A 115343-nucleotide genomic window follows, 5' to 3' on the forward strand; every position below is an offset into this window, starting at 1 on the left:
AGATGTGTATAAGAGACAGGGGGAGTGGGGAGGTGGGGAGGAACTGAACCAAATTCTGGCTCCGGGTTTTAAGCGTCTACCGGGTTTGACTAAGGCGAGCCAGCGATCGGAAAAGCCAGCGATCGGGGTGGTGTCGCTGGGTTGGGGTTCGAGTAACAGCACTTCGACTGGTAAGCCACTCGACTTTTGCCCATACAAGCGGGCTGGAATGACTCGGGTGTTATTCAGGACGAGCAGATCGCCAGCTTGCAAGAAATTGGGCAGATCCCGAAAGTGGGCATGGTGATGGTTATCTCGATCGTTGACCACCAACAGCCGCGAACTGTCTCTCGGGATCACCGGCGATTGGGCAATCCGGTCTTCGGGCAGCACGTAATCGTAGGCAGTAAGTTGGTGGTCAAGCGGGTCAGTCATCGGTCATTGGTCACTGGTCACTGGTCATTGGTCATGGTTGCTGCTCAACGTCTCCGAGCTTGGAGTTTGCGATAAACCGCTTTTAAGTCAACCTGGTGATGGGCTAGGGCTACCAGCGTGTGATACAGCAAATCGGCAACTTCCCCCGCGATCGCATCTGGATCATCGTCTTTAAACGCCATCACCACTTCTGCCGTCTCTTCACCGATCTTCTTAAGAATTTTGTTGTCACCTCCAGCCAAGAGTTTGCAGGTATAGGAGGTATCTGTGGGATGATCCCGCCGATCGCAAATCACCTGGAACACCTGGGACAGAGTATCGGCAGGCGGCGGCGTGACCTGGTGATCAACCCGATGGAAACAACTGCGTTCTCCGGTATGGCAGGCAATATCGCCAATCTGCTCCACACTCACCAGGATTGTGTCACTGTCACAGTCATAGCGAATCGTCTGGATTTTCTGAGTGTGACCGGACGTGCCCCCTTTATGCCAGAGTTCCTGCCGCGATCGACTCCAGAACCAGGTTTCGCCCGTCTCCAGGGTTTTTTGCAACGATTCCCGGTTCATCCATGCCATCATCAGCACTGTGCCGTCCAGATAATCCTGCACGATCGCCGGGACTAAACCGCGATCGTCATAGCGAATCTGATCGACGGGAACCGCTTGCTGTAACTCCATGTCCAAACACTCAATTAATTGACAGTCCACTTCATTATTGTCAGGTAGATTGGTCGTTTCCTGACATGGGCATACTGAAGCCACTGGTAGAATTAATCCGATCGCCGGAAGATTAAGATTTATTATGACGCTCCATCTTGTCCGCCAGATTCACACCGCTAGCGACTTAGATCCACTCCATGAACTTCTGGGTCAAGCCATTGGTGAACTGTGCTGGAAAACCAGCCTCAACTATCATCACGAAATCACGCTCCATTTCGGTGAACCGATCGCCTATACCTGTCATACCCAGTTAGGTAAGGATCACGGGAGTTGGATTCTCGTCACCCGGGGAGCGGTTTGGCAGCTAGAACGCACTGGCGGCACAACGGTTCCCGGTCAAACGGGCTTAGAAGACTTCAGTCAAATGCTGACTCACCTGGAAGGACAAAGTATGACGGCGATCGAAATCACCTATCCTGACCTGCAAGTGGTGATTGATTGGAGCAATGGCGATCGCTTAACTCTGATTCCCACCAGTGATGATAACGATCTCCCGGACTGGGAACTCTTCACCCCAGAACAACGCGTTCTCCAGGTCGGGCCCGGTGTTACCTGGTCCTACGGGCAATCCCGCTAACCCCACTCCCCACTCCCCACTACTCCCCCCATCTCCCCACTCCAGGTAAGATAAACAAATGTGCGTTCACATAGCCAGACAGATTTTTAGCGTTCAATTTCACCGTTCCTCCCCCTCACTTCATTCTGTCAACCCCTAAGGAGATAGCATTGGTCACGAGTACATTTAAGACAACCAAATCAGAAGAGATTTTTGCGGCGGCTCAAAAACTCATGCCGGGAGGCGTTAGTTCCCCAGTACGAGCGTTCAAATCCGTGGGTGGGCAACCTGTGGTATTCGATCGCGTTAAAGGCGCGTATGCCTGGGATGTCGATGGCAACCAATATATTGACTATGTTGGTACCTGGGGCCCCGCGATTTGTGGGCATACCCATCCTGATGTGATTAAAGCCATTCAGGAAGCGGCAGAGAAGGGAACGAGCTTTGGTGCCCCCTGTCGCCTGGAAAACGTATTAGCCGAAATGGTGATTGATGCCGTTCCCAGCATTGAAATGGTACGCTTCGTCAACTCTGGGACGGAAGCCTGTATGTCGGTGCTGCGCTTGATGCGGGCATTCACCGGACGGGAAAAGATCATCAAATTTGAAGGCTGCTATCACGGACATGCTGATATGTTCCTGGTGAAAGCGGGATCTGGGGTAGCGACTCTGGGGTTGCCGGACTCCCCCGGAGTTCCTAAAACGACGACCAGCAATACGCTAACCGCTCCCTTTAATAACCTGGAAGCGGTGAAAGCCTTGTTTGAAGAAAATCCCGAGCAAATCGCGGGGGTAATTCTGGAACCCGTAGTTGGTAATGCGGGGTTCATTCCTCCCGATGCGGGTTTCCTACCGGGACTGCAAGAGATCGTGCGGGAACATGGGGCTTTACTGGTATTCGATGAAGTGATGACCGGCTTCCGGATTGCCTATGGCGGAGCACAGGAGAAGTTTGGCATTACGCCCGACTTAACCACGCTGGGCAAGATCATCGGCGGCGGTTTACCCGTGGGTGCCTATGGAGGTCGCCGCGACATTATGAGTATGGTGGCTCCCGCCGGCCCGATGTACCAGGCAGGCACTCTATCCGGTAATCCTCTAGCCATGACCGCCGGAATCAAGACCCTGGAACTGTTACGGCAACCGGGTACCTATGACACCCTCGATCGCATCACCAAGCGGTTAGCCGATGGGCTGCTGCAAATTGCCAAAGAGACGGGACATGCGGCTTGTGGTGGTCAGATTAGCGGCATGTTTGGACTATTCTTCACCGAAGGTCCTGTCCACAATTACGAGGATGCCAAGAAGTCTGACCTGAATAAGTTCAGCCGCTTCCATCGCGGTATGTTGGAGCGCGGGGTCTATCTAGCCCCATCCCAATTTGAGGCTGGGTTTACGTCACTCGCCCATACCGAGGAAGACATCGATCGCACTCTGGCAGCAGCCCGAGAAGTGATGTCGAGTCTGTAATCGTCCCCACTAAATCGGTAAATCGAACGGCTGAAGGCGTTAATCGTTGATTCCTTCAGCCGTTTTTGCATCAGCCAACTTTAAGGAATGGCAGGGGGAGGGGGATCGGGAATGACGACTGGCTGAGAACGGCTGGGAGGGGGCGGATTTGGGATCACGGGAGGTGGTTCTGGAATCACCACGGGTCTTGAGTTGGAACCGCCTGGTCGTACAAATTGCTCTGCCGGAGCCGAGATGCTGGTTGGGGGTGGGGCAGGTTCCGCCGTCATGTCATGGCGTTCTCCAGGGCGCGGGAACTGTTCGGCGGTAGAGGGTTCTGCGATTGTGGGTGCCGGAGCCTGGTCATTGAACCCTCGATCGTCGTTAGGGATGAACTCGGAGGTAGCCGGATTAGGCTCAGCATCTTGACGCTCATTGGCTCGTGGTTCTGAGTTAGGAGTCGTCTGACTGCGGCGGACTTGGGCAGCTTGGGCGGCGCGAATTTGGGCTTGCCAGTCGCCGATCGCATTTTGGGCTTGCCAATACAGGGAACGACCAGGAGCAATGGTTGCGGCGGCTTGAATGGCACTATTCAAATTGCCTTGCCCCGCCAATGCCCACGCCCGATCGAGAATCGGCTGATCCTCGATCGTCTGAATTCCCTGATACCACTCCCGCACCAGGGTTTGAGCTGTGCCGCGTAAGGCTCGTCCCGTCGCAATTTGATTCGCCTGGGCGATCGCCGCTTTCAATGCCACTAATGTTCCTGGCTCGGCTAACTGTTGGGCATACAGCAAATAGGGGCGATCCTCAACCTGTTGTTTGGTATTTCTCCACATGGCTACCAGCGTTTGTGCCGGGATGCGCCGAGGACGATCGGGAGTAATTTGTTGGGCTTGGGCGATCGCTACATCATAGGACAGGGTTTGCCCGGTTTGAGCAATCACATTTGCCAGTTGCAATTGCGTACTGTCCTGAAGCTGGGTTTGCCACTCTTTAATACTGGCTTGGGCTAAGGGATAATAGCGGCTATCCGCCGGGATGACGCTGGCTAAAGCAACGGCGGTCGTCAGGTTACCAATCTGGTTAAAGGAAGGCATCAGGCTAGCGCCACCCGTGACTGCAAACTGACGAGCGTAGCTTAATCCCATCAGGTCATAAGCCGCTTGAGCCAACTCCGGGTTGAGGGTGACAGGTTGGATCACCGCGATCGCCGCTTCCGGATTATTCTGTCGCCAGCGTTGTACGCCGAGTGCTAAGAGGGTTTCGCTCCATTGTTTAACAATGCTCCGGGCTTCTGCCCAGGTGTAGGTGGTGGCATCAATTTTGAGGGCTGCCCCGATCGCTGCCCCTAAGTCCGTGGGTGAGCCATAGACCGCTAGATTCTTCGCATCGGTAAATAATCGTCTTGCCTGCTGTTCTGTTAGTAGTTGCCGAGATAAAAGCTGTGGACGTTGATAGCGCCAATAATCGTGATTAATTTCCCGCAGGCTGGCGATATGCTGAGAGGCTTCATCCCAACGCTGCTGCTTCATAGCATTACGGGCTTTCGTCGTAATGGCTTCCCCACGTTGCCAGAGGGTTTGCCATTGGGCGATAACCGTTTGAGCATCCTGATAGATCGGGCTGGATTTGGGAATTTGCTTGGCAAGGTCTACCGCTCCCTTCAGATCACTTTGTTCAATTCGTTGTTGGGCAATCTGGAGAATGGCTTCTGACCACTCATCGATCGACTTCTGCGCTTCTTTGTGTAGAGGATGATCCGGAGTCCATTGCTCCAAAAACTTCAGTCCTGCCAGCAGTTGGGGTAAATCCCCCGATCGGGCTGCCTCCTGGGCGCAATAGAGCCGCTCCATGTCGGGAGAAAGCACAGAGATTTTGGTGCAGTCGGCGGAAGGGGGGGGAGTGGCTAACCACACTAATGCCAGGACACCAACGCCACCAAAGACCAAACAGCTTGTTAGCCCGAGTAACAGCCAACTGCGGGACTTGACCCATTGCGGAATCCGGAGGGGACGACCGGGATGCTCGATCGTGGCAGCGACCTCAGCTAAAGCGGGATCAATACCGTTGGGCGATCGGGCTTCATACTGGGGCAACTCTGAGTTACCCGGTTGATTAATCTCAGGTCGATTCAAATTACTCTTCACTCCACCATCCTCTCCCACTACACACTTGCTCTAACACAGCTTCAGGAAATCACGGGGAAAATTAGACAAAACTTCAGACGATCCGTTCACGGCATGAGACAGCGCTTCTATCCTACTGATTCTGTTTTAGATAAAACGCCCCATCTTGTCAGCCAAATTAGATAATTTCTGTTAGCCGAAGATATTCATTTAGTCCCTAAACTCCCAATCAACCTGGTGTCTGTCTCTGTTGCCTGGGAAGGGAAGTTGTAAAATTTATAGGTGTTTGGTTTCCCAAACCCGCCTCCAAGGTAGTAAGGTGTTGCAGGGAACCAGCTTGGTTGCATCACTTCCTCTAGCAATTAACGGAATCAGTGACGTGGCAAAGGCTTCTTACGCAGCAAGAACAACGTTTCGGTGGCGCTACTTAGTTCGTCTGATGCAAACCCTGCCACTGCATGATCTGAAGGACGAAGCGTTGAAACAACTTCACAACATCCCGATTCAGCGCTGGTCGGGGCCGGGTGGCTGGCTGATGGTGATTACGGGAGCCGCTGCTCTGCTGTATTGGAATGGCAGATTAGTGCTGGCGACGGGAGTTGGCATCAGCGTGATGATGTTGATCTACTTAATGCACGATTGGCATTTGGAGCAGTCCTGGGCAGATCTGCGTAAATGGCTCGATGGTTGGAATCAACCCCTGGCGTTGGCGATCGCGGGTGGTGGAATCGCCACATTAACGACCTATCTGGCAACGGCAATCTGGGCAGATGCCTCTAGTCCCTGGATTGCCTTAGGCGCGATTCTGCAAGGCTCAGGCACATTAGCGGTGTTAGTCCTCTTAACTTGGCAGATTTTGCATTGGCAGGCGAATCAGAACAAGACATCCGTTAGTCAATTAGTCACTCATCTCACCCATAGCGATCCCCTGCAACGGTTGATTGCGATTCGGCAACTCACCGCTAGTCTTACGCAAACTCGTTATCCTGACCTACATCAACGCCGGACGATCGCGGACTACTTCAAGCTGATGTTGAACCAGGAACAGGAACCGATTATTCGGGATGCTTTACTGGATGGGCTACAGATGCTCGATCGTCCGGCTCAAGCCCTCAAACCAGCCAGTCAACCACCCCTAAACATCACAGCCATTAAACAGACTACTGCCAAAAAACGCCGTCGTCTTCCGGTTCAGTAAGTCTATGGCTCCATCAAAGACCATGAAGGGCGGATTACGGATGACGATCTCCGCCCTAAGTTAGCAATAGTAACGTTACTTCGCCATTGCCGGTTCTGGTGATTGATCGGCAACATGAATCCAATCCGTGTGATATACCCCGGGCTTGTCTACCCGCTCGTAAGTATGGGCACCGAAGTAATCCCGTTGAGCTTGGGTCAGATTTTGCGGCAAGCGATCGCGGCGGTAGCTATCGAAGTAGTCCAGGGAGGCGCTAAAGGCTGGCACTGGAATCCCCACTTTGGCGGCGGTGGCAATCACGTCTCTCCAGGCGGTTTGGCGATCGAGAATGCTTTGCTTAAACTCGGGGGCTAACAACAAATTTGGCAGACTAGGATTTTCATCAAACGCCTGTTTGATCTTGTTCAAGAAGCCAGCCCGAATGATACAGCCGCCTTTCCAGATCCGGGCACATTCCCCTAGATTGAGTTCAAAGCCATAGATTTCGGAGGCTTTACTCAGCAGTGCCATCCCCTGGGCATAGGAACACATCTTAGAGCAGTACAGGGCATCCCGGACTTTGGCGACAAAGGCAGCAACATCCCCATCAAACCTGGCGGTGGGTCCAACTAATTGTTTCGCCGCTTCCACCCGTTCCTGCTTGTAGGACGACATAATCCGCGCCGTTACAGCCGCCGTAATGGTCGGAATGGCAACGCCAACTTCCAGAGCGCTATCCACTGTCCAGCGTCCCGTCCCTTTTTGTCCAGCAGCATCCATAATCAGGTCTACCAGTGGATTGCCGGTATCCGGATCCATGACTTTGAACACATCGGCGGTAATTTCAATCAAATAAGAATTGAGTTCGTCCGTGGTGTTCCACTGAGAGAAGACCTCATGTAATTGAGCCGCATTCAGCCCAGCGACGTTCTTTAACAGGTCATAGGCTTCGGCAATCAACTGCATGTCACCATACTCGATGCCGTTATGCACCATCTTGACGTAGTGCCCTGCCCCTCCGGGCCCAATGTAGGTGACACAAGGCCCATCATCCACCTGGGCAGCAATTTTTGTCAGAATCGGTTCAAGGTACTGGTAGGCTTGCTTCGTCCCACCGGGCATCAAACTCGGTCCATTCAGAGCGCCCTCTTCACCGCCACTAACGCCCATACCAATAAAGGTAAATTTGGCAGATTCTAAATCTTGAGCGCGGCGCTGGGTATCCGTAAATAGGGAGTTGCCACCGTCAATTAGAATATCCCCTTCATCCAACAGGGGTTTGAGTTGCTCGATCGTGGCATCGACGGGCGCACCCGCTTTCACCATAATCAAAATTTTGCGTGGCCGTTCCAGTAGCGCCACGAATTCTTCCAGGGTATAGGCAGCTTTGGCATTTTTGCCCACTGCCCGAGTTGCCATAAATTGATCAGTTTTCTCTCGGCTACGGTTATAGACCGCGATCGGGAAGCCATTGCGCTCTACGTTTAGAGCCAGGTTTTCCCCCATCACGGCAAGACCGATTACACCAAAGCTTTGCTGTGTCATAGACTCTCTGCTAACTCTGCAAGGGGCTGTCGTTCCCTTCAGGGTAGCTCGATCATTCTGGGTAAACCAGGAAGAATCCATTAATTTTGCCTGAAGTCAAGCCATATAACGATTGTTGATATGAATGAGTGCTAAGGCATAAAACTGCCTTGAGGAAGATGTTGTGTTAATTTCATCCTGCCGTCAAGAGAACCTCAGGAATCTTTGCCCACAATGAATCCTGTCAGGAATTGATGAGGACTGCGATCGTTCCTAGTCTGCCGAACACTAGATAGTCTGTCCTGGGCAGAAGGACGCGATCGTCTCGTCATCGGGATAAAATGGGCGAGATCGGGCACAGTTGGGAGCAGCAAGATGCTGGCATATATCCTCGCATTAGCAGTTGGTCTGGGTAGCTTTGCCCTCTACATGGCTGCCTTTTTCTTTCCAGAAGTTCACCGCAAAAATGATTTGATCTGGAGCGGTGTCGGCATGTTCTACGCCCTGGTGCTATGGGTTTGTGCCGAACGCATTACGGGTGGAGTGCTGTTAGGACAAACCGCGAGCGTGGCGTTATTAGGTTGGCTAGGCTGGCAGACCTTGACATTACGACGGCAGAGCACTCCCCTAGAGCAACAAACGGCAGCGCCTTCAGCCGCAGAGGTTAAAGCATCGCTGAATGAACTGTCTACGCCGGAGGGCAGAGCGAAATTGTCTGGGCAGGTATCTCGACAACTGACTGGACTAAAAGGCATCTGGCAACGCAAATCACCAGACAAATCCGTCCGAACTGCGGAAACCAGCGAAACTGAATCCTACGTTCCCCTGACCCGAGCCGATTTCGATACCGCCCGCCGCCAACGCCAAGTCGAAGAACAGTTGACCGCAGCCGCAACCCCGATCGCGGCAGAACTGGCAACGGAGGAACTGATTACGTCCACTGAGCCTCCTACTTTAGAAGCTGCGATCGAGGAAACAGTCGCCGCGACGATCGACTCCCAACCACAAACGACTCAAGAAACGGTAGACCAAGGGGCGGCTAAAATCACTGAAGCGGCGGAAGTTGTGGCTGATGCGATCGCAGAATCCGAATCACCGATCGCAACCCCAACTAAATCAGGTGGGATTTTCGCCCCAATTACGAATCTATTCAAAGGGTTTGGTCAACAGAAAGAAACGAAGCCGGTCTATGTCCGGAGACAATTCCGGCAAGAGGATGGCGAAGCGGAACCAAAATCCCAAAAGGCGGCTAAAGAAGCAAAGCCTGTTTACGTGCGGAAGCAGTTTCGTAAGCCAGAGAGTGAGGCGGAAGCAGAATCAGAAACAGCAACTAATCAACCAGTTGATCCGGCTAGCTCCCCAACCGATCCGGTCGCTGAAATTATGGCTGAGGTTGTAGAAACAACGACTACCTGGCAAGACTCGGCTGGAGAAATGACCGCCGAACTGATTGAGGACACAGTGACCTTAAAGGATCAGACCGGTGAGGTGCTGGCTGAAGTTGTCGAGGACTCCATCACGGTGAGAGATCAGGCAGGTGAGGTGGTCGCCGAGGTGGTCGAAGAAACCATTACCCTGAAGGATGAAGCCTTCGCTACCTTTGCTAATCTGGCAGAGGCGACAACCCCAGCAGCATCAACTTCATTGCCTGACTTGGCAGAATCTGCCTCTGCCGCTGTGACGAGTGATAGTGAACCCCTCCACGAATCAGCCGGAATCGTGCCAGAAGCGACAATTGATACTGCTGAGGAAATCGTTGAAGAGATGCTAGAGGACATGGCGGCTGAAAGGGCCGCGATCGTGGATGCGATCGCCAGTCCCGAAGCGGGAGGTGAGTCAAATATCGAGTTAGCGATCGACACCACTGTTCCCGAGATCACACCTCCGACTCAACCCTTAGCTGATGTGAGTGCATCGGATGCCCCGGAACCTGTAGCCGCTACGTCTGCCGATCCCGACACTGCCCAGTTACCCGAAAACCCCACGATCGCGGAGGATGATCGATCGAACTCAGCCTCTCCTAGCGCTACCTCCGACTTGGATCCGGAGTCCTCAACCTCTGATGCCCCCCCGGAATAATACCTGTTACAAAACTTGAAGCTAATCCGGTTTGTCACTGATAATGAACTAGCAGTGATTGACCGTGTGGTCATCAGCATTCGCTTATACTACAATCGTAGCATGATCGGATTTTTAATCTGGTCTGCGGATTAGTTGTGCTAGCAATGATTTAATTACTCTCTTACCCTTTCGGACTTCTAGCGGTGACAGAATCAGGAGCCTATAAAGATACCGTCAATCTTCCTAAGACTGGCTTTGACATGCGTGCCAATGCCGTCAAGCGGGAACCAGAACTTCAGGCATTCTGGGCAGAGCAGCAGATTTATCAACACCTGTCGCAGGACAATCCTGGTGAGGTGTTTGTACTACATGATGGGCCGCCCTATGCCAATGGCTCGCTACACATGGGGCACGCGCTCAACAAAATTCTCAAGGACATCATTAATAAGTACCAACTGCTTCAGGGGCGGAAAGTTCGGTATGTACCGGGTTGGGACTGCCACGGTCTGCCGATCGAACTGAAGGTACTACAAGATCTGAAGTCCGCCGAACGCCAGCAACTCACCCCAATTAAGTTGCGGCAAAAAGCCAAGGACTTTGCGCTGAAAACGGTTGAACAACAGAGCCAGAGCTTTCAGCGCTATGGCATCTGGGGCGATTGGGAGCATCCCTACCTGACTCTGAAGCCAGAATATGAAGCGGCTCAGATCGGCGTGTTTGGACAAATGGTGCTGAAAGGGCACATTTATCGAGGACTGAAACCAGTTCACTGGAGTCCCAGTTCTAAAACGGCATTGGCGGAAGCGGAACTGGAATATCCGGAAGGTCACACATCGCGATCGCTCTATGCCGCGTTTGAGGTGTTATCCCTACCCCCTGCCCTGCAAACTCCACTAGATCCTTTCCTGGGCGAACTGGGGGTGGCGATCTGGACGACAACTCCCTGGACGATTCCGGCAAACCTGGCGGTCAGTGTCAATCCGGAATTGGTTTATGCGGTGGTCGCTGTAGGTGAAAATGCTCCCGGTAACTTCAAATACCTGATTGTGGCGAAGGATCTAGTGGAGTCGCTGTCGGCAACGCTGGGGACTGAGTTGACCGTTCAGGCAACGGTGATGGGGAAAGCGCTAGAGCATACCACCTACCGTCATCCCTTGTACGATCGCCAGAGTGAAATTGTCATCGGCGGTGATTACGTCACAACGGAATCGGGGACGGGTTTAGTCCACACAGCCCCCGGTCATGGACAGGAAGACTACCTGGTGGGACAGCGCTATGGCTTGCCGATCCTGTCGCCGGTCGATGACGATGGCAACTTTACAGCCGAAGCCGGACAATTCGCCGGTCTGAATGTCCTGGGTGATGGGAACGGTGCCGTCGTAGACGCTTTAAAGGCGGCGGGAGCCTTACTGAAAGAAGAACCCTATGTGCATAAGTATCCCTACGATTGGCGGACGAAAAAGCCGACGATCTTCCGAGCTACAGAACAGTGGTTTGCCTCAGTAGCAGGTTTCCGGGACGAAGCCCTGAAAGCGATCGCAGACGTTACCTGGATTCCGGCTCAGGGCGAAAATCGGATTACGCCGATGGTGGCTGAGCGATCGGATTGGTGTATTTCGCGGCAACGCAGTTGGGGGGTGCCGATTCCGGTGTTCTACGATCAGGTGACCAATGAGCCATTGCTAAACCAGGAAACGATCGCCCATGTGCAAAGTATTGTGGCTGAAAAAGGTTCGGATGCCTGGTGGGAATTGTCAGTGGAGGAACTATTGCCGGAGGCGTACCGGAATAACGGGCACACCTACCGTAAAGGCATGGATACGATGGATGTTTGGTTCGACTCGGGTTCTTCCTGGGCGGCGGTGGTCGAGCAACGGCAGGCATTACGCTATCCCGCCGATATGTATCTGGAAGGTTCAGATCAACACCGGGGGTGGTTCCAGTCCAGTCTACTGACCAGTGTGGCGGTGCATGGTCATGCACCATACAAAACGGTACTGACTCACGGCTTTGCCCTGGATGAGCAGGGACGCAAGATGAGTAAGTCGCTAGGGAATGTGATCGATCCAGCGATCATCATCAATGGCGGCAAAAACCAGAAGGAAGAACCACCCTATGGAGCCGATGTTTTGCGGCTGTGGGTGTCGTCAGTGGATTACTCCTCGGATGTGCTGATTGGTAAAAACATCATTCGGCAGTTGTCCGATGTCTATCGCAAGATCCGCAATACCGCCCGCTTCTTACTCGGCAACCTGCATGACTTCGATCCCGCTCAACATGCGGTTCCCTACGAGCAACTGCCGGAACTCGATCGCTATATGCTGCATCGGATCACAGAGGTATTTGGAGAAATTTCGCAAGCCTTCGACAGCTTCCAGTTTTTCCGCTTCTTCCAGACGGTGCAGAATTTCTGTGTCGTCGATCTGTCGAACTTCTATCTCGACATTGCCAAAGATCGGTTGTATATCAGTGCGGCTGATTCCCTCCGTCGTCGTAGCTGCCAAACGGTAATTCAGATTGCCCTGGAAAACCTGGCTAAAGCGATCGCACCAGTGCTGTCTCACATGGCAGAAGATATCTGGCAATTCCTGCCGTATTCAACGCCTCACAAGTCCGTGTTTCAGTCGGGGTGGATCACATTAGATCCCCAGTGGCAGGCTCCGGAACTAGCCGAAAAATGGCAAACGCTGCGGCAGATTCGGGCTGAGGTCAACAAAGTGTTGGAACAGGCTCGTACCGAAAAGGCGATCGGGTCTTCCTTAGAAGCTAAGGTGTTGTTATCAGTACCGGATACTCAGTTACGGGCAACGCTCCAGGCATTAAATCCTGCCGATAGTCTGGCTGGGAATCATGTGGATGAGTTACGTTACCTGTTCCTGACTTCCCAGGTAGAGCTATTAGACTCTGCCGATCGCCTGGAAGGACTGAAGTACACCACTCAATCTGCCAACTTGGGGATTGGGGTGACGGATGCCAACGGTGAAAAATGCGATCGCTGCTGGAACTACTCCACTCATGTAGGTGAGTCTGCTACCCATCCCCTCCTATGTGAGCGTTGTGTGCCAGCGATCGACGGTCAATTCTAAGCTGGTTGGATGAGGGCGAACGACCTAGTTCCCTAATAAACCTCCTTCACCCTCATCCCCAACCCTTCTCCTCTGGGAGAAGGGATCCGATCCAGCCTTTGTTCCCTCTCCTATGGGCTACCGTGTATACACAAGTGATCAAATCCAGCCAAAAGTCCTACCGAACCGCCCCCCAACCCCCAATTCTGGGGGAGCCAAACTATTCAAAGTCCCCCAGAATTGGGGGCTAAAAAGATGTAAACGAAGTCAGACTCGACTTGTGTATACGCTGTAGCTCCTATGGGCGAGGGTGAGGACGACTACAATCCTGATACTGACGCTCTACCGCACCGAGAAGGCTTCACTAAAGCGGCGGGTTACCGGTTCGACCAGGAATGTGAGAACGGATTTCTGGCGAGTGACAATTTCGCCAGTAGCGGCCATGCCTGGAGTCAATTCCACTTCCTTGCCATGCACATTCAAGCTGCCTTGCTTCAGGCGTACCTGCGTCAGGAACACAGGTCCCATAGATTGTCCGTTTTCATCGCGTTCCACGATCGCGTTGGGGCTGACTTTTACCACTTCACCATCGACAATGCCAAACTCCTGGAAGGGGAAGGTGGCTAATTTCACTTTCACCCGTTGCCCAGTCCGAATAAATCCAATATCCCGGTTCAATACCTTCACTTCCAGAATCACATTTTCTCCCTGGGGCAACACAGACATCAGCTCTTCCCCCGGTTGGGCTGGCCCGCGTGTCGCTTTCAGGTTATATACCGTTCCCGAATAGGGAGATTCCAGGGTTTCCCGTTCCCGTTGTTTCTTGGCCTGGCTCAGTTGCCCTTCGATCGAGGTTAATTCTTCCTGCCGTTTGGCTAACTGCGATAACACTTCGCTGCTGCGTTGTGAACTTAACCCTTCGGCAGTGCTTAAAGCGGATTGATAGGATTGCTGCGATTGCCGAATTTTTTCCTGTTGTGCTGTATATTCTTTCTCTAGAGTCGCGATTTTGTCCTGAGCTTCGTTTAAGCGGCTTCTGGAACTGGCTACCTCGTCTTTTGCCCGAATCACTTCCACATTGGGCACAGCGCCCGTATTTTCCAATGTGCTTAAATTTCTCAGGCGCTCCTGGGCATTGGCAAGCAAATCCTGGGCGTTACTTAAGTCAGCCCGGGCATTATTCAAGTTTTCCTGGAGTCGTTCTAGTCGCGCATTCCCTTCACTGATCGCGGCTAGTTCCCGGTTCGCATCGGCGATCGCGGCAGCCCGTTTGTTGTCGAATTCCCGTAGGCGAGCGGCTAACAATTGGTCTTGCAGAACGGTGCCAGTTTGACTGCCGCCGGTACGTTCTGCCTGTAAACGGGCAATATCTTCGCGGATCAATTTAGCCGATTGTTCTAACCGGTTCACCTCCGCTTGCGACACCCCCGCATCCATTTCAATCAGAACCTGTCCTTTTTGAACGGCATCCCCTTCCTTGACGTTAATCACTTGAATGGAGCCAGCGCTCAGTGCCCGAATTGGACGAACTTGATTGGAGGGAATCAGTTCTCCCTGGGCGACAGCGACTTCATCCACTTTGCTGTAGTATGCCCAGGCGATCGAGCCAAATACCAGCACACTAATCGCACCAGCTAGTAGGCGGGTATACAGGGGCGGCAGTTCTTGAACCGCTTTACCCAGTTCGTAGGTCAGTGATTCTTCGGGGGAGGCTAATCGCTGTTTGGTTTGTCGAGATTGGGCCGGAGTGTTGGAAATGGAGACTTTCATGGACAAAACCTGGAATCAGAATGATGGGCAATTGAGAGGGCAGATGGCTAAGGATCGCAAATTTAATCAGCTGTAATTCCTTACGTAGGGGCGTGGCATTCGGTAAAAAACTCTTGCCATTGTTCCAGAAATCTCTGCCATAGCTTGCTTCCCGAAGGGTATGCTGCGCCCGTACAGGTAAAAGGTTGCAGTTGCTCAGGTTATTTAGTTTGTGATCCTAAACCAGAAAATTCCGTAGGAACAATGTCAGTTATTCGGCTGTGAGAGCGAGGGATAAATCACGGTTTCTCAATCTATAGTTGGAAGTTCTGGCTTTAAATTGCCCATAAACTAGATAGTTGTGATAAAAACTTGCTTAACTTAATCAAGATCTTGGCTCGGTAAAAGATCGGCAATTTTTCGTCAAAATTCTTAATCAAAACTGCGATCGTAGGGTAAATCATTTGCGATCGACATCACCTACCCTGGTATTGTTTCCCGATCCTAACGCTAGTCACCGTGTTTCAACTATTGCATTTCCTAATTCAAATTGTGCAAGCGGTTATTGTGCCATTGTGCTTTCTCTCTGCCTGGGTAATTGTGCTCATCACGGTTTGGAGCCTGTGGTCGGCGGTACGCGATACCGCTCTGCGGACGCAGCAAATGCACCAGATTCCCTGTGCGAACTGTCAGTTTTTTACGAGTGATTATCATCTTAAATGTACGGTGCATCCCTCCACCGCGTTGACAGAAGCGGCGATCGGTTGTCCGGATTATGAAGCGACCAAATCGCTCTACTCTGCCGAACGCGCTCACTAACATCTTTACGATGGATTTAAACGAAATCAGGGATAGGCAAGTGTTCTCAGCCTATCCCTGTTGTGATTGATATGTTTACGAGTGCCGTGAACGGGTCAAATCACCAACCTTAATCCGCATTTGATTCGGGATAGCGGTTATTAAAAATCTGTTCTGCTTCTGGGCAATCCTCCGCGATCGCGGGTTCAAAGTTGCCCTTCGGTACAGAGGCAAGTTTTTGCATCACCGCTCCGATACTTTCCAGGCGAATCATTTCTTCCCAGGAAGAAATTTCATCTTCCTCCTCCATCTCATAGCGAACCGTGACTAAATCACCTTCAATATCTAGAATGCGTGCGCGTTCGATCCAGCGTTGCTGATCCCGCAAGAAGATCCAGACTTCACGACCGTCACAGCAGAGTTGATAGATCTTGCGGTGTAGCATGGTTGCTTCTCCTGAACAATAGTTGCAAAAACTTTGGAAATCGGCAGTCCAACATGGAGGTCTTCCCCTCAGAGTTCCCAGCGGAATCTGTGGGTCAACGCATGAACCTGGGAATGGCACCGCTTGTAGTTAGTAAGTTATGCCCGTTCCCCCACCCCACTTGACCAGGGGGCGCACATCCTGCGATCGGGGTTCGGGCGGCATCTCGACAAAATTTTCGGCTGAGGACTGTAGCGCTGATGGAGCCGCGAGGATTAGCTCGGGAGTGCCTGCGGAACGAAAAAATTGGCATTAGGATCATTATTCTAGGCAACGCTAGGACGTTCAGAAAGTGTTAGCTCGAAACTGTTAAGAGCGAGTGAACGAACAGCAAGTGGGTAGTAAAATCTAACACGCTGCTTAAGTATCGGATTCTACCAACTATTCTAACGGTTGTTAAGTCACCTGAGAGTCCACTGAATTGCGGAAGGGCAAAATTTAGAATTTGCTCATACTCCTACCGCAGTCATCACTGGAATTCGTTAGACTGCTGGCAGGAGATGGCGGAAAGCATACTTAGGGCGGCTAGCTCCATTGTTTATGCAAGCGAGTCACTATGCAACTGCATTTAAGTACCTGGATGGAAGTGGAAGCTTACCTGGCGCAATCCCAGGGCATTATTCTCCCGATCGGTTCGACGGAACAACATGGTCCGACTGGATTGATTGGCACCGATGCGATTTGTGCCGAAGCGATCGCGCGGGGAGTGGGGGATGCCATCCACGGGTTAGTGGCTCCTACCATTAATGTGGGCATGGCACTGCATCATACTGCCTTTCCGGGTAGCATCAGCCTCCGTCCCAGTACCTTGATTTTGGTGATTCGGGACTATATTGTGTCGCTGGCAAAGGTTGGGTTTACCCATTTCTTCTTTATTAATGGGCATGGGGGTAATGTCGCGACCCTGAAGGCGGCATTTTCGGAGGTGTATGCTACCTTAGCGGACTTAAATTTACCCCAGGCGGATCAGGTGCGCTGCCAGGTAAACAACTGGTATATGTGTCCCTCTGTCTATAAGTTGGCAAAGGAACTCTATGCCGACCAGGAAGGTTCCCATGCCACCCCCAGCGAAGTTGCCGTAACTCAGTATGTCTATCCGGAGGCAATTAAGCGAGCCGCCCTCAGTCCGGAAGTCTCCAAAGAACACCGGATTTATGGAGCCGCCGATTTTCGTCGCCGCTATCCCGATGGTCGCATGGGATCGAATCCTGCGTTGGCGACTCCAGAGCATGGCAAGGAATTTTATCAACTGGCGGTGAAGGATTTAAGCAGTAGCTATCTAGAATTTCTGGCGGCTGACTAAGGAGATTCTGAGTCAAGGGTTGCCTTATGAGCAACTGCCCATAGATTGAGTTCTTCCTTATTAATCTCCACCTTGTCAAACCCTGCCTCCTGAAGTTTTTGACTCAAGCTGTCTCCAGTAAAGGCGGTGCGGTGCGCCATAAAATGATTGCCACTCTCGATCGCCGGTCTTAACCCATACAGAATATCGATCGCCGCGATCGGTCCGGCAGCAGACACATAAAGGGATGACTCTAAATTGCCCTGTGCGATATACTCCGCCACCTTTTGGATATCCGGTAGCGTAATGACGGCAATGCCACCGGGTTTCAAGACTCGGAAAAACTCCGCCAGCGCGATCGGCACTTCATGGGCATAAACATGTTCCAGATTGTGGGATGAATAGACTGCCTCTACCGCTTGATCGGGAACGGCACTCAGATCGGTAATCGAGCCAATAATATCCGGTCGCACCGCCGGATTGATGTCGAGCCGGACTTCCCGCCACTCCGGAGTGCGGAATTTGGGTGGTAGTCCCTCGGGATAATAGGGACCACAGCCCACGTGTAACACGGCTTTGGTATCCGGTGAACGATCGCCAAAAATTGACGGGGTTGCCGCTAATCGAGTGGCGACTGCCTGTTGGTAAAACGCTTCTAGCCCCTGGACACAGGCAGTATCATCAAACAGGTTTGCTTGGCTGGTTGCCATCCGTTGCGCAATATCCTGTCGCCAAGCAGGTTCCAGTCCCAGCCGCACTGCCAGATTCAGGTATTCCGCCTCACTGTTAGCGATCGTGTCCGTTACACCCAACATGGTCAACGCCGCATAGGATTGCCGACCCCGCATGACCTCGCCAGCACAGGACACGATCGGTAGGTTACAGGTAATGGCATCAAAGGTCGTGTGTCCGCCCGAAAATCCGATCGTATCCAAAAACACGTCTACACAGGTCAGCAAACTAACATAGCCGGATAAATCCTGACCCGGTAGAAAAATACAGTGATCTGCCATGTTTAAGCCAGCCGTGGCAAAGGCTTGTTCTAACCGTTGATGGAACTGACGTTCTAAGGTGGGATTGATTTGGTTCGTGAAGGTCGAGCGAATCACAAACACCAGTTTCGCCTGGGGCACACGCTGCACAAGGGCGGGAAACAGATAGTCGTGCTGTGGCAAGTATTTAAACACCAACTGGCAGGATAAATAGAGCACCGCATCCTCAGGGAGTCCCAAATCAGCCCGAGTTTTGCTGGGTGCGGGTAACTGGGGTCGGGGATAGGACAGGCCAATATTGGGTAGGCGGACTAGCTCCTCCGTATAGTGTTCCTGGGCATTCTCCGGTTCCATTAGATCGCCGGACAGGTAGTAATCGATCGTCGGTAAGCCCGACGTGACCGGATGCCCCCAGGCACTACATTGAATCGGAGCCAGCCGCAGTGCCGCGATCGTGTTAATCTTCACCCGATTTCCTAAAGCCAGAAACACCAGAATATGGGGTTGGTCTGCCAAAATACGATCACAAATGGCATCCAGGTTATCGGGCAAATGATAGAACGCATCACTGAGTAACCGGAATTGTTGGGCCCGCAGGTCAGTCGTTGCCTCCACGCTGTAACAGTAGATTTCAAACTGGCTGCGATCGTGGTTTTTTAGCCACCCAATTGCCCAGCGAGTATCGCTATTATTGCCAAGGGATTCCGCAATGTAGCCAATCCGAATTTTGCCGTTCGGACTCAGGGGCGGTAAAGGAGCCGGTAGCCGCAAGCCGGGGTAGCGCTCTGTGGCAACGCGATGCAGCATCTTACCGTAGCAGGCATAAATATCGCGATCGCCCTTGCCCTGGTATGCCAGATAAAAGTTAGTAAAGTTCTCAACGGCCTTCACATTCAGGGGTGTGGATTCTGTTTCTGCCCTGGAAACCAGTTGTTCTAAGGTTTGATAGGCCGTCCGATAGCGATCGTAGGCTGCCGCCATCTCTGCCGCATCCTGATAAATGGCGGGGAGAACAAAATTAGGCGCAAGTTGGAGAAACTGATCCTCGGGTCGTAAGGTCGCCGCCCGTTCCACAATTTGGATTGCTTCCGGCACCATGCCGCACTGGAAGAAACAGTTATACAGCAGCAGGCAATCGTTGTAGGTATCAAGCTGGTCGATCGTAAACACTTCCAGAAACGCTTCAACGGCTTTCTGATGCTGGCTTTGATACGCCAGATTGTAGACTGTACACAGTTGGGCTTTGTCGGATTTACCGATCGCACGATAGGCTGCCTCCAAGCTTTGCCATGCTTTGACGTGATTCGGACTAAGTTTGACCGCTTGCAGCAACTCGGGAATGGCGGCTTCTGGCTCTCCCTGCTTCAGTCGCAACTTGCCTAACCCGACATAGCCTGCTGATTGCTGCGGGGCAGTGGCGATCGCTTGCTGGAATAAGTCGGCGGCTTCCTCGCCGCGATCGAGTTGACTGAGTAACTCACCCAGGCTAATTAAGCTATCCACATAGACGGGATTAAGCTTCAGGGCTTGCCGAAAGGCGGTTTCAGCGTCGGGATCTCGGTTCAGGTGTTCTAATGACAGTCCACTAACATGTAGCGCTACGGGATTTTCGGGGGCAAGTTGGAGCGAAATTTCTAAGGCATTCAGCGCCTCCTCATGCCGCCCCATCAAGTGATACAACATGCCCAGATTTTGCCACACATCTGGGTTGTAGCCATCGTAGGGCAGGAGCATTCGGTAGTGGTGTTCGGCGGCATCAAAGCGTCCTTCTCCCAATGCGGCGGTGGCTTCTTGCCGGAGGGATTCGATATACAACGCCCGTTGTTGCAGTTCCAGGGTGTGCATGGCTTCCATCACCACTGGATGGGATTGTAGGGGCAGGTCAGGGCTGGCAGATGGGCGATCGCTGACGGCATCCCAACCGAGTACCAACACCCCATAGCCAAAGGCGGTATGCTCCAATTGAGGGGCGGATAGATCGAATAACAATTGTGCCTGCGGGTGCGTGGCTAAAAAGTCCCGGGTTGCCTGCCGCACCAGGAAGGAGTCTGCCTGCCCAATCACCATCAACGCCCGATCGCCCAGAAACGGCTGAACCTGTAACAGTCCCATTAAGATCGATCGATAGTCGGCGGCTCCATTGTAGAAATACACGCCAATCCGATCGGCTAACTCGGCGGCTTGCAGATCCGCAAAAAATTCTTCGGTATCCTGGCAACAGAAGAATACCTGCTCCTGCATCCCAAACGCCGATAAGTGTTCCAGCAGGCGATCGCCGATCTCCTCTTCGCTCACTCGCGCTGGACTTTCTACGGCATACGCCATTTGTTCCGGGTGGTCTAACAATGCCCCAATCAGATGAGTGCCAGCTAAACAGCCAATTTCACAATACAGTTCCCCTACTGCCAGAGAACCCACAGCCGCATTCAACAACTGCATGACGGCGGGGGTGGCTCCTCCCAGTTGCTCCAAAACCACCTGGAAGCGATCGGACACAGGTTGAATCTCAGCCGATTCCCAGTGGTGATACAGTGAGGGCAAATGCTGGGCAAACGTTTGAACGTCCATGGGGGAGCCAGAAAAAAACATCTTCCTTCATCTTGCCCAAGCCAGGAAGAATTGCTATCGGTTCCCCCAGACAATTTAATGCCCTGGATGCTTGCCGCCACCGATCGACAAACCAGCTCAGTCGTCCTAATCCTCGCTAGCAGGGGCTTCGGTTTCTGCTGTTTTACTACTGGTCAGGGCGATCGCGATCGCATCCACCACCCGCGCCACTGGAATCACTTCAATCCCAACATCGGATAGGCTATGCCCTTTAGGCACGATCGCCTGTTTAAATCCCAGTTTGGCGGCTTCCTTCAGGCGCAATTCCATCTGGGAGACGGGTCGCACCTGTCCGCCTAAGCCGACTTCTCCAATTAGCACTAAGCGGGGATTAACGACGCGATCGCGGAAGCTAGCCACCACAGACACCGCGACTCCCAGATCGGCAGCCGGTTCACCGACACTCAAGCCGCCAGAGGAAGCCACATAGGCATCCAGCTTCGATAACGGAATGCCGACCCGTTTTTCTAGCACCGCCAGAATTTGCAGTAAGCGATTATATTCAATTCCCGTCGTCGATCGCCGGGGGGAACTGTAACTGGTAGGGCTGACGAGTGCCTGCAATTCCACGACGATCGGGCGAGTGCCTTCACAGGCAACGATCGTCGCACTACCAGAGGACACCTCTTCCCGATTGCCAAGAAATAACTCCGATGGGTTCAGCACTTCCTGAAGTCCCTGATCCACCATTTCAAACACCCCAATCTCATGGGTCGCGCCAAACCGATTTTTCACCGATCGCAGTAAACGGTGACTGGCAAATCGATCGCCCTCAAAGTACAGCACCGTATCCACTAAATGTTCCAGCACCTTCGGCCCCGCGATCGCCCCTTCCTTAGTCACATGCCCCACAATAAATAAGGTAATATTCTGGCGTTTGGCAAACTGCATTAATACAGAGGTACATTCCCGCACCTGAGCCACCGACCCCGGAGCCGAAGTTAAGGCACTAAAATAGAGCGCCTGAATACTATCAATCACCGCTACCTGCGGCTGCAACGCTTCCAGTTCCGCCAAAATCGTATCCAGATCAATCTCTGGCAATAGATAAAGATCGGCATCGCTGCCCGGAGTCGTGGTGTCTTTAGGGGTGACTCCCAATCGCTGCGATCGCAGTTTCACCTGTTGCCCCGATTCTTCGGCACAAACGTAGAGAATTCGATGATTTTGGGCAAGGCGACTGGCCGTTTGTAACAGCAGGGTCGATTTACCAATGCCCGGATCGCCGCCAATCAACACCAGGGAACCGGGAACAATGCCTCCGCCTAAAACGCGATCGAGTTCGGTATACCCTGACGGTAAGCGGGTTTGAGGATGATCTGAAATTTGGGCGAGGGTGAGGGAGGCTTTGGCTTGGGCAGTAGTTGGGCGGGAAGTCGCGCGTTTACTGGAACGAGATGCTACCGTTGCCGTAGCGCCCGATCGCACAGCAGCAGCGGCGGTTGCGGCGGGGGCAACCTGTTCTTCTAGCGTATTCCAGGCAGCACAGGCAGGACATTTTCCGAAGTATTGCGAAAACTCTGCCCCACATTGGTGACAAACATACAGCGATCGTGGTTTTGGCATATTTCAGGATGCAAATAAGTTAAGAGGCAAGGCGGCAGTCGATCGAGGCATGAAATCAACTGAACTCCCATCAGCGAATCAGCGGTGAAAAATATCCGTAGAAACCACCTTTCGCCACCTGAGACTAAATTCACAATTAAATTAGGGTGCTAATCAATCCATAGGAGCAGGGTTATTTCCTAATCACTGATTTAGTGATCATGGGGTACGGTTGCAAGATGGGAAACGAAAAATTGCTAATGCCTGGGACAGGAGATCCAAACGCATTCGTAGATCGCTAAACGCTAACACTCAAACGAAGCTTAAAAAAAATTAAAGGATTGTTCAAAGGAGAATTTTCGCGCTCTCAAGACTGTTAAATGGGGTACTATCTTTAATGATAAAGTACGAAAATTTAAACATAAAAATCCTCTTAAGGCTTGCATCAATTAGGAGTGGATCAAATTGGAAAACCACAAGGAAAAAATTCTGGTCGTTGATGACGAAGCGAGTATCCGGCGGATTCTGGAAACTCGTCTTTCAATGATTGGATATGACGTTGTTACTGCGGCGGATGGCGAAGAAGCGCTGGATACATTTCGTAGTGCGGATCCGGATCTGGTGGTTCTGGATGTCATGATGCCTAAGTTGGATGGCTACGGAGTCTGCCAGGAACTGCGAAAAGAGTCGGATGTGCCGATTATTATGCTAACGGCTTTGGGAGATGTGGCCGATCGCATCACCGGATTAGAACTGGGCGCTGATGATTATGTCGTTAAGCCCTTCTCCCCCAAGGAACTGGAAGCGCGAATTCGCTCAGTTCTGCGGCGGGTCGAAAAAACGGGGACTTCGGGCATTCCCAGTTCCGGCGTGATCCACATTAACAACATCCGCATTGATACTAACAAACGTCAGGTCTACAAGGGTGATGAACGGATTCGGCTGACTGGCATGGAGTTTAGCCTCCTGGAATTACTTGTCAGTCGATCGGGGGAAGCCTTCTCTCGCTCCGAAATTCTTCAGGAAGTTTGGGGCTACACACCGGAGCGGCATGTCGATACTCGGGTGGTGGATGTGCATATTTCGCGACTACGGGCAAAGTTGGAAGATGACCCTAGTAACCCGGAGCTAATTCTCACCGCTCGGGGCACTGGCTATCTGTTCCAACGGATTATTGAACCGGGGGAAACCGAAAAAGCTTAACCTGCTCCCTCTCTCCAGAACATCTTGGCAGAGGCTATTCTGAATAAGGACTTAAGAATGCCATCTGCTTGCAGCTCATGCAAATTTATCTGGATTACAGCGCCACTACTCCCACTCGACCCGAAGCGATCGCAGCAATGCAGTCTGCGCTGACGGAACAGTGGGGGAATCCCTCTAGCCTCCATACCTGGGGGCAACGGGCGGCAACCGTGTTAGAACGGGCGAGGGTACAGGTTGCGCGATTGATTAACGCTCCAGCCGAAGCGATCGTGTTTACCGCCGGGGGGACGGAAGCCGATAACCTGGCAGTCATGGGAGTCGTGCGGCAATATTCCACGCCTCAACATTTGGTCATTTCTAGCATTGAACACTCCGCGATCGCCGAACCTGTCCGCTTACTCGAACAATGGGGTTGGCGTGTGACTCGCTTGCCCGTCGATCGCCAGGGTCGGATTAATCCCCTTGACCTGCGTACCACCTTACAGCCAGATACCGTATTGGTCTCAATTATTTACGGTCAAAGTGAAGTGGGTACGCTCCAAGCCATTCCCGAACTGGTGGCAATCGCCCATGAGCATGGCACCTTATTTCATACCGATGCCGTCCAGGTCGCCGGACGCTTGCCGATCGATGTGCAGCAACTCCCAGTTGATCTGCTCTCCCTATCCAGTCATAAACTGTATGGCCCGCAAGGAGCCGGGGCACTCTACATTCGTCCCGGTGTGTCTCTCTTACCTCTACTGAGTGGTGGCGGTCAGGAATCGCGGTGGCGCTCGGGCACTCAGGCATTACCCGCGATCGCCGGATTTGGGGTTGCCGCCGAATTAGCGGCTCAGGAAATGACCACAGAAACCCCCCGACTGATCCAATTGCGCGATCGCTTATTTGAGCAACTGGCAGATGTCCCAGAATTAGTGCCGACGGGCGATCGCTGGCAGCGCTTACCGCACCATGTCAGTTTTTGTCTCAGCCATGCCGATGGGGAAATTCTGAATGGTAAAGCTCTGGTTCGCCAAATGAACCTGGCTGGCATTGGCATTAGTGCCGGAGCCGCCTGTCGCAGTGGCAAAATTACCCCCAGTCCGATTTTGCAAGCGATGGGCTACAGCGATCGGGTGGCAACGGCAGGAATTCGCTTCACCTTAGGTCGCTTCACCACTGCCGCCGACATTGACTGGACGGCAATGGTCTTAAAGCAGGTACTGGAACGCCTGCAACCCCAACCCGTCCTCTCCAGCGTCTAACCCGTCCTCTTCCTATCCACCCCATCTTCCTCATCTTCCCCCTCTCCCCACCCCCCGCTTCCAACTGGGCGCAATATCATGGAGGAAGTGAATAGAGTTCTGAGGGGAGATCCCACACAATTCTCAGATAAGTTAATATTAGTTAACATAGATAGAATTGTAGATATCTCCGCACCCTGATATAGGAGGACAGACCCCAGTGAATAAGCGGTGGAGAAACATCGGGCTTTATACCCTGCTTGCGATCGTGGTGATTTCGATGGCAACAGCGTTTTTTGATAAGCCTCAAAGCCGACAAGAGAAACTGCGCTACAGCGATTTCCTGCAACAAGTTCAGGAAAATAAGATTAACAAAGTTCAAATCAGTGCCGATCGCAGCATTGCCAGAGTGCAGCAGGGCAACGGCTATGGGATTGTGAATCTACCCGATGACTCAGAGCTAATTAATACTCTGACCAAGAATGGAGTAGATATCTCCGTCATTCCACCTCAGGATGATGGCTTCTGGTTTAAGGCATTAAGCAGCCTGTTCTTCCCGATTTTGCTGCTGGTTGGTTTGTTCTTCCTGCTGCGACGTGCCCAGAGTGGTCCGGGTAGCCAAGCCATGAACTTTGGTAAGTCCAAAGCCAGAGTGCAAATGGAACCCCAAACCCAAGTGACGTTTGGCGATGTAGCAGGCATTGACCAGGCAAAACTGGAATTGAATGAAGTGGTTGATTTCCTCAAAAACGCCGATCGCTTCACTGCCGTGGGTGCCAAGATTCCCAAAGGGGTGCTACTGGTTGGGCCTCCTGGAACAGGTAAAACTCTGCTGGCTCGGGCGGTAGCGGGTGAAGCTGGTGTACCCTTCTTCTCGATTTCCGGTTCGGAATTTGTGGAGATGTTTGTTGGGGTGGGTGCTTCCCGCGTCCGCGACCTGTTTGAACAAGCCAAAGCCAACGCTCCCTGTATCGTCTTTATTGATGAAATTGATGCCGTGGGTCGGCAACGGGGCGCGGGTCTGGGTGGTGGTAACGATGAACGGGAGCAAACCCTGAACCAGTTACTTACCGAAATGGATGGGTTTGAAGGTAACACCGGCATTATCATCATTGCCGCTACTAACCGTCCCGATGTCTTGGATGCGGCATTGCTCCGTCCCGGTCGCTTCGATCGCCAGGTGGTGGTCGATCGTCCCGATTATGCCGGACGGTTGGAAATTCTCCGGGTTCATGCCCGTGGCAAGACCTTAGCGAAAGATGTGGATCTAGAGCGGATTGCCCGTCGGACTCCCGGATTCACCGGAGCCGATCTGTCTAACCTGCTGAACGAAGCCGCCATTTTAGCGGCTCGCCGGAACCTGACCGAAATCTCGATGGATGAAGTCAATGATGCGATCGATCGTGTCCTGGCCGGTCCCGAGAAGAAAGATCGGGTGATGAGCGAAAAGCGGAAGACGTTAGTGGCTTACCACGAAGCGGGTCATGCTCTAGTCGGTGCGTTGATGCCGGACTACGATCCAGTGCAAAAAATCAGCATTATTCCCCGTGGTCGTGCCGGTGGTCTAACCTGGTTCACACCTAGCGAAGACCGGATGGATTCTGGCTTGTACTCCCGCTCCTATTTGCAAAATCAGATGGCGGTTGCCCTCGGTGGTCGGATTGCGGAAGAACTGATCTTCGGTGAGGAAGAAGTCACCACGGGAGCCTCGAACGACTTACAACAAGTGGCTCGGGTAGCTCGGCAGATGGTGACTCGGTTTGGCATGAGCGATCGCTTAGGGCCAGTGGCGCTCGGTCGTCAGCAAGGCAACATGTTCCTGGGTCGGGATATTGCCGCCGAACGCGATTTCTCGGAAGAAACGGCTGCCACGATCGATGATGAAGTGCGGAACCTGGTGGAACAAGCCTACCGCCGAGCCAAAGCGGTTCTAGTGAACAACCGTCATGTCCTGGATCAACTAGCCGACCTGCTGGTTGAGAAGGAAACGGTGGATTCGGAAGAACTGCAAGAGCTACTGGCAACTAATGATGTCAAAGTAGCTTCGATCGCTTAAAACCATAAAAAATCTGGGATAACATCAATCCCAGATTCACTATAGGGCGGGGTTTGTCACCTTTTTGATTGCAATCAGAGGTTGGGCAAGCTCCGCCTTTTACCATGCAAGATTGGTGGTTGATCGACCCTTTATCGCGGATTCGATGCCACCGATCGCCCTGAGCGGTGCAGTGAAGCTAAGGTTTGCTGAATTTGGGGATCATTGACTAAGTACGCCTCAAAGGTGCCTCGGGGGGAACTGGTGACAAACCGGAAGGGATTTTGCTCCGCAATGCCTAAAAACACATCAATGTGATTGCCTTCAATTGCCCCACCGACATCGGCGGCATAGAAATAGCCATCATGGGTGACACGTTGCCCTGAAGGTAAGGTGACAACAGTGCCCCGAGCGGCAGGAATGTAGATCACAGATCCAATCGGAATCAAATTACGGTCAACGGCGATCGTGCGATAGGGCACGAGTCTCAGTCCACTCACGCCATCGCCATAGGGATTACTGGTGGGACGAAACCGGACTTGATTAGTCGCTCGAATATCTTTCAGCGCCGAGTAATACGGGGAACAATCCACCTGTTCCTTGCCACCCCGTCCCGCATAGTTGTAAGTGCCGACGATTTGCTGATTGTGGATCACCTGTACCGTACCCTCAACAGCGGCTCCACACCAATCGCGGCTAGATAATCTCACTCCTAAATCATTACCGGACAGATCCAACAGGGGTTGTCCGTTGGGTGTGTGCTGGGCACGATGGACATAGTAATAGGTTGACCACAGGGAATAGCGACGACTGACCGTGGCGGATGCTGTCAGTTCGGGTAGGTTGTTAGGAGCGGCACTATCCAGATTTGGCAAGTAGTCGATCGCACCACCGGACTGATTCGTTGGTAAAGCGGCAACCAGTGAGGCATTGCTTGATGGGTTGGTGCGAGTAGAAGACTGGGAAACTGGCACCGCAGGAGCCACAGGGGCGACTGAACCGACCGGGAGAGTGGGAACCACAATACTATTCTGCGCCGGGGCTGCCGTTGGACGTGGGGTGGGAGTTGCTGCCACGGGTGGATTGGCAGTTGGGCGGGAGGCTGGCATAGAGGATGACTGACTAGAGACGACCGGATTTGGCTGGATTGGACGAGAGGGCTGCTTCCCCGGTTGGGATTGAACTACGGGTGGGGTGGCGGTGGGTATGGCTGGAAGTGAGGGGGTAGGTCGGGCGGCGATCGTATTCAGAGTCGTCAAGGGCTGATCGTTGGTCAGATAGACATGACCGACCATTTGACCGTTGTAAACCCGCCGGGTAAAGCGCCAACCGGGATTCAGAGTAATTTTGGCAAAGCCGTTTGTCATGCCATTGGTTTTGCCAATTTCCAGGGCAGGCTGACTGCGATCGGTATTGGGGACTGCCATCAGCACCATATTGCCCTGCTGCTTGACAATCCGCAGACTATAACGCCAGCCTAAATCCTGATTGCCAACCCGTACCGAATAGCCATTACTATCGGTGCTGCGACTACAAATATTGGTGAAGTCGAAATTTAATAATAGTGGATCAACCTGGGTCGGATTAGCGCCAGTTTCCTGCCAACAGGAACGACTATTGTTCAATTGTTCCAGAATTAGCAACTGATGAGAGGTGCCACTGCCGATCGGGGCAGCGATCGCAATCAGGCGATTTTGGTTCACCTCTCCCTGACTAAACTGGGCGGCTTGGACTGGACTAGCGATCGTGGGAACACAAAGACCTAATGCTGTTAGAGTGGCTAACCGCCAGCGAGATGCAAGGTTCATGGTGGTGTGAGAAGACTGTCGTGACTGTCGAACCAATTCACGGCATCGGGTGACTGGTCAGGATGAAATGAGATCTGGTGCTGGAAAGTCTATCTGACTAAATGACTGAAGGGCTGGGAATGCGGGCTCTCAGCTTTCTCAATTTTTTGTAATTAGGAATTATAGTTTCGCAAGCCTGAGTAACAAAATACTTGCGTTTGGCATGGCACAGAGTCTCAGTGTCTAGAATGCAAGCAGAGGGCGTTAGATGTTCTGGAATGAAGAGAGGGTAGCTATGGCGATCGCGACGATTAATCCAGCTACGGGTGAAACGATCAAGACCTTTGAACCACTGACTGATGCAGAACTAGAAACCAAGTTGGCACTGGCGCAACGAGCCTTTGAACAGTATCGATTTACTTCCTTTGAGCAGCGATCGCAGTGGATGAATGCGGCGGCTCAAGTTTTGGAAGAGCAGAAGGAAACCTTCGGCAAAATAATGACGCTGGAAATGGGTAAAACCCTGAAATCCGCGATCGGGGAAGTGGAAAAATGTGCCTGGGTTTGCCGCTTTTATGCCGAGAATGCGGCTCAGTTTTTGGCTGATCTGCCAGGTGAAAGCGATGCCAGTCGCAGTTTTGTCCGCTATCAACCTCTGGGAGCGGTGCTGGCGGTCATGCCGTGGAATTTTCCGTTTTGGCAAGTGTTTCGGTTTGCGGCTCCGGCGTTGATGGCAGGCAATGTGGGGTTGCTGAAACATGCCTCGAATGTGCCCCAATGTGCCCTGGCGATCGAGGAAATTTTTCACCAGGCTGGTTTTCCCAATGGGGTATTTCAAACTTTACTGATTGGTGCCGACAAAATTGCTGGCTTAATGGCAGACGATCGCATCAAAGCGGCGACCCTGACGGGCAGTGAACCCGCTGGAGCCAGTTTAGCGGTTGCCGCCGGACAACAAATCAAAAAAGTGGTACTGGAATTGGGCGGCAGTGATCCATTTGTGGTCATGCCCAGTGCGGATTTAGATGCTGCCATATCTACCGCCGTCACGGCGCGGATGCTGAATAATGGGCAGTCCTGTATTGCGGCAAAACGGTTTATTGTCGCGAACTCGATCGCGGATGAATTTGAACACCGCCTGATCGAAAAATATAAAGCCTTGAAAATGGGTGATCCGATGCTGCCAGATACCGATATCGGCCCCTTAGCCACGGCAAAAATTCGGGATGAGATTCATCAGCAGGTGCAAGCCGCTGTGCAACAGGGGGCGCGATTGGCGATCGGGGGGCAACCGTTGGATGGAGTCGGGAACTACTATCCACCGACGATCCTGACGGATATTCCGGCTGGTGCGCCAGTAGCGCGGGAAGAGTTTTTTGGACCAGTTGCCATGCTGTTCCGGTTTGCCGATATCGAGGAAGCCATTTACCTTGCCAATCACATTCCGTTTGGTCTGGGGGCAAGTGCCTGGACAACCGATCCAGCGGAACAAGAACAGTTAATTAATGGGATTGAGGCGGGAGCCGTCTTTATTAACGGGATGGTCAAATCCGACCCGCGCTTACCCTTTGGTGGCATTAAGCGATCGGGCTTTGGGCGCGAACTCAGCATTCAGGGCATTCATGAATTTGTCAATGTTAAAACCGTCTGGATTAAATAACTATTCCAACTGTTGGCTATGCTTTAGCAACCTGGCTGAGCCTCTAATGATCAGGCTCAGATTCAGTTGGCTGAACTTTGTATGTACTACTGCGTTCGGCTGCTCTCTGCAATGGTTTGCGGTTTGCTTGTTTGGTGACTTCCTCCCAGTTCGTCTGTTCCAACACTGCATCTAAAACATCAGATAAATTACAACGTTGTTCAAACGCGATTCGCCTGAGAATTTCATGGTGCTCTGGCTGAATGTATACAGGCTTACGTTGAGTTTGCGCCATTGATGCTCTAGCAACAGGTTAGCTTTGCTTTAGTATACTTCAGTCAAGTAGCTAGCTTGACAATTAGCTAATTAGCTAAATATTATTGATTATAGCGAGTTGAGGTATAGTAAAAGCCTCAATTCTGTTGTCATCCTTGGTCAGCAAAAGTTTATGCCAGAAAATGTAGTTGCGTTATTTGCAGGGTGTGGAGGTCTGGATTTAGGCTTCCAACAAGCTGGCTTTAACGTGATTTGGGCAAACGAGTATGACAAAGATATTTGGCGAACCTATGAGCGTAATCACCCGCGTACGGTGCTCGATCGACGAGATATAAGAACGATCGCGTCTGACGAAATTCCTGATTGTGTTGGCATTATTGGTGGTCCACCCTGCCAAAGTTGGAGTGAAGCGGGAATTCAACGCGGGATTGAAGACGATCGCGGCAAGCTGTTTCTAGAGTATGTGCGGGTTTTGAAGGATAAACAGCCCTTATTTTTCCTAGCTGAAAATGTCTCGGGAATGCTGCACAAAAAGCACCAGAAAGTGGTCGGAGATATCGTCGCGGCATTTGAAGAGGTGGGTTATACGGTTGCCTTTAAACTACTCAATGCCATGCACTATAACGTGCCGCAAGATCGCAAACGCGTGATTTTTATGGGTTATCACATTGATTTAGGCAAGCGCTTCTCATTTCATTCTTTACCTGCAAATCTACCTCCACTAACTCTCAAAGATGCAATTTGGGATATCCGAGACTCGGCGTTACCCGCGATCGCTAAAACTAAAACAAATGGAGCTAATTGTGCGATCGCGAACCATGAATATATGACAGGTGGATTTTCTTCCATGTATATGTCCCGGAATCGAGTCCGCTCTTGGCACGAACCCTCGTTTACAATTCAAGCCGGAGGTCGCCATGCCCCTATCCATCCCCAGGCAAATCCCATGATTCATGTCGGTAAGGATCAATGGATTTTCGATCCTGACTCTCCTTATCCATATAGACGTTTATCTGTACGCGAGTGTGCCAGAATTCAAACATTTCCAGATGATTTTGTTTTTGCTTATGAAAATCTAGCCGCCGCCTACAAAATGATTGGTAATGCTGTCCCTGTAAACTTTGGGGAAATTTTAGGAAAAACTATTTATTATGACTTGTTTAGTCAAACTGGTGAGGGTGTGAATAGTGCTGAGAATAAACAAATTGGAGCGAGATGTTTAAAGCAGTTATCTCTCAACTTTTCCTGAATCAAAAGTGAAAAATAACAAACTTTGTTTTTACACATTGAAGCTTTGTCTCGGTACGACAACCTGACTGGGCTGGGTATCAAATTTTAGGCTAGGATTATTGCTAATGCGGCTAGAAGCAGTATGCAAGCGCATAGATATTTCCCAGGCGTTTGAGAACTTGAGATAAACATAGTTCTTCTGAGCTTGAGCTATGACAGATTCTGGTATAGTTAATTGACTGAATTCTTCCACAACCAAGAGTTTACTTCTTTCCTGAAAGATTAGTTTGTAAAAATCTGTTCTTCCAACCAAAAAACTAAATAAATGGGAAGCGCTGGCTGTCTGAGAACCATTTTGATGAATAAAATTGGCAACAAGATCGCAAATAGGAATGTATAGGTGCTCAAATATTATCCGTTGATCTATATCGCAAAATTTGAAAGTTCCTTGCGCCATCATTAAAAAACTTTGTGTTGTATTTTTATAGGCTGTTCTAAAAGCTATATCTTCTGAACTTTTTCTAGCAAATCCACAGTGTTGAGCAGTAGAAGCTGGGCGCTGATGTTTTAGTGCAGTATGGTTGTGCTTAATCGATAGGTTAACGCTAGATTGAGCATAATGAATTCGGATATCGGTGACATCTCCTTGTTTAGAAGCATGATCAGGTAGCCGATCGACGGTAAGCAAATAATTAGAAATCGAGAAATTTTGCTGCAACCAAGCTACTACCTGAACTGCACACTGTCTATAATTTTGTTGTGTTGCTGTTGGCAGGTTGTCATAATGTATAGCATCTCTTTGCTGATCCTTCAGGGCACGAGGTGTCAGTTTCACTTGGTTGGGTAAATGTTGCAGCATTTCTGCCACGATCGCATATTCTAAAGCCCTACCATATTGATTAGAAGTATTGACTAAGTTACTTTCCATAGTGGCTTCTGACGAAATGGTTTATCTGCCCACGACTATAGCAGTCGCTGCATGATAACAAGTTATCGTCATAACTCAGAATGAAATGCTCGATTTTCAATCGATAGAATGACTCATTGCCTCAATTTCACTTTTAGAATATCAACAGAGATACCCCATTGGGAGGTGGAAATGGTATGGATGCTGATCCTAGAACCGAACTGCAACACCGCTTACAGGATCAGGCGATCGCGCTGGTAGAACGAGCAATGGGCGGGACAGTTGATCATCAAGTTGTTGCTGTTTTGCTGGATACCTGTAGTGATCTAGAAACGAGTGCTCAAACTGATGCGCCGATCGTGGCTCTAGAACGTGATATTCATTCACAGACAGGAACCTATCATTTGTTTGTGCGCCGTCTTAATAGCAGCATTCCTGCTGGCAAATTTCAAATTTTGATTACGCGTGAATTAGCCTCTGGTTTAATTTATTGATGTTGGTTTAATGTCTACTAGAGTGATCAATCGCTGGTTTAATTGATGTGATTTGATCAAAAAAGCTACTTGTAAATGTAAATAGATTAAAGAGCGCGATCGCTAACATAGTGCAACAACACTGCACCCTGATCGTAGGATTTACAGTCAACTAATCGCAGGGTTTCCTGAGGTGGCGATGGTGCTAAGAATGGGATGCCTTCACCCAAGATCACTGGAATGACGGCAATGATATATTCTGAAATCAATCCTTCGCGTCTAAAAGACGATGCCAGTTGCCCACCACCGACTAACCATACCCGCTTGAGTTGTTGGGCCTCTAGCTCTGCTGCAATTTCACCCGGGCTTTTATCGGTCAGAATCACTTCCGATCGCTCGATCTCTACTGGTTGGTGGGAGCAAACCCAACAGGGTTTATCAGGATACATCCATTCACCCAACTCCAACACCTTTTCGTAAGTATGACGACCCATGATTAGACCATCGATCGGGGCATAGAACTCGGCATAACCAAAATCTTCGCTCTCTGAATCAAGTGGGGGCAACCAATCAATTCCACCATCCGGAGTCGCAATATAGCCATCCAGGCTGATCGCCACGTAATAAACAATTGTAACCACAGCATCGAACTCCGATCGTCCACTGGTGATTACCTTAACAGGCGAAATTCATCGTTTACTTCGCCCGATCGGACAACTGTTTGAATCTGTTCACGCCACTACCCAACCATCCAAAATGATGTTTAGCTGAAGCTGCTCTTGTAATGGCTATTCAATCAATGTATTGAGCGATCGGGTTTCATTAAACTCTTATCTCGTTATCCTCACTGCTTAATTTACTTCTATTGCTATATATTAGTTCGTGATAGAACGTTAGTTCTAGTTTAATTATTGTGTCTTACAAGTAATAATTTATTTTTACTTTTCCAGGGAAAACACTGGCTCCGAAAGATAATAAGTGAGTAGAGTATTTGGATTAACTTAATAGGGTTGTGAGAGAAAAATATGAGTACCTTGTATGAGAAATTAGGTGGGAAAGATGCTGTCGAGGCGGCTGTGGATCGATTCTATGACCGAGTATTAAATGATAGTCGCATCAAACATTTTTTCAACAATGTGGATATGCATAGGCAACGTGAACATCAGAAAGCCTTTCTCACCTATGCCTTCGGTGGTGCTGCCCATTATGACGGTAAGACGATGAGAGCCGCTCATAAACATGTAGTTGAGGATATGGGGTTGAAGGGGGAACACTTTGATGCAGTCGCCGAAAATTTGGTGGCAACGTTGAAAGAACTAGGAGTTTCGGATGAATTGATTGCCGAAGTCGCGGCTGTTGCGGCTGCCCCTGAACATAAACGAGATGTGTTGAATCAGTAGTCTGGTCGTCTTCTCAAGACGATTATGTTCATTACCCTTGTAACTATGATGCTGAGCTAGATGGCAGTTAAGTAGTTAAGTAAGCATTGAGTGCGCTTGCAAATGCTTCAGGTGCATCTAGCATCAGCCAGTGTCCCGTTGCGGGTAATGTCGTTGTTGTTAGGGCAGGGCGGAGGATATGCAGGCTGAACGGCATGTTATTTGACGGAGCTAAAATTGCATGAGCCTTTGCTCCTGGTGCAGCCAGATAACGATCGAGGGCATCTAATGCTTTAAACCCAAATAACCCATGCGATGTGCCAATGAGTGCCGCTTTCGGGGTGGCAGAAAGACGGTCAAGGATAGATTCATAGGTTGCTGGTGTCCCTCCTGTTAAAGCTTGGCGGAAAGAGGTTTCGATCGCCGATCGCCAATTATCCGTTGCCAGTGCCCGTTCGTAAGGGGCTAATTGTTCCTCATAAACTTCGGGCGGCAATTGAGTGCAGTCTACAGGTGGATCGACTAGCACTAACTGGGCGATCGCTTGAGGTTTAGCGGCCGCTGCGGCTAGGGCGACACAAGCACCAAAACTATGTCCGACCAGGACAATCTGTTCCAACTCAAGGGCAGCTAAGACCGCGAACAGATCGGTCGCACAGGCAGCCGGAGAGTAGTCATTATCCGCTGGTGGTGTAGAGTCACCATGTCCTCGTAAATCGATCGCGATCGCTGAACGAGTTTGGGCAGTGTACGCCATCTGAGTTTCCCAAATATTCGCCGAACATGCCATTCCATGCACAAACACGATCGGCAACGGTGGAGATGCCTTTGAAGGAATCGGTGCATCGGTGGTGAGAAGATGGATGCTACCGTTGGGAACGGCAAGAGTCATGGAGTGCATAGATTGCTTGCAGCCGTTAGTATAGGGGGTAAATAACTGGATCAGATCCGACGCGCCGATTCTGTCTAGACCTGATGAAATATTCTGATCTCAAAGCGATTTTTGCTGAGGAACAAACCAATCGCGGGCTATTGGTAATCGCGATCGATCGCGACGGTCGTCAGGTGGAAGTGTTGTTTCATATTACAACTGAAGCCAAAGCCGATTGGGAAGCGGTCAGCCTACGATATTTGTGAAGACTTGTTGCCAGATTATCCTTTCGTTTGTTCCACTGTTAGCCCGATTTCCTGACCGTAGGACAGTTCCAGCGTGTGCCCATCCGGATCTCGCAGGAATGCCCAATAGCCCACGGGATATCCAGAGTCTTTCGGCTCTTCCACCAAAATGCCTGCTTCCCGAGCGCGATCGCAGAGTTGATCTAAGGCTTCCCGACTTTGACAGCCAATACCCAGATGGGCCATTGGGGCAAGAATCGGCTGAACAGATTCAGTCTGAATTAACACAATTGCAAAGGGGCGCGTGTGGTCTGACAACCAGGCTACGGCAACGCCTCGACTGGAATCCGTCCGTCGATGAACGACGTGCATATCTGCATAGGTGGTATAGAAATGAATACTTTGTTCAATATCTGAGACGGGTAACGCCACATGGGTTAAGCCAATATCAACCATATTATTGAGTTCCTCCCAATTAACTCGTAAAGATTTTTTCTGACCGATATAGGAGCTTATATCATCATCACTGACTGCTGCGATCGCTAACCAATAACGGAAATTCACATCTAGATTAACGTGCTTCGTTAGTATCGATCGTCCTCATACATAGTGAACAATCATGTACTGGTTAAATGAACCTGCCCACTGGTCACGCTCCGACCACCAAATTGTCATGACGACTGCCCCGAAAACCGATTTCTGGCGCAAAACCCATTATGGATTTATTCGGGATAATGGTCACTTTTACTATCAAACGGTAACGGGGGACTTCACTGCCGAAGTCAAAATCACCGGGCAGTATCAAGCGCTTTACGATCAGGCGGGGTTGATGGTGCGGCAGAACGAAATGATCTGGCTCAAATCTGGGATTGAGTTTGTGGACGAGATTCAGCATGTTAGCGCGGTCGTCACCCGAGAGGTTTCAGATTGGTCGGTTGTCCCGCTTATGCAGTCACCAGAATCTCTCTGGCTACGGTTGCAGCGGCGATCGGAGACGATCGAGGTGCAATATTCTCTCGACGGCAAAGATTACCAAATGTTGCGATTAGCTTATCTGACTACCGCCGAAACGCTACAAGTCGGTGTGATGGCAGCCTCCCCTCAGGGAGAGGGCTGTACCATTACCTTTGAAAGGTTCCAACTCACTCAATCCTAGAGAGTGTACCGTTGATCGCGCTGTAGATTGTTAAGAAATATCTCATTAGAAGGATGCTGAACCCGTATGTTCTAGCCAATCCAAGGCTTGTTCCAATTGTTCCAGTGTAATTAGCCCATACTGCCACAGCACCATTGGTAACAGATGCGGTAAGACGCTCTCCTGTCGTAGGGCGATCGCGATCGCGTCAGCAGAGACAAATAGATCGTTCTGGAGAAACTGGATCAGTGGGGTGGCATGGGTAGTAGATGACATAGTGACGATCGTGACGATTTTGAATTCCTATCATTTTGACCGGAGAATTATACTCGATGAACGAACGTTGGGATTATTTAATCTAGAGATGAATTTTTACCAACTATCTCAGGAGAGATGTAAATGGATGTGAAGTGGTTAGCGTGGGCACAGAAACTTCAGGCGATTGCTCGGAATGGACTGACCTATAGCCAAAATCCGTTTGATATCGATCGGTTTCAACAGGTGCAGCAAGTCGCCGCAGAAATCATGGCAACTTACACTACCCTGGAACCCAGCTATGTGCAAAACTTTTTTCAACAGGAAACGGGCTACGCCACACCCAAAATTGATGTGCGGGGAGCCGTGTTTCAGGATGACAAAATTCTGTTAGTGAAAGAGCGATTTGATGGACTATGGACGTTACCCGGTGGCTATGTGGATATTGGAGAGCCACCCAGTCTAGCGGTAGAACGAGAAGTCTACGAGGAATCGGGCTATCAAACCCGCGCCGTCAAGTTGCTGGCACTCTACGATCGCAATCACCCACGTCACAATCATCCCCCGTTTGAATACCACATTTACAAGCTATTTTTTCTTTGTGAACTGATCAGTGGTTCACCAGCGAGTTCGGTGGAAACGGAAGCCGCGACCTTTTTCACCGCTCACGAAATTCCCGACCTATCTCTGACGCGGGTTGTGCCCAGTCAAATTGCGCGATTATTTGACTATTATCATCATCCAGAGTGGCAAACTGATTTTGATTAATGCTCAAAATTTAGAGCGAATAGTAGTGTAGAGCCAGATACTTTTTAGGTGGAACTAACTGTTGAGGCTTTTACTGGGAAACCTGTTCAGCTTTATGCTCATAATAGTCAGAAATATGCTCATAAACCTGCTCAGGAAACTGTAACTCTCGGTAAACATTACAGGCATCCGGATCATCTGGGTTGGGGCAAATGGGAAACTCTTGCTGTTGTTGCCACTCTAAAATGCGATCGCGTTTAGGCGGATTGTAGTCCTTTCCCTGTACCTGCAATACTAAGGCTTTGGCTTCCGCTTCACTCATCTCTGGATCTTTTTGCAACCAGCGAACTAATTCTTCCTCATCCAGAAAATGATGTGCCACCATTGCCAGGGTCAGTCGTCCATAATGACCAATATCCTGACCTGCATCTAACGCATCTAAAAGATGAGCCATCATCTTGCTTTTGCGTAATTCTGCTAACGCCATTGAAATTACTCCCAGTCTTATAACATCGTTCCGTTATTCTGTTGTAAAGTCCGAGGGAGAAACTAACATCCATCCCAGGACTTGTTATAGTTCCGGTGTACTATTTTGATTGGCGCTTCGATTTGGGTGGAGTGCGGTGTACCCCAAAGTATTTCTCGCTGCGGTAGCGTAACCACACGCGTAGCTGTTGGGGAATTTTTTCCTTTTGCTCCTTCGTCAGCGTGTTGTAAAGAGCTAAGGCGCGTTCTCGTTCCCCGCGACAAGCCGCATTGTTATGGGCATCCCAATAGCTGCGAGCCACCCGAATTCGCCGACAGACTTCCTTAATCAGTGCTGCTCCCGTCAAGGGTTGTTCCGGCTTTGCCATTTCGCTCACTACCCAACTGTCTGCAATGTTGCTTGTGTTCATCCTAACGCCGATCGCGGATCACCTAGAATGAACTCATGCTACAAATTTCTAATACGGTAACGATTCCCGATCATGAGCTGGAGCTGAGTGCGGTACGCTCTCAGGGGGCAGGTGGTCAGAATGTAAATAAGGTGGCAACAGCGATCCATTTGCGGTTTGATGTTCTGGCATCTTCACTTCCCGATCGCTATAAGGAACGTCTGTTAAAGCTGAATGATCAGCGCCTCACCAAGGATGGAGTCATCGTGATTAAAGCGCAGGAACACCGCAGTCAGGAGCAGAACCGGGAAGAGGCATTACAACGGTTACAAGCTTTGATTAAAAGTGCGATCGCCCTGCCCAAACCACGCAAACCCAGCAAACCCACTCGCAGCTCTCAGCGGAAACGGCTGGATAGCAAAAGTAAGCATAGTCAAATCAAAGCCCTACGAGGGAAAGTGATCGATGACTGAAGCAACTGGCTTATTCTGTAGTGAACTCTACCTTGTCATACAGATCAGCCAGGGAAATTTCAAACAGGATGGAACTAAGGGATAGCAGGGCATCCGCACCATCATATTCAGAAAAAATCCATTTGCGAGGTTCGGTACGAAAGTATTGCTCGACATGCATAGAGTACTGATCGATTAACACATACTCTTGAAAGCCGGGAATCGTGCGATAGGCAGCGAATTTACCACTGCGATCGTATGCCTCCGTTGACTCTGACAAGACTTCTGCAATCATCAAGGGATTGGTCAGTGTATCTTTACGTCCTACTTGTAATTGCAAATCTCCCTGCACCACCATGACATTAGGATAGGTGTAGAGGCGCTGGTCAGGAATCCACAATCGTTGATCGGTAACAAATGTGAAATAAGGCTGTCGTTTTAAGGCAAAGTTAAGTGCTGCATGAAAGTTACCAATGATTAAATTATGATTTGGCATTCCGCCAACCATCGTGACAATCTCTCCATTAATGTATTCGTGCCGTTCGTCGGAGTTCACTTCAATATCAAGATACTCCTCGGGCGTATAAAAATTTTTCTCTGCTGCCTGTGTGAACATGGCTTAAACATGCCTCCCAAATGCTTGGCTGAGTTCAGCGAGGATGATCTGGTTATAGGATAGACTCCCTTGAAATGAATCTCCAATGGACAAAAATCAACTTGGTTACAGCATTTCCAGAGGAACAGGTTTGTTGGGGGGTGGGAAGACCGTATCTAGAGTAGAGAGTTCTGTTGGACTCAATTGTAAATCCAGAGCCGTGTAGTTTTGGTTAACATGCTCAATTCGGCTGGATTTCGGGATGACGATGACATCCTGTTGATGCAGTAACCAGGCGATCGCGACTTGAGCTGTTGTGACTCCCCGATCGTTCGCGATCGCTTTCAGGGTGCGATGGTTGAGTAAGCGTCCTTGTTCGATCGGAGAATATGCCATCACCGGAATTTTGTGTTGCCGACACCAGGGGAGCAAGTTTAACTCAATGCCGCGTCGCATCAGGTTGTAAAGCACTTGGTTTGTGGCGATCGCATTTCCACCTGGTAAATGACTGGCTTCCTCCATATCTGCCAGATCAAAATTGCTCACCCCATAGCTGCGAATTTTGCCTGCTTGCTGTAGGGTTTGCAAGGCTTCCAGAGTCTCGCTGAGTGGGATCGAACCGCGCCAGTGCAGCAGATAGAGATCCAGGTAATCGGTCTTTAATCGGTTGAGGCTCCGTTCACAAGCCGCGATCGTCCCTTGTTTAGAGGCATTGTGGGGATAGACTTTGCTAACCAGGAACACCTCTGAACGGCGATCGTGAATCGCTTCCGCAATCACTTCTTCCGCGCCCCCTTCCCCATACATTTCTGCTGTGTCAATTAAGGAGAGTCCCAGATCCAAGCCGTGACGCAAGGCGGCAACTTCAGTTGGGCGATGTTTGGTCGTTTCGCCCATCCGCCAAGTGCCCATCCCGAGAACGGGAATAGTTTGCCCAGAAGGGAGTTGCAGAGTTTGCATCATGGTGATTGAGTTCCGCTAGAGGGAGGCGTTAACTGATAGGTTCCCTCTACTGTAATCAGATTTACTCCCCGTTCGCTGACTCTGAAGTCAGATTTGCCGCTGCCTGTTTTTTCTCCAAATATTGCTGGTGGTCTGCGGTTGCCAGCCAATACTGTGAGGCAGGTTGAATCTGGGTCACGATCGGTTTGTCATACTGACCAGAGCGGTCTAACTCAGCTTTAGAGTGTCGGGCGATCGTCGCTTGTTCCGGCGTGTGATAAAAGATCACCGAGCGATACTGTTCGCCGCGATCGGCTCCCTGACGATTCAGGCTGGTGGGATCGTGAATGTTCCAAAACAAATGCAGCAATTCATCGTAGCTGACAATGGTTGGATCGTATTCCACCTGACAGACTTCTGCATGTCCGGTAATCCGAGACAGCACATCCAGGTAGCTGGGGTGTTCAAACGATCCACCCATATAGCCAACAGAGGTTGCAACGACACCTTTCATCTGCCGAAAGGCGGCTTCAACGCCCCAAAAACATCCGGCTCCAAAGGTGGCTGGTTCCAGGTTTGCCATCGCTGGGTGACAATAGTGATTACAGCAGTGCCTGGATATCTTTCGCTAAATCCTCGGGTTTGGTCGTGGGAGGATAGCGTTTCACGACCTTGCCACTGCGATCGACCAGGAATTTGGTGAAATTCCATTTGATCCCTTCACTACCAAAAATCCCAGGAGCGGCTTTGGTCAAATACTGATAGAGCGGGTGGGCATTGCTGCCATTCACATCGATTTTTTGAAACAGTGGAAACGATACGCCAAAGTTCATTTCACAGAAGGACTGAATTTGCTCGGCGGTTCCCGGTTCCTGCTGCCCAAATTGGTTACAGGGAAATCCTAAAATCACCAAGCCCTGGTTGGCATATTGTTCGTATAACGCCTGTAGCCCTTTGTATTGCGGCGTAAAGCCACACTGACTGGCGGTGTTGACAATCAGCAGCACTTTATCTTTATAGGTGCTCAGTGGTACTGAACTACCATCCAGGCTAGTTGCCGAAATGTCGTAAATCGATGCAGGTGCTTGTGTCGTCACAGGCTCAACCCCTCCGCTGTCTGAAACATTCCTTTACAATTCTACTACGATCCTTAAGCACAATCCCTGTTAGCACGATGATCACCAGCGATCGCGTAAACCAGCGACCGGAACGTACATTCGGCTACCCTTGTGAACGATGAACGCCCCGATCTCGGCGATAGAACACTCCATCATTGCGACATCATGGCGGAAAGTAGGACGGCAAAGATGTGTTGCCAGCTTTCACTCAATCCCTCAGCAACTTGGGGGTGTTGCAACAATCCGAAATAGGCAACTAAAGAAATGCTACCCACCAGCAGGTGAATCCATTGACTCAGTTTGACTTCCACCACCAGGCGATATAGCCAGTAAAACGTGACGGCGGCGGCAATTACACCAATGACACCCATGATCTGAAGGACGATCGCATCCGTTGTTGGCTGTTCTAACGCTGAGGTCTGCACTAAGTTAGCGGCATATCCGGCATACCAAGTCTGAATCAAAATTCCAGGTATCCAACCGATCCATTCAGCTTTTAGTCGATGAACCATCTGGACGATGGACTCAGTCCAATCGAGAAACCATGTCCATTCGTCAGTCTTGCCAGTGATGCGATTCCAAGCTGCGTTGATCAGCACAACCAACAGCACTGCTGATACCCAGGGCGCAACAAGTACGAATAGCAAGCCCCAGTACATCACAATACTGCCGATCGCGTAACCCAGCAGTTTGAGCAACACCATAGACATCCTGCCAAATTCAGCACCTGCTCTCTAGCACTACGCGAGGATAACTTGATTTCGACCTGACTTTTTAGCCTGGTAGAGCGCTTGGTCTGCTCGGGCGAAGAGCTGGTTTAGATTCTCCTGGGGTTGAAGCAAGGCAACCCCAAAAGAGGCTGTGATTTTTCTGGCTCCCAGTACTTGTTGCTCGGCAATGATCCGTCGCAACCGCTCTGCTAGATATTCCAAATCTATGATCTGATCATATTCAGACACCACAATTAAGAATTCCTCACCTCCCCACCGAATCAGAGTATCTTGCTTGCGTAATTGAGTTTGAAGACATTGAGCAACAATTTGCAAAACGTGATCGCCGACTAGATGACCATAGTTATCATTAATCTGTTTGAAATGATCAATATCACATAAAATGATGCCAATTTTTTGTTCCGGTTCTTCGATTAAATTTTGGAGGATTCGTTCTCCCGCTCCTCGATTAAACGCTTGAGTCAGAGCATCTTTTTCTGAAATTTCCTTGAGATGTAAACGCTCAATATGCAGTTTATCGATCGCATCCTGGAGACGAGCATAAAATCTAATCAAGAATAGATTCACTCCCATAGCAGGCACAAGAGTAATGATTAAATCCATCCCTCTAGGGGTTTTGAGTTCCGGGAGATGAAAGATGAAATAACTCACAACTGGAGCGGCTGTAATCACCCAAAGCAAGCAGGCCAATTTGACCAGTCCGCGTGGACGTAAAAAAACAATCATGCCAGTTGTTAAGAGAAATAAGCCTGAAGAAATCGGCGGCAACGTATCAACTAACCGTTTGTCGGAATCCAATACGGTCTTAATTACAAAAAAATATTCTGGAAATAGCAGAATGAAACAAATCCATCCCAGGGTAATCAAGATCACCCGATCGATTTGCTGGGGTCGCTTAATCAGATATAGCAACAGACTCAGGCATAGAATGACTGTTAGAGGCGGAATGATTAATGAAATCAGATGCGCGTTGCCCTCAAAGATATGGAGCAACGTCGCGATTATTCCTCCTAAAACCATTACCCCTAAGATGCAAACTACAGTATTACGTTTCAGAGTTTCGATCGAATCGATTATTGAAGTCATAGGATAGGGTGAAAAATTATACCTAGAGTAGCAAGTCTGACTCGGCTCAACCAAATCCATTTGGGCTTAGGCAAGGCAGAGAACAGCAGGCTTAAAGACCTCTTTACTTTGAATTGAGAACGGTAAAAGTATAGAAAATGCAGGTAGGAACTGATTTAAAACAGCTCATTACTTGATCAGAACTTTTGCGATTGAAAGATTTTGAACAGGACATTGAGAACCTGCGGGAGATGGGCAGATTGTGATTGTTGTCAGTGACACATCACCGAGCAATAACCTTACTGCAATCAATCATCTTCATCTCCTACACCAGCTATACGGGACAGTTCTCATTCCTGAAAGCATTTATCGAGAACTCACTAACCCAAATTTTCCCGTTGCAAGTGCGATCGAGGTACAAACCTTTGACTGGATTCAAACTCGTGCTGTTACTGACTTCTCTCTTGTTGAAGCACTGAGCAACGAACTAGATCCTGGAGAAGCGGAAGCAATCGCTTTGGCCGTCGAGATTCAATCTGATCAAGTGTTGATTGATAAATGCTGAGGTCAGCTAATTGCGAGTAGGTTGAATCTCCGTTACATAGGTATCCTAGGAATCTTAGTCGAAGCGAAAAATAAAGGTTTGATTGCTAGGGTGAAACCTCTATTGGATGCGTTGATCAATGAAGCTAGATTTTGGGTTGCAGAACCGTTGTACGACAGTGTTTTGCAACTTGTTAATGAGATTGATTTAGCTTAACCTTTAGAATAACAAATGGAATAATAAACAAGCTTTGTGGATGTTCTACAGACGAGATAGCGGCGGCTAACGTTCCCAATCACCCGCCGCAGATAACTTTTCTAAGTACGGGACAAAAGTTGTAGAGATTGCAAAAAGTCGGACCCATTAGACGCAGATGGATTGAGCACCAAATGGCGCAAATAATCGAATCCTAAGCGAAACAAACTTTTGGCACGACGACCGTGTTTTTTCATCTCAATCGGCTGCCATTGATGCAACCATACGCCTGTTTTCATGGCCCAACATAAAGCTAAGGTCAACAAGGCGAACAACTTGCTCAACCGCTCGGCATCGGTGAAGTGAGTGGATTCCAGACAGAAACCCCGCGTTTTGAAAATGCCAAACAAGGTTTCAATCGACCAACGTTTGGCGTAATCTTGAACCAAATTCTGGGTGTGGACGGGCGCAATGACCACGAGTAACTCCCCATCCTCAAGTCGCAGGGCTTCCACAGCAACCGGATAACCCCAGACCCGGCAAGTGCCAGTGAGTCTTTGAGATTGACCGACTTGCAGATGGGCAAAGACGACCCGCGCCGCCAGGACCTTGCCATCGTGCTCAATCTGGTCGGTGTCCCGAATCCGTAAGCGAAAGGCTAAAGCCGGTTCGAGCAGGAGATAGCGCACCCAGGCTTGGCCAACGAACTCGCGATCCGCACACAAGCAGTTCACCCGAGCGGTGGGAAATCGTTTGGCAAAGGTTTCCATAAACCGCATCCGCTCGTCGCTGTTGGAGTTCCCTTTTTTATCCAACAGCCACCACAGAATCGGGAAGGCAACCCCTTCATGCACAATGCCTAAGGTCAAAATGTTGTGCCAATGACTCCCGAATTTCCAGGTCGTGCGATCCAGGCTCAACACCCACCCTGGTGGAATTTGCATCCAACTCACCAACAGGGTCGCCAGTTCGGTGTAATCCAGGTCAAACTCTCGAAAAAAGCGCTGCAACCGCTTGTAGCTCGATTCGGGCAAAGCCTTGCCGCCAAAGCCTAAACATAGTTCGCTTAAATTTACCGTTTTGACTTTCAGCAAGGCTAACAAAAACAAAGCCAGAAATGAAATCCTGGCTCCATGCCAGTTCAATTGGGCTTGGAGGACTCGCCTTAATTCGCTATATTGGCTCATAGGGTTTCTGATGAGTGTCGTAATTCTGATGAAACCCTACCCTGCTCAATCTTTCAAGCTTTTTGTCCTGTACTTAGATAACTTTTGATGCTTAACCAAGCATACTCAACGTTCCGGTGCAGCATGATTTATGGGGAGACGAGCACTAGAACAGGGAAAAGAGACGACTATGCATTGGGTGACAGTATTCATGTCTACTAACATATTGTTCGCTCCTCACCCTTGACCTCAACTGATTGTAGAGCAGCTTAGAGTAAAAAGCGGGAGAACCTGCCAGGGCTAGAGGACGACTATGCAGCGCAAGTCACCAGATGACTACTAACATATCGACTCGCCTCTAAACCCTTAACCTACACTACTTTAACGAATTCTCAGGGAATAAGGCTTCAACCGTTTCCATAATCTTTTCGCGGGTGCAGGCGGCAGGTTCTTCCACTTCAATCAAAATCAATGGACTTTAATCTACCATGAGCACTAACGAGTATGTGGCTTATATTGGGATTGACTGGGCAGACCGGAAACATGATATTGCCCTGTATGACTGTGCCTCTGCCACCTGGCAGGAAAGCTTGATCAAAACCCGTCCACAAGACTTACTCGATTGGGTCAATCAGCTCAGGCTGCGCTACGGTGAGGGGAAGATTGCCGTTGCCCTAGAACAGAAGCGGGGTCCCTTACTTTATGCCCTTTGCCAGTATGACAATCTGGTGCTATTTCCCATCTATCCTCGTCTAGTGGCCAACTACCGCAAAGCCTTTCAACCCTCTCGTGCCAAGTCTGACCCCGTTGATGCTCGCATCCTGGTTGAATTGATGCAAAAGCATTCTGACAAGCTAGAGGCTTGGGTGGCAGGCTGTCCCCAGACTCGTGCCCTGCGGCAATGGGTGGAGTCACGCCGGATGTTAGTGCAAGAGAAGGTCAGATTAACCAATCGCATCACTGCATCGCTGAAGTCCTATTTTCCTCAAGTCCTCGATTGGTTTGAGGATAAAGACACCTCCGTGTTCTGTGAATTCCTGCAACAGTTTCCCAATGTTCAGTCGGCTCAAGCGGCTACAGCCCAGCAATTGACTCAATTCTTTCGCTCCCACCATGTCGGTCGTAAAAGTGCGATCGCCCGACGGATTGGGCAAATTCAAGAGGCAGGTCCGCCACTTACCTTGGACCCGGCGATTGTCGTACCCGCTCAAGCACTGACACTGGCACTGGTGGCTATTTTGAAGGTCATCATCCAACAACTAGCGGGGTTTAATGACAAAATCGCTCACTTATTTGAGACGATGCCTGATGCAGCCTTATTTGCCGAATTGCCAGGGGCAGGTCCGCATTTAGCACCACGATTACTGGTAGCGTTTGGAGAAGATCGTTCCCGATTTGCCTCAGCCCAAGCTTTTATGAGCTATGTCGGGATTGCTCCAGTTAAAGAGGAAAGTGGGAAGAAACGTTGGGTCCATTGGCGGTGGTCTTGTCCAATTTTCCTGAGGCAGACATTTGTGGAATGGGTCAATCAGGCAAGGCGATTTTCAACGTGGTCACAAGTGTTTTACGAACAACAGAAACAAGCAGGTAAAAGCCATCAAAAAGCGATACGTGCATTGGCTTACAAGTGGGGGAGGATTTTGTGGCGCTGTTGGCAGGACAACGTTCCTTACGATGAGGAGAAGTATGTTGCAGCACTACGACGAAAGCAATCACCCCTGGTAAAGCGATTAGCAGTTTAGCAGTTCACCTGCTAAAGAATAACCAATTAGAAAACAGAAAACAGAACATAAAAGGCAATAGGCAAAGATGATTAAGAGATACAAGTGAGAACAGATTAGAGCCGAAACTGAGAATTAGATGAATTTGAAACTGAGATTGAAATAGCCATTCACCATTCAATCTCAGTTAACATTCTCACGTCTAAAAAGTTTGGAATTCAGTCGAATATTGCACTTTGATTCTCTATTGACTCCGTCCGCCTCAGGGACTATGTTATGCAGCGTTAACAATCCTTACTCTAACGACATTGCCAGAAACTCTTCGGGTAATACTGCGGGGATTGCAGAAGCCCCAAAATCAGGTGTATTTCGAGTCACGATAACTTCTAAACCTGCGGCATTAGCTGCTTCACTGGTCACAGCATCTTCAAAGTCTGCCATAGAACTTTGCAATGCAGCCCTAATAACCTCATCGGTCACACTGGCGATCTGAAGATGCTCTAATAGCCTTGATAAAAGTTCGCGTGCAGTTTCGCTACCAACTTGACGGCGCAAAATATAGAAGATATTTGTCACAGCATGACCGGACACGTACCCCTGCACTTGTGGTTGTGTCACCCTATTTAATGCCTGTGCAGAGGCAACAACAAACGGTTGTCGTTGAGCTAGAACATCGAGCAAAACATCACTGTCAAATAATACCCGCCTCAACTGTACTTCTCCTCCAGGTAATCCACATAGGATTCTGTAGGTTCTTCGGTACCTAACTGAACGACTCCAATTAGGCTTTGAGTCCAGGGATTAAGCCCCGCAAAAGAATTGATGGTTGTTGGAGGACTAGATACCAACGTTTCTTGTTGAATGGAACTCAACAACGACTGTACTAAACGCCAGCGATCGCCAATCGGCAACTGTAATGCCTGATTTTGTAGCTCTTGTAACGTCATCAGTCCTTCCCCAGCAACTGCTATCTATTATAAATTGCTGCTACTTCTATTACCCGAAAGTGCTTCTGGTCAGGAACTTCTGCCCAACCTTGAACACCAGCAGGTGAGCTTTCGGTTGCGTCCCAACCAATAACTGAGCGGCATAACGGCAAAACGCAGCGGCGGCAGATAACCTTGAACTCAGCACCAGCGGCTTTCGTCCGTCCGCTGCCGTGAAGTGTGTACGCCCAGTCATGTGGATTGTCAAGCTGAAAGTAAAAACAATTAATCTATCGCAAATAAAACTGAGCCGCCCTTGGAGGTGTGGCATTCGCAATCGGAGCCTAATTCCGGTAATTTTGTTTGAGTTGTTTAGCAGTCAAAAATCTAATGTCCGCCACCACCTCCTCAACAAACCACTCACTCAACATTAGGACCTTCTCAACAACCAGTCATTCGTAGTCATCATCGTAATGATGCTACACGTTCCTCATCCGTTATCAAAGGTGCTGCGCCGCAAACAGCATGACGTGATCAGGGGACTGCTCACCGGGCATTCAACGTGGTCACAGCAGGGAATTTCGTTGATTCCATTCCTAATGTTGTTTTTAATCATTTCAAGATTGTCATTGCTCATCAAGACTATGTTCTTTAAGCTGCTTCACCTTCAAGACCAAAATATCCTACTTTGTATTCAACTTCTGCTTGAAAAGCGGCTCGAATTCGTCCAATGAGTTTTCGGGCAATTGCCACAATCGCCCGCTTTTTCCCAATTCGTGGGTGGAGGCGGTCAAAGCACGCTCGTAATGCCGTGTCTTTGTCGATTGCTCGCCAAGCAATTTCAACCAGGATGCCTCTCAATCGGCTGTTCCCTTGCCGACTAATCCCTCCTTTGCGGATGTTTTCACCACTGGAATGCTCACTTGGAGTCAACCCTGTGTAGGAAAACAACTGCCGTTCATTCCTGAATTGAGACATATTGCCCAATTCGTTTGACAAAATCCGAGCCGAAAGAGGACCAACGCCAGGAGCGGACCGATAGGTGTTTTCATTTGGGTCGGATTTTGCTTGCTGCTTCAACTCCGCAACTAGCTTGCTAATCTCCTCATCCAGCTTTTTCCAAATGCTCCAGTAAGCTTCAATTGCCAGGATGAACTCTTGGGCTGAGACATTGGGAAGTAGTTTTTCAACCAATCGGTGAGTCATCGGACGGTTCTCATCATTGTCAATGAGACCGAGTTGGTGAAATTTCATGCGAATCTTATTTTTCACAGCGGTGCGATCTTCAACCAGTTGTTGTCGAGTTCGAGTCAGCATTCGCTGTTGTTCTTGTGCTTCACTGGGAATTCGAATTCCTCTTAATCGCCTAGCTTCCAAAAGTGTCGAGAGCTTTTGGGCATCGCGTTTATCGGTTTTCACCCGGTCATTGACAGCAACTTCGATTCCAGCAGCATGAATCACAAGGTTATGAATTCCGTGGCTGGTCAACACGCGATGTAGAACAAACCCTGAAAACCCAGCTTCATAAGCCGTATGAATGTTTGCCCCAACAAAGAACTTCAGCAGTTGCTCAGCAAGTCCTTGAGGAGCAGCAGCCGTTGTCCATTTCTTGACCACTTCTCCGTCCATCCGCGCTACAACGGCATAAGTTTTCTTGTGTACGTCAATTCCAATAAAGACTTCTTTTCCAACGTAGGAGATCGCAGGGATCACTTTCTTCATTTGGAAACTCCTTTTTAGAATTAGAACTGTCAACCCTATCCAGTTCTTGTTTAGCGTACTGCAATCCAGCATAGGGACAGCATGGGCGTGATCTAATGGGGTGAAAGTCCCCTGTGGTGGAACCAACGTCCAAATGAACCCAAAAGTTCCGAGTGACGATAACCACTAGCTTAAGGCAAGGGTACTCTCGCGAGGGAGTATCTGGAGGAAGCCAGCGGCAAACCGACGAGCCGACGAATAGAAACGTCATAGCAGGCGAAGACCCCTGGGTGAGTTGGCACAACACAACGAAACCCTCGGTTCAAGGGGCATCGTAAATGACGCGGTTGTGGCGGGACAGATCACGTTCTTATCTGGGGAGGTCTGTCCGGTTGCGGTTCGGTTGACTATGGGAGTCTGATTGAGGTCTCGCGGGAAACGGCGAGGGAGCCACAGAACCCTACGGTCATCTAAACAGCGCCTTCGAGAGTAATTTCGAAGGGACACCGGACAGAAGTCAGCAGAAGCCATAGTAGTCCCTCCCGGATGAAGGGCTGAACATGAACGAACTAAGGAGGAGCGATGAACAACTCAAGCGCATTGATGAACCCGGATGGGGGAGATGATGCTTGGCGTGATGACAGCCAGCCAGCCTTAGACAACCTGATGGCGCGAATCTTAGAGCGCGACAATGTGAGACGAGCGTGGGAACGAGTGAAATCGAACAGAGGTGCCCCCGGCAGTGACGGGATGACCTTAGACGATTTTCCTGCCTATGCCCGCGAGCATTGGGGTGAGATTCGCCAATCCCTGATGGATGGCAGCTACCAACCGCGCCCCGTGCGACGGGTGGTGATTCCTAAGCCCAAAGGCAAGGGAGAACGCAAGTTGGGTGTCCCTTGTGTCGTTGACCGGGTGATCCAGCAAGCTATTCTGCAAGTGCTGTCTCCCATCTTCGACCCTGGTTTTTCCGAGTCCAGTTTTGGGAGCCGACCCAAACGGTCTGCTCATGGAGCGATCCGACAGGTGAAAACGGTTGTGAAGGCGGGGTATCGGTATGCGGTTGATTTGGATCTGGAAAAATTCTTTGATACGGTCAACCATGATGTGCTGATGTCTCGGATTGCTCGCAAAGTCACCGACAAGGTGCTTTTGCGGCTCATCGGTCGTTATCTGAGAGCAGGAGTGTTGGTCGCTGGCACGATAGAGGCAACCGATTGGGGGACACCGCAAGGTTCACCTCTATCGCCGTTATTGTCCAATCTCCTCCTGGATGACCTCGACAAGGAGCTTGAAGCCAGAGGACACCGCTTTGTACGTTACATGGACGACCTGGTCATCCTGGTCAAAAGTCGGCGGGCAGGGCGACGGGTAATGGCGAAGATTAGCCATTACCTGACCCAAAAGCTGAAGCTCAAGGTCAATCGTGAGAAGAGTCGGGTGGTCAAGATCGAAGACCTCGAATACTTGGGGTTTACCTTCCGAGGCATATTGCTTCGCAACGCTGCGCGAACGGATCGTCGCATCCCACCAAGCACTCAAAGACTTCAAACACCGGCTCAAGGGGTTAACTTCCCGGAGTTGGGGAGTCTCGATGGCCGAACGAATCGAACGGTTGAACCGATACTTGCGAGGCTGGATGAACTACTTTGGCATTTCCCAACATTACCGTCCCATTGAGGCGTTAGACGGTTGGTTGAGGCGGCGGATGCGGATGTGTTACTGGAAGCAGTGGCGTAGACCCAGAACCCGCATCACCAACTTGCTCAAACTCGGGACAACCAAGCGTCAGGCGATTTTGACGAGCATTAGTCGTAAAGGCTATTGGCGCTTGTCAAAGACGTTAGCAACGCATACGGGAATGACGAATGAGTGGTTAGAGCAACAGGGATTGCTATCGATTAAACAACTTTGGATGAAAGTTCAAGGATACGTTTAAGCCATCAGTGCTGTTTGCGCGTCGTCATGAACCGCCTGTTGCGGACCCGCATGGCAGGTGGTGTGGGAGGGGAGAGTTAAATGCTCTCCTCGACCCGATTAGCCTGCGCCGCTACTATGACGCAACTGCAAAATCTGTGTACTGTCGCATCTTTGGCTCATGAAATGCCAACACAATATCCTCTCTAGGAACCCCTGCACTAACTAAATCAGTAGCGATACCGTCTTCAGTCCAATCCTCTTCAATCCAGAATTTACCATCCCTAATCCGCACATAGGCTGTCATCCCAGTAACACGTTCTCCATTCTGCCAACCAAGATTCATCCAGATATAGTGAGCTTTTGCCTCATCTACAATCAAAAAAGTCTCAATGTCTGGGTTAGGATGGCGGTTACTCAGTTCCACATACTCAGTCAGAATGCGCTTAATTAAATTTGAATACTCGATTAGTTTATCCATTGCACAATCTCCTCTATCTCTATGTCTACAACAATGATTGGAAGTTGATGTTTATTGAGAATGAGCTGAGTTACGTCCTGAGTAAAAAAGGTATTGTATGCAACGTTGCTGATAGCGATGTACAACTTACGATCTGGGGCTGTTTCCTCTAGAAGGTAGCGATAGATGTCATACTGACCGAGAGCCTCTTTTAAGTCTTGTATTTTTGATGCGCCAATAAAGCTTTTCACTTCCACAACTAGCTTCTGCCCATCTCGTTCAGCCGCTATCGGACGTTCAGCACCAAGATCGGCGTACAGCACAGTTTTTCGATATTGAATGACGTAAGGGTCATCTGTAATCGACCAGCCATCTTTTATCAATGCGTTTTTTACTGCATTGTGGATAATGTCTAACTTGGGCATAGTTTAAGTATAAATCAGCCTATTCTTGGTCAGGATATAACTCCAAATTAGTTTGCAAAGTATCAAGTCTAGGAGTGACCCATCTCTCGTGCCAGTAACTCACTAAATCTCTCTGAGTAAAACTTTTCCAAATTACTCGGTTTGTGTCTCCTAGCAGATACTCTTGCCAGTTCTCAGCCAGAGTACAACGGTAATACCCCCTCTGCCATCCGATGCTAAGCATTTCCTCTGACAAACCAAGCTCACGTAAGGCTCTCCTCAAAGTACGCATTTTCCAATTTGGTCCCTGCCCAAATTCGTAGGTTTCAAAGGCATCTTCTGGAACAACCTGTCTGATCAAATCCCAGCTACCATTAGCTGTTATATGAAGATGGCTCTGCCCTTTCGTATAATCTATAAATTCCCAATTGGTTAGACGGTTGTAAATTGCTGATTTGCCAAATGCCCCTAATGTATCGATATAAGTAAGATAGGGTTTTTTGTTTTCGCCAGTAATGACTGAAGGACTATCCTTATATTTTTGATAGAAGTCCTTACGAACTTTTGGAAACATTAAAGTGAGAGCAACCAGCTTAGAACCAAGTACCTGATTGTAAGGAGGTATTGCCCCAAGAATATAGGCAGTCATGCAATTGTATAGGCGTAGCATCTTTTGGTCTTTCGTCCATCCAATAGATTTATCATCCCTAACGCCCAAACCAATAACCGGATCACAAAGACCAACGATACCAATCAGCTTGTCATTCTGACGATCAAAGACAAAATATCGAATACGCCTACCATAGCCAACTGTTACAGGGACAGACCAATGAGATGTAGCATATGCCCAAAGGCGTTGATGTTCATCTCTCGATTCAACTGTAACAAGATAAGGATTAATTTTAGATATATCTATATCTGATGGTTGTGCAAGATATTTTTGAATCTTACTTTTATATTCCTGACCTTTTGAGTTTGTTCGCTCAGCTAATTTTCGCTGAACCTCTCTAAAATCTTCAACAATAACTTGATGTTTTTTTTCATTCCATATAACTCCGTAGTCCTTTAAGTTTTTAAGAATCTTTCGTTTAAGAGCCTTTTTTTGCTTTTCTTCCATCGTGTTTTGCCTGAGAATTTGTGAAATATGATCCTCAAGCTAAATTAATCCTTGAATTTAGCTTCTGGGTATACTTTCTCTCCTACCAGCTTTTCAAATTCAGTGACTCGAACAGGAAGGGCGAAGGCTTGGTCTGACGAAACCATATAGAGATTACCCGCGATTGTCTCGCGTTGGATGAAGTTTGAGATCACTCCATCATAGTTGATATTGGACTTCACAAGTGCCTTAATATCATCAGAGTTACCCATATGGAAGGCAAAGAAATTTTCTGCCTGGGTTCGGATTTCATCAGAAATTGCAGAAGGACGTTGAGTTACTGCAACTAAGCCAAGTCCAAATTTGCGTCCTTCCTTTGCTACTCTGACAAATGGATTTGCATTGGACTTGACAAATTCTTGAGATAAAACGTTTTGAGCTTCCTCTACAAAAACAACAGCATTGACAACTTCTTCTGGCTTGTCTGAGGTGAATTTTTCTTTATTGCTTTCAAATAGCTTACGAACCAAAATAGTTGAAATAATACTGGCATCCATGTTGTCTTTTAGCGACAAATCAATAATGACAGTTTTTCCTTGCTTCAAGTACTTAAATACATCTTCTATAAGTTCTGACGTTCCAGAATGCAAATTACCTTCGTCAATTAGATGACGAATTCTCTTCCGAATCGCCATAATTGTTTTCCTAGCAGAGACATCTTCCTTCCCAGATGATGATTTCTTTTGTTCTCCGAAAAAATCAGAAAAGTCTCGATGAAGATTACTTGGATTGGCAACATAATCATCAATATTTTCTATAAAGCTGGATACACCTTCCTCATCAAGATATAGAAGAAAAGATTTCATGACTTCAGAAAAGCCAGCTCCAAAGTTTAATATGTCACCTACTGCTAAATGCTTATGCATATTCAGTGCGACTTTTCCACGGAAGATAAATCGATTCTGCTGTTTATAAATTTCTGGTAATTTCTTATCGGTATATACAACAACATTATCCCGGACTGGATTTTCATTAATGTCCCCTAATCCATATGTAGCAGTGCCACGCAAGAAGTATTCACCATTCAGATCAAAAATCAATTTTCCATATGATGTATCACGAGTCATATGGTAGAGAAGTACTTTAACAAGATTGGTTTTGCCAAAACCTGACTGGGCGAAAACCATTGTGCGTTTGTTACGCAGCTTTCCAATCTCAAACAGAATCGGACCCTTATCTTTGAAGACAGTTTCTCCTACACAGAGATATCCAATCTCAACACCATTTTCATTGGTTTTGTTGAGGATCGATTCTATTTCACGCTTATTAAGATGCCTCGCAATGTAAGAAACAACTGGCAATTTTCTTACAGCCGTTGTGAAAGAAATTGTAGAGCCACTGTCTGTAAATGTACCTAGAATTCGTACTTTGTAGGTGTAGCTAAACATTTTTTGCTTATCTCGTTCAGAAAGCTCTCTTTCTGCAATTCGAGCATAATGTACAGCAATTAAAGTTTTATCCTGCGACTTAAAGATCGGGTCTTCGTCATAAATTTCAGCCTCGACCCTTGCAAGGTATTTTGTATTTCCCTCATCTTTCGGTGTTAGCACAATAAAATCACCAGTCTGTGGACTGGCTTTAGCATCCTCATAAGAGGAATATATTAATAGTGCGTCTTCAGTAGTTTTCTGACCGTAGAGAACTCCAAAATCAACCTTTCCCATAGTTCAATCTCTCCTAAAATCTTTCGTGCATATCTAGAAAAAGATTTTCGATATCAACATTGTCCATCCTTTGATCCCTGTAAAGGGAGTATTTCAGACGAGCTATGATTTCCTCTTTAAAGTTTTTCTTTAATGAGATGAAATTATGCACCTCACATAATGGATAAGGATAGCCAAGAATATAATGTTCTTGAGTAAGACGGGTTAATTCCTTGAATATAGAATCCAACTCTGCTCTGTCTCTTTCAAGCTTTTCTGATTCAATTTCGGGAATTGCGTTAAAAATGTTTGCGTCTATGATGAGCCAGTCATAGTTTTGCAATTTTTCAACGTAGTCCAGCCTAGCCGCAAAAAACAATCCAAATCCTCGTCCTCCACGAATAGATTTTTTGATAAACATATCGCCTTGATATGCCGACTTGAGAATTACATCGGGAACCTCAAACCAACAACAAAGCTTTTTGCGTTTTGGATCTGTTTCCGTGAAGGGATACTCGTACTTAAGCTGATCTTGCAAATAGTTGTCTATCTGCTTGAATGTATAAGCAAGCTCCATTTTAATAGGAGATTGCTTCGTGACAGCAACTATTCTTACGCCTTTTTCGTGGGCATATTTTCCTAATTTCACTAAATACTTCTGCTTAATTTGCAAGGGACGTAGCGTGCCATCTCGTAAAATGAAATCCCCTGACTTTGTTCCTGCTAGATCAATGACTTCTAAAATGAGGGCAATCTCTAATACTTCTTGGCAAAATCCCAACAGTGTTGATAGGTTTGTGCAAATTTGTTCTTTCTTATACGGAAATATTTCTTCTGGTTTCTCGTTTAGAAAATTGAGTAAATTCTTTACAGGCTCTAAAGTTAAAAATTCATCGTAAATAGCAACTAAGTGATCTTGATGGGTAATCAGAATATTTTGTGGATAATATGCTTTACCCAATATGACTGGATCATCCAGTGAGTTCATCCGAATCTGCTGACCTTTATGAAAACAGATATAGCCAGCAGCATAGATGGCAATGCATAAACCGTTATAAAATTGTTCGCTGTTGTAGCTACCATCGATCGCGTAGAACCGTCTATCGCTATCATCGATTTGATCGAATGGGATAATCTCAAATATCTGAGGAGTCTCTATATTTTCTTCATGCCCAATTACGGGAATACCATAATTTTTGTTGCTTCTTGTATTGATATGTTTAGCAACTAACTCAATAGCACTGTCAGGTATCTCTTTTCTGGGCATATCTAGTTTTCAGCACTCTCGTCTAGAGCAATTGTACCCATTAGCTTTAAATGATGCACACTTATGGGACCTTGCATACCCCAGTTCCGGCTTTTCACCCTCAATGATAGCCCTACTAGCAGTTTCGAGGTACAGCCTTACCAGTACTTTACGCTCAATTTGCTCTAGCTGCTAACAGATATGCTTCGGGCTGTACCCCACCGTTAACCCAGCAGGCTAACTATTAATAGACGGAATTTTTCCGCCTAAGATCCCAATTTAGGGTAGATAGGCAGATTTTATCTGCCTAAGATCCCAAATCAGAGTATTAGGTAGAAACTTTCCGCCTAAGATCCTAAATTATAGTATTAGGCAGACGGATTTCTGCATCATAGCCATCAGCCAGGGAAGTAGGTAGAGAGCTTCAAGAAATCTTCAAATCAGAATGGCTTATCAGTTACCACTCAGACTGATCTTCGATCGCGAAGGGCAATTGTGTATTACTAGCGATCGCGCCACACGACACTGCGATCGCTTCCAGCTTGCAACGATTGAACTTAAGAAAATGCCTGTTTGCTTGCTGTTTTTAAGTTTTCTATAAACAAAGAGGCGATTGGCTAACTCATTTTGCCCATTTGCTGATTCATTTTAAGGTTTTGAGTCAGTCAACAGGCGATCGACTGTCTCATTTAGGTGTTTTCCGCAAACAAATAGGTCATTTGCTTTCTCAAACTGGAGTTTGCTTGCTCATTTCAGTAGTTTCCGCAAACAAACAGGTCAATGGCTAACTGATTTCAGTCAATGGTGAATACACTGCCGCGATCGCTCAAAGAACTGTACGTCACACCTATTAATCTCCCGACAAGAAGGTAACGATTTAGTTGAGCGGTGATAGCAATCTCAAACCTAGCTCTGAGAACTGATCTCATCTGCTCCAATAGCGTGTCGTGCAGCGCTATCATCAATCATTCTGAGTACTTTTTCCATAATTTCTTTGCACCCATAATCTGGTTTAGATACATCTCCTAACTCATCAGCGCGAAACACATTGAGCTGAGACTTCGTAGTAATCATGTTCTGCACGGCAGCTTCGGAAACACCTATTTTCTCTTCAAACGTTAGCTCAGCACCGTCTTCTAATTCATCGTGAATCACATTTAAGCCGCGTAATCCCCGATAAATCCAAATGGTTTTCTGATTAGTGAGATTAAGGTATGAGTCTTCACCTGCTCTACCCAGTTGTTCAGCCTTCTCAAACGCTTCTTCAGGAGAATCGGCACGAACAAGAACAATGTTGACGTGAACAACATTGCGCGGTTCCCCCTCAATTCTGCACTCCATCACTAGCTCTGCAATGTACCATTTCGCGTCTTTAGGAATATATGCCATTTTCGCTCCGTCAGCATTTCAACTTACCCTCGTCGCCTTCACTTTAATCGATCGCTTGCTGATTAATTACCATTGGCAACCTTTGTTTTGTGTGTTTTGATCAAGATACTCTGAAACACTACGAAAAAGCTTGTGTATAAGTCGCTGCTTGGTAAAAATGCAATGAATTTGACACAGTACAGTTACATTTTAGTGATTGATTTGGAAGCGACTTGCTGTAGGCAAGATGAGTTTCCTCGGAATGAAATGGAAATTATCGAAATTGGGGCGGTGATAGTGGCAACTCAATCACTGACGATCGTGGATGAATTTCAAACCTTTATTCGTCCCGTGCGTCATCCGCAATTAACCACCTTCTGTTGTGAGTTAACCACCATCACCCAAGCCCAAGTCGATCAGGCTCCCAGCTATCCAGCCGCGATCGCCCGCCTGCAATCCTGGCTGTCAGCTTATCCCAATTATGTGTTTGCCTCTTGGGGCGACTACGATCGCAAGCAATTCCAGCAGGATAGCCAATATCATCAAATTCCCTACCCCTTCCCTGCCGAGCATATCAACCTGAAACAAGGCTTTGCCAGACACCAAACGGCTAATCAACGATATGGCATGGCAGAAGCCTTAGAACGAGTTGGCATCACGCTCGAAGGCACACATCATCGAGGCATTGATGATGCCCGGAATATTGCCAAACTGCTGCCCTATTCCCTAGGTATTAAACAGATCGATCGTTAATTCACGACCTGGCTGCCATGACTACGGGGATCGCTAGCACTGGCTTTGGGCGTGCTGACAGGAGCCGCAAATGCTGAAGTTTGACCGCTTGCCTGGGCGTAAGGTAACTCGTCGCCAGTGGTCAGCGCCACGAGATTCGCTTCCATAATCGATCGCGGTTGTTCACCGATCGCCTGGGCAATATCCTTGCCATCCTTGCCTAAAAACACAAAATGCGGAATGCCATCGACGCGATAGGAGAGAATTTCGGGCAACCACTTGCTGTTATCCACATTCAGCATCACGAAGTTGACGCGATCGCCATACTGCTGTTTCAGCGCTTGTAAGTCGGGAGCCATTGCCTGACAACTTGTACACCAGTTGGCGTAAAACTCCATTAACGTCGGTTTACCGTTACTTAAGGCGACATTGAATGGGACGGATGTTTCTGCCATTTCAGTCAATAATCCTGATCCGGTTTCCGTCCCAAATCCGAGAAACACCGAAATACTAAGAGCGATCGCAACGATGGCAATCACAATATTGCGGACTCGCTGACTCACTAAGGACTCTGGTGGCGTTGAGGGTGTGATTGGGGGTTTAGTGGACTCTTCCGACATAGGCTGGCTGACCAAGGATGACATCACTCTTCAGTGTACCGATTCTTGGCGGGATAGGGATGTCTTCCCAATCGGATCGGTTCCCCTCACTACCGGGGGGACTATTACGACAGATCGGCGGGTTTTCTACACCAGAGGTTTTTTAAGGCATCTGTCAGGATGATGGTGTGACATTCAAGGACACCTGCAATGAAGTTCTTCATCCAACCGCTTTATAACTTGTATCGCACTGTGCTGCGGAATTCTAAATATCGTTGGGTGGTTGTTGGCGCTAGTTTGTTATATCTCCTTAGCCCGATCGATTTAGTGACCGATGTCATCCCTGTGATTGGCTGGTTGGATGATGGTGTCGTTGCCACATTATTAGTGACAGAAATTTCTCAGGCGGTGCTAGAGCAACGCAAAGCCCGTAAACAAAAGAAAGCGGTTAGCGTTAGTTAGCGATCGCCCAATTATCCAGTCTTCAATCAACATCCTGTGATTTACCAAGGAGAAACTCCATGAAACTACTTCGATATGCCTTAGGTATTCTGGTTCCCCCACTGGGTGTATTTCTCACCTATGGGATCAGTGCCACGCTGCTAATCAACATCTTGTTAACGGTTCTTGGTTGGGTTCCTGGCAGCATTCATGCCGTTTGGGCGATCGCGAAACACGACGAAAAGCTCAACCAACCTGGCACTGTCTAAGTCGGCTCGGTTTAGCCACTTCATAATTCACTTTTTACCTCATTTAGGGAGGACAACATGATGGGATATTTCTTAACGACATTAATCACTGCTTTAAGCTTACTGGTGGTTGATTTGCTGATCCCAGGCGTGACGATCGCCACCTTTCCCGCCGCACTACTAGCCGGTGTTTCGATTGGGTTAGTCAACGGCTCCATCAAACCAGTGCTATCGTTTTTATCGCTACCGATTAACTTCCTCACCCTTGGAGCCTTCTCTCTGGTGGTGAATGGCATCTGTTTCTGGTTAGCCTCCTTGCTGGTTCCTGGGTTTGCCGTTCATGGGCTATTGGCTCTGATCCTGGGGCCGATCGTCCTATCGTTTGCCAGCACTTTCCTCAATCGTTACTTTAATGAGAAAGGTTTGTTATCTGGACGCAATTCAACTGCGATCGAAGCTAGCAACCAATAAGCTCTGATCACAATCAATAGCTGGATCTTGCGAGCGCGTTTCTGTCAGAGATGCGTTCGTTTTGTCTTGTTTAGTTTCTACTGATCATTAATCACGCCACTCTCTGGCAATCCTCTCTACAATCGAGGTGGTGGATTAATCATGCAAGCGTGTGAAAAAGCGAGTTACTTTAACCTTTCCCAAACGATCGGTACACATGCCCGTCACTTACCGATTGGCAAAAGATTTTAACGTGGCGGCAAATATTATTCGTGCCCAGGTTGCCCCCAACCAGATTGGTAAGTTGGTGGTAGAACTGTTGGGCGACATTGATGAATTAGATGCCGCGATCGAGTGGATGCGATCGCAGGATATTGGGGTTTCCCTAGCCAGCCGCGAAATTCTGATCGATGAGGAGGTTTGCGTTCACTGTGGACTCTGTACCGGAGTGTGTCCCACGGAAGCCCTCAGCCTCGATCCCGAATCCTTTAAGCTAACCTTTACGCGATCGCGCTGTATTGTTTGCGAGCAGTGTATTCCGACCTGTCCAGTGCAGGCGATTTCCACCAACCTTTAACTCCACAAATCGGCTTTTGTAGGGAGGAAATCTGATTGCTGATTCAACAAAAACCAAGCCGTCCTTGGGCAGTTTTGCCTATATTGCTACCTTCTAGCCCCCTAAATCCCCCTTTCTACGATGCCGTCAGGCTATATTCTGGGGGACTTTGAAAACTCTTTTCCCCCCAGAATTGGGGGGCTAGGGGGGTGAAAACGGCTGTAAGCGTCCTATGATTTCTCCACAAAATTCAGCGAAACGCCATTCATGCAATAGCGTTGACCTGTGGGTTGCGGCCCATCGTTAAATACATGCCCCAAATGCCCACCACAGCGACGGCAGTGAACTTCCACCCGGGTCATAAAGAACGATCGATCCGTCGTCGTAGCGATCGCATCCTCCAGGGGGGCATAGAAGCTAGGCCAGCCGGTACCACTATTAAATTTCGTTTCTGAGGAAAACAAGGGTAAACCGCACCCGGCACAGGTATAAGTCCCCTCGGTATAGTTTTTATCCAGAGGACTGGTGCCTGCCCGTTCGGTGCCATGTTTACGCAAGACCTGAAACTGCTCTGGAGTCAGAACTTCCTTCCATTCAGCTTCGGTTTTCGTCACTTCAAATTTTTGATCTGCCGATGTCATCAGATTATTTCTCCTGAGGAAATTACGGGAACTGTAAGCCACGATCGCGATCGCAACCCCTATCCCTAAAAACACGCGTCTCTTCATACTCCTTTACAATCCATTATGAAATGGATCGTGGTTTCTTCGCCACTCACAGTATGATTTGGCAATCCCAAATAGAACTGAGTGACAGATTAAAGGTAAATGAGAAGCTGGAAATAAGGCTGTAAAAGGCTTTCAGCAATTAATGCTCAAAAACCTAAAAATACTTAGTCTCCCCGGTTGTAAAAAACGGAACAGGCTCTAAAATTGGGAGATTTGAATTTGAGCGTTGGGAGGTTCCTGCGATGCCTGTAGGTTTACCTGAATTTGTAGAAAATCCAGAAAACCGTTGTCCAGTGGTGCTTTTACTGGATACTTCGACTTCAATGGCAGGAAAACCGATCGAAGAACTGCGGCGAGGAGTGCAAATTTTTAAGGAGGAGATTCAAAAGGATACCAAAGCGGCCTTGACGGTAGAAGTAGCGATCGTGACCTTTGGGCCGGTGCAGTTAGCTCAGGATTTTGCCACGATCGATCGCCTGCAAGTGCCGGAATTGGTCGCTGATGGCTATACCCCGATGGGAGAAGCGATCGAGTACGGCTTAAATTTATTGGAAGGTCGGAAAGAAATCTATAAAGGTCACGGTGTCCAATACTATCGTCCCTGGATTTTCTTGATCACGGATGGTGCGCCAACCGATAGTTGGCAAAATGCTGCCCAACGAATTCGCCAGGGTGAAGGTCAGCGAAAATTCTGTTTCTTTGCCGTTGGCGTGGAAGGCGTTGATTTAGAAACCTTGAAACAAATTGCGCCTCCAGATCGCCCCCCGGCTTTACTCCAAGGCTTAGATTTCAAATCACTGTTTATCTGGCTCAGTACCTCGATGAAGCGTGTCTCCAGTGGCAAAGTTGGAGAAGCGATCGCGCTGCCACCGGTCGGTTGGGCACAAATTGCCACCTGATTCTGCTGTTTTGTTTTGTTTAAGGTTGAGTTGTGTCCTGGAAAACGATTACCCGCTCAGCGATCGGCACCTTGCATCAAACCATGAATTTACCCTGCCAGGATTATGGCGGCGATCGAGTCTTGGGGGAAGTGGTGATGGGAGTGGTTGCCGATGGGGCGGGCAGTGCCAAATATGCTGATGTAGGGGCAACGGTGGCGGTGACGACTGCCCTCGATTTCCTTGCCCGTACCGAGACATGGTTACAACGCCAGCGTCATCTGTCCTGGCAGGCCTTTGGGCAGCGACCGTCAGATCAACTGGCACAGAATCTGTTTACGAAAGTTGTTGAGCAGGTGGTATCTGTGCTACAACAGACTGCCGATCGCAACCACTGGGATATTGATGACTTAGCCTGTACTCTGTTAGCCTTTATCGCCACTCCCGATTGGTTAGCCGCCATGCAAATTGGGGATGGATTTATTGTGGTGCGAACGCCCGATCAACCCTATCGTCTGCTATTTCAACCGCATAAAGGAGAATATGCCAATCAAACTACTTTTGTCACCTCGACCGCCGCATTAGTAGACATGCAGATTCAAGTTTTGGCAGAACCCGCCTCGTTCATTTGTGCAGCGACGGATGGCTTGGAGAAAGTTGCCATTCGCTTAAGTGATTGGACGGCGTTTCCCCCCTTCTTTCAGCCCCTAGAAGAATACATGCAAGAGACGGCTGATCCCAACCAGGAAGACGATTATCTGGTGGCATTTCTGGAGTCCGATCGCCTGAATCAGCGCACAGATGACGATAAGACCGTGTTGCTCTGTCTGTATGATCACAGTCAAGCGCATGTTGACGAGTCAACGATTCACAACTAAATATTTCAACTCACTCTCACGGCACCATGAAAACTCTCACTACTAGCACCGATCAAGCGATTACATTACTTCACTGTATTGCCAGTAGTGGAGAGGGCGAGGTTTGGCAAACCCAATTCGACGATCGCTTAGCAAAAATTTATCATCATCCTACCCCTGCCCGGATCGCCAAGTTGCAGGTAATGATTGCCCATCCTCCCCGTGATCCGAATGCCAAACTTAGCCATATTTCGTTTGCCTGGCCACAGGCGCTGCTGCATGATGCTAGTGGTAGGGCAGTTGGTTTCTTGATGCCGAAAATTGCCGATAGTGTGGATTTGTTGGGGGTGTATAATCCCCAGCAACGACAAAAAGTGTTACCGGGATTTGATTGGCGCTATTTGCATGTGACGGCGGCAAATATTGCCTCGATCGTGGCAGCGATTCACCGCGCCGGATATGTGATTGGTGATATTAAACCCCAGAATATTTTGGTGAATAATCGAGCCTTACCCGCCATCATCGATACGGATTCTTTCCAGGTACGCGATCCGGTAAATGGCATCCTCTATCGCTGTTTAGTCGGTTCCGAAGGGTTTACACCACCGGAGTTGTTAGGCAAAGATTTGGAATATGTGGAACAAACGCCGGAACACGATCGCTTTCGGTTGGCAGTAATTATTTATTTGTTGTTGTTTGGTGATTATCCATTTAAGGGCAAATGGATTGGTACGGGTGAGTCTCCCTTACCTACGGAGTTACTTCGGCAAGGGTGGTGGGCGTATGCTCCCAATAGCTTAATTCAACCTGGACTGCTGACAGTCCCATTAAAAACAGTACATCCAGAATTACGCCGTTACTTTTTACGTTGCTTTAATCAAGGACATCGCCAACCAGAATTACGACCGACCCCAACGGAATGGTTACAGGCGTTAAAACTGGCGATCGCCGAATTACAACCCTGTAGAAAAGTTAGATTACATCACTACAGTCACGCTTACGGTAAGTGTTACTGGTGTGAGCGGAAGGCAAAACTAGGTGTCGATGTTTTTCCCGCTCCCCCCACGGCAATGCAGCGCTTAATTAAACAGCAACGGGCGAAGATCCATGCCGCGACTCAGCCGCTTGCAGTTAAACTGCGCCGATCGCGCTCCAAATCCTCTACATTACCTCAATCAATAACCGGATCATTGTTTCCGGCTTCTCTGCCACCTATCTCTAATAGCGCTCAATGGCAACCTTATGGAGCCACCATGCAACCGCCCTTACAGCGATCGATTGATTGGGGAAGGGTTGGAACGGCGGCTGGAGCGATCGCAGTGATTGCCGCCACGTTTGGTTTATTGGCATTTCTTAGCCGTTCTCAAATGGATACCGCCGAAATTCAATTAACGATCGTCGGTATTATGTTGTGTTTAGGCTTAGTGGGCGTGGGCTATTTCCTGTTGAAAGTCACCGAACACCAAAATTTTTAATGCCTTCCTCAACCAGGATTGAAGCATGAAACCATGAGGAACTAATGAAGATAGAATTGGGAAAACCAATGACTGTTAACTGATGTATTGATGATTCTCAATTGATGCTTCGTCCATCAAAAAAAGATTCATTGATCACTACTTGAATCTAAACTTTCTTGTCGGTTCCCCGATTAAGAGATTCATTGTGAGGCAGATCAGGGCTTACTAAATCTGATCAGTTTTGGTGACTCGGAGCGCTATCACAATGTTTAATTTTAATCGTTTGAAACTCAGAGATCGCATTTTAATTGGCTACGGCATTCCCCTGGCTTTGACGATCGCAGCTACGACAGTAGTCATTGTGAATGCGAAAAAAGTTGAGCAACAAGCGGCAATTACTGAACAAGGATGGTTGCTGGTAAAACAGAGCGATCGTCTGGAATTAATGTTATATAAACGCCAGTCAATGATTAGAACTTATTTGTTGACTAAGGATGCTCGCTTCATTCAAGAGTATCAAGATAGTGTGCGTGATTATAATCAGTTAATTCAGTCCTTAGAATCCCTCGTGCAATTTTCGGCTCCTGAACAGCAACAACGATTGCAACAATTAAAAGATCTAGGACAAGAAATCTATCAAGTTAATTTGAAACTGATTAACTGGACACAACAGGGGAATCATCAGGCTGTGTTCCAGGAATTTAGTCGGGGCAAAGCTTTTGGATTGGTTGAGCAGGCTAGTGAGGTTTTTCGGGAATTAAATACAACAGAAGATGAGTTACAGATTGAACGCGATCAAGAAGCCGCCGCCGCCATCCAATCGTTGGTGATTACCGCTATTTTAGGAACACTAGCAGCGATCGTTCTGGCGATCATAATTGGCTTCTGGCTTGCCTCCCAAATTGCGAACCAGATCAACGAAATTGCGGCGAACATTGCGGCTTCGTCCTCGGAAATTGCCGCTACCGTTGAACAACAGGAACGGGCCGCAATCCAACAATCGAGTTCTGTGAATGAAACTACCACAACGATGGATCAACTCAATGCCGCCGCACAGCTATCGGCGCAGCAGGCGGAAACGGCGGTGGTAGGAGCGCAACAGATTTTGACCTTAGTTGGGCAAGGTAATCAGGCGGTCAACCATACTTTAGATAATATGGGAACGCTGACGGTTCGAGTCAATGCCGTGGCAGACCAAATTGTGCGCCTGAGCGAACAAACGAATCAAATCGGCATGATTTCTGGTCTGGTGGCGGATCTGGCAAACCAAACCAATATGCTGGCGTTAAATGCGGCAGTGGAAGCGGTGCGGGCGGGTGAGCATGGTAAAGGGTTTGCTGTGGTGGCTTCAGAAATTCGTAAACTGGCAGATCAAAGTAAGCGATCGGCCGAAAAGATCAATGGCTTAGTCAGTGATGTGCAGGTGGCGATTAATTCCACGGTCATGGTCACGGATGAAAACTCGAAGGCGGTTGAGCGAGGGACACAAATTACGCAACAAACGGCGGATGTGTTTAGTAATGTCACGGCGGCAATTCACAATATTGTCACCAATGTGCAACAAATTTCGCTGAATACGCAGCAACAGGCAATGGGAGTGGAGCAGGTGGTTCAGGCGATGACTGCCTTGAATGCTGTTGCCCGCGATACGGCGAGTGGCATTAGCCAAACCCGAGTCAGTACCCATCAACTGAACACAGCCGCCCAGGATTTACGCGCTACAATCTAGCGACTAGACTCCTACCTTAGCGGCTTGCCATTGGTTTAAGCCCTGTAAAACCTGTTCTGTGTTGGCTGTCCAACCGACAATGCCGCCTTGGGCACACACCATGTCTAACGTGGCTTGTTTGAATTCTGGAAAGTAACTTTCTGTGGCATCCTCTACCATCAGGCATTCATAGCCACGATCGTTGGCTTCGCGCATGGTGGTTTGCACACACACTTCGGTGGTCACTCCGGTAATCAGCAGGTGCGTAATATTTTGAGCTTTGAGTAATGCTTCTAAATTGGTGTTGTAGAATGCGCCTTTGCCCGGTTTAGGAATCAGTGGTTCTCCCGGTAAGGGAGCCAGTTCGGGAATGATGTTATTGCCCGGTTCTCCCAAAATCAAAATCCGTCCCATACTGCCCTGATCCCCGATCGTCAAACTACCCCGTCCCCGTTGGCGTTTGGCAGGTGGGCAATCCGATAGATCGGGTTTGTGACCTTCTACAGTGTGAAAAATCGGTAATCCTAAAGCACGACAGCCGTCGAGTAATTGCTTTAGGGTGGGCACGATCGCCTGTAAACGCTGCACATCATTGCCTAACACATCGCCAAAGCCACCGGGTTCTAAAAAATCGCGCTGCATATCAATCACAATCAGAGCGACCTGACTGGAATCAGGCAGTTCATATTCGTAGGGTTTTGCGGCAATACTGATCATGTTAGTGTCCTGCCATCGCGTGACTGATCGCCGCAAAGTCAGCTTCCTCGATCGGACTTTCGTAGGCAAACTTGCCCCCACTCATAACGATAATGCGATCCGAGAGCTTCAATAGCTCATCTAAATCTTCGCTCACCAGTAAGACCGCTACCCCCCGGTTGCGAGCGGCAAGAATCTGTCCGTGAATATAATCCACCATGGCGAAATCTAAACCGAAACAAGGATTAGCGGCAATCAGTAAGTTAATCTGTTCGGCGGATAATTCTCGCGCTAATACGGTGCGCTGCACATTACCGCCCGATAAGTTACCCACGGGTGTTTCCGGTGTCGGCGTTTTAATCTTAAACGTGTCGATTAACCGTTCCGCCATTTGCCGAATTGCTTTAAAGATTACCATCGGTCCTTGAGCTTGGGGTGAGCGATCGAAGGTGCGTAATGCCAAATTTTCTGCCACGCTCATGTGGGGAACACAGGCATTTTTTAATGGTTCTTCGGGTAAAACAAACACCCGATGTTGATTAATCTGCTTCCGGGTGGCGGCATAGGAGTCGCCGTTGACGCGGACCTGACCGTTCGTTGCCGATCGCTGACCTGCCAGCACTTCTACCAATTCCCGTTGTCCGTTGCCCGAAATTCCGGCAATGCCCACGATCTCCCCTCGATGCACCGTTAAATTTACACCATGTACCGCCTCTAACCCATTGTCCTTATTGGCATGGAGATCTTTTAGTTGTAGGACGGGCACAACTTCAGTTGGGGCAACCTTTTCGACGGGTTGGGGTTCCCGTTTCTCGCCCATCATCATCTCTGCCATGTCTGCCACCGTCAGGGCATCGACTCGACCCGTTCCGGCAAACTTCCCTTTCCGGAGTACCGTAATTTCATCACAGAATGAGGTGACTTCCCGAAACTTGTGGCTGATCAGCAACACACTTAACTTGCCATCGGTCACTTGCTCGCGGATTAAGCCCAACACTTCATCGGCTTCGCTGGGAGTCAATACTGACGTGGGTTCATCCAGAATCAAAATCTTGCTATGCAAATACAGTTGCTTGAGGATTTCTAACTTTTGCTTCTCTCCAGCTGCGAGTTGTCCGACTAAGGTGTCTAGCGGTAGTTTGAACGGCGCTGTCTCCATAAACGTCTGGAGTGCTACCATCTCCTGCTTCCAGTTGATCACAGTAGCGGTATCAAACCGGGACATGACTAAATTCTCAGCCACGGTCATAGCAGGGACGGAGGTGAAATGTTGGTACACCATGCCAATCCCGTAGTGATGGGCATCGCGAGGACAGGCGATCGTCCGCGATCGTTTACCAATCACGATATCACCATGATCGGGGCGGTAAAACCCCATCATGCACTTCACCAGGGTACTTTTGCCCGCGCCATTCTCGCCCAGGAGGGCATGAAATGTCCCAGGTTTGACATGTAGCGACACCTGATCCAATGCCACCAAGCTCCCGAAGCGTTTCGTCATATTGACCACTTCGAGGTCGGGTGGGGCGATCGCAGCATCAAGTTCAGACACGGAACCCTGGTGAATTGACGGAATAACTTCTGCCATCTTAGCCTCCTGGGGAAAATTTGCGAGTATGCCAACAAACCGTGACGATCGCCTAGCTGTTAATCGTGCCTAAGGCTCCGGGCGCACCGGATAGGGTCTTCTTCGGTGAGCAGGTCAAAATCATAATCAGCAACGTCAGCACATAGGGAGCGGCATTAAACAGGTAGTACCCTTTATCAATCCCTATGGCTTGCAGGGTGGGCCCGATCGCCTGAGCGCCGCCAAAAAATAAGGAAGCCCACAGACATTGAATCGGATTCCAGCGAGCAAAGATCACCAGCGCCACTGCCATCAACCCCTGACCACTGGAGATCCGCTCCGTCCAGCTACCGGGATAGACCAGCGATAAATAGGCACCCCCAATTCCGGCTAAGAAACTGCCAGCAATAATGCATAACATCCTGACTTGCTTAACGGACACGCCCATTGCCAACGCTGCATCGGGGCTATCTCCCACTGCCCGCACAAATAGACCGGGACGTGTGGATTTGAAAAACCAATTCATCGCTGGAGCCAGCAGCACTCCCAGGATAAATAGGGGACTGATTTGTAAGGCAGATTGCACGATCGGCGAACTGCTAATTAGCTTGCCTAATTCCAACACGGGTAGCCGTGGCGCTTGGGGTTGAATAAACGGTTTACCGAGGAAGAACGCCAACCCACTGCCAAAAATAATCATGGCAATACCAACCGCAATATCATTTACCCGTGGTTGCTGAGATAACCAGGCATGAATCAATCCCATCAGCATTCCGGCAAATCCCGCCGCCAGTACGCCCACCCACGGCGAAACGGCTGGAGATAGCCCCCATTGAGTCGCCCCCAGGTAAGAAATGGCATAGCCACTCATTGCACCCATTAATAGTGTGCCTTCCAGACCCAGGTTAATCTTGCCGCTTTTTTCGGTTAAACACTCTCCTAAGCTGACAAATAGAAATGGCGCACTACCCCGTAGGGTTCCAGCCAAAATGCCTAACGGAACACTTAACCACCCGATCGCGTCTGTTGCCATACCCTTATTTCCTCTATGCTCACGTTTGCTGGACTATTTAAGTGACTTTAGCCATCAGGCGGTCGCTGTGGTGGAGGAAGCTGGCGGTACAGTGGCTTTGGGCACTGGATCCTGGAATATTCGTAAGCGTCCATACAGAGAATCGCTGTAGAGGATGACCAGAAACACCAGACCTTGAAATACCAGAGCCGTCGCATCGGGCATGGCTAAATTACGCTGAAGCGCCCCACTACTGGCGAGAATGCCGCCTAACAAAATCGAGACGATCGTGCAGGCGATCGGGTTATATCGGGCGACAAATGCCACCAAAATTCCGGTGTAGCCATAGCCTGCCACCAGGGATTCATTCACCCGTCCATGCACCGCCGCCACCTCGACCATCCCGGCTAATCCAGCACAGGAGCCTGCCAGGAAGCAGATGATCACGGTCAGTTTACCCACAGGTAATCCAGCAATCCGCGCGGCTTTAACATTACCCCCTGCTGTGCGAGCCGCGAACCCGAAGGTCGTGTGCTGAATCAGCACGTAGGCAATGATGCAAACGAGAATGCCGTAGAGTAAGCCGTAGTGAATCCGGGTGGTGGGCAGGTTGGCTAAGCGATTGATATCCGGTAGGGCAAAGCTAGAGGCTTTGATTGTCTCTCCGGGATCTTTGATCGGGCCACCAACTAAATGATTCAGCAGGGCGATCGCGATGTAGTTCATCAACAAACTACTAATGGTTTCATTAACAGCGCGGTAATGGCGTAATGCGCCAACGGCGGCAATCCACAAGCCACCCGCCACAATCCCCCCGATCGCCATACCCAACTGCACCACGATTGGAGGTAGGGCAAGCACCTGCTGGAGTTGCTCGGGAGATGGGGTGACACTGCCATAGGATAGGACTAATCCCGTCATGACGGCGGCGATCCCCCCGACGACTAATGCCCCTTCATTGCCGATGACCATTAACCCTAGTCGGGCGGGCAGGGCAGTACATAATGCTGTCAGCATCAAGGGGGCTGCCCGGAGTAATGTGCCTTGAAAGACACGCCAATTGCCAAAGGCAGAGCTATAGATCAGCCCATAGACCTCTAGGGGATTCTTGCCGCAAAAGGCGCAAAAGAGGCCAAACAAAATTAAGGCAACCAGCAAAGCGGCGATCGGAATAGCGATCGCTTCGGCGGTTTTTCGCCAGTGTGTGGTTCTTAGCATGATGATTAACTCACACTGCCCTGAACACCATCCGCTAACCAATCAATCTTGTCGAGGGCAGGATCACTCAGCTTATAAGCTGTTCCTTGGGGAATCCTGACTTTGCCACTGTTGTCCTTAATCTCTCCGGTATAGATGGTCAAAGAGCCATCCGCAATTTGGGTGGCTGTCTTTTCCGCATCTTGCTTGGCAGCGTCTGACACCGCCGCACCAAAAGGTGCCATCTTCACATAGGTTTCCTTTAAGCTGCCCTCAATAAAGCGGGGAATGCCACCATCGGCGACGGTTTTGCCTGCCTGTAGGCTTCCAATATACTCTTTGTAAATTTGTCCCCAATCAAATGTGGTGCCCGTCAGGTAGCCCTTTGGTGCCAAAGCCGACTGATCGGTATGGTAGCCCGAGGAGAAGATCCCCCGGCGCTCGGCGGTTTCAATCACCACTTTGGGACTATCGACATGCACCCCCACGACATCAATCCGTTGATCGGCAAGGGAGTTGGTGGCTTCGGCTTCCTTCACGGGCACATTCCAGTCCCCGGTAAAGATCACTTTCATTTCAATGTCGGGCTTGATGCTACGGGCACCCATAATGAAGCCATTGATATTGCGGAGAACCGGATTCACGGGTTTGGCTGCCACAAAGCCTAATTTGCCGGTTTTTGTCGTTTGAGCCGCAATCCGTCCGGCAACATATTGCCCTTCGTCTGTATCGGCATAATAGTTGCCAATGTTTGTCGGCATCCCCTCCTGCCACAGGGTAGAGCAATGGAAAAACTGGACATCGGGATATTGCTTGGCGATTTCGAGCACATGTGGATTGAAGTAGCCAAACGAGGTTGGAAAGATAATACTTGCCCCATCCTGTTCGATCATGCTTTGCATGACCTCTTGAACTTCTTTAGTTTCAGGGACACTGGCTTGTTCGACTAATTTCACTCCTGGTAGGCTGGCGATCGCCTGTGCCCCGAGGGCATGCGCCTGATTCCAGCCGTAATCATCTTTTGCTCCGACATAAATAAACCCGATGACTAACGGTTTAGCATCAGAGGTACTGCCTGATGTCCCTGCTTCTGTACTGGTAGAACTACACCCAACCAATTTAGAACTTGTGGCAGCAAAGGCGGCAGTTGCCAGTAGTCCCCGAATGACTTGTCGCCGTGGTATCAACAGAGATGGACGCATACTCACTGGATTGAACTCTCCTAAGATCGATTATGCAGAGCAATTATGTGGAGATTGAAAGTGGGATAGGTGACGTTAGAGGTCGCGCTCACTATAATAAATGTTCGTCAGAGTATCGGAAATCACACGGGTTTGGTGTGATATATTTGACCGTTTAAATAATTGCTGCCTTAGGATGCCCAATTTGACTCTTCCAAGAGAGGTATTCCTCGTTAAGTAAATTCCTTGCCTGTAGGAAGATGCGGGTAATAGGGATTACCTCAGACAATAGCTGCATCGTGGCGATCGCGCCGCACACATCTCTCTGGGGTCTATATGGCAAAGGCAATCGAATTTAAGCTATTTGCTCCTTATAACAAAGGAGCCGCTTTGATTGGTTCATTTTCGGACTGGCAAGACATCCCCATGCAAAAGGGCGATGATGGCTTTTTTAGAACCACGATCGAGTTAGAAGATGGCGTTTATCAATATAAATTTCGGGTGCAGTCGAAAAGCTGGTTTTTCGAGCCGGATCAATGGGTAGAAGTTGTCGATCCCTATGCTACAGATATTGATGATCCGACGCAAAATGGCGTGATTCGGATTAAGGATGGCGAAGCGATCGTCGATACCTATGTCTGGAAACATGACGATAAGCCCCTGCCTGCCGATCATGAGTTAGTCATTTATGAACTCCATGTGGCGGATTTTTCAGGGGGAGAAGCCGATCCTAAGGTACGCGGCAAGTATAAGCATGTGGTTGAAAAGCTGGATTACCTCTGTGAGTTGGGCATTAACGCGATCGAACTGATGCCCGTGAAAGAATATCCCGGCGACTACAGTTGGGGCTACAATCCGCGCCACTTCTTCGCCACTGAATCCAGCTATGGCACATCGGCAGACTTAAAACACTTGATCGATGAATGTCACGCTCGCGGCATTCGGGTGCTGATGGATGGGATCTATAACCACTCGGAAGCCTCTAGCCCGTTGACCCAGATTGATCATGACTATTGGTATCATCACGAACCGCGTGATCCGGACAATAACTGGGGTCCCGAATTTAATTACGAGTTATATGATGAGGCTCTAGATACCTATCCGGCGCGGCGGTTTATTGGCGATACGGTGCGGTTTTGGGTGGAAGAGTATCACATTGATGGGATTCGGTATGATGCCGCCCGACAAATTGCCAACTATGACTTCATGCATTGGATTGTGCAGGAGGTCAAACAATCGGCGGGAACCAAACCGTTTTATAACGTCGCCGAGCATATTCCCGAAACCACTAGCATTACGAATGTGGATGGGCCGATGGATGGTTGCTGGCATGACAGCTTCTACCATTGTGTGCTGGAGCATATTTGTGGCGACACCCTTGATCTAGAGCGGTTAAAGGATGTCTTGGATGCCAAACGTCAGGGCTTCCTGGGGGCAACCAATGTGGTCAACTACTTGTCGAACCATGATCACAACCGAATCATGGCAGACCTGGGCGATCGCGGCATTTTAGATGAAGCGGCATTCAAGCGGATCAAGCTCGGCGCGGTGTTATTAATGACTGCTATGGGTGTGCCTTTGATCTGGATGGGACAGGAATTTGGCGAAAGCAAATATAAGACGATCGAGCCGAATAAAATTGATTGGACGTTGTTAGGTAATGATCTGAATCGCGGCTTATTCGAGTATTACAAGGGATTAATTGCCCTCCGCAAAGCCAATCACGCGTTGTATACCGCTAATATCGATTTCTTCCATGAAGATCCGGAGTCAGGGGTATTGGCTTACGTGCGCTGGAATGATGAAGGCTCACGGGTAGTGGTGGTGGCTAACCTGTCCGACAATTTCCTGGCAGGCTATCGGGTACCGAATTTCCCGGCAGATGGCACCTGGCATGAGTGGACTGGGAACTACGACATTGAAGCGGGCGATCGCAATATCCTGATTGATCTACCCGAGTACGAAGCTAAAGTCCTGGTCTGGCAGTAGTTTTGCTACCTGTCTCACCCCTCTAGCACTCCCAGATTGATAGAGGTGTTGTCGCTTACGCCTCTATTTATCTATCCAGACTGTGATAATTTCAAGGGATTGGATTTTTCCCGATCGCAGCTCAGCATTAACCTCCTGACCGGGCGAGAACGAATCCAGTTGCATGGCGATCGCTCACTGAACAATATGGCTGTGATGAGGAGTATGAGACGCAAATTTCTGCTGACCGTGATACTGGTTGCCCTATGTTTAACCAGCCTTGCTGTGACGCTGAGTTCTGGACAGGCGCAATTTGCGCCCCCTGGGTTTGAGGCTCCCGGTCGCCCAACCAATACGTCGATCACACCGCCGAACTCTAGCCTGGAGGAGGCAATTCCCCGCACCTGTGCGCTTCAGCCCGACCCCCGCCAAACCAATCCCCCTGCCTGGGTGTTGCAACAGCGACGGGCAATTAGTTTAGTGCCTGGTGCCGCTACCCTATCTCGGTTTCGCCAGCTTCCCGCCAGTGATACTGCCCCCGGGGCACAATCGTCTACCGTCTTAACGGCAACAGCCACAGGGTTTACTCCCCGAGAAGAGGTGGCGTTAATTGATCCAACCAATTACGGCGATCGCTTCTTGCAGGACTTAAACGGTAATCCAGCGCTGCTAGAGCCACTCGTCGTGTTACATGAAACCGTGGGCTCTGCCAGTAGTGCCCTCAACCTGTTTCGGACTCCCCATCCCCGCGATGCTGACCAGGCAAGCTATCACACCCTAATTGCCCTGGATGGCACAATTATTTACCTGGTGCCACCGGATAAACGAGCCTTTGGGGCGGGTAATTCTGCCTTTGTGGGACTAAACGGCGTGGAGTCGATCCAAACCAATCCGAAGCTGGCGGGGTCGGTGAACAATTTTGCCTATCATGTTTCGCTAGAAACGCCGCCCAGTGGGAATAATAATGCCCGTCGGCATACGGGTTATACTCCAGCGCAGTACCAATCTCTGGCCTGGTTAGTGGCAAAAACGGGTGTACCGGATGCACGAATCACGACCCACCAGGCTGTCGATCGCTCGGGTCAGCGCTTAGACCCTCGGAGTTTTGATATTGCCGGATTCATGAATTTGTTACAGCAGTATCCCAGAACCTCAGAAATTTCCATTCAGTGTTTGCCACCTTCAGAAGCGCTGAGCGCCGGGCAACAAGGGTAACGATGAGTTAGGCATACCATCTGCCATCAAACCCCGTTAGGATGGGTGAGGGTGAGCGTAACGAATCCGATCGCGTGACTCGTTACACTGACTCCATGCCTTGCTATGCCTGCTCCTGAGGCATTCACTGACCTGATGAAGCTGCTGAAATTTTTGAGTCAACCTCCCATGTCGTGGAAGTCGCGGTTTTTCCTGTTTGCGCCTCTCGCGGGGCTATTGGCTGCCAGTGGCATTGTGGGCGCACGACAAGTGGCTCCTCAACTTGCCCAGGTTGTCATTCCCGATCCGGCTTCCAGCACAATAACCATTCCGGCAAACCCCGTACCTGCTCCATTTCCCTCCCCTGCCCAGCCGCCTGAACTGACTCAGTTTACCTATTCGCCCTTTCCCAGCTTTAATAGCGAGCAGTTCGATCGCCAGGTGCAGCTTTATCTCAACTACTTGGCAGAGCAGGGGACTCCCGATATTTTAATTGTTGGCAGTTCGCGGGCATTGCAAGGGGTGGATCCGCTCGTCCTCCAGGAGACGCTGGCAAAACGCGGTTATCCCAACCTGAAAATCTTTAACTTAAGTTTGAATGGGGGAACGGCACAAACCACCGACTGGACACTGCGGCATCTAGTCGCCCCCAATCAGTTACCTCGATTGATTATTTGGGCAGATGGTTCGCGGGCTTTTAACAATGGGCGCATTGATCACACCTATCAAAAGATCATCAATTCACCTGGGCATCAGCAGTTATTGGCAGGGGTGCGACCCCGAGTACCGGAGATCAATGCCTTTGACCTTAAACAAATCTGTATTGATATGCCGCCGAGCTACACTACGATCCAACCCCAGGTACGGATCAAACGGGTAGCTCCAGGGAATTCGGTGGCTCCTCAGCCTGCTAATAACCTCTTATGTAGCACGACATTAAGGAATTTAATTCGCCCCCAGACGATCGCTGCCTCTGCTGCTGAAAAAGCGAATGATGAGAAGGTCAATCTAGAGTTAGCCCATGCCAAAACAGCACAAGCCTTAAAGCCTAAAAGCTACTTAGAAGCCCTGGGATTCCAAATTGTTTCAGGTCGCTTCAATCCCGAGACGTACTTCCAGCGCTATCCTCGCGTGGCAGGGCGCTATGACGGGGACTATCGGAACTTTAATCTGAATGGGCAGCAAACGACGGTTGCCCTCAAAAATGTGATCCGGTTTGCGGAGTTACACAAGATTCCCTTAACGTATGTCAATCTGCCGTTGCATCGGATCTATCTGGATGGGGTGCGGAGTGATTACGAGTGGCGCTTCCGTGCCTATATGCGCAACGTCGCCCGATCGAGTTCATTGATTTTTCATGATCTCGGTGATCGGTGGGTCGATCGCAATGACTTTTTCCTGGATCCCAGCCACCTGAATCGTTACGGAGCTGCCGCCGTAGCGCGACAAATCGGGCAAACCCTCACGATCCCCTGGGTATCCCCCGTCCAGCCGCCCCAGAAATAATACCGATGTATAAAAAAATACTACGTCCAATATGGCTGGTTTTGCTACAGAGGGGTGGGGTCAGAAATTGCATTTTTGCTGGAGTAGGGCGATAAACGCCTGCCTCTAGCGGAATTTAACGCGCTCAGGAATTTCTTCCTCTGCTTTATAACCGCTCGTTTTATGTAAGTCTTCACAGAAAACACGGAAACTTTATAAAGCTATTCTCTTTTCAAAGATTAGGCAAATGTCCTGAGTTTCGCTAGCATCTCTCAGGGAATCTACCTATGTTAAGGGTGAGGTACACATCATCAGCGGAACAGTTGCAATCGTGACTACCACATCTCGCCCCTCTCACCCATCGCTCCCGACTCTGCACTCAGCGTTACGCGAGCGATCGACGATTATTAGACCTGCTATTTCTCGCTCAACCCAGAAGCCAGAGTTGCAGGTTCACCCTTCGATTACCAGCAAGACTAAGCGATTGATTGATATTGTAGGTGCGTTGATTGGTCTGAGTCTAACCGGCTTGATTGCCATTCCGGTTCTGATTGCGACTCAGTTTGATCATCCTGGTCCAATTTTCTATAGTCAAATTCGGTGTGGGTATCGCGGCAAACCGTTTCGGATCTGGAAGTTCCGCTCTATGGTGGTCGATGCCGATAAACTGAAGCATCTGGTCAATAACGAAGCCAAAGGGGGAATTTTCAAGAATCGCCATGATCCCCGTGTTACTCGGGTGGGACGGTTTTTGCGGAAGACCAGCCTGGATGAATTTCCCCAATTTTGGAATGTGCTGATGGGGCAAATGAGTATTGTGGGCACTCGTCCCCCTACGGTTGATGAGGTGATGGGATATAAGCGTCATCACTGGGAGCGCTTAAATGTCAAGCCAGGGATTACCGGGGAGTGGCAGGTGAATGGTCGATCGAATATTGTAGACTTTGAGGATGTGGTGGCAATGGATGTTGCCTACCAGAAGAAATGGTCGATCGTCTATGACCTGCAACTGATTTTAAAAACGATCTTGGTTGTGTTAACCAAGCAAGGAGCCTGTTAAGCTATCGCTGTGCCCTTGTAGAAAGTTGGCATTGCCCTTTATCCTATAAAGACTGTAAAACTTCATGAGAGGAATCGCGGGGGGAATGATTTCACTCCCCGATTTTTTTTGTGCCTAAAATCAGGGAGATTACCTTCTGTAGATGGTTCATGAATCTCCCTACCTGGATTACGGTTTCACGGTTGTTCGTCGTGCCCTTTATTTTGTATGGTCTGGCAGATACTCCGACTCCTACCATGCGCTGGGTTGTCTTCACCCTATTTTTAATTGGTGCCAGTACGGATTGGCTGGATGGTTATCTGGCTCGTCGCTTAAATCAAGTCACAGAGTTAGGCAAATTTCTAGATCCCCTGGTCGATAAATTGCTGGTGTTTGCTCCCCTGCTCCCGTTAGTCGAGTTGGGGCAAGTGCCTGCTTGGGGCGTGTTTCTGATCCTGGCGCGGGAATTGACGATCGCAGGTTGGCGGGTCAACCCGAAACTGCAAGGTAGCACTGCAATTCAGGGCGCAAATCTGTGGGGCAAACTGAAAACCGTCAGTCAGATTGCGGCCATCGCTCTACTGATTGCGCCTCTGGGCACAGCCTGGACATTACCGGCTTTGATCCTGTTTTGGCTGTCAGTCCTCTTAACCTGGATCTCCGGCATCATCTATTTATTACCCGCCGAGGTATCCCAAAAATAGTCAGCACTGCGAGGTTGGGTTGGGGTACGCAGTTCCGGGTCGGGATTGAGTAGGATCGATCGCTGGACAAATTTGCCCTGGAACGATCGATGCTTTTGTAAGCGGCGGGCAACCCGATCAGGAATGCCATATCCGTAGGCAATGTGTCCCTGGCCAGCCAACACTACCATTAATGTATCGGGGGATGATTGGAGGGTTTTGGCAATCTGCTCTGCCATCGTTTCATCCCAGATCACCTGAGCCAGGAAAAAATGCTCGAAGTTAAAACTATGTCCAGCATGTTGGTGGATATCAGTGAAAAATTGCTGAAGCCGTTGCCGATACGCCTCCGGCCCAACCAGAAGATCCGATCGCGGCGGAATCAATTGTTGTTCGGCGGGGGTTAAGCTCTCTAGCCCCGATCGAGATACCTTGCGGGTAATTTCGCTCGGGGTATTCAACGCAATCACGGGTAACCCCTGGGCTTTCGCAAACCGCAAAATTGGGGCATAAAATTCCCAGTCAAACCCCCAGCGCTGGTCGTACTGGCTTAAGGTGCGTAATTCTGCTTCGGTCAGTTGCCCCGCCAGGTATTGATCCAAGATTGACTGATAGGGACGTTGAAACATCTCCATGCCGATCGCGATCTGAGGTCGCTGTTGGTGTAATGCCTGGATAATTTCTAGTTGGGCTTGATGATCGGCGGCGCGATCATGGACTTCGCCTAAATAAATGACGTTGACCTGCGCTAACTGCTGCAACACCGTAGTTGGATCTTCGGGTTGCTGCTGAGCGACATTCAGCACCGTAGTATCAAGTCGCACCAGTGCGAACAGTGGCATGACATATCCCGGCAGCGTCGCCAACAAAATGATCCCTAATCCCCATGCCCAGTAGCGCCTGATTTGCTGATTACCCATCGGTTGCCTCTTCTAATCTCTGTGATCGCTCAGTTATGCTCATTAGCATGAGATGAAGAATCAGCGTACCGTGTTAGGGGTGTGCTAATTTTGTCAAAACTGCAAACATCGGGAGATGGTGTACTTAACCCTCTAAAGTAGGAGATATAGAGTGTGCCATGCGGTGTGGGACTGGTTTGGCTTGGCATTGGCTTGATGATTGGGGATAAATGGTTCTGGCTCCCCATTTTGGTCTTCCAACTTTTCTGACGGCTCATGAGTTATCGAAACGCCTAAATCGAATCATTAAGGGATTGCAGGAACATGTGGACGCGCCAATCTGAAGTCGGGATGATGGAAACGGATGAGGATGTGCCGGAATCGCCTTTGCAGGAGTCCACCGATCCCGCCGAAATTATTGAACAGTTGTTAGCGATCGGCACTGCCCTCTCTAGCACCCATGATTTAGAAGCGTTACTGAATCTGATTTTAACGAAAAGTCGGGAGATTACCTGGAGTGATGCTGGCAGCGTTTACCTGATTGACCATAGTGGCGAAGTGCCGATGCTGTTGTTTAAAGTGGCACAAAACTTCTCCAAGCCGCTCACCTCGTTACGAGAATTTGCCATGCCATTGACTCGCAACAGTTTGGCAGGCTATGTGGCATTAACGGGTCGCAGTTTAAATCTGCCGGATGCTTACGATTCTCCCGCTAATGTGCCCTACCAGATCGATCGCAGTATTGATGAAAGCCTTGCCTACCGGACGCGATCGGTGCTGGTGTTACCGATGCAAAATCAGCAAGGGGATGTGATCGGGGTACTCCAACTGATCAACCGCAAGATCCGCCCCGATATCGTCGTCACTGACAAAAACGCCTTAGAGGTAACTCAACCCTACACTGACTGGGAAAAACGTATCCTCAAATCTCTAGCCAGTCAAGCTGCTATTTCGATCGAACGCAACCAGTTACAGGAAAGTATTGAAAATTTGTTTGAAGGGTTTGTCCGAGCATCAGTACAAATTATTGAAGCTCGGGATCCCTGCACCTCCGGGCATTCCGAACGGGTGGCAGACCTGACGGTGCGCTTAAGTCAAGAGGTGAACTCGGTGACAACGGGTTCCCTAAGATCGTTCTCCTTTAATCATCGCCAGTTGCAGGAAATTCGTTATGCTGCCCTTCTGCATGACTTTGGCAAGGTTGGCGTACCAGAGGCAATTCTGGGTAAAGCCAAAAAGCTCTATCCCTTACAGCTAGAAGTTGTTAAGCACCGCTTTGCCTTAGCCCAGCGCACCCTGGAGTTGGATTGTGCCCAAACTAAATTTAGATATTTGTTAGAACATCCTGACCATTTGAGCAAGCATCCGGATGTTAGCCATCCCTATTGCCAGCATTGTCAGGCATTGACCCAATTCGATCGACAGTTGGGGCAGGTGATTGAGCAACTTCAGCACTATTGGGAATTGTTACTGGAAGCCGATGAACCCCGGGTATTGGCAGAGGAACCATTAGCCCAGCTTCAGGAATTGGCGCGGATCACCTATCGGGATATGGATGGACACTACAAGCCCCTGATTACCCCGGATGAACTGGAACAATTGATGGTACGACGGGGGAATTTGACTGAAGCGGAACGCAATGTGATTCAGTCCCATGTCACCCATACCTTTGAGTTCCTGAAACGAATTCCCTGGACTAAGCAACTTCAGGATGTTCCCACGATCGCCTACAGTCATCATGAAAAATTGGATGGCAGTGGCTATCCTCAGGGATTACAGCAGGCAGACATTCCAATTCAATCGCAAGCCATGGCGATCGCAGATATATATGATGCTCTAACAGCAAGCGATCGTCCATATAAACGTCGCTTATCCGTTACGGCGGCAACCCGCATTCTGTACCAGGAAGCTGATCAAAACAAACTCAATGCCGACTTAGTGCATTTGTTCGAACAACGGCAGGTATTCGCTGTATTAGGGCATGATTTCACAGATTAGCGATCGGTAATAAAAAAATGTTGAATCATCTTCTAAATCCCTGTCCTAGCGGCTAAACTATGGATAACTGATTGGTCATATATCAACAAATGTATTGCGGCTGACAATATACCCTTGATCAACCTCGTAATCTGGATTACGCTTGTTGGGTGAGTAAATCTACAGCGTTAAGTCTAAGCAAACCTAGCCGATAGACTGATAGCTTAAAGACCGCTGAATTGTTGCTAAACGTCAGTGTGAGGAGGACGAAGCATGTCAAAAATCTGGTTAAAGTCATTACTGGTTAGTCCGGCAGCATTAGGTGCGGCACTGGCAATCTCAGCATCTGCCACCGCAGCGGAAACTACCGTTACTACCGAGTCAATTCCTGCCGATTCGATCGTTGAAACTACTCAACTGCCAATTACTAGTGCAGAACTAGCGGTTCCGGCGACTGAAGTTCCAGCCATTTCCCAGCCTGAGACGATCGCTCCTGTGGCTCCTGCGATCGCGGCACCTCAAACCATTGCTCAAGCAGTGCCAGCAGCTCCCCAAACGGGAGTGGATCAGCTAGACACCTCTTCCTTGGATCAGGTGAATCGCTATACCCGCGAAGGCAATCGTGCCGCCTCGATGGGGCAGGTGACCTCGGTATCTCAGTTGACCGATGTTAGACCGACCGACTGGGCATTCCAAGCATTGCAATCTCTGGTTGAGCGTTACGGCTGTATCGTGGGTTATCCCGATCGCACCTATCGGGGCAACCGAGCCATGACTCGTTATGAGTTCGCGGCTGGTCTAAACGCCTGTATGGATAAGATCCAGGAATTGATCGCGGCTGCTACGGGCGATCTGGTACGGAAAGAAGACTTGCTCGTCCTACAACGCCTACAGGAAGAGTTCGCGGCTGAGTTAGCGGCTCTGCGTGGACGTGTAGATGCTTTAGAAGTTCGTACCGCTACTTTGGAACGGCAACAGTTCTCCACCACCACCAAGTTGTCTGGAGAAGCCATTTTTGGCATTACCAGTGAATTTGGTCAAAACGATGGTGCAGACAACAATACGGTGTTCCAAGACCGGGTTCGTTTAGCTCTAAACACCAGCTTCTCGGGTAAAGACTTGCTCGTTACTCGTTTAGCGGCGGGTAATGCGGTTCTCTTCAACATGAATGATGGGCCTGACCTAGTTGAAGGCACCCAAACCTTCCAATTTGGCAGCACAGGGAATAACGATGTCAAAGTAGACTGGTTGGCTTACTACTTCCCGCTGATGGATGACAAGCTGCAAGTTTACATCCCTGCGGTGGGTGGTTTGCACTATGACTATGCCCCAACTAGCGCGGGTTTGATGGAAAACTTTGATGGTGGTAATGGGCCGCTGTCGATGTTTGCTCAACGCAACCCCATCTATTTGATCGGGGGTGGTTCGGGTCTAGGTCTAACCTATTCCTTCAGCGATGCCTTCAAGCTCAGCTTGGGTTACCTGGCGGACAACTCTGATCTACCTGGTGCTGGTGGTGGTGCTAATGTGCCTGTTGCTGGTGGTGGTCTGTTCAATGGTAACTACGGTGCCTTGGCTCAGATCAACTTCACTGGCATGAACGGCAATCTATCCGTCAGTGCTACCTACGTGAACGCCTACCGCAAGACCGGTATCTTTGATGGCGGTGGCGGTGCTTCTGTGGTTGGTTCGGGTCTAGACAACTTCGTTCTGCCTTTAACCAGAGGGGCTGAAGTCAATGCCTTTGGTTTGTCGGCAGCCTTCAAGCTCAACCCCACCATCTCAATCAATGCCTTTGGGACTTACCTGGATGTCAACCTGAAAGGTGTTGGTGGTAGTGGTGATTTTGATGCCTGGACCTACGGTTTGGGACTTGCCTTTGCGGACATTGGTAAGCGGGGCAACTTGCTGGGTCTGATGGCAGGGGTACAACCTTACTTTGAAGACGCTCAAAATCCTATCCATGTGGAAGCGTTCTACAAGTATCAGTTGACCGACAATATCTCCATTACTCCGGGCGTAATTTGGGTGATCAACCCATCCTCGGATGCCTTCAATAACGGGGATGATGCAATCATCGGTACAATCAGAACCACCTTCACCTTCTAAGGCGATCGCGGTTTAACTAACATCTATTGATGATGTGCAGATCAGGGCGTTGAGTAACTTCAGCGTCCTGATTTGTTTTGCCAGCCTTAGCATTTGGGGTGGCTAGAAATTGTTCATCTTGTGCGATTTTTTGCCCTAACTACTTGAAACTTCACGGCTTTACCGATGTTCACTCCGATCTATGATCCGGAAAACCTTATCAGAAAAGACTTACAGCTATTTGGATCTTGAGAGGGGTGATGTATACTTTAGAGGTCTTCCTTGCGGAACCCTATTAATCCCGATCGACATAGTAGGGATTAGGGTGACACACATTGGAGATTGTCCTGAGTCAGGTGTGAGTGAGACATTATGATGTCAAAGACCCAATGGAAACTGCTGCTGGCTACCCCGGCAATTCTGAGTGCTGCTTTTGTTACTTCTGTAGCCACAACTGCCGCTCAAGCGGCGGAGTCCTCTGGATTATCCAGTGCTGCACAGGTAGAAGCCGCTGCGCCTGAGATGGCAGCGATCGAGAGTGTTCGTCCGATGGAAATTGCCCAGGCTGCTAATGCCGAGGCGATCGATCAAGTTGGCTCGTATGCCGCCGAAGGCGCTGGAATGGGAGCCATTGATCAAGTTACTTCAGTGTCTCAGTTAACTGACGTTAGACCGACTGACTGGGCATTCCAAGCATTGCAATCCCTGGTTGAGCGCTACGGTTGTATCGTTGGTTATCCCGATCGTACCTACCGGGGTAATCGCTCCCTGTCCCGGTATGAGTTCGCTGCCGGTTTGAATGCCTGCATGGATCGGATCACGGAACTGATCAACACCATTAGAAATGATTACGTCAGCAAAGAAGATTTGCTGGTGCTACAACGGCTCCAGGAAGAGTTTGGGGCTGAACTAGCAGCGTTGCGCGGTCGGGTCGATGGTCTGGAAACTCGGACAGCGACGCTGGAGAGACAGCAATTCTCTACCACCACCAAACTCAATGGTGAAGCGATCTTTGCGATCTCGGATACCTTTGGCGATGCTGTGGATAGTGATGATGACGACAGCCAAACCACTTTCTCCGATCGGGTGCGTCTCAACTTTGATACCAGCTTCTCGGGTCGCGATCGCCTGAAAACTCGGTTGAATGCCGGTAATATACCGAACTACACTGGGATCACCGGGACACAGATGTCTCGCCTCTCCTTTGATAGCAATACCGATAATGCTGTGGAAGTGGATAAGTTGAACTATCGCTTTCCCCTGGCAGATGGCAGATTGCGGATTCAGATCGATGCAATCAACAACGAATACACTTCAGATGGTCTAGTCACTACCCTCAGCCCCTTTGAAAGTAGTGGTAACGGTGCCGTCTCACGTTTCGGTCGCTTTAACCCGATCTTCCGGGCTGGTAACCCCAGTAAGAATGGTGCGGCTGGTTTGACTCTGGCATACCAGTTCAGTGATAACTTCCGGTTGGAAGGCGGTTACACTGGGGATGTTGGTGGCGGTGGCAGTAGCGATCCCAGCCCGAAGAATGGTTTATTCAATGGTTCCTATAGTGCCTTGGCGCAACTGGTGTATAGCGGTGGGAACTTTGGCGCTGGTCTAACCTATGCCCGTTCCTATTACCCTGGTGGCAGCGTTAACCTCACGGGTAGTACCGGTGGTTTTAATGCTACGGCTCCGTTTGGTACTGGTGTAGCAACTTCAGCGAATGCGTTTGGTGTCCAACTCCAGTACAAACTCAGCCCCACCTTTATCATTGGTGGCTGGTATAGTGCCATGTTTGCCGATCAGGAAAGTGGTGGTAATGGTGACTCCACGATTATGAATGGAGCGCTGTATCTGGCATTCCCCGATTTAGGGAAGCGGGGTAACCTGGCCGGTCTCATCGTTGGTGTACCCCCTAAAGTAACGGGTGGCGATAACCGCAACGACGATACCAGCATCCACGTGGAAGCCCTCTACCGCTATCGGATTTCGGATAACATCGCGATTACCCCTGGCGTATTTGTGATCTTCAACCCGAACCATAACAACGACAACAATACTCAGGTGGTTGGAGTGCTGCGGACGACCTTCTCGTTCTAAGGATTTCGGTTGCTGGCGATCGCTCAGTTGGTGCAATCCGAACCGTGATCGGCAGCTTCCCCTGATAGTGAAATGAATTACCTGAACGCCCTGCTATGTTGCGGGGCTTTTTATTTGCAAACTGGCAAAACCCTAGTGATGAACCGTAGTATGATAGAGAGAGAAACAGTTGGTTTGATCTGGTTTGTCCAAGGGGTAAGTAAATTCTGTGGAACTTTCCTGTAAAAACGAATATGCCCTCCTGGCACTGATTGAGTTAACCGCTCACTATCAAAGTGGTGAACCGTTACAAATTCGCCAAATTTCGGCACTGCAAAAGATTCCCGATCGCTATCTGGAACAGGTATTGGCAACCTTACGGCGTTCTGGCTTGGTGCGATCGCAACGGGGAGCGAGGGGCGGCTATGTCCTGGCTCGTGAACCCTGGAAGATTAATTTGCTAGAGGTGATGAATTCACTGGATGGTGCCGATGCTGAGATTGGCGAAAGTGATTCTCCGGCTAAAAATGTTGAAAATGCGGTGATTGTGGAAATCTGGCAGGAGGCGAACCAGGCGGCGAAAGCAGTGCTGCAACGGTACACACTGAAGGATTTGTGTGACAAGCGAGATGCCCGACGGCAGCTTGACATTATGTATTACATCTAGAACTCCGGATGGACTATAAAGGCGAAAGGCAACAGCTACGGTTTTAGCGTCGCCTTTAGTTTGCTATCAATCTTGATTCCTTTACTTTTTCCTCTTCACCATGAATATTGTGCAAAATGTCACCGAACTGATTGGTCGTACTCCGTTGGTTCAACTAAATCGGATTCCTCAAGCGGAAGGTTGTTTGGCAAGGATTGTGGTGAAGTTGGAAAGTATGAATCCGTCTGCTTCGGTGAAGGATCGCATTGGGGTCAGTATGATCAATGCGGCGGAACAAGAAGGCTTAATTACTCCCGGTAAAACTGTGTTAGTGGAACCGACTTCGGGGAATACCGGAATTGCGCTGGCAATGGCTGCCGCCGCGAAGGGCTATCGGTTGATTCTCACCATGCCTGAGACGATGAGTGCAGAACGGCGAGCTATGCTACGGGCGTATGGGGCAGAACTGGAACTGACACCGGGAATTGAAGGGATGAGTGGCTGTATTCAACGGGCACAGCAAATTGTCGATACCCTGCCCCATGCCTACATGCTGCAACAGTTTCGCAATCCGGCAAACCCGCAAATTCATCGCGAGACGACTGCCGAAGAGATCTGGGCAGATACGGATGGTCAAGTCGATATTATGGTGGCTGGTGTTGGGACAGGCGGCACGATTACAGGGGTGGCAGAGGTAATTAAGGCCCGCAAGCCGGGATTTCAAGCGATCGCCGTCGAACCTGCAAATAGTGCTGTGTTGTCCGGTGGTCATGCCGGGGCGCACAAGATTCAGGGGATTGGGGCAGGGTTTATTCCCCCGGTGCTGAATGTGAATTTGTTGGATGAGATTATTGCCGTCTCCGATGATGACTCGATCGCCTATGGTCGGCGGTTGGCTCGGGAGGAAGGACTGTTATCCGGGATTTCCAGTGGCGCGGCGCTGTATGCGGCTATTCAAGTGGGGCGGCGGCCGGAAAACCGCGATCGCTTAATTGTGATGATTCAGCCGAGCTTTGGTGAACGGTATTTAAGTACACCCATGTTTCAAGATCCAGAACTAACGACGGTTTCTGGTGGCTAGGGGGAGAAAATCGCTTGATGCACCCTGGGAAAAGAGCCACTGTTCGGGTTCTCAAGCCCTGCTGAACTGGCGATAGAATGACTGTATGGCTCATCCCGATCATTACCGCATTCTTGAAGTTAGCCCCACGGCAACTCAGGCTGAAATCAAACAGGCATACCGTCGTCTGGCGAAACTGTTTCATCCTGACAGTAATCTGCATACGAGCAGTCACGATCAGATTGCCAGGGTGAATGCTGCCTATGAAATCTTGGGCGATCCGCAAAATCGGCGATCGTATGATCAGCAGCGGTTACAACGGTCTCGTGTCGTAGCTGATACCTGGGACTTTCACCAGACCTCAGCAACCCGGCAACAACGGACGGCAGCGGCGCAAGCGTACTATCGCCAGCAGCAGCGGAGTAGTCAGCAGGCGGATGAACACTTGGAACTGTGGTTACAGCAGGTCTACAGCCCCGTGACTCGCTTAATTCAGCAGATCCTGAAGCCCCTGCAAGCTCAAATTAATGAGTTGGCGGCGGATCCGTTTGATGATGAGTTAATGGCAGATTTTCAAGATTATTTAGAGGATTGCCACGATCGGCTGCGGCAGGCAGAACGTTTGTTTCGTTCGGTGCCGAATCCTCCCGCGATCGCCAGTGTGGCGGCACATCTTTACTATTGTCTGGATCAGATTGGCGATGGCATTGAGCAACTGGAATTTTTCACCACTAACTATGATGACTATTACCTGCATACTGGGCAGGAATTGTTTCGGATTGCCAATGGGTTACGCCGAGAAGCCCAGGCGGCAATTCGTGACATTAGTTAGTGGTGGCTAGATAAATTTAATCTACTCATTAGCTACTCTTAAAGCCATCGTCATACAGTTTGAGAGCGCCAATGTCGCGCCTAGTGTTGTGCTTCTTGACAATTTTCTATGGCTCTTAACCGCAGACACTTTCTGTTATTTCTAGGCGTGAGTGTCAGCGCCGCCGCCTGTCATGGTTTGAGGTTAGGTGGCTCCCAATCCCCACTGGAGGCAATGGCTAAAGTGTTGGGATTTCAACCTCTCAAAGCCCCCCTGCCACTTCCCAGTTACGGTTTATCAGCCGCTCAACAGATGACTGATTTTAGCCAGTACGAAGTTGTGGATGACCTCGTGCTGCCGGATGGCTTTACCTATGATGTGATTGCGAGTTGGGGCGATAAGCTGGGTGATTCTCGCTGTGGCTATAACAACGATTATCTCTCGCTGATTGAGACGGGATCCGATCGGGGCTGGCTCACCATCAATTTTGAATACATTAGTGCCATTCCTTGGACGCAGACCTATGAACAGGTGATTGGCAAGCCCTTGCCGTTTGCGGCGGTGAAACAGGCAGTAGAAGCGGCGATCGCGGCGGCAAAACCGGCGGAAGTAGATGGCTTGAATGCCTATGCGTTACCCGATGGTGATCCGATTAAACAACAGGTGCAGCTAATTTGTCAGGAGGCGTTAATCGATCAAGGTATTGGGGTGATGGCAATACGTCGTCAATCCAATGGGCAATGGCAACGGACTGACTCTGACCGCGATCGCCGGATTACCGGAATTTCGGGTTTAACCGATGGGCGTTACCTCAAGGCTTCCGGCCCGGCAACGGCGGTATTTCGTAAAACTCAGGGATTAGGATATCTCGATCGTCTGGGTGACAAGATTATTGGCACGTTCCAGAATTGTGCGGGTGGGACAACGCCCTGGGGAACGGTGCTGAGTGCAGAAGAAAATATTCAAACTCAAGTCCCGGAAGCGGTTTGTGCCGATGGCACCTCGTTTCATCCCCGCGCCTGTCCCTTCCGCCAAACTAATGAAGAGTTAGTGGGGTTAGGCAATGTGTTTGGCTTGGCGGGGAATAAGTATGGCTGGATGGTAGAAGTGGATCCGGCAAATCCCCAGGACTATGGCACAAAGCACACCTGGTTGGGACGCTATCGCCATGAAGCAGTGGGCATCCGAGCCGAAGCCGGAAAACCCCTGGTTGTGTATTCGGGCTGCGATCGTCGGGGTGGTCATCTCTATAAATTTGTCAGCCAGAGAACGGTGGTTGATCCCAAAGACAAGGCAAACTCACGGTTGTTTGAGCAGGGAAGATTATATGCTGCCCAGTTTGCTGCCGATGGTACAGGACGCTGGCTTCCGTTAGCCGCCGATACGCCCGTCGATCCAGTCAGCCCAGCGATGTTAGCCGGAGTGATGCTACCGTTGCCCCAACGTCCCCAGGGAGGTGCATTCCCAGCGACCGATGCTGACGCGATTGCCGCCTTTAAGCAGCAATTCAAAACTTTGGGGGATTTGTATATTGGGGATGCGATCGAGCAACAGGGGGCAATTTTAATTGATGCTCACCTAGCGGCAAATGCGGCAGGAGCGACCTGCACCGCCCGTCCTGAGGATACTGAGATTGCTCCGGATGGTACCCTGCTGATTGCATTTACTTCGGGAGCGATCAGTAAGACGGATGGTAGTCCGGATGTGCGGATTTTTAAGGGGCCGGATGGCAATACTGCCTATGAATATGGTTGGGTGATGCGGTTACAGGAGGATGGTAATGATCCCGCCGCCCTAACGTTTCAATGGGAAATGATGGTGACGGGAGGCGAACCTGCGATCGGGGGAATGGGGTTTGCCAACCCGGATAATCTGGCATTCGACTCCAGAGGTAATCTGTGGATGGTGACGGATATGTCCTCGGACAAACTCAACCAAAGCATTCCTGCCGGTCGGGTGGCTAAAAATGGGGTGCCGTTGCCTGCCTCCGATTTGCGCGGGGTGTATGGCAATAATGCGATCTGGTGTATACCGCTCCGGGGTGAGGCGGCGGGACAAGCCCATTTATTTGGCATTGGACCGATGGATTGTGAAACGACGGGACCCTGCTTTACGGCGGATCACAAAACCTTGTTTTTATCAGTGCAACATCCCGGTGAAGTGCAGGGGATACGGCAAGCCATGGCTAGTGAAACCCGCCAAATTGCTCTGCGTACCACGGATGGTCAGGAATTCCTGCAAACCCGTCAGGTGCCGATCGGATCGAATTGGCCGAGTAAACAGGCGAATCAGCCACCAAAACCCGCGATCGTTGCCATTCGTCGCCAAACTAATGCGGAATTGACGCTTTAAGCAACAATAATTTATCTATCGGCAGGAGGTACTGCCAAAAGTGCTGTGATGAAAACACTCCATTGGATTTTGGTTCGTTAACCTATCGGCAGTTAAGAGCAGAATATCGTCGTTAAGACCAGAATTTTTGTGGCAAGCCAGGAAATTGTTGTTAACATGCTGCTGCTGGGAGTTGTAACGAATGCGGTAGAGGAAGCAAGCCAGTGCAAGGATCGAATCGAGCAAAGCCACCATCTCCTCCGGTCAGGAAATATAAGCCCGCCCTACGGAAAGTCCCGAAGCGTAGTCCAAATCAACGCTGGTTGTGGTTAGTCTTCGGGTTGGTTGGGGTGGCAATGATCTCGGCGACGGCTGGCGCACTTCTGGCGGTAACGATGGCAAGTACCCCTCTGATGCAACGAAAGTTTTCGGCAGCAGAAGCGGCGGTGTTTTCCAAAGGCAAACCGATCTCTACCTCCTCCACCAATTTGCAACTGCCCGAACTGACCCGCCCAGTCAATATCCTGGTGTTAGGAGTCAAGGTTTTAACCAGCGATCTGGCGGACGACCATCCTGACCTGCGGCGGCTAGGGTATCATTCCCTGGTCAATTCCTTTGATGGTTTGACCGATACGATGTTGTTGCTACGCTTCGATCCTGCCACGAAACGAGTGGTCTTACTGTCGATCCCGCGAGATACGCGCTTGCCGATCCCCGGCTACAGCACCCAGAAGATTAATGCGGCGAATAAACTTGGCGGCCCGGCTTTGAGCGCTCGGACGACCAGCGAGTTACTGAATGGGGTGGGGATCGATCGCTATGTGACGCTGAATGTTCAGGGGGTACAAGCGTTGATTGATGCGCTGGGCGGGGTGACAGTGCATGTGCCCAAGGACATGAAATATCGCGATGATAGCCAGCATTTTTATGTCAATTTGAAAGCAGGGCGGCAGCATTTGGATGGTGAGCAGGCGCTGCAACTCTTGCGGTTCCGATATGACGAGAATGGGGATTTAGGTCGGATCCAGCGCCAGCAAATGGTGATTCGTGCCCTGTCTGAGCAAGTCTTAAATCCCGCTACAGTAGCTCGGTTACCGCAAATTCTGTCGATTATTCAGTCCCATATTGATACCAATTTGAGTGTGGAAGAGCTGGTTGCTTTAACGGGTTTCGCCGCTCAAACTCAGCGATCGAAGATCCAAATGTTGATTGTGCCTGGGCGCTTTAGTGAACCCGGGGAGTATGATGCCAGCTACTGGCTCCCCGATGAGAGTCGAATTGGTGGCATGATGGCGCAATATTTTGATATTGGCTACCAGTATAGTGCCACGCCCAATCTGGAGCGGTTACGGATTTCGATTCAAGACAGTACCCGCCAACGGAATGCGGCAGAGCTGCTAGAGAATAAACTGCGGAGTGTGGGGTACAGCAATATTTTGGTCGATCGTCCCTATACCGAATCCCTGAGAACCACGCGGATTATTGCCCAACAGGGCGATCGGGATGGGGCGGAGGCAGTGCAGCGATCGCTAGGATTTGGCGAAGTTCGCATTGATGGGACAGGAAGTTTGGATTCTGATGTGACGATTCAACTGGGACTGGATGCCTTTCAGAGTAGAACCCCCGCTCCCCAACCTCAAGCTCAGAATCAATAGTAGCCCTAATAAACGTTGAGGAGCGCTCCGTAGAACACTCCTCGCAATCGTTCGATTGAATTTACCGTCCTATGCTTCCTTCTGATCGATTAGTTTCACTTTGGTGGCTAATCCCAGCAGTTGCAGAAATTGGATCGTCATCCAGGTTAGGTCAATTTCCCACCATTGCATGCCATGACGGGCAGAATGTTGATAGGCATGGTGGTTGTTATGCCAACCTTCGCCATAGGTTAATACCGCGACCCACCAGCAGTTAGTGGAGCGATCGCCCGATTCATAGGTACGGTAGCCAAATTGATGGGTGGCGCTGTTGACTAACCAGGTGCAATGGAAGACTGCCACAATCCGCACAAAAATACCCCAAACGACAAACGGCCAACCGCCAATCAAGTAAAGCACAATGGCTAAAGCAACCTGGATCGGGATGAAATAGTTTTGTAAGAACAGATACACCGGGTCGCTATTAATATCTTTGGTAAAGCGGGGTACTTCTGACCGAATCGGTAGATCATGCAGCATCCAGCCCATGTGACTCCACCAAAAGCCCTGATTCGAATCATGGGGATCAAGGGTTTGATCCGAGTGGAGGTGGTGGATACGGTGCATTCCGACCCAATCGATCGGTCCGCCCTGGCAGGATAATGTGCCACAAAACACCAAAAAATACTCCAGCCATTTCGGAGTTTGGAAGCTGCGGTGAGTCACCAGGCGATGAAACCCGAGGGTGATGCCTAACCCCCCAGTCACCCAGTGTAGGAACAAGGCTACACCGACTGCTGACCAGCTAAAGGTTCCCGGCAAAAAGGCAGCCAGAGCGCCTAAGTGCAGGAGTGCCATATAGATGATAATGACCCAATCCGGTTTAAGTTTGTTTGAAGTTGCAACAGTCATGCAGTACTCTCAGTTTGATTTACAGTACCCAATTTGCGCGACAATAGACCTCGCTCAGTAGATGGAACTCGCGAAGGTGATCTGGACAACATCCCGACGCCGATCGCCGCTGATGTGTACGCACCTGGGTTTCCCGCAGAAGAACGAGGCACGAATGAACGGTTCTGGTTTATTAGAAGAAGCAAAACAGGCATTATCCCTGATTTTTTCTGGTATTGACGCTCAGGTCAAGGAGAATCTGCGACGGGTACTGGCAGCATTTCGCCAACACCGCATCGGGACACACCATTTTGCCGGAGTCTCCGGTTACGGTCATGATGACCTGGGACGGCAGGCACTCGATCGTGTCTTTGCCGAAGTCATGGGAGCCGAAGCAGCGGCGGTGCGAGTCCAGTTTGTGTCCGGCACCCATGCGATCGCCTGCGCCCTCTACGGGGTTTTGCGCCCCGGAGACGAAATGCTCGCGGTGGCTGGCGCTCCCTATGACACGTTAGAAGAAGTGATCGGGTTACGGGGTGAGTCTCAAGGTTCCCTTAAGGATTTTGGCATTGATTACCGTCAATTAGAGCTAACCCCCTCTGGCACGATCGCTTGGGAGGCGTTGAGCCAAGCCATTCGTCCGCAGACCCGGTTAGTCCTGATTCAGCGTTCCTGTGGGTACTCCTGGCGACCCAGTTTATCGATCGCGGATATTGAAAAAATTATTCATCTGGTGAAACAGCAAAATCCCCACACGATTTGTTTTGTGGATAACTGCTATGGCGAGTTTGTTGATACTCAGGAACCGACGGCGGTAGGCGCGGATTTGATCGCAGGGTCACTAATCAAAAATCCGGGGGGAACGATCGTTACGGCAGGGGGGTATGTCGCCGGACGGGCGGAGTTAGTGGAAATGGCAACCTGTCGGCTGACGGCTCCTGGGGTGGGCAGTTCCGGTGGGGCTACCTTTGACCAAAACCGCTTGCTATTTCAAGGACTCTTTCTGGCTCCCCAAATGGTGGGTGAAGCCCTGAAAGGCAACCATTTAACCGCCTATGTGTTTGAGCATTTGGGCTATCCGGTGAATCCCTCGCCGTTGGCGGCACGTCGGGATGTGATTCAAGCCGTCAAGTTAGGGTCGCCGGAAAAACTGATTGCCTGCTGCCGCGCGATTCAACAACATTCCCCGATCGGTTCCTACCTCGATCCCATTCCAGCGGGTATGCCGGGATATGAAAGTCAATTGATTATGGCGGGTGGGACGTTTATTGATGGCAGTACCTCGGAATTTTCGGCAGACGGGCCATTACGCGAACCCTATATCCTGTTTTGCCAGGGGGGAACCCACTGGACGCATGTGGCGATCGCTCTGGAAGCGGCGATCGCAGCAGTAGGAGCCGCAACCTGAGCCTGACTTTGAGAGCATGAGTAAATCTGGAGAGGATAATTGACGATGATTCGGATTGGCAATGGCTACGATATTCACCGCTTGGTGCCAGAACGTCCGTTAATTCTGGGGGGGATTAAAATTGACCATAGTTTAGGGTTATTGGGACATAGTGATGCCGATGTCCTGACCCATGCAATTATGGATGCCATGTTGGGGGCATTGAGTTTGGGAGATATTGGTCATTACTTCCCGCCCACCGATCCCCAATGGGCAGGAGCCGATAGCTTGAAACTGTTAGAGCAAGTGGATCAATTAATTCAGGCGCAAGGTTGGCAGATTGGCAATATCGACTCGGTAATTGTGGCAGAACGCCCTAAATTGAAGCCGCATATTGCGGCAATGCGCGATCGACTGGCAACTGTCCTCAAGCTCCAGCCGGATCAAGTTGGCATTAAAGCGACCACGAACGAAAAACTGGATGCGACGGGACGGGAGGAAGGCATTGCTGCCTATGCTGTCGTGTTACTGGTCAAGCCGTAGCCCTTAAGTGGACGATAGAATTAGGACAACTCAGGTGATTGGCAAGGCTGATGCTCCGAGCGGTAGCGGCGTAACTTGTCCGATAACACACTTTAATGCGGCAGTGGAGGGATACCGATCGTGATTCGAGGCTCATTAAAACGGTGGAGTGTAATACTTCTGGCATTATTGGGGTTTGGCATCACGATCGCCGTTACGGCTTGTAATCCTGATACGTTGAACGTGCGATCGGCACAAGGAGTCCAGTTAATCAGTGCGACAACGGGTGATCCGAAGACGTTTAACTATGCCCTGAGCAATTCTGTTCCTAATATTTTTCCCTTCACCTTTAGTGGTTTGGTGGATGAGCATGGGGTGACGGCTGAAGTGATGCCGGCGTTGGCAGAGTCCTGGACAGTTTCGGACGACAAGCTCAAATTCACATTCACATTGCGGCAGGGACTTAAGTGGTCGGATGGTCAGCCACTAACGGCAGATGATGTGCTGTTCTCCTTTAACGATGTCTATTTGAATGAAAAGATTCCAACGGATGTCCGAGATGCCCTACGAATTGGTTCCAGTCGGGCGTTGCCAGTCGTCAGAAAGCTGGACGATCGCCGGATAGAGTTTACCTTACCAGAACCCTTTGCGCCCTTCCTGCGGAGTATGTCCGCCGCTATTCTGCCAGCCCACATTTTGCGGGAGATGGTCTATACCAATGATGCCGATGGCAAGCCAAAATTTATCTCCACCTGGGGCACCGATACTGATCCCAGCAAGATTGTGGTGAATGGGCCGTATCAAGTCGAAAGCTATACTGCCAGTCAACGGGTGGTGTATCGCCGCAATCCCTATTACTGGCGGAAGGATGAGCAAGGACAACAATTACCCTACATCGATCGCATTATCTGGCAGATTGTAGAAAATGCGGATGTGCAGTTGTTGCGGTTCCGTTCCGGTGAATTAGATCTATCCGGGGTGCGGGCGATCGATTTTCAGTTGTTGAAACGGGAGGAGAAACGGGGTGGTTTTACGATTCGCAATGGGGGACCCTATTCCGGCACAACTTTTCTGGCGTTCAATTTGAACCAGGCGAAAAATAGTAAAGGGCAGCCATTTGTCAATCCGATTAAATCCAAATGGTTTAATACGAAGGAATTTCGGCAAGCCTTTGCCTATGCCCTCGATCGCCAGAGTTTAATCAATAACTTGTATCGAGGATTAGGGGAGTTACAAAACTCGCCGGTTTCGGTACAAAGCCCCTATTTTCTCAAACCAGAAGAGGGCTTAAAAGTTTACGAATACAACCTTGAAAAAGCTAAATCTCTCCTCAAAAGTGCTGGGTTTAAATACGATTCGAGAGGGCAATTATTAGATGCGGATGGGAATCGCGTTCGCATCCGTTTATCTCTACCGGCAGGAAGCCCCCGCACTCAGCAACTAGGGGCACAGATTCAGCAAGATTTGAGACAAATTGGGGTGCAGCTTGATCTTGATCCGGTGGATTTTAATGTGTTAGTTGAGCGCATTGATGCCCGGAACTGGGAAATGTATTTCCTGGCTTACACCGGGGGAGTGGAGCCGAATGAAGGCTCAAATTATTGGATGTCTACGGGCACATCCCATGATTTTAATCAGGGACAAAAGCCGGGACAATCACCGATTTCCGATTGGGTCGTTTCCGATTGGGAGCAGGAAATCGATCGCTTGCTCATTGCGGGAGCTAAAGAGTTTGATGAAGCAAAACGCAAGCAAATTTATGCCCAGTTTCAACAAATTGTGCAGGAGCAAGTCCCGGTGATTTATTTAGTCAATCCGATCGCGTTATCGGCAGCTCGGAATGATGTGCAGAATATTCAATTTTCTGGCTTGGATTGGCGTGGTTCCCTCTGGAATATCTACGAATTGAAAGTAGTGAACCAATAAACTAATGAAGATAGGTTTGGAGAAATTCAGTTGCCTGGGGAACCGGCATCGGTTGGCTGAACAGATAGCCCTGCATTTCCTCACATCCCAGCGATCGCAGGATCGCTAATTGCTCCTGGGTTTCTACCCCTTCCGCCACGACATTGAGATTCAAGCCGCGTCCTAACGCAATCACAGCCGCCACGATCGCATGATCTCGATCGTCGGTGGTTAAATCCTGAATAAAGGATTGATCAATTTTGATCGTATTCAGCGGAAATTTCTTCAGGTAGCTTAAGGCGGAATAGCCTGTGCCAAAATCGTCTACGGCAATATGCACTCCCATGGTGCGTAACTGTTGCAGCAGCGTTGCCGTAAAATTCACATCTTGCATGGCGGTGGTTTCGGCAATCTCTAATTCCAGGCAGCCAGGATCGAGCGTCACCTCTGTCAGGATTTGGGATACCGTCTCCAAGAGGCGTTGTTGATGAAACTGGCGGGCGGACAGGTTGACGGCAATCCGGCGGGATGGTACTCCCATTTCTTGCCAGAGTCGCTGTTGGGTACAAGCTGTGCGTAATACCCATTCCCCGATCGGCACAATCAAGCCATTTTCTTCGGCTAAAGGAATAAATACGGCGGGAGAGATAAACCCCAGATCCGGGTGTTGCCAGCGCACTAACGCTTCCATCTGGGTAATTTCGCCAGTGGTGATATTAATCTGAGGCTGGTAATAAATAATAAATTCCTGGCGTTCCAGAGCATCGTGGAGTCGATTTTCCAGGGCAAGTAACTCGGAGGCTTTGGAGTTGATCGCCGGAGTATAAAACTGATAGCCATTGCGCCCTTGATCCTTGGCACGATAAAGGGCGGCATCAGCATTTTTGAGTAGGGTTTGGGCATCCTCACCATCATGGGGATAGAGAGCGACACCAATACTGCTGCTGATATGGAGGGTATGACCGCTTAACTCAAAGGTGGGTCTAAGGGCTTCAATCAGGCGTTGGGCAATCTTGCTGGCATCCTCTGAAGTATTAATTTGGGGCAGGAGCAGGGTAAATTCGTCTCCGCCCCAGCGCGATACGGTATCCCCTTCCCGTAAACAGCGTGATAGTCGATAGGCAACCTCCTGGAGGAGTTGATCTCCGATCGCATGCCCCAACGTGTCGTTAATCACTTTGAACCGATCGAGATCCATAAACATCACCGCCAGGATCGTGTTGCTCCGTTGTGCCTGGGAGAGCGCTAAGGGCAAGCGATCGTTAAATAACATGCGATTCGGTAAGCCCGTTAAGAGGTCATGAAATGCCTGGTAACGAATGGTCGCTTCGGTATGTTTCCGACTGGTAATATTCTCAACGGTGCCCTCGTAGCCCACAATTTGCCCGTGTTCATCGCGAATCGCCCGAGCACTTTCCGATACCCAAATGATGCTGCCATCCTTACGGTACACCTCGGATTCAAACCCCTGAATGCTACCCTGCTCTTGAACCTGTTGGATAAACTCCCGCCGCCGATCGGGGTTGACATAAAGCTGATGTTCAATATCTGTTAGCATTGTCATCAGATCTTCGGGAGAATCATACCCATAGATCTTTGCCAGCATGGGGTTGACCATGAGGTAGTGTCCCGATCGGGTCGTCTGAAAAATCCCCTCCACGGCATTCTCAAAAATGCTGCGGTATTTCTGCTCGGCTTGCTGGAGGACAAATTCGGCATGTTGGCGATCGGTGATATCCTCCAATGTGCCCATCACTCCAATGATGTCCTGATTACTATTCCGAATCGGAATTTTATTCACGTTCAACCACAACTGTTTGCCGTTTTTGAGGGTGGTTGACTCCAACAGATTCATTTTGGCTTGCCCGGACTTGATAATCTGTCGATCCTGCTGGCGAAATCGCTCGACTGCTGCTTCGGGATAGGGCAGGTCATAATCAGTTTTGCCCTGAATTTCTGCTGCCGGAATACCAACCATGCGGGCAAAGTGTTGATTGCAACCGATATAGGTGGATTGGCGATCCTTCCAGAAAATCGAGATCGGTAGGTTATCTAACAAGAGACGAAGAAATGCCTCAGATTGAGGGTGGGGGTCAGCCAGGGTGGTCGATCGCCACAAACCCAGTTCTGCGGTAACCTCAGAGACTGCCCTGATCACAGCCTGATCCTCCACCTGAACCTCAGTCATAAAGAATACTAATACCGCTAAGACCTGCTGATCTGCCAGCACCGGCATACCGAGAGCCGCTTTAAACCCCATTTCTGCCGCGATCGGGACTCGCAAAAACTCCTGATCGGTTGACTCAGCCAGATCTAGAATCCATTCAGGCTGCTGGGACTGCCAGACCCGCCCCGGTAAACCCTGTCCACGGGCAAAAGTGATTGGCTGGCTGACCAACCGGAAGGGATCAAAGGGGGAGGTAGCGAACGATGGTTGGGCAAACCAAACCGGGCTACAGTCTAAGCGAGTGTGGTCGCTGTTGGGTAGCCAAACTTCGGCAAAAGTCCAGCCCATAGACAGGCAAATCAGCCGCAATGCTTCCCTGATCGCCGCTTGAAATGTTGGCATCTGTCCTAACCAGGTGCGTAGCACCGCGCGATCGATGTCGGGTAGCGCCCGTTGCCAATTCTGTAGGCTAACATCCTGATTAATTGGATTCATCAAATTCTACGGATGGTGATCGCTCTGCTGATGCTTGCAGCACCCCGGAATCCTGGCAAGACAACGGACAGATTCTCAGAAGGATAATATATCAAGCCTGATCTTTTTTTAGCAGGAATTCCCTAAAACGACATTGGAAGCAATTGGCAATCGCGTGGCAGAATTTAGATAACTTAAAGATCGCTGATTTTTCCCGATTCCATGACTGCAACTATCCCTAATCTGCCCAGCCAATACGATCCTGTAACTACTGAAGCCAAGTGGCAGCAGTACTGGGAAGCGCATCAAGTCTTCAAAGCTGACCCCAGCCGTCCGGGAGAACCTTACTGTGTGGTAATTCCACCGCCCAATGTCACGGGTAGCCTGCACATGGGGCACGCCTTTGAAAGTGCGCTGATTGATGTATTGGTACGCTATCACCGGATGATTGGGCGGAATACGCTGTGGTTGCCGGGGACAGATCACGCCAGTATTGCTGTCCATACCATGCTGGAAAAGCAACTGAAGACCGAGGGCAAAACTCGGGAGGATTTAGGTCGGGAACAATTTTTACTCCGAGCGCAGGAATGGAAAGCCAATTCGGGGGGCACGATCGTCAACCAGCTACGCCGTCTGGGGGTATCGGTAGACTGGTCGCGGGAACGGTTTACGCTGGATGAGGGGTTATCCAAGGCAGTATTGCTTGCCTTTAATCAACTCTATGAAGAGGGGTTAATTTATCGCGGCAAGTATATGGTCAACTGGTGTCCAGCCACTCAGTCGGCGGTGTCCGATCTGGAGGTGGATAACCAGGAAGTGAATGGGCATCTCTGGCATTTCCGCTATCCCCTGACCGATGGATCGGGATATGTGGAAGTGGCGACCACCCGCCCGGAAACCATGTTGGGTGATACCGCCGTAGCCGTGAATCCCAATGACGATCGCTACAAAGCATTGATTGGCAAAACGTTAACCCTGCCGATCATGAATCGGGAAATTCCGATTATTGCTGATGAGTATGTTGATGCCAGCTTTGGTACGGGTTGTGTCAAAGTTACCCCTGCCCATGATCCGAATGATTTTGAGATGGGCAAACGCCACAACCTACCCATGATCACGATCATGAACAAAGATGGCTCTTTGAATGAGCATGCGGGTGAATTTCAAGGGCAGGATCGGTTTGTTGCCAGAAAGAATGTGGTGGCTAAATTGGAGTCCCTCGGTTGCCTGGTGCGGGTGGAAGACTACAAACATACAGTCCCCTATGGCGATCGCGGCAAAGTTCCGGTAGAACCGCTCCTATCTACCCAATGGTTCGTCAAGATTGAGCCTCTGGCAACCCGGGCGTTGGACTTCCTGGATCAACAGCAGTCGCCGTTGTTCGTGCCGGAACGCTGGACGAAGGTCTATCGCGATTGGTTAGTCAGCCTGCGGGATTGGTGCATTTCGCGTCAACTCTGGTGGGGGCATCAAATTCCCGCCTGGTATGCCGTGGATCAAACCGGCGGCGAAATTACCGACACTACCCCGTTTGTCGTGGCTCAGACGGAAGCCGAAGCCAGGGAAAAAGCGATCGCTCAGTTTGGGGACACGGTTCAGCTTCAGCAAGATCCGGATGTGTTGGATACCTGGTTTTCTTCGGGATTATGGCCGTTCTCAACGATGGGCTGGCCGGAGCAGACTGCCGATCTGGAACGCTACTATCCCACAACAACCCTGGTGACGGGGTTTGATATCATCTTCTTCTGGGTTGCCCGGATGACGATGATGGCGGGGCACTTCACGGGCAAAATGCCATTCCAAACCGTTTACATTCACGGGCTGGTGCGGGATGAAAATAACAAAAAGATGTCTAAGACATCAAATAATGGTATTGATCCCCTATTGCTGATTAATAAGTATGGGACGGATGCCCTGCGCTACACCTTAGTCAAAGAAGTGGCTGGGGCAGGTCAGGATATTCGGATGGAATACAACCGCAAAACCGATGAATCGGCTACGGTAGAAGCCTCCCGCAACTTCACGAACAAATTGTGGAACGCCTCCCGGTTTGTGTTGATGAATCTGGCAGGGGTGACGTTGGCAGCAGAACCCACACTGCCTCCAGTCGAACAATTGGAATTTGCCGATCGCTGGATTATCTCTCGCTTCTATCAAGTCACCCAGCAAACCCGCCATCAGATTGAGAAGTTTGGGTTAGGCGAGGCGGCAAAGGGCTTGTATGAGTTTATCTGGGGCGATTTTTGTGACTGGTATATTGAACTGGTGAAATCTCGCTTACAGGGAACCGATAGCCAATCTAAGTCAGTGGCGCAACAAACGCTGGTGTTTGTGTTGGAAGGGACGCTGAAGCTGTTGCATCCGTTCATGCCCCATATCACTGAGGAGATCTGGCATACCATCACTCAGGCAGGGGACGATCGCTGTCTGGCAGTCGCGGCTTATCCAGAGGTGAATTCCATCTTGATTGATCCGGATCTGGAACACCAGTTTAATTTACTGTTTGACACGATTCGCACGATTCGCAACCTGCGGGCAGAGGCCGAAATTAAGCCGGGGGTGAAGATCCAGACGATTCTACAAAGCGAAAGCGATCGGGAACGGCAGATTTTGCATGCTGGACAAACTTACATTTGTGATCTGGCAAAGGTGGAAACCTTGACGATTTCGGCGGAAACTAGCGAAACTACAGAATCCTCCCAAATGGTGGCGGGAGTCGTCGGCACCGTTCAGGTACTGATTCCGTTAGCCGGGGTGGTTGATCTGGAGGCATTACGGTCTAAGTTAGAAAGAGATTTGAAAAAAATTGAAGCAGAAGTGAACTCGCTGTCTGCCCGGTTAAATAATCCCAATTTTGTCAACAAAGCCCCGGCGGATGTGGTGCAGACGGCACAGGCAACGCTGGCGGAAGCCAAAAAGCAAGCGGAAATTCTGCAAGCTCGATTGGCTAAACTGTAAGTCATCTGCTCTGCTTTTTCTCGCCCCCACGTAAATTCACTCAGTCCCCCGAACTAAAGACCGTATAATCCTGAGCAGATGAACTTTTGTCAAGATGTTGATTTGATGTTCAAGTTGTGAAATTATCCGCATTCGCTTGTAGTGTTCACATACTGAGCTTTATGTTTATTTTGATACCCCGACAATGCAGAGAGGCAAGGTCATGCTGCATTTAGCTCAGGTGCAAATCGCAGAAAAGTCTGGCAAGGCAGGGGTGCGTTTGCTGGCATTTCAGCGATCGGATTACGCCTGGATGACCATTCAAGACGAGGAGTTTCTGCCGACTGAGGCCGCGTCGTCGTGGAGTAATGGCTTGCTGGTTTTAGTCAAGCTATCGGCTAGCCGGGAAGTGCTGGAAATTCGGGATGCGAAGGCCTGGGTGCTGGATATTGTGCAGAGCTTTTTAGTCAGTGGGGTGACTCCGGACTTTTTACGCGAGGAAACGGAACGCGCGGAACAGTGGCGGCGCAGCTTAACGTTACAAAGCCAGGAACTCGATCGACGGGCGTTAGAATTGGAAGCCCGCCGGGAGCAAATTCAACAACTGGAAGAAACACTGAAACGCGAGAAAAAACAGTTGGAACAAATGGCGGCTGAATATAAAACTAAGCTTAATCCCTCAAATTAAGGGTGTTGTCGTTCAGCAAGTGTAGGTAAGTTATTGATCATTGCCTCTGAAAATCCTTTGAGCTAGGGCATACTAAAGGACACAATTTTGGCTTGTCCTGGGTTCTATGCATCTACTGACGAAGGGGTTCGGTGGTCGGATTAGTCGGAAATGGCTATTGCTCGCTGGTGTCACGATCGCCCTGGTGCTGCTCCTGCGCTTAGGGTTAAGTTTTCTGCCGCGTCCCACTCCCTCTCAAACAGCGGCATTCCAACCATTGACGACGATCGCCCCGCAGGCGCAACGGGTGGAGGTGGGCTTCTATCCCATGCATGTTTATGAACTGAATATTGCCAGTAATACTTACTATATTGATGCCTACGTTTGGTTGAAGTGGCAGGGGAAACTTGATCCGATCGCGAATTTGGAATTTACCAATGCCGTGGATGAATGGGGCATGACCCAGAGAGCCGAATACGAGAAACCGATCCAACAGGCGGATGGTAGCTGGTATCAGGGCTTGCGGATTGAGGGGCGATTTTTCCAGCCCTTTGGGCTGTCTCGCTATCCCCTGGATCAACAGCAGTTGGGCATCACGATCGAGAATTCGATCTATACCGCCAATCAACTGGTGTATGTGGCAGATACAAAGGATTCTGGCTATGTGGATACCTTATCGGTGCAGGGGTGGCAAATTAGGGGTTGGCGACTTCAGAACTTGCTCCATACTTATCCCAGTCGATTTGGGTTTGTGGAAACGGCGACCAATCCCTATTCGGCGGTACGGTATGAATTGCAAGTTACCCGACCCCTGAGTTACTTTCTGTGGAAATTGTTACTGCCTCTGGTGATTGTGTTGGCTTCCAGTTGGGGCGCATTGCTGCTGAATCCCACCTATGTTGATCCGCGCATTGCCATTCCGATTACTGCCCTATTAACGATCGTGTTTTTGCAACAGTCCTATTCCAGTGCCTTACCGGAATCGGGTTATTTAGTCTTGTTAGACAAAATTTATGCCCTGGCGTATTTGTTAGTGATTGCCACGATTATGGAGGCGATCGTCACTGCCGATTGGGTGAAAAGTGGCGAGCCAGAAGCTATTCAGCGGGTCCTCCGGCTCGATCGCCCCTTTTTGATTGTCCAATGCTTCATCCTGGTCAGTGGAATTCTCCTATTGATTACCCTGGCATGAACAAGGTGCAACTGATGCACGATTGATTCGTCAGACTCCTCCAGACCGATGGATCATGACAGGCATGAATTCCTTGCCATCCCAGACGGGGGGATGCTTTGAATCAAGGTGGACTGGTTATTGGTTCCGAACTTGGCGAGCCAGATCCAGCAGTTGTCCCCACCGTTTTTGGACTTGCTTGGTCGTCCACTTCAGCGTTTTGGCAATCTCCTGTTCGCTGGTTTGAGCTTGCTTCAGCGCCAGTAATTGTTGTTGGTCAGGGGTTAATTGATTCAGGAAAACTTGCCATTGTGGCGTGGATAGTCCCAGATTTTGATCCAGATCCGCCCCCAACCATTGATGAACTAGCTTCCAATTTTGCGAAAGGGTAAATTTTTCCACATGATACTTAAAGCGTTGTTGTAAATAATCCCGTTGACGGGCGGTTAAGCCCAGAATCTGATCAATTTCTGGGGCAGATAAATCTTTTAATTTCAGAATCAAATAGTTGACGCAATCGGTTTGTCCTTCGGCTTCCAGATAGTGAACCAGTTCACTGATCACCCGATCGCGCAGCACCGCTTCCGAAGAATCGATCGCATCGGCAACGGTTTGTTCCCGCAGTTGTTGGACGATCGGCGAGCGATTGTGCGCTTCAGCATCTTCACCCTTCGGCGATTCCAATGCTTGCTCAATGTCTACCGATACTTCCATCGGTTGCCGTTGTCCAAACCGTTGTGCCCGCAGGACAATTAACTGCTGAGTTTGTCCACCGGGTAGCCCAATCCGACGTTTGGCATACTGCTCGGTAAATGCCATGTATTCGGCTAACTCCAGACGGGTACGGGGTTGGTAATCCTCGGCCAGGGTATTTTCCCGCCGCATTGCCTTTAATGATTCGGAGTAGAAGCCTTGCAGGAAATCTTCGATTAAGGTGTAGCGAGCTTGAAATCCTAACTGCATCCGGGTGGGAGCCACGTAACGGTAGACCATAGAACCCAGGGTACTATGAAGTTCGACCCGTCCCCGCCGGGAACCCAGGTGGTAATAGTTCAAGCACTTTTGCATCCGGTGGCGAGCCAGGGACAGTTGCCAGGTACGCATTTGACCGGAGGATTGAATCCGACCGCTTTTACTACAAATGCGATCGACTTCGGCGGCAATCCGGTTGGCGAGAGTTTCTACAGTGCGGTGAGAGCCGTTCACTTCAGACCGTAATTCGCTGGCAATCAGTTGGGTAAGCGCATCAATGCCCATCAAGTTGGGATTGCGAGGAGCCGCCTCAGAAGTTGTAGCCGGGACGGCAGTCGGTTGAGAACAGAGGGTCGGAGCAACGGCGCAGGGCGCATCGGTAGCTGTGGGGTCAACGGTGGTTGAGCGGGAAAAAGCTTCAAAGTTCATGGTTTGGTAGTGCACAGATACAGGGGTGGCAGGACAGGGGGGCGGTGGAGGAGAAGGGTTAACTGAGGCTAATCCAGGCAATCGAGCGGCAGTTTTAGAAAAACTTCGTACCCTAATCTCTCGTATGCTTACTGTCATAATTCTGGCTACACACGGCGAATAAATCATTACGGGCAACCCCCCATAACCCTATGGCACTTTTGCATCTGGTTACGGAACTGTCCTAATGGGTGGGACAAGGAGCGGTGATCATGATCGGGTCTGGTGACTGAAACCGTTTCGGCACAGGAGGTTGATGGTCGGCTGACGGCAACTCCCGATCGACGACCACAGTGGACAGTTGGCAATCTGGTTGTGCCAGTTTGCGGTTAGCCTGCTACCTGAAACAATGCTTCTGACCATCCAGACACAGTTAGTGGGTCGTTATCCGGATAGTTAGACGAATCCTCACGAAATTTAGTTCACTTCCACCACAAAATTTTCCACCATCTCCCATCCCTGACCGCGCCGAACCACGATCGGTTCCTCGTTAGTCAAATCCAAAATGGTAGAGGTTTCGTAACCGGGTTCTGCCCCATCGTCCACAATAATGTCCACTACTTTCTCCAGGGCATCAAATAGCTCAAAGCGTGACGTGTAGGGTTTGGAGCCGCGTGGGGTGTCTTCATCCAAAATATGGGCAGAGGTAGAAATAATTGGATTGCCCAGGGCTGCGAGGAGCGCTTGGCAGAGGGGATGATCCGGCACCCGAATTCCAGTGGTTTTCCGTTTGGGGTTCATCACTAGCTTGGGTACCTGCTTGGTCATGGGCAGAATGAAGGTATAGGGCCCTGGAATCAAGCGGCGCATGATCCGGTAGGCAGAATCCCGCACGATCGCATACTGAGTAATGTTGGACAGGGAGGGGCACAGGAAGGTGAGGGGTTTATCGTTTGAGAGTTGCTTAATCTGCCGTACCCGTTGCAGTGCTGATCTAGAATTCAGATCACACCCGATCGCGTATACCGTATCCGTGGGATATAGCATCACGGCATGGTTCCGCAACCCATCCTGAAGTTGCTCAATCACTCTACTTTGGGGAGTCTCTGGATGGATATTATAAATAGTTGCCATGATGCGGTGGTGACATGAAACTACAGAGCCAAAAGCTAGAAAATCGGGTAACGATGATTTCTCAACCACTCGATAATACCCACGGATGGTCGATCGCTGATACTCTTTTTGACTGATCCTGTGCTGTTTCTCTACCCCATCACCCTCGATTGAACGAATGACGAAAGTAGCGTATTTGGAATGCCCGACGGGAATTGCCGGTGATATGTGCCTGGGCGCGATCGTGGATTTAGGAGTGCCGTTAGATTACCTGCGCGACCAATTGAGTCAGTTGGGCATTGCCCATGAATATGAGTTACGGGCAGAATCCGTCCATCGCAATGGGTTACGAGCCACCAAAGTTCATGTGGAGTTGTGCGTGAATTCTGGATCTGGCATGGGTCACAGTGCCAATACCCAGGTCGTAACGCCTCGATCGACAATGGCAACTCCAGCAGGATCAGGAGATCAGGCGCACGACCATCATTCCCACCTTCATCACCTCCATCCTCCCCATCATCATCATCACCCTCACCCCCATCACTCTCCTGACCCTGTCCCCCCTACTCCTCCCCATGCCCCAGTGCGGCACTTACCCGAAATTGAGCAAATGATTCTGGCGGCTGGTTTGCCGACCCGAGCCGAGGCCTGGAGTTTAGCCGTGTTTCGACAGTTGGCTGTGGCGGAAGCGGCGGTGCATGGTATGACTCCTGAACAGGTGCATTTCCATGAGGTGGGGGCAACGGATGCGATCGTCGATATTGTGGGGACTTGTTTGGGGTTGGACTATTTGCAGATTGATCAGCTTTATTGTTCTGCTTTGCCTACGGGAGGGGGCACGATTCGCGCGGCGCATGGTCGGCTCCCGGTTCCGGCTCCGGCGGTATTGAAGCTGTGGGAACTGCGACAGGTTCCGATTTATAGCAATGGGATTGAGCGGGAATTAGTCACACCGACGGGAGCCGCGATCGTCACGACGTTGGCAACTCAGTTTGGCAATCCACCTCGGATGACGTTACAACAGGTTGGGTTAGGGGCAGGATCGCGGGAGTTGAGTATTCCTAATCTGCTGCGGTTATGGGTTGGGGAAACTGGGGGAAATGGGGAGGTGGGGAGTAGGGAGGTGGGGAGATGGGGAGATAAGGAAGGTGGGGAAGATAAGAGAGATGGGGAAGATGGGGGAGGTTTGGAGACGATCGCGGTGTTAGAGACGCAGATTGATGATTTGAATCCGCAGGCGATCGGGTATGTGCTGGAAGCGTTGCTGGCGGCTGGCGCATTGGATGTGTTTACGCAGGCGATCGGGATGAAGAAATCGCGTCCGGGGGTGTTGTTGACGATAATTTGTCATCCGGAGGCGGTAGCAACCTGTGAGGCGATCGTGTTTCGAGAAACGAGTACGCTGGGGATTCGGCGATCGTGGCAGGAACGGCAAATTTTGTCGCGACAGGTGCAATCTGTGCCAACGGCGTATGGCAATGTGCGGGTGAAGGTGGCCTGGGCGGGGGAGCAGGGCGATCGGGTGCTGAATGTTCAACCGGAATATGAGGATTGTGCGGCGATCGCCCGTCAGCAACAACTTCCCTGGCGGCAGGTACACCGTATGGCTCTACAATCCTGGTATCAAACAAACAAGGGCGATTAAGTAAACGCCCCCTAACCTGAATCAGGTTGAATCAAATCAATGAACTTCAACTAGCCCCGACGGAAGGTTGGCAGTTCGACGGCGGCTAAGGACTTGAGCCGTTTGGTTGGGCGTAAGGGATAGAGAACGGGGGACGGCCAGTTAGCTGGAACGGCATTGGGATCTTCAAAATTGGCGGGAGCGGCATCGGTATCTAGCTGGCTGGCTTCCTCGATCGCATAAGCTGTCCAGGTAGCAGAGCTATGGGCGGCAACGCTTTCTGGTACAGACGGTGGTTCAGGGGATGGAGTGACTGATGCCGTCATGCTGGTGGCAGGGAAGGCTAACAGAATCGGTCGGCTAGACTGACGCTGGACTGGAGGCGTGGGTAGTTCCAGGTCTGTATGATCGTCTGCTGAAGCGGAATTGAGGGTTGCTGCTGCCAGTAAATCCGGTTCTGGGGTTGGTAAGGGACGATCGGGATGGGTTGAAGAACCTGATGGATCAGGGGTTGCCGGATCAATTAATTGCGCCAGATCATCCCACATGTTACCTGCCGATGTTTGAGGGGTGGCGGCAAGGGGTGCGGCTTCTGTAGGAGGCTGTTCGATCGCCGGAGTAACCACGGCTCCAGCTTCCATAAACGGACTGAGGTCGAAGATGGGGTCGGGGGTTGGGGCGGCGGCGATCGGTTCTATCGGGACTTCAGTGGAGTCTGGGAACATCAGATTCAGCAATTCACCAATTTGTTCTGGTGCATCTGCGGCTAAAGGTTCTGACGCAACTTCAGCTTCTGTTAGCGGCTGCACAGGATCACCGATTTGCGTGTAGGAATGGCTGCCTTGCTCCGAACCATCCTCCCAGTCATCGGAGGGGCGCAGTTTTGACAAGAGATTGGGTAGCCCAGATAGATCAAACCCGGCGGTAGTATAAAACCCTTCAGTGGAGTCTGCCTCGGTTGACCAGGGTTTCACGGGGTGGGCTTTAGGTACAAAGGGGGCATGCCCCACCTGATGCCCTTCCAGGTCTGGATTGGAGGTAGCCTGGTCATCTAACTCAAAGTTTTGCACAAACGGATGTTGTTGCAGGGCGGCGGGCATATCTAAACATTTCTCTAATGCTGCTTTAAATTGCAGCGTATGTTGCTGTTGCCGCATCAAGCGCATGCGTAAGTCCCGGCAGGTATTTTCCGATTGCAGCAGTTGTTGCATCTGTTCGTTGTAGCGCTGCTGGGTTAAGGCACACTCCCGCTCTAACTGAGCAACCCGCTCCTGGCTGCTGTTTAGTTGATTGGTCAGGGTTTCGACCAAAATTTGTTGGCGTTGGGCGGCTTGTTGTGCCAATTCTAATTCCTGCGTCAGTTGTTCGATCGCGGGTACTGTGTTGGTGGCATCGGGTGGCTCTGCTGGGGATGGACTCGCTGCTGTTGCGATCGTCACACTGGCAGACTGGGTATAGAGAGAACGGGCAATTTCTAGCTGCAATTCAATCTGAGCCTGGGTTAAGTCTTGCTCTAGTTGTTGAATTTGCTCACGTAGGGTGGCATTCTCCTGATGCAGTTGCGCGATCGCGTCGGAGGCTGGAACGGGGACTGAAGGGGCTGGTGTGGCTGCCATCTCGACCAAATTCACCTCTCCTGCCAGGAGAGCATCGACACTGATTGCACCCGGGAGGTCTACGGTTTGCCAATCATCCTCAACTGACTCAATGGATTCAGCCGCCGCGATCGCGGTTGGTTCCGAGGTGAGGGCAGGAGAACTGATTTCGGGGGGGGAAACCGAAGCACTGGAGGCAGACAGATCTGGGTCAAATGGGGAGTTGGCAGCTTCACTCATGGGTCTAATCCTGAAGGTGAGAGATCCGTGGGGCAGATCGATGCGGCGATGCCTATGATATACCGACTTTTTAAAAGTGCAAGATGGATTGAGGACTAAATAATAATTTGTGAAATTCAGCGAAACCTGATCTGCCAGTGCATCTCAGTATTAAAATCAACAACTTACTACCATAAAAACTTGATTGCAAACAGTTTGTTAGGGTAAATATACAAAACTCCAGTGCTTTACAGTCCTAAAAGTGCTTTGTGTAGCATCTCTTGATGAATCAAGGCTCGATCGATCTGAAATTGAATTTGGTCTGCTGATAATCCTACGCCGTTGGCATAATGTTCTAGCCAAACCTGACAAATTTGATTGGGATCATTGGGGATCTGGGCTAATTCCCAACCGGGGATCGCCAGTTGTGCCATCAGTTGACTGACTTTTGGATCGTAACTGAGGGCGAAGCAGCGACACTCCTGGGCTGCCGCCATAATTAAGCCATGAAAGCGCATGGCGATCGTCATTTCAACCCCTCGAAATAATCCTTTCAATTGTTGGGGATTCTCTAAGCTAAAAATGCGGCTGACACCGGGTAAACGGGGTTGAATGGCTTGGGCGATCGCCAGATCCTGACTTGCCTGGAATGGGACTAACAAGAGGCAAACCTGGGTGGCTTTCTGGAAGGCGATCAAGGCTTGGGTCAGGTTTTCTAACCGTTCGGAAGTCAATAACGGGTGAGTTCGGAGATTTACGGCAACTCGCGGAGCGGGTAAGTCCCAGAGACCCTCTACGGGTGAAGACTCCAGTGCCCACACCGGATCGGGTGCCAGGGTAAACGGAATTTGCCAGTCGGATAACAACGCGGCGGAACCGGCATCCCGAACGCTCACAGCCGCACAACTAGAGAAAGTCCGACGGGATAACCAGCGGTTACTTGATCGCTTTAACGGCCCAATTCCCTGTGCCCAGGCGATCGTGGTTAAACCGAAGCGTTGGGCGAGTTGCATCAGTCCGATGTAATACAGGGGACTTAAGGTGCTGGTGGCATCCTGAATTAAGCTACCGCCCCCCCAGATAAATGCCTGCGATCGCCGCAACGCCTGGACGATCCGTTGGGGATTATTGCGATCGATCGCCTCGACATTGTAACGATTGCGGGTTTGAACGGGAGCGCCAGATAGCACGAGGGGTTCTACCTGCGTTGGTAACATTTGCAACAACGATGCCAGTAAGGCTTCATCCCCCCCATTCCCTTTACCGTAATAACCACATAACACTGCCCGCATCTGCCCCATATCCTTCCTGTTTATCCCATGTCGTGAATCCAGTACCCCTTACAATAACGGATAGCTTTTCGCTTGCAGTAGTCGATCGGTTATGAATGCACTGTCTATTCCCACCTGGATCATTCATGTGTCCAGTGTGCTTGAGTGGGTCGCTGCCATCTGGTTAATTTGGATTTATGGAGAACTCACCCAGAATCGCGTCTGGTGGGGGTTAGCACTGGCGATGTTGCCTGCCTTAGTCAGTGCGATGTGTGCCTGTACCTGGCACTTTTTTGATAATGCGGATTCGTTGCGCTGGTTAGTCACCACTCAAGCCACGATGACCTTAGTGGGTAACGTTACCCTATGTTTGGCGGGTTGGTGGATTTGGCGGCAGGCCGCGAAATAGATCAGGATATTAAATTTATGCCATCCAAAGAAACGTTGTTCGCCGCTTCTCTGTTTCCCTATCTGGGCTTTCTCTGGCTGATCACCCGATCGCGCCAAGTTCCCCGACTGGCGTTAATTGGCTTTTATATGACCCTGGTATTTGTGGCCGTCACGATTCCGGCAGGGATTTATGCCAAGGTTGCCTATGGGCAGGATTTAGCCAACGTTGATTGGTTGCATGGTAGTGCAGAGGTATTTTTAACCCTGTCAAATATCTTAGTGGTGTTAGGGTTTCGGCAAGCTGTGTTGGAAAAACGCCAAGCTTCGCGATCGCCGCAGGAGTAGATTAGTCAAAGAAAAATCTCTCTAAAGGACGAATTCGACCAAAAACTCTCCTTGAAAAGCTGCTTTTCTGAGATTTCTTTTTACACTGGTTAACATATAGTCCCAGGAGAATTTGCAGCATGAGCAGCACAAACCGTTCCACAATTCTGCATCCGACCCGCATTGATTTGTCGGCTGATATTCGGACTCAAGTGATTGATTCACTGAATCAAGCGGTCGCCGTGACTACTGATCTAAAGTCCCAGACCAAACAGGCGCACTGGAATGTCAAAGGCATGGACTTTTACCAACTCCATGAATTATTTGATCAAATGGCTGGAGAACTGGAAGGATTCATTGATCTGTTAGCGGAGCGGGTGACGGCGTTAGGTGGTGTAGCGCTGGGCACGATTCGGATGGCCGTGGCTGTTTCTCCTTTGCCTGAGTACCCTGTGGAGATTTTGGACGGTAAAGACCATATTGAGGCACTGGCCGATCGCTTTGCCATTTATGCCAAGCTATTGCGCGATGGCATTGCCCAAACCGATGAATTGGGGGATGCTGATACCGCCGATCTATACACAGAAATCTCTCGCGCAGTTGATATGCGGTTGTGGTTCCTGGAAGCGCATTTGCAAGCGAATCAAATGCCGACGATCAATGGCAATGGCAAGCCTACCGCGAAGACGGCGGCGAAAACGGCTACGAAGACCACGACTGCAAAGACCGCCACGAAGAAATCGAAGAAGTAAAGCGGGTTGGCTGCGGGCAGGTTTGGTCACTCAATATATCTGGCTTCACTCATTTGTCTGCCAAACCTGTGGCTACGATACTCCGATCGCACCGACAGATATGATACAAAGGCTGAGGGCAGGTTGCCCAACCCGATCGCAATTTGCCTGGGTAAATCAGCTTGCCTGTTCGATCGATTTAATGTTGATAGTGTGTTGCTCATGGGTTCTTCGATCGCGGTGAATCAACGTACATTTGCCACGGCTGTGCTGGAGCAGTCCCATACTAAACCCGTATTGGTGGACTTTTTTGCTCAGTGGTGTGGCCCCTGCCAAATGCTGAAACCTGTGTTGGAAAAGCTTGTGCAGGAGTATGATTTTGTCCTGGCAAAGGTGGATATTGATCAAGAACCGGAGTTAGCGCAAACCTACGGAGTTCAGGGTGTACCGGATGTCAAGATTGTGATTGACGGTCAGGTACAGGATGGCTTTGTGGGCATGGTGGCAGAACCGCAAATTCGGCACCTGTTGACCCAACTGCATCTCAAGTCTGGAGTGGAATTGGGGCTAGAAGCGGTTTACCAGGTTGCGGCAACGGGGGATTTAGCCGCCGCTCGATCGCAGCTACAAACCTTACTTGATCAATATCCTGACCAGCCGCAACTGAAACTAGAAGCCGCCAGTTTTTATCTGGATGACCAGCAGTTTGACCAGGCTGAAGCCTTATTAAAACAAGTTTCCGAATATGACAAAGTGTATGGAGCGGCGGTCAAACAACTGCAATCCATTCTGGTTTTCCAGCGATTAGTCCAGGAGCCTATAGGAGAGCATCCCTGCGATCGGGACTTTCAGCAAGCCGCAACCCTGGTGCTAGAGGAACAGTATCAACCAGCTCTGGAGTTGCTGTTAGGCATTGTGGGGCAGGATCGCCGCTACCGGAATGATGGGGCACGCAAAGCAGTGCTGGCAATTTTCGATCGCTTGGGTGATGATCATTCCCTCACTAAAGACTACCGTAAGAAACTAACTATGCTGCTCTACTAAAATGTTTTCACGCCTCGCCCAAACCAGTTCCCGCCAACGCGAAATTGCCGAAGTTGTACTCCGCAATGGCTGGGGCTATATGCGGCGACTCCTGACGGGCACCCGCGCCGAAGAACCCCAACTGCCAACGCCTGCCGTTCTACGCAACATCTTAATTGAGTTGGGACCGGTCTATGTCAAGTTGGGACAACTGCTCAGTACCCGCCCTGATTTGTTGCCGCCGGAATATATCGCTGAGTTAACCGCATTGCAGGCGGAAGTGCCCCCGGTTTCCTGGGAGGCGGTAGAAGCGGTGATTCGGCAGGAAATTCGCCGCCCGTTAGAAGAAGTCTTTCAGACCATTAATCCCCAACCTGTCGCCGCAGGCTCGATCGCCCAAACTCACCGAGCTACGTTAATCGATGGGCGTGAGGCTGCCCTAAAAATTCAGCGTCCGGATATCGCAGCGACGATCGAACAAGATATTGCCTTAATTCGGAGTCTGGCAGAAATCGTCTCGCTGACCAACTTTGGGCGGTATTATGACCTGAAAATGCTGGCGAATGAGTTTGCTACGGCGTTACGAGGAGAATTAAACTTTGCTCACGAAGCTCAAGCCACCGATCAATTACGGCGGAATTTGTCTGCCAGTCGCTGGTTTGATCCGGCTCAATTAGTGGTGCCAGAAATCTATTGGGAAGTCACCACCGAACGGTTATTAGTGATGGAATGGTTGAATGGTGTGCCATTACTGCAAGCCGATTTTCGGGGTGTGGGATATAACGGTGACGCTCCAGCAGAATCTCAAGCGATCGCCAGTTTGTTAATCCGAGTCTTCTTTCAGCAGATTTATATTGATGGCTTTTTCCATGCCGATCCCCATCCCGGTAATTTGTTTTATCTGGAGGATGGGCGGGTAGCATTGCTGGATTGTGGCATGGTGGGACGGTTAGATCCGCGCACCCAACAAATATTAACTGAGATGTTACTGGCGATCGTTAATCTCGACTCCCAACGCTGTACTCAACTGACGCTGCAACTGGCAGAACCGATCGAGCCTGTGAATCTGGCACGATTAGAAAGTGAGTACGATCGCTTACTCCGTCGCTACTACAGCCTTAGTCTGTCGCAAATTAATTTCAGCCAATTATTTTATGAGGTGTTGCAGGGTGCCCGCGCC

The 115343-nt window shown here is 49.9% G+C and carries 106 protein-coding genes (1 of these 106 running past the window's edge); 58 read left to right on the top strand and 48 right to left on the bottom strand.

What is annotated here, in order from left to right; all coding sequences use genetic code 11:
* Both ACN4EK_RS04565 and hisIE read right to left on the bottom strand, forming a co-directional pair.
* Positions 1-414 (bottom strand): S-adenosylmethionine:tRNA ribosyltransferase-isomerase (locus ACN4EK_RS04565; RefSeq protein WP_431656305.1); only part of this gene is annotated, 414 nt, incomplete at its 3' end.
* 44 nt (positions 415-458) lie between these two features.
* Positions 459-1175 (bottom strand): bifunctional phosphoribosyl-AMP cyclohydrolase/phosphoribosyl-ATP diphosphatase HisIE, encoded by a 717-nt coding sequence (gene hisIE / locus ACN4EK_RS04570; RefSeq protein ID WP_431656306.1) that lies wholly within the window; start codon positions 1173-1175, stop codon positions 459-461.
* 40 nt (positions 1176-1215) lie between these two features.
* Between hisIE and ACN4EK_RS04575 the strand changes: the two genes are divergently transcribed.
* Positions 1216-1710 (top strand): hypothetical protein, encoded by a 495-nt coding sequence (locus ACN4EK_RS04575; protein ID WP_431656307.1) that lies wholly within the window; start codon positions 1216-1218, stop codon positions 1708-1710.
* Between the two features lie 149 nt (positions 1711-1859).
* The gene (hemL, locus tag ACN4EK_RS04580; RefSeq protein ID WP_431656308.1) at positions 1860-3158 is read left to right on the top strand and encodes a glutamate-1-semialdehyde 2,1-aminomutase; all 1299 of its coding nucleotides are present in this window, start codon (positions 1860-1862) and stop codon (positions 3156-3158) included.
* A gap of 80 nt (positions 3159-3238) precedes the next feature.
* On the opposite strand, the gene ACN4EK_RS04585 is transcribed toward hemL, so the two are convergent.
* The gene (locus ACN4EK_RS04585; protein ID WP_431656309.1) at positions 3239-5287 is read right to left on the bottom strand and encodes a hypothetical protein; all 2049 of its coding nucleotides are present in this window, start codon (positions 5285-5287) and stop codon (positions 3239-3241) included.
* A 358-nt stretch (positions 5288-5645) separates the two neighbouring features.
* Here ACN4EK_RS04585 and ACN4EK_RS04590 point away from each other — a divergent pair, with 358 nt between their 5' ends.
* A complete protein-coding gene (locus ACN4EK_RS04590) occupies positions 5646-6464 on the top strand; it encodes a hypothetical protein (RefSeq protein WP_431656310.1) in 819 nt (272 codons plus the stop codon).
* Between the two features lie 75 nt (positions 6465-6539).
* On the opposite strand, the gene gndA is transcribed toward ACN4EK_RS04590, so the two are convergent.
* Positions 6540-7988 (bottom strand): NADP-dependent phosphogluconate dehydrogenase, encoded by a 1449-nt coding sequence (gndA, locus tag ACN4EK_RS04595; RefSeq protein WP_431656311.1) that lies wholly within the window; start codon positions 7986-7988, stop codon positions 6540-6542.
* 354 nt (positions 7989-8342) lie between these two features.
* Here gndA and ACN4EK_RS04600 point away from each other — a divergent pair, with 354 nt between their 5' ends.
* Positions 8343-10046, top strand: coding sequence for a Ycf66 family protein (locus ACN4EK_RS04600; protein WP_431656312.1), 1704 nt, complete (start codon positions 8343-8345; stop codon positions 10044-10046).
* Positions 10047-10231: 185 nt separating this feature from the next.
* On the top strand, positions 10232-13114 hold the full coding sequence (gene ileS, locus ACN4EK_RS04605; RefSeq protein ID WP_431656313.1) for an isoleucine--tRNA ligase: 2883 nt from the start codon (positions 10232-10234) through the stop codon (positions 13112-13114).
* A gap of 321 nt (positions 13115-13435) precedes the next feature.
* Here the strand turns inward: ileS and ACN4EK_RS04610 are convergent, their stop codons facing one another.
* On the bottom strand, positions 13436-14863 hold the full coding sequence (locus tag ACN4EK_RS04610; protein ID WP_431656314.1) for an HlyD family type I secretion periplasmic adaptor subunit: 1428 nt from the start codon (positions 14861-14863) through the stop codon (positions 13436-13438).
* A gap of 498 nt (positions 14864-15361) precedes the next feature.
* On the opposite strand from ACN4EK_RS04610, the gene ACN4EK_RS04615 reads away from it, so the two are divergent.
* Positions 15362-15661 (top strand): hypothetical protein, encoded by a 300-nt coding sequence (locus ACN4EK_RS04615; protein ID WP_431656315.1) that lies wholly within the window; start codon positions 15362-15364, stop codon positions 15659-15661.
* Between the two features lie 109 nt (positions 15662-15770).
* Here ACN4EK_RS04615 and ACN4EK_RS04620 read toward each other — a convergent pair whose 3' ends face one another.
* A complete protein-coding gene (locus tag ACN4EK_RS04620; RefSeq protein WP_431656316.1) occupies positions 15771-16085 on the bottom strand; it encodes a DUF6679 family protein in 315 nt (104 codons plus the stop codon).
* A gap of 595 nt (positions 16086-16680) precedes the next feature.
* On the opposite strand from ACN4EK_RS04620, the gene ACN4EK_RS04625 reads away from it, so the two are divergent.
* Positions 16681-17427, top strand: a complete 747-nt coding sequence (locus ACN4EK_RS04625; RefSeq protein WP_431656317.1) for a creatininase family protein — start codon at positions 16681-16683, stop codon at positions 17425-17427.
* Here the strand turns inward: ACN4EK_RS04625 and ACN4EK_RS04630 are convergent.
* Together ACN4EK_RS04630 and radA are read right to left on the bottom strand one after the other, a co-directional pair.
* The gene (locus ACN4EK_RS04630; RefSeq protein WP_431656318.1) at positions 17424-20966 is read right to left on the bottom strand and encodes an O-linked N-acetylglucosamine transferase family protein; all 3543 of its coding nucleotides are present in this window, start codon (positions 20964-20966) and stop codon (positions 17424-17426) included. The two genes, ACN4EK_RS04625 and ACN4EK_RS04630, sit on opposite strands and share 4 nt — an antisense overlap.
* Before the next feature lie 126 nt (positions 20967-21092).
* Complete coding sequence (gene radA, locus ACN4EK_RS04635) at positions 21093-22571, bottom strand: DNA repair protein RadA (protein WP_431656319.1); 1479 nt, start codon at positions 22569-22571, stop codon at positions 21093-21095.
* A 444-nt stretch (positions 22572-23015) separates the two neighbouring features.
* Between radA and rpaB the strand changes: the two genes are divergently transcribed.
* The 3 genes from rpaB to ftsH3 all read left to right on the top strand — a co-directional run bounded on the left by rpaB (position 23016) and on the right by ftsH3 (position 27032).
* Positions 23016-23753 (top strand): response regulator transcription factor RpaB, encoded by a 738-nt coding sequence (gene rpaB, locus ACN4EK_RS04640; protein ID WP_431656320.1) that lies wholly within the window; start codon positions 23016-23018, stop codon positions 23751-23753.
* 77 nt (positions 23754-23830) lie between these two features.
* Positions 23831-24997 carry a cysteine desulfurase family protein gene (locus tag ACN4EK_RS04645; RefSeq protein WP_431656321.1) on the top strand — a complete coding sequence of 389 codons (1167 nt, stop codon included), beginning with the start codon at positions 23831-23833 and terminating at the stop codon, positions 24995-24997.
* Positions 24998-25196: 199 nt separating this feature from the next.
* Positions 25197-27032 carry an ATP-dependent zinc metalloprotease FtsH3 gene (ftsH3, locus tag ACN4EK_RS04650; RefSeq protein WP_431656322.1) on the top strand — a complete coding sequence of 612 codons (1836 nt, stop codon included), beginning with the start codon at positions 25197-25199 and terminating at the stop codon, positions 27030-27032.
* A gap of 131 nt (positions 27033-27163) precedes the next feature.
* On the opposite strand, the gene ACN4EK_RS04655 is transcribed toward ftsH3, so the two are convergent.
* The gene (locus ACN4EK_RS04655; RefSeq protein WP_431656323.1) at positions 27164-28819 is read right to left on the bottom strand and encodes a DUF3747 domain-containing protein; all 1656 of its coding nucleotides are present in this window, start codon (positions 28817-28819) and stop codon (positions 27164-27166) included.
* Positions 28820-29066: 247 nt separating this feature from the next.
* Between ACN4EK_RS04655 and ACN4EK_RS04660 the strand changes: the two genes are divergently transcribed.
* Positions 29067-30458 carry an NAD-dependent succinate-semialdehyde dehydrogenase gene (locus ACN4EK_RS04660; protein ID WP_431656324.1) on the top strand — a complete coding sequence of 464 codons (1392 nt, stop codon included), beginning with the start codon at positions 29067-29069 and terminating at the stop codon, positions 30456-30458.
* 43 nt (positions 30459-30501) lie between these two features.
* Here ACN4EK_RS04660 and ACN4EK_RS04665 read toward each other — a convergent pair whose 3' ends face one another.
* Entirely contained in the window at positions 30502-30732 is a 231-nt protein-coding gene (locus ACN4EK_RS04665) for a hypothetical protein (protein ID WP_431656325.1), read from the bottom strand.
* Between the two features lie 153 nt (positions 30733-30885).
* On the opposite strand from ACN4EK_RS04665, the gene ACN4EK_RS04670 reads away from it, so the two are divergent.
* The gene (locus tag ACN4EK_RS04670; protein ID WP_431656326.1) at positions 30886-31962 is read left to right on the top strand and encodes a DNA cytosine methyltransferase; all 1077 of its coding nucleotides are present in this window, start codon (positions 30886-30888) and stop codon (positions 31960-31962) included.
* A gap of 30 nt (positions 31963-31992) precedes the next feature.
* On the opposite strand, the gene ACN4EK_RS04675 is transcribed toward ACN4EK_RS04670, so the two are convergent.
* Positions 31993-32871, bottom strand: a complete 879-nt coding sequence (locus tag ACN4EK_RS04675; RefSeq protein ID WP_431656327.1) for a HaeIII family restriction endonuclease — start codon at positions 32869-32871, stop codon at positions 31993-31995.
* Positions 32872-33047: 176 nt separating this feature from the next.
* Between ACN4EK_RS04675 and ACN4EK_RS04680 the strand changes: the two genes are divergently transcribed.
* The gene (locus ACN4EK_RS04680; protein WP_431656328.1) at positions 33048-33344 is read left to right on the top strand and encodes a hypothetical protein; all 297 of its coding nucleotides are present in this window, start codon (positions 33048-33050) and stop codon (positions 33342-33344) included.
* An 86-nt stretch (positions 33345-33430) separates the two neighbouring features.
* On the opposite strand, the gene ACN4EK_RS04685 is transcribed toward ACN4EK_RS04680, so the two are convergent.
* Complete coding sequence (locus tag ACN4EK_RS04685; protein ID WP_431656329.1) at positions 33431-33964, bottom strand: dihydrofolate reductase family protein; 534 nt, start codon at positions 33962-33964, stop codon at positions 33431-33433.
* Positions 33965-34348: 384 nt separating this feature from the next.
* Between ACN4EK_RS04685 and ACN4EK_RS04690 the strand changes: the two genes are divergently transcribed.
* A complete protein-coding gene (locus ACN4EK_RS04690) occupies positions 34349-34723 on the top strand; it encodes a group I truncated hemoglobin (RefSeq protein WP_431656330.1) in 375 nt (124 codons plus the stop codon).
* A 67-nt stretch (positions 34724-34790) separates the two neighbouring features.
* On the opposite strand, the gene ACN4EK_RS04695 is transcribed toward ACN4EK_RS04690, so the two are convergent.
* A complete protein-coding gene (locus tag ACN4EK_RS04695) occupies positions 34791-35594 on the bottom strand; it encodes an alpha/beta fold hydrolase (protein WP_431656331.1) in 804 nt (267 codons plus the stop codon).
* 83 nt (positions 35595-35677) lie between these two features.
* Between ACN4EK_RS04695 and ACN4EK_RS04700 the strand changes: the two genes are divergently transcribed.
* A complete protein-coding gene (locus tag ACN4EK_RS04700) occupies positions 35678-35839 on the top strand; it encodes a hypothetical protein (RefSeq protein ID WP_431656332.1) in 162 nt (53 codons plus the stop codon).
* A 15-nt stretch (positions 35840-35854) separates the two neighbouring features.
* On the opposite strand, the gene ACN4EK_RS04705 is transcribed toward ACN4EK_RS04700, so the two are convergent.
* Entirely contained in the window at positions 35855-36382 is a 528-nt protein-coding gene (locus ACN4EK_RS04705; RefSeq protein WP_431656333.1) for a VOC family protein, read from the bottom strand.
* A gap of 55 nt (positions 36383-36437) precedes the next feature.
* Between ACN4EK_RS04705 and ACN4EK_RS04710 the strand changes: the two genes are divergently transcribed.
* Entirely contained in the window at positions 36438-36974 is a 537-nt protein-coding gene (locus tag ACN4EK_RS04710) for a DUF1349 domain-containing protein (protein ID WP_431656334.1), read from the top strand.
* 45 nt (positions 36975-37019) lie between these two features.
* Here the strand turns inward: ACN4EK_RS04710 and ACN4EK_RS04715 are convergent, their stop codons facing one another.
* Positions 37020-37229: a DUF2949 domain-containing protein gene (locus ACN4EK_RS04715; RefSeq protein ID WP_431656335.1), complete on the bottom strand. Its 210-nt coding sequence runs from the start codon at positions 37227-37229 to the stop codon at positions 37020-37022.
* Between the two features lie 123 nt (positions 37230-37352).
* Between ACN4EK_RS04715 and ACN4EK_RS04720 the strand changes: the two genes are divergently transcribed.
* Positions 37353-37976, top strand: a complete 624-nt coding sequence (locus ACN4EK_RS04720; RefSeq protein ID WP_431656336.1) for an NUDIX hydrolase — start codon at positions 37353-37355, stop codon at positions 37974-37976.
* Between the two features lie 70 nt (positions 37977-38046).
* Here the strand turns inward: ACN4EK_RS04720 and ACN4EK_RS04725 are convergent, their stop codons facing one another.
* Positions 38047-38442, bottom strand: a complete 396-nt coding sequence (locus ACN4EK_RS04725; RefSeq protein WP_431656337.1) for a hypothetical protein — start codon at positions 38440-38442, stop codon at positions 38047-38049.
* A 100-nt stretch (positions 38443-38542) separates the two neighbouring features.
* The gene (locus ACN4EK_RS04730) at positions 38543-38851 is read right to left on the bottom strand and encodes a Precorrin-3B methylase (RefSeq protein WP_431656338.1); all 309 of its coding nucleotides are present in this window, start codon (positions 38849-38851) and stop codon (positions 38543-38545) included.
* 35 nt (positions 38852-38886) lie between these two features.
* On the opposite strand from ACN4EK_RS04730, the gene arfB reads away from it, so the two are divergent.
* Positions 38887-39303, top strand: a complete 417-nt coding sequence (arfB, locus tag ACN4EK_RS04735) for an alternative ribosome rescue aminoacyl-tRNA hydrolase ArfB (RefSeq protein WP_431656339.1) — start codon at positions 38887-38889, stop codon at positions 39301-39303.
* 10 nt (positions 39304-39313) lie between these two features.
* Here the strand turns inward: arfB and ACN4EK_RS04740 are convergent, their stop codons facing one another.
* From ACN4EK_RS04740 to ACN4EK_RS04765, 6 genes are all read right to left on the bottom strand, one after another.
* Positions 39314-39898, bottom strand: a complete 585-nt coding sequence (locus ACN4EK_RS04740; RefSeq protein ID WP_431656340.1) for a Uma2 family endonuclease — start codon at positions 39896-39898, stop codon at positions 39314-39316.
* A 105-nt stretch (positions 39899-40003) separates the two neighbouring features.
* Positions 40004-40840 carry an aldo/keto reductase gene (locus tag ACN4EK_RS04745; protein WP_431656341.1) on the bottom strand — a complete coding sequence of 279 codons (837 nt, stop codon included), beginning with the start codon at positions 40838-40840 and terminating at the stop codon, positions 40004-40006.
* Positions 40841-40901: 61 nt separating this feature from the next.
* Positions 40902-41402 carry a peptide-methionine (S)-S-oxide reductase MsrA gene (gene msrA / locus ACN4EK_RS04750; RefSeq protein WP_431656342.1) on the bottom strand — a complete coding sequence of 167 codons (501 nt, stop codon included), beginning with the start codon at positions 41400-41402 and terminating at the stop codon, positions 40902-40904.
* 19 nt (positions 41403-41421) lie between these two features.
* The gene (locus ACN4EK_RS04755) at positions 41422-41916 is read right to left on the bottom strand and encodes a glutathione peroxidase (protein WP_431656343.1); all 495 of its coding nucleotides are present in this window, start codon (positions 41914-41916) and stop codon (positions 41422-41424) included.
* Positions 41917-42089: 173 nt separating this feature from the next.
* Positions 42090-42641, bottom strand: coding sequence for a hypothetical protein (locus ACN4EK_RS04760; protein WP_431656344.1), 552 nt, complete (start codon positions 42639-42641; stop codon positions 42090-42092).
* A gap of 36 nt (positions 42642-42677) precedes the next feature.
* The gene (locus ACN4EK_RS04765) at positions 42678-43754 is read right to left on the bottom strand and encodes a GGDEF domain-containing protein (RefSeq protein WP_431656345.1); all 1077 of its coding nucleotides are present in this window, start codon (positions 43752-43754) and stop codon (positions 42678-42680) included.
* A 241-nt stretch (positions 43755-43995) separates the two neighbouring features.
* Here ACN4EK_RS04765 and ACN4EK_RS04770 point away from each other — a divergent pair, with 241 nt between their 5' ends.
* On the top strand, positions 43996-44298 hold the full coding sequence (locus ACN4EK_RS04770; protein WP_431656346.1) for a DUF3368 domain-containing protein: 303 nt from the start codon (positions 43996-43998) through the stop codon (positions 44296-44298).
* A 21-nt stretch (positions 44299-44319) separates the two neighbouring features.
* A complete protein-coding gene (locus ACN4EK_RS04775) occupies positions 44320-44493 on the top strand; it encodes a DUF3368 domain-containing protein (protein ID WP_431656347.1) in 174 nt (57 codons plus the stop codon).
* Between the two features lie 101 nt (positions 44494-44594).
* On the opposite strand, the gene ACN4EK_RS04780 is transcribed toward ACN4EK_RS04775, so the two are convergent.
* Positions 44595-45659 carry an IS4 family transposase gene (locus ACN4EK_RS04780; RefSeq protein ID WP_431656348.1) on the bottom strand — a complete coding sequence of 355 codons (1065 nt, stop codon included), beginning with the start codon at positions 45657-45659 and terminating at the stop codon, positions 44595-44597.
* A gap of 467 nt (positions 45660-46126) precedes the next feature.
* Between ACN4EK_RS04780 and ACN4EK_RS04785 the strand changes: the two genes are divergently transcribed.
* Complete coding sequence (locus ACN4EK_RS04785; RefSeq protein ID WP_431656349.1) at positions 46127-47380, top strand: IS110 family RNA-guided transposase; 1254 nt, start codon at positions 46127-46129, stop codon at positions 47378-47380.
* A 273-nt stretch (positions 47381-47653) separates the two neighbouring features.
* Here the strand turns inward: ACN4EK_RS04785 and ACN4EK_RS04790 are convergent, their stop codons facing one another.
* From ACN4EK_RS04790 to ACN4EK_RS04805, 4 genes are all read right to left on the bottom strand, one after another.
* Entirely contained in the window at positions 47654-48070 is a 417-nt protein-coding gene (locus ACN4EK_RS04790) for a PIN domain-containing protein (RefSeq protein ID WP_431656350.1), read from the bottom strand.
* On the bottom strand, positions 48067-48306 hold the full coding sequence (locus ACN4EK_RS04795) for a hypothetical protein (RefSeq protein ID WP_431656351.1): 240 nt from the start codon (positions 48304-48306) through the stop codon (positions 48067-48069). Before ACN4EK_RS04795 ends, ACN4EK_RS04790 begins: the two co-directional genes overlap by 4 nt.
* A gap of 49 nt (positions 48307-48355) precedes the next feature.
* Positions 48356-48541 (bottom strand): hypothetical protein, encoded by a 186-nt coding sequence (locus tag ACN4EK_RS04800; protein ID WP_431656352.1) that lies wholly within the window; start codon positions 48539-48541, stop codon positions 48356-48358.
* A gap of 395 nt (positions 48542-48936) precedes the next feature.
* Complete coding sequence (locus ACN4EK_RS04805) at positions 48937-50007, bottom strand: IS110 family RNA-guided transposase (RefSeq protein ID WP_431656353.1); 1071 nt, start codon at positions 50005-50007, stop codon at positions 48937-48939.
* Between the two features lie 561 nt (positions 50008-50568).
* Here ACN4EK_RS04805 and ltrA point away from each other — a divergent pair.
* Both ltrA and ACN4EK_RS04815 read left to right on the top strand, forming a co-directional pair.
* On the top strand, positions 50569-51666 hold the full coding sequence (gene ltrA / locus ACN4EK_RS04810) for a group II intron reverse transcriptase/maturase (protein ID WP_431656354.1): 1098 nt from the start codon (positions 50569-50571) through the stop codon (positions 51664-51666).
* The gene (locus tag ACN4EK_RS04815) at positions 51581-51925 is read left to right on the top strand and encodes a group II intron maturase-specific domain-containing protein (RefSeq protein ID WP_431656355.1); all 345 of its coding nucleotides are present in this window, start codon (positions 51581-51583) and stop codon (positions 51923-51925) included. Before ltrA ends, ACN4EK_RS04815 begins: the two co-directional genes overlap by 86 nt.
* 114 nt (positions 51926-52039) lie before the next feature.
* Here the strand turns inward: ACN4EK_RS04815 and ACN4EK_RS04820 are convergent, their stop codons facing one another.
* The 5 genes from ACN4EK_RS04820 to ACN4EK_RS04840 are packed head-to-tail and all read right to left on the bottom strand — an operon-like array spanning position 52040 to position 56833.
* On the bottom strand, positions 52040-52384 hold the full coding sequence (locus tag ACN4EK_RS04820) for a XisI protein (RefSeq protein WP_431656356.1): 345 nt from the start codon (positions 52382-52384) through the stop codon (positions 52040-52042).
* On the bottom strand, positions 52372-52788 hold the full coding sequence (locus ACN4EK_RS04825; protein WP_431656357.1) for an element excision factor XisH family protein: 417 nt from the start codon (positions 52786-52788) through the stop codon (positions 52372-52374). The genes ACN4EK_RS04820 and ACN4EK_RS04825 overlap by 13 nt, the downstream gene beginning before the upstream one ends.
* Positions 52789-52807: 19 nt before the next feature.
* A complete protein-coding gene (locus ACN4EK_RS04830) occupies positions 52808-53884 on the bottom strand; it encodes a Druantia anti-phage system protein DruA (protein ID WP_431656358.1) in 1077 nt (358 codons plus the stop codon).
* 44 nt (positions 53885-53928) lie between these two features.
* A complete protein-coding gene (locus ACN4EK_RS04835) occupies positions 53929-55587 on the bottom strand; it encodes an ATP-binding protein (protein WP_431656359.1) in 1659 nt (552 codons plus the stop codon).
* A gap of 13 nt (positions 55588-55600) precedes the next feature.
* Complete coding sequence (locus ACN4EK_RS04840) at positions 55601-56833, bottom strand: DNA double-strand break repair nuclease NurA (protein WP_431656360.1); 1233 nt, start codon at positions 56831-56833, stop codon at positions 55601-55603.
* A gap of 424 nt (positions 56834-57257) precedes the next feature.
* Between ACN4EK_RS04840 and ACN4EK_RS04845 the strand changes: the two genes are divergently transcribed.
* Entirely contained in the window at positions 57258-57413 is a 156-nt protein-coding gene (locus tag ACN4EK_RS04845; protein ID WP_431656361.1) for a hypothetical protein, read from the top strand.
* A 305-nt stretch (positions 57414-57718) separates the two neighbouring features.
* On the opposite strand, the gene ACN4EK_RS04850 is transcribed toward ACN4EK_RS04845, so the two are convergent.
* Positions 57719-58201, bottom strand: a complete 483-nt coding sequence (locus ACN4EK_RS04850) for a DUF4288 domain-containing protein (protein ID WP_431656362.1) — start codon at positions 58199-58201, stop codon at positions 57719-57721.
* Between the two features lie 162 nt (positions 58202-58363).
* Here ACN4EK_RS04850 and ACN4EK_RS04855 point away from each other — a divergent pair, with 162 nt between their 5' ends.
* On the top strand, positions 58364-58933 hold the full coding sequence (locus ACN4EK_RS04855) for an exonuclease domain-containing protein (protein ID WP_431656363.1): 570 nt from the start codon (positions 58364-58366) through the stop codon (positions 58931-58933).
* Here the strand turns inward: ACN4EK_RS04855 and ACN4EK_RS04860 are convergent.
* Complete coding sequence (locus tag ACN4EK_RS04860) at positions 58930-59556, bottom strand: thioredoxin family protein (RefSeq protein WP_431656364.1); 627 nt, start codon at positions 59554-59556, stop codon at positions 58930-58932. The two genes, ACN4EK_RS04855 and ACN4EK_RS04860, sit on opposite strands and share 4 nt — an antisense overlap.
* Before the next feature lie 165 nt (positions 59557-59721).
* Between ACN4EK_RS04860 and ACN4EK_RS04865 the strand changes: the two genes are divergently transcribed.
* From ACN4EK_RS04865 to ACN4EK_RS04880, 4 genes are all read left to right on the top strand, one after another.
* The gene (locus ACN4EK_RS04865) at positions 59722-59973 is read left to right on the top strand and encodes a YkvA family protein (RefSeq protein ID WP_431656365.1); all 252 of its coding nucleotides are present in this window, start codon (positions 59722-59724) and stop codon (positions 59971-59973) included.
* 59 nt (positions 59974-60032) lie between these two features.
* Positions 60033-60221: a YqaE/Pmp3 family membrane protein gene (locus ACN4EK_RS04870; RefSeq protein ID WP_431656366.1), complete on the top strand. Its 189-nt coding sequence runs from the start codon at positions 60033-60035 to the stop codon at positions 60219-60221.
* Positions 60222-60281: 60 nt separating this feature from the next.
* Entirely contained in the window at positions 60282-60671 is a 390-nt protein-coding gene (locus ACN4EK_RS04875; RefSeq protein ID WP_431656367.1) for a phage holin family protein, read from the top strand.
* A gap of 151 nt (positions 60672-60822) precedes the next feature.
* Positions 60823-61227, top strand: coding sequence for an NIL domain-containing protein (locus ACN4EK_RS04880; RefSeq protein WP_431656368.1), 405 nt, complete (start codon positions 60823-60825; stop codon positions 61225-61227).
* A gap of 209 nt (positions 61228-61436) precedes the next feature.
* On the opposite strand, the gene msrB is transcribed toward ACN4EK_RS04880, so the two are convergent.
* Positions 61437-61934: a peptide-methionine (R)-S-oxide reductase MsrB gene (gene msrB, locus ACN4EK_RS04885; protein ID WP_431656369.1), complete on the bottom strand. Its 498-nt coding sequence runs from the start codon at positions 61932-61934 to the stop codon at positions 61437-61439.
* A 242-nt stretch (positions 61935-62176) separates the two neighbouring features.
* Between msrB and ACN4EK_RS04890 the strand changes: the two genes are divergently transcribed.
* From ACN4EK_RS04890 to ACN4EK_RS04905, 4 genes are all read left to right on the top strand, one after another.
* On the top strand, positions 62177-62833 hold the full coding sequence (locus ACN4EK_RS04890; protein ID WP_431656370.1) for a vWA domain-containing protein: 657 nt from the start codon (positions 62177-62179) through the stop codon (positions 62831-62833).
* Between the two features lie 32 nt (positions 62834-62865).
* Positions 62866-63690, top strand: a complete 825-nt coding sequence (locus ACN4EK_RS04895) for a PP2C family serine/threonine-protein phosphatase (RefSeq protein WP_431656371.1) — start codon at positions 62866-62868, stop codon at positions 63688-63690.
* A 26-nt stretch (positions 63691-63716) separates the two neighbouring features.
* Positions 63717-65144, top strand: a complete 1428-nt coding sequence (locus ACN4EK_RS04900) for a helix-hairpin-helix domain-containing protein (protein WP_431656372.1) — start codon at positions 63717-63719, stop codon at positions 65142-65144.
* A 247-nt stretch (positions 65145-65391) separates the two neighbouring features.
* Positions 65392-66855, top strand: coding sequence for a methyl-accepting chemotaxis protein (locus tag ACN4EK_RS04905; RefSeq protein ID WP_431656373.1), 1464 nt, complete (start codon positions 65392-65394; stop codon positions 66853-66855).
* Between the two features lie 3 nt (positions 66856-66858).
* Here ACN4EK_RS04905 and ACN4EK_RS04910 read toward each other — a convergent pair whose 3' ends face one another.
* The 5 genes from ACN4EK_RS04910 to ACN4EK_RS04930 are packed head-to-tail and all read right to left on the bottom strand — an operon-like array spanning position 66859 to position 72508.
* Positions 66859-67551 (bottom strand): cysteine hydrolase family protein, encoded by a 693-nt coding sequence (locus tag ACN4EK_RS04910; protein WP_431656374.1) that lies wholly within the window; start codon positions 67549-67551, stop codon positions 66859-66861.
* 1 nt (position 67552) lies between these two features.
* The gene (locus tag ACN4EK_RS04915; RefSeq protein WP_431656375.1) at positions 67553-69118 is read right to left on the bottom strand and encodes an ABC transporter ATP-binding protein; all 1566 of its coding nucleotides are present in this window, start codon (positions 69116-69118) and stop codon (positions 67553-67555) included.
* Positions 69119-69170: 52 nt separating this feature from the next.
* The gene (locus ACN4EK_RS04920) at positions 69171-70130 is read right to left on the bottom strand and encodes an ABC transporter permease (RefSeq protein WP_431656376.1); all 960 of its coding nucleotides are present in this window, start codon (positions 70128-70130) and stop codon (positions 69171-69173) included.
* A 54-nt stretch (positions 70131-70184) separates the two neighbouring features.
* A complete protein-coding gene (locus ACN4EK_RS04925) occupies positions 70185-71327 on the bottom strand; it encodes an ABC transporter permease (RefSeq protein WP_431656377.1) in 1143 nt (380 codons plus the stop codon).
* Between the two features lie 5 nt (positions 71328-71332).
* Complete coding sequence (locus ACN4EK_RS04930) at positions 71333-72508, bottom strand: BMP family ABC transporter substrate-binding protein (RefSeq protein ID WP_431656453.1); 1176 nt, start codon at positions 72506-72508, stop codon at positions 71333-71335.
* 315 nt (positions 72509-72823) lie between these two features.
* On the opposite strand from ACN4EK_RS04930, the gene ACN4EK_RS04935 reads away from it, so the two are divergent.
* The 5 genes from ACN4EK_RS04935 to pgsA all read left to right on the top strand — a co-directional run bounded on the left by ACN4EK_RS04935 (position 72824) and on the right by pgsA (position 78877).
* Positions 72824-74476: an alpha-amylase family glycosyl hydrolase gene (locus ACN4EK_RS04935; RefSeq protein WP_431656378.1), complete on the top strand. Its 1653-nt coding sequence runs from the start codon at positions 72824-72826 to the stop codon at positions 74474-74476.
* Between the two features lie 204 nt (positions 74477-74680).
* Entirely contained in the window at positions 74681-75670 is a 990-nt protein-coding gene (locus ACN4EK_RS04940; RefSeq protein WP_431656379.1) for a peptidoglycan recognition protein family protein, read from the top strand.
* A gap of 168 nt (positions 75671-75838) precedes the next feature.
* Positions 75839-77155: a hypothetical protein gene (locus ACN4EK_RS04945; RefSeq protein WP_431656380.1), complete on the top strand. Its 1317-nt coding sequence runs from the start codon at positions 75839-75841 to the stop codon at positions 77153-77155.
* A 310-nt stretch (positions 77156-77465) separates the two neighbouring features.
* Complete coding sequence (locus ACN4EK_RS04950) at positions 77466-78194, top strand: sugar transferase (RefSeq protein ID WP_431656381.1); 729 nt, start codon at positions 77466-77468, stop codon at positions 78192-78194.
* A 149-nt stretch (positions 78195-78343) separates the two neighbouring features.
* Positions 78344-78877 carry a CDP-diacylglycerol--glycerol-3-phosphate 3-phosphatidyltransferase gene (gene pgsA / locus ACN4EK_RS04955; RefSeq protein WP_431656382.1) on the top strand — a complete coding sequence of 178 codons (534 nt, stop codon included), beginning with the start codon at positions 78344-78346 and terminating at the stop codon, positions 78875-78877.
* Here pgsA and ACN4EK_RS04960 read toward each other — a convergent pair.
* Positions 78844-79776 carry a ChaN family lipoprotein gene (locus ACN4EK_RS04960; protein ID WP_431656383.1) on the bottom strand — a complete coding sequence of 311 codons (933 nt, stop codon included), beginning with the start codon at positions 79774-79776 and terminating at the stop codon, positions 78844-78846. The two genes, pgsA and ACN4EK_RS04960, sit on opposite strands and share 34 nt — an antisense overlap.
* 303 nt (positions 79777-80079) lie before the next feature.
* On the opposite strand from ACN4EK_RS04960, the gene ACN4EK_RS04965 reads away from it, so the two are divergent.
* The 8 genes from ACN4EK_RS04965 (at position 80080) to ACN4EK_RS05000 (ending at position 92393) form a co-directional block, all read left to right on the top strand.
* Positions 80080-81753 (top strand): HD domain-containing phosphohydrolase, encoded by a 1674-nt coding sequence (locus ACN4EK_RS04965; protein ID WP_431656384.1) that lies wholly within the window; start codon positions 80080-80082, stop codon positions 81751-81753.
* A gap of 252 nt (positions 81754-82005) precedes the next feature.
* Positions 82006-83841, top strand: a complete 1836-nt coding sequence (locus tag ACN4EK_RS04970; RefSeq protein WP_431656385.1) for an iron uptake porin — start codon at positions 82006-82008, stop codon at positions 83839-83841.
* Positions 83842-84192: 351 nt separating this feature from the next.
* Positions 84193-85911, top strand: coding sequence for an iron uptake porin (locus ACN4EK_RS04975; RefSeq protein ID WP_431656386.1), 1719 nt, complete (start codon positions 84193-84195; stop codon positions 85909-85911).
* 208 nt (positions 85912-86119) lie between these two features.
* Positions 86120-86557, top strand: coding sequence for an RrF2 family transcriptional regulator (locus tag ACN4EK_RS04980; protein ID WP_431656387.1), 438 nt, complete (start codon positions 86120-86122; stop codon positions 86555-86557).
* A gap of 100 nt (positions 86558-86657) precedes the next feature.
* Positions 86658-87617 (top strand): cysteine synthase A, encoded by a 960-nt coding sequence (gene cysK, locus ACN4EK_RS04985; protein ID WP_431656388.1) that lies wholly within the window; start codon positions 86658-86660, stop codon positions 87615-87617.
* An 85-nt stretch (positions 87618-87702) separates the two neighbouring features.
* Positions 87703-88428 carry a J domain-containing protein gene (locus tag ACN4EK_RS04990; RefSeq protein ID WP_431656389.1) on the top strand — a complete coding sequence of 242 codons (726 nt, stop codon included), beginning with the start codon at positions 87703-87705 and terminating at the stop codon, positions 88426-88428.
* Between the two features lie 108 nt (positions 88429-88536).
* Positions 88537-90759: a PhoX family protein gene (locus ACN4EK_RS04995; RefSeq protein ID WP_431656390.1), complete on the top strand. Its 2223-nt coding sequence runs from the start codon at positions 88537-88539 to the stop codon at positions 90757-90759.
* Positions 90760-90962: 203 nt separating this feature from the next.
* The gene (locus ACN4EK_RS05000) at positions 90963-92393 is read left to right on the top strand and encodes an LCP family protein (RefSeq protein ID WP_431656391.1); all 1431 of its coding nucleotides are present in this window, start codon (positions 90963-90965) and stop codon (positions 92391-92393) included.
* 69 nt (positions 92394-92462) lie between these two features.
* Here the strand turns inward: ACN4EK_RS05000 and ACN4EK_RS05005 are convergent, their stop codons facing one another.
* Positions 92463-93284 carry an acyl-CoA desaturase gene (locus ACN4EK_RS05005; RefSeq protein ID WP_431656392.1) on the bottom strand — a complete coding sequence of 274 codons (822 nt, stop codon included), beginning with the start codon at positions 93282-93284 and terminating at the stop codon, positions 92463-92465.
* Between the two features lie 154 nt (positions 93285-93438).
* Between ACN4EK_RS05005 and ACN4EK_RS05010 the strand changes: the two genes are divergently transcribed.
* From ACN4EK_RS05010 to ACN4EK_RS05020, 3 genes are all read left to right on the top strand, one after another.
* On the top strand, positions 93439-94671 hold the full coding sequence (locus ACN4EK_RS05010; protein WP_431656393.1) for a methionine gamma-lyase family protein: 1233 nt from the start codon (positions 93439-93441) through the stop codon (positions 94669-94671).
* 45 nt (positions 94672-94716) lie between these two features.
* A complete protein-coding gene (ispF, locus tag ACN4EK_RS05015; RefSeq protein WP_431656394.1) occupies positions 94717-95193 on the top strand; it encodes a 2-C-methyl-D-erythritol 2,4-cyclodiphosphate synthase in 477 nt (158 codons plus the stop codon).
* Between the two features lie 120 nt (positions 95194-95313).
* Entirely contained in the window at positions 95314-97098 is a 1785-nt protein-coding gene (locus ACN4EK_RS05020) for an ABC transporter substrate-binding protein (protein ID WP_431656395.1), read from the top strand.
* 1 nt (position 97099) lies between these two features.
* Here the strand turns inward: ACN4EK_RS05020 and ACN4EK_RS05025 are convergent, their stop codons facing one another.
* Positions 97100-99739 carry an EAL domain-containing protein gene (locus tag ACN4EK_RS05025; protein ID WP_431656396.1) on the bottom strand — a complete coding sequence of 880 codons (2640 nt, stop codon included), beginning with the start codon at positions 99737-99739 and terminating at the stop codon, positions 97100-97102.
* A gap of 201 nt (positions 99740-99940) precedes the next feature.
* Between ACN4EK_RS05025 and ACN4EK_RS05030 the strand changes: the two genes are divergently transcribed.
* The 3 genes from ACN4EK_RS05030 to ACN4EK_RS05040 all read left to right on the top strand — a co-directional run bounded on the left by ACN4EK_RS05030 (position 99941) and on the right by ACN4EK_RS05040 (position 104514).
* On the top strand, positions 99941-102676 hold the full coding sequence (locus tag ACN4EK_RS05030) for a valine--tRNA ligase (protein ID WP_431656397.1): 2736 nt from the start codon (positions 99941-99943) through the stop codon (positions 102674-102676).
* 202 nt (positions 102677-102878) lie between these two features.
* Positions 102879-103343, top strand: a complete 465-nt coding sequence (locus ACN4EK_RS05035) for a hypothetical protein (protein WP_431656398.1) — start codon at positions 102879-102881, stop codon at positions 103341-103343.
* Positions 103344-103449: 106 nt separating this feature from the next.
* Entirely contained in the window at positions 103450-104514 is a 1065-nt protein-coding gene (locus tag ACN4EK_RS05040; RefSeq protein ID WP_431656399.1) for a ligand-gated ion channel, read from the top strand.
* A gap of 117 nt (positions 104515-104631) precedes the next feature.
* On the opposite strand, the gene ACN4EK_RS05045 is transcribed toward ACN4EK_RS05040, so the two are convergent.
* Together ACN4EK_RS05045 and ACN4EK_RS05050 are read right to left on the bottom strand one after the other, a co-directional pair.
* Complete coding sequence (locus ACN4EK_RS05045) at positions 104632-105894, bottom strand: HetZ-related protein (protein WP_431656400.1); 1263 nt, start codon at positions 105892-105894, stop codon at positions 104632-104634.
* Between the two features lie 456 nt (positions 105895-106350).
* Positions 106351-107007, bottom strand: a complete 657-nt coding sequence (locus tag ACN4EK_RS05050; protein ID WP_431656401.1) for an L-threonylcarbamoyladenylate synthase — start codon at positions 107005-107007, stop codon at positions 106351-106353.
* A gap of 157 nt (positions 107008-107164) precedes the next feature.
* On the opposite strand from ACN4EK_RS05050, the gene larC reads away from it, so the two are divergent.
* Positions 107165-108631, top strand: coding sequence for a nickel pincer cofactor biosynthesis protein LarC (gene larC / locus ACN4EK_RS05055; protein WP_431656402.1), 1467 nt, complete (start codon positions 107165-107167; stop codon positions 108629-108631).
* Between the two features lie 50 nt (positions 108632-108681).
* Here larC and ACN4EK_RS05060 read toward each other — a convergent pair whose 3' ends face one another.
* Entirely contained in the window at positions 108682-110445 is a 1764-nt protein-coding gene (locus ACN4EK_RS05060) for a hypothetical protein (protein ID WP_431656403.1), read from the bottom strand.
* 227 nt (positions 110446-110672) lie between these two features.
* Positions 110673-111716 (bottom strand): polysaccharide pyruvyl transferase CsaB, encoded by a 1044-nt coding sequence (gene csaB / locus ACN4EK_RS05065; protein ID WP_431656404.1) that lies wholly within the window; start codon positions 111714-111716, stop codon positions 110673-110675.
* Positions 111717-111807: 91 nt separating this feature from the next.
* Between csaB and ACN4EK_RS05070 the strand changes: the two genes are divergently transcribed.
* From ACN4EK_RS05070 to ACN4EK_RS05090, 5 genes are all read left to right on the top strand, one after another.
* On the top strand, positions 111808-112104 hold the full coding sequence (locus ACN4EK_RS05070) for a DUF2499 domain-containing protein (RefSeq protein ID WP_431656405.1): 297 nt from the start codon (positions 111808-111810) through the stop codon (positions 112102-112104).
* Positions 112105-112121: 17 nt separating this feature from the next.
* Entirely contained in the window at positions 112122-112430 is a 309-nt protein-coding gene (locus ACN4EK_RS05075) for a DUF3593 domain-containing protein (RefSeq protein ID WP_431656406.1), read from the top strand.
* Between the two features lie 119 nt (positions 112431-112549).
* On the top strand, positions 112550-113161 hold the full coding sequence (gene dps / locus ACN4EK_RS05080; RefSeq protein WP_431656407.1) for a DNA starvation/stationary phase protection protein Dps: 612 nt from the start codon (positions 112550-112552) through the stop codon (positions 113159-113161).
* Between the two features lie 123 nt (positions 113162-113284).
* On the top strand, positions 113285-114184 hold the full coding sequence (locus ACN4EK_RS05085) for a tetratricopeptide repeat protein (RefSeq protein WP_431656408.1): 900 nt from the start codon (positions 113285-113287) through the stop codon (positions 114182-114184).
* Between the two features lies 1 nt (position 114185).
* On the top strand, positions 114186-115343 hold the 5' portion of the coding sequence (locus ACN4EK_RS05090; protein WP_431656409.1) for an ABC1 kinase family protein. The gene runs 495 nt beyond the window's last position; 1158 of the gene's 1653 nt are visible here — the first part of the coding sequence; it begins with the start codon at positions 114186-114188; the stop codon falls past the right edge of the window.

Source organism: Pantanalinema rosaneae CENA516 (assembly GCF_050753385.1).
Classification (GTDB): Bacteria; Cyanobacteriota; Cyanobacteriia; order Leptolyngbyales; family Leptolyngbyaceae; genus Pantanalinema; species Pantanalinema rosaneae.

Coding starts and splice junctions, on each gene's coding strand:
- radA (WP_431656319.1), bottom strand. CDS start 22,571: ATGCCAAAACCACGATCGCTGTATGTTTGTCACCAATGTGGGGCAGAG.
- ACN4EK_RS04825 (WP_431656357.1), bottom strand. CDS start 52,788: ATGCCCAAGTTAGACATTATCCACAATGCAGTAAAAAACGCATTGATA.
- ACN4EK_RS04920 (WP_431656376.1), bottom strand. CDS start 70,130: ATGGCAACAGACGCGATCGGGTGGTTAAGTGTTCCGTTAGGCATTTTG.
- pgsA (WP_431656382.1), top strand. CDS start 78,344: ATGAATCTCCCTACCTGGATTACGGTTTCACGGTTGTTCGTCGTGCCC.
- ACN4EK_RS05050 (WP_431656401.1), bottom strand. CDS start 107,007: ATGGCAACTATTTATAATATCCATCCAGAGACTCCCCAAAGTAGAGTG.
- ACN4EK_RS04805 (WP_431656353.1), bottom strand. CDS start 50,007: ATGAAGAAAGTGATCCCTGCGATCTCCTACGTTGGAAAAGAAGTCTTT.
- larC (WP_431656402.1), top strand. CDS start 107,165: ATGACGAAAGTAGCGTATTTGGAATGCCCGACGGGAATTGCCGGTGAT.
- ltrA (WP_431656354.1), top strand. CDS start 50,569: ATGAACAACTCAAGCGCATTGATGAACCCGGATGGGGGAGATGATGCT.
- ACN4EK_RS05035 (WP_431656398.1), top strand. CDS start 102,879: ATGCTGCATTTAGCTCAGGTGCAAATCGCAGAAAAGTCTGGCAAGGCA.
- ACN4EK_RS04995 (WP_431656390.1), top strand. CDS start 88,537: ATGGCTCTTAACCGCAGACACTTTCTGTTATTTCTAGGCGTGAGTGTC.
- arfB (WP_431656339.1), top strand. CDS start 38,887: ATGCTACAAATTTCTAATACGGTAACGATTCCCGATCATGAGCTGGAG.
- ACN4EK_RS04975 (WP_431656386.1), top strand. CDS start 84,193: ATGATGTCAAAGACCCAATGGAAACTGCTGCTGGCTACCCCGGCAATT.
- ACN4EK_RS04720 (WP_431656336.1), top strand. CDS start 37,353: ATGGATGTGAAGTGGTTAGCGTGGGCACAGAAACTTCAGGCGATTGCT.
- ACN4EK_RS04830 (WP_431656358.1), bottom strand. CDS start 53,884: ATGGAAGAAAAGCAAAAAAAGGCTCTTAAACGAAAGATTCTTAAAAAC.
- ACN4EK_RS04845 (WP_431656361.1), top strand. CDS start 57,258: ATGGCTTATCAGTTACCACTCAGACTGATCTTCGATCGCGAAGGGCAA.
- ACN4EK_RS04600 (WP_431656312.1), top strand. CDS start 8,343: ATGCTGGCATATATCCTCGCATTAGCAGTTGGTCTGGGTAGCTTTGCC.
- ACN4EK_RS04710 (WP_431656334.1), top strand. CDS start 36,438: ATGTACTGGTTAAATGAACCTGCCCACTGGTCACGCTCCGACCACCAA.
- ACN4EK_RS04630 (WP_431656318.1), bottom strand. CDS start 20,966: ATGGACGTTCAAACGTTTGCCCAGCATTTGCCCTCACTGTATCACCAC.
- ACN4EK_RS04795 (WP_431656351.1), bottom strand. CDS start 48,306: ATGACGTTACAAGAGCTACAAAATCAGGCATTACAGTTGCCGATTGGC.
- ACN4EK_RS05060 (WP_431656403.1), bottom strand. CDS start 110,445: ATGAGTGAAGCTGCCAACTCCCCATTTGACCCAGATCTGTCTGCCTCC.
- ACN4EK_RS05025 (WP_431656396.1), bottom strand. CDS start 99,739: ATGAATCCAATTAATCAGGATGTTAGCCTACAGAATTGGCAACGGGCG.
- dps (WP_431656407.1), top strand. CDS start 112,550: ATGAGCAGCACAAACCGTTCCACAATTCTGCATCCGACCCGCATTGAT.
- ACN4EK_RS04620 (WP_431656316.1), bottom strand. CDS start 16,085: ATGCTACACCGCAAGATCTATCAACTCTGCTGTGACGGTCGTGAAGTC.
- ACN4EK_RS05075 (WP_431656406.1), top strand. CDS start 112,122: ATGCCATCCAAAGAAACGTTGTTCGCCGCTTCTCTGTTTCCCTATCTG.
- ACN4EK_RS04575 (WP_431656307.1), top strand. CDS start 1,216: ATGACGCTCCATCTTGTCCGCCAGATTCACACCGCTAGCGACTTAGAT.
- ACN4EK_RS04850 (WP_431656362.1), bottom strand. CDS start 58,201: ATGGCATATATTCCTAAAGACGCGAAATGGTACATTGCAGAGCTAGTG.
- ACN4EK_RS04910 (WP_431656374.1), bottom strand. CDS start 67,551: ATGATCAGTATTGCCGCAAAACCCTACGAATATGAACTGCCTGATTCC.
- ACN4EK_RS04730 (WP_431656338.1), bottom strand. CDS start 38,851: ATGAACACAAGCAACATTGCAGACAGTTGGGTAGTGAGCGAAATGGCA.
- ACN4EK_RS04815 (WP_431656355.1), top strand. CDS start 51,581: ATGGCCGAACGAATCGAACGGTTGAACCGATACTTGCGAGGCTGGATG.
- ACN4EK_RS04865 (WP_431656365.1), top strand. CDS start 59,722: ATGAAGTTCTTCATCCAACCGCTTTATAACTTGTATCGCACTGTGCTG.
- ACN4EK_RS04760 (WP_431656344.1), bottom strand. CDS start 42,641: ATGGTGTTGCTCAAACTGCTGGGTTACGCGATCGGCAGTATTGTGATG.
- ACN4EK_RS04680 (WP_431656328.1), top strand. CDS start 33,048: ATGGATGCTGATCCTAGAACCGAACTGCAACACCGCTTACAGGATCAG.
- ACN4EK_RS05045 (WP_431656400.1), bottom strand. CDS start 105,894: ATGAACTTTGAAGCTTTTTCCCGCTCAACCACCGTTGACCCCACAGCT.
- ACN4EK_RS04870 (WP_431656366.1), top strand. CDS start 60,033: ATGAAACTACTTCGATATGCCTTAGGTATTCTGGTTCCCCCACTGGGT.
- ACN4EK_RS04855 (WP_431656363.1), top strand. CDS start 58,364: ATGAATTTGACACAGTACAGTTACATTTTAGTGATTGATTTGGAAGCG.
- gndA (WP_431656311.1), bottom strand. CDS start 7,988: ATGACACAGCAAAGCTTTGGTGTAATCGGTCTTGCCGTGATGGGGGAA.
- ACN4EK_RS04740 (WP_431656340.1), bottom strand. CDS start 39,898: ATGTTCACACAGGCAGCAGAGAAAAATTTTTATACGCCCGAGGAGTAT.
- ACN4EK_RS04780 (WP_431656348.1), bottom strand. CDS start 45,659: ATGAGCCAATATAGCGAATTAAGGCGAGTCCTCCAAGCCCAATTGAAC.
- msrB (WP_431656369.1), bottom strand. CDS start 61,934: ATGAAGAGACGCGTGTTTTTAGGGATAGGGGTTGCGATCGCGATCGTG.
- ACN4EK_RS04820 (WP_431656356.1), bottom strand. CDS start 52,384: ATGGATAAACTAATCGAGTATTCAAATTTAATTAAGCGCATTCTGACT.
- ACN4EK_RS04675 (WP_431656327.1), bottom strand. CDS start 32,871: ATGGAAAGTAACTTAGTCAATACTTCTAATCAATATGGTAGGGCTTTA.
- ACN4EK_RS04665 (WP_431656325.1), bottom strand. CDS start 30,732: ATGGCGCAAACTCAACGTAAGCCTGTATACATTCAGCCAGAGCACCAT.
- ACN4EK_RS04905 (WP_431656373.1), top strand. CDS start 65,392: ATGTTTAATTTTAATCGTTTGAAACTCAGAGATCGCATTTTAATTGGC.
- ACN4EK_RS05070 (WP_431656405.1), top strand. CDS start 111,808: ATGAATGCACTGTCTATTCCCACCTGGATCATTCATGTGTCCAGTGTG.
- ACN4EK_RS04715 (WP_431656335.1), bottom strand. CDS start 37,229: ATGTCATCTACTACCCATGCCACCCCACTGATCCAGTTTCTCCAGAAC.
- ACN4EK_RS04670 (WP_431656326.1), top strand. CDS start 30,886: ATGCCAGAAAATGTAGTTGCGTTATTTGCAGGGTGTGGAGGTCTGGAT.
- ACN4EK_RS04915 (WP_431656375.1), bottom strand. CDS start 69,118: ATGGCAGAAGTTATTCCGTCAATTCACCAGGGTTCCGTGTCTGAACTT.
- ACN4EK_RS05005 (WP_431656392.1), bottom strand. CDS start 93,284: ATGACTGTTGCAACTTCAAACAAACTTAAACCGGATTGGGTCATTATC.
- ACN4EK_RS04655 (WP_431656323.1), bottom strand. CDS start 28,819: ATGAACCTTGCATCTCGCTGGCGGTTAGCCACTCTAACAGCATTAGGT.
- ispF (WP_431656394.1), top strand. CDS start 94,717: ATGATTCGGATTGGCAATGGCTACGATATTCACCGCTTGGTGCCAGAA.
- ACN4EK_RS04610 (WP_431656314.1), bottom strand. CDS start 14,863: ATGAAAGTCTCCATTTCCAACACTCCGGCCCAATCTCGACAAACCAAA.
- cysK (WP_431656388.1), top strand. CDS start 86,658: ATGAATATTGTGCAAAATGTCACCGAACTGATTGGTCGTACTCCGTTG.
- ACN4EK_RS04800 (WP_431656352.1), bottom strand. CDS start 48,541: ATGACTGGGCGTACACACTTCACGGCAGCGGACGGACGAAAGCCGCTG.
- ACN4EK_RS04890 (WP_431656370.1), top strand. CDS start 62,177: ATGCCTGTAGGTTTACCTGAATTTGTAGAAAATCCAGAAAACCGTTGT.
- ACN4EK_RS04965 (WP_431656384.1), top strand. CDS start 80,080: ATGTGGACGCGCCAATCTGAAGTCGGGATGATGGAAACGGATGAGGAT.
- ACN4EK_RS04945 (WP_431656380.1), top strand. CDS start 75,839: ATGTCGTGGAAGTCGCGGTTTTTCCTGTTTGCGCCTCTCGCGGGGCTA.
- msrA (WP_431656342.1), bottom strand. CDS start 41,402: ATGGCAAACCTGGAACCAGCCACCTTTGGAGCCGGATGTTTTTGGGGC.
- ACN4EK_RS04690 (WP_431656330.1), top strand. CDS start 34,349: ATGAGTACCTTGTATGAGAAATTAGGTGGGAAAGATGCTGTCGAGGCG.
- ACN4EK_RS04935 (WP_431656378.1), top strand. CDS start 72,824: ATGGCAAAGGCAATCGAATTTAAGCTATTTGCTCCTTATAACAAAGGA.
- ACN4EK_RS05010 (WP_431656393.1), top strand. CDS start 93,439: ATGAACGGTTCTGGTTTATTAGAAGAAGCAAAACAGGCATTATCCCTG.
- csaB (WP_431656404.1), bottom strand. CDS start 111,716: ATGCGGGCAGTGTTATGTGGTTATTACGGTAAAGGGAATGGGGGGGAT.
- ACN4EK_RS04840 (WP_431656360.1), bottom strand. CDS start 56,833: ATGCCCAGAAAAGAGATACCTGACAGTGCTATTGAGTTAGTTGCTAAA.
- ACN4EK_RS04625 (WP_431656317.1), top strand. CDS start 16,681: ATGCAACTGCATTTAAGTACCTGGATGGAAGTGGAAGCTTACCTGGCG.
- ACN4EK_RS04860 (WP_431656364.1), bottom strand. CDS start 59,556: ATGTCATCCTTGGTCAGCCAGCCTATGTCGGAAGAGTCCACTAAACCC.
- ACN4EK_RS04925 (WP_431656377.1), bottom strand. CDS start 71,327: ATGCTAAGAACCACACACTGGCGAAAAACCGCCGAAGCGATCGCTATT.
- ACN4EK_RS04940 (WP_431656379.1), top strand. CDS start 74,681: ATGAGACGCAAATTTCTGCTGACCGTGATACTGGTTGCCCTATGTTTA.
- ACN4EK_RS04785 (WP_431656349.1), top strand. CDS start 46,127: ATGAGCACTAACGAGTATGTGGCTTATATTGGGATTGACTGGGCAGAC.
- ACN4EK_RS04700 (WP_431656332.1), top strand. CDS start 35,678: ATGAAATATTCTGATCTCAAAGCGATTTTTGCTGAGGAACAAACCAAT.
- ACN4EK_RS04960 (WP_431656383.1), bottom strand. CDS start 79,776: ATGGGTAATCAGCAAATCAGGCGCTACTGGGCATGGGGATTAGGGATC.
- ACN4EK_RS04875 (WP_431656367.1), top strand. CDS start 60,282: ATGGGATATTTCTTAACGACATTAATCACTGCTTTAAGCTTACTGGTG.
- ACN4EK_RS05030 (WP_431656397.1), top strand. CDS start 99,941: ATGACTGCAACTATCCCTAATCTGCCCAGCCAATACGATCCTGTAACT.
- ACN4EK_RS04725 (WP_431656337.1), bottom strand. CDS start 38,442: ATGGCGTTAGCAGAATTACGCAAAAGCAAGATGATGGCTCATCTTTTA.
- ACN4EK_RS04930 (WP_431656453.1), bottom strand. CDS start 72,508: ATGCGTCCATCTCTGTTGATACCACGGCGACAAGTCATTCGGGGACTA.
- ACN4EK_RS04765 (WP_431656345.1), bottom strand. CDS start 43,754: ATGACTTCAATAATCGATTCGATCGAAACTCTGAAACGTAATACTGTA.
- ACN4EK_RS04645 (WP_431656321.1), top strand. CDS start 23,831: ATGCAAATTTATCTGGATTACAGCGCCACTACTCCCACTCGACCCGAA.
- ACN4EK_RS04745 (WP_431656341.1), bottom strand. CDS start 40,840: ATGATGCAAACTCTGCAACTCCCTTCTGGGCAAACTATTCCCGTTCTC.
- ACN4EK_RS05040 (WP_431656399.1), top strand. CDS start 103,450: ATGCATCTACTGACGAAGGGGTTCGGTGGTCGGATTAGTCGGAAATGG.
- ACN4EK_RS04970 (WP_431656385.1), top strand. CDS start 82,006: ATGTCAAAAATCTGGTTAAAGTCATTACTGGTTAGTCCGGCAGCATTA.
- ACN4EK_RS04900 (WP_431656372.1), top strand. CDS start 63,717: ATGAAAACTCTCACTACTAGCACCGATCAAGCGATTACATTACTTCAC.
- ACN4EK_RS04695 (WP_431656331.1), bottom strand. CDS start 35,594: ATGACTCTTGCCGTTCCCAACGGTAGCATCCATCTTCTCACCACCGAT.
- ACN4EK_RS04835 (WP_431656359.1), bottom strand. CDS start 55,587: ATGGGAAAGGTTGATTTTGGAGTTCTCTACGGTCAGAAAACTACTGAA.
- ACN4EK_RS04990 (WP_431656389.1), top strand. CDS start 87,703: ATGGCTCATCCCGATCATTACCGCATTCTTGAAGTTAGCCCCACGGCA.
- ACN4EK_RS04660 (WP_431656324.1), top strand. CDS start 29,067: ATGTTCTGGAATGAAGAGAGGGTAGCTATGGCGATCGCGACGATTAAT.